General features: G+C 73.1%; 94 protein-coding genes, 2 tRNA genes and 1 pseudogene (2 of these 97 running past the window's edge). 52 read left to right on the forward strand and 45 right to left on the reverse strand.

The genetic code is table 11. The annotated features are described in order from the left end of the window. Positions 1-104, forward strand: the 3' end of a protein-coding gene (locus ABT238_RS00515) for a helix-turn-helix transcriptional regulator (protein ID WP_350755014.1). 2,704 nt of this gene lie to the left of the window's left edge; the window shows 104 of its 2,808 coding nt (coding positions 2,705-2,808); its start codon lies beyond the left edge, outside the window; it ends in the stop codon at positions 102-104. A gap of 16 nt (positions 105-120) precedes the next feature. Here ABT238_RS00515 and ABT238_RS00520 read toward each other — a convergent pair whose 3' ends face one another. Next, a complete protein-coding gene (locus ABT238_RS00520) occupies positions 121-285 on the reverse strand; it encodes a hypothetical protein (protein WP_350755017.1) in 165 nt (54 codons plus the stop codon). A gap of 130 nt (positions 286-415) precedes the next feature. Beyond that, positions 416-1,144 (reverse strand): GbsR/MarR family transcriptional regulator, encoded by a 729-nt coding sequence (locus ABT238_RS00525; RefSeq protein WP_350755019.1) that lies wholly within the window; start codon positions 1,142-1,144, stop codon positions 416-418. Positions 1,145-1,382: 238 nt separating this feature from the next. Here ABT238_RS00525 and ABT238_RS00530 point away from each other — a divergent pair, with 238 nt between their 5' ends. After that, complete coding sequence (locus ABT238_RS00530) at positions 1,383-2,591, forward strand: serine hydrolase domain-containing protein (RefSeq protein WP_350755021.1); 1,209 nt, start codon at positions 1,383-1,385, stop codon at positions 2,589-2,591. Between the two features lie 48 nt (positions 2,592-2,639). After that, entirely contained in the window at positions 2,640-3,050 is a 411-nt protein-coding gene (locus ABT238_RS00535) for a hypothetical protein (protein WP_350755023.1), read from the forward strand. Here the strand turns inward: ABT238_RS00535 and ABT238_RS00540 are convergent. The 5 genes from ABT238_RS00540 to ABT238_RS00560 form a co-directional block, all read right to left on the reverse strand. Continuing rightward, on the reverse strand, positions 3,034-3,207 hold the full coding sequence (locus ABT238_RS00540; RefSeq protein WP_350755025.1) for a hypothetical protein: 174 nt from the start codon (positions 3,205-3,207) through the stop codon (positions 3,034-3,036). The two genes, ABT238_RS00535 and ABT238_RS00540, sit on opposite strands and share 17 nt — an antisense overlap. A gap of 181 nt (positions 3,208-3,388) precedes the next feature. Then, the gene (locus ABT238_RS00545; RefSeq protein ID WP_350755027.1) at positions 3,389-4,714 is read right to left on the reverse strand and encodes an MFS transporter; all 1,326 of its coding nucleotides are present in this window, start codon (positions 4,712-4,714) and stop codon (positions 3,389-3,391) included. A 31-nt stretch (positions 4,715-4,745) separates the two neighbouring features. Next, positions 4,746-5,714 (reverse strand): transaldolase family protein, encoded by a 969-nt coding sequence (locus ABT238_RS00550; protein ID WP_350755030.1) that lies wholly within the window; start codon positions 5,712-5,714, stop codon positions 4,746-4,748. After that, positions 5,711-6,988 carry an MFS transporter gene (locus tag ABT238_RS00555; RefSeq protein WP_350755032.1) on the reverse strand — a complete coding sequence of 426 codons (1,278 nt, stop codon included), beginning with the start codon at positions 6,986-6,988 and terminating at the stop codon, positions 5,711-5,713. The genes ABT238_RS00550 and ABT238_RS00555 overlap by 4 nt, the downstream gene beginning before the upstream one ends. A gap of 5 nt (positions 6,989-6,993) precedes the next feature. Beyond that, the gene (locus tag ABT238_RS00560) at positions 6,994-7,533 is read right to left on the reverse strand and encodes a VOC family protein (RefSeq protein ID WP_350558697.1); all 540 of its coding nucleotides are present in this window, start codon (positions 7,531-7,533) and stop codon (positions 6,994-6,996) included. Positions 7,534-7,748: 215 nt separating this feature from the next. Here ABT238_RS00560 and ABT238_RS00565 point away from each other — a divergent pair, with 215 nt between their 5' ends. Next, complete coding sequence (locus tag ABT238_RS00565; protein WP_350755034.1) at positions 7,749-8,954, forward strand: serine hydrolase domain-containing protein; 1,206 nt, start codon at positions 7,749-7,751, stop codon at positions 8,952-8,954. Positions 8,955-9,065: 111 nt separating this feature from the next. On the opposite strand, the gene ABT238_RS00570 is transcribed toward ABT238_RS00565, so the two are convergent. After that, complete coding sequence (locus ABT238_RS00570; protein ID WP_350558691.1) at positions 9,066-10,016, reverse strand: aldo/keto reductase; 951 nt, start codon at positions 10,014-10,016, stop codon at positions 9,066-9,068. A gap of 59 nt (positions 10,017-10,075) precedes the next feature. Here ABT238_RS00570 and ABT238_RS00575 point away from each other — a divergent pair, with 59 nt between their 5' ends. Continuing rightward, the gene (locus ABT238_RS00575; protein ID WP_350755036.1) at positions 10,076-10,510 is read left to right on the forward strand and encodes a MerR family transcriptional regulator; all 435 of its coding nucleotides are present in this window, start codon (positions 10,076-10,078) and stop codon (positions 10,508-10,510) included. Positions 10,511-10,520: 10 nt separating this feature from the next. Here ABT238_RS00575 and ABT238_RS00580 read toward each other — a convergent pair whose 3' ends face one another. From ABT238_RS00580 to ABT238_RS00625, 10 genes are all read right to left on the reverse strand, one after another. Beyond that, positions 10,521-11,735: an acyltransferase family protein gene (locus ABT238_RS00580; protein WP_350558685.1), complete on the reverse strand. Its 1,215-nt coding sequence runs from the start codon at positions 11,733-11,735 to the stop codon at positions 10,521-10,523. Then, on the reverse strand, positions 11,732-13,381 hold the full coding sequence (locus tag ABT238_RS00585) for an FAD-binding protein (protein WP_350755038.1): 1,650 nt from the start codon (positions 13,379-13,381) through the stop codon (positions 11,732-11,734). Before ABT238_RS00585 ends, ABT238_RS00580 begins: the two co-directional genes overlap by 4 nt. A gap of 45 nt (positions 13,382-13,426) precedes the next feature. Continuing rightward, complete coding sequence (locus ABT238_RS00590) at positions 13,427-13,813, reverse strand: cupin domain-containing protein (protein ID WP_350558678.1); 387 nt, start codon at positions 13,811-13,813, stop codon at positions 13,427-13,429. Further along, the gene (locus tag ABT238_RS00595) at positions 13,810-14,610 is read right to left on the reverse strand and encodes a cupin domain-containing protein (RefSeq protein ID WP_350755040.1); all 801 of its coding nucleotides are present in this window, start codon (positions 14,608-14,610) and stop codon (positions 13,810-13,812) included. The genes ABT238_RS00590 and ABT238_RS00595 overlap by 4 nt, the downstream gene beginning before the upstream one ends. Continuing rightward, positions 14,603-15,796: a sedoheptulose 7-phosphate cyclase gene (locus tag ABT238_RS00600; protein ID WP_350558672.1), complete on the reverse strand. Its 1,194-nt coding sequence runs from the start codon at positions 15,794-15,796 to the stop codon at positions 14,603-14,605. Before ABT238_RS00600 ends, ABT238_RS00595 begins: the two co-directional genes overlap by 8 nt. Positions 15,797-15,858: 62 nt before the next feature. Further along, the gene (locus ABT238_RS00605) at positions 15,859-16,992 is read right to left on the reverse strand and encodes an IS701 family transposase (protein WP_350559210.1); all 1,134 of its coding nucleotides are present in this window, start codon (positions 16,990-16,992) and stop codon (positions 15,859-15,861) included. 136 nt (positions 16,993-17,128) lie between these two features. Continuing rightward, positions 17,129-18,343: an IS701 family transposase gene (locus tag ABT238_RS00610; protein WP_350558669.1), complete on the reverse strand. Its 1,215-nt coding sequence runs from the start codon at positions 18,341-18,343 to the stop codon at positions 17,129-17,131. Positions 18,344-18,596: 253 nt separating this feature from the next. Beyond that, a complete protein-coding gene (locus tag ABT238_RS00615; RefSeq protein ID WP_350755043.1) occupies positions 18,597-19,211 on the reverse strand; it encodes a TetR family transcriptional regulator in 615 nt (204 codons plus the stop codon). A 143-nt stretch (positions 19,212-19,354) separates the two neighbouring features. After that, positions 19,355-20,455 (reverse strand): NAD-dependent epimerase/dehydratase family protein, encoded by a 1,101-nt coding sequence (locus tag ABT238_RS00620; RefSeq protein ID WP_350755045.1) that lies wholly within the window; start codon positions 20,453-20,455, stop codon positions 19,355-19,357. Beyond that, a complete protein-coding gene (locus ABT238_RS00625) occupies positions 20,452-21,081 on the reverse strand; it encodes a ScbR family autoregulator-binding transcription factor (protein WP_350558660.1) in 630 nt (209 codons plus the stop codon). Before ABT238_RS00625 ends, ABT238_RS00620 begins: the two co-directional genes overlap by 4 nt. Before the next feature lie 125 nt (positions 21,082-21,206). Between ABT238_RS00625 and ABT238_RS00630 the strand changes: the two genes are divergently transcribed. Further along, entirely contained in the window at positions 21,207-22,232 is a 1,026-nt protein-coding gene (locus ABT238_RS00630) for an AfsA-related hotdog domain-containing protein (RefSeq protein WP_350558657.1), read from the forward strand. A 78-nt stretch (positions 22,233-22,310) separates the two neighbouring features. Here the strand turns inward: ABT238_RS00630 and ABT238_RS00635 are convergent, their stop codons facing one another. From ABT238_RS00635 to ABT238_RS00655, 5 genes are all read right to left on the reverse strand, one after another. Then, complete coding sequence (locus ABT238_RS00635; RefSeq protein WP_350755047.1) at positions 22,311-23,696, reverse strand: YDG/SRA domain-containing protein; 1,386 nt, start codon at positions 23,694-23,696, stop codon at positions 22,311-22,313. A 252-nt stretch (positions 23,697-23,948) separates the two neighbouring features. Next, a tRNA-Pro gene (locus tag ABT238_RS00640) sits at positions 23,949-24,022 on the reverse strand. Positions 24,023-24,123: 101 nt separating this feature from the next. Beyond that, on the reverse strand, positions 24,124-25,068 hold the full coding sequence (locus ABT238_RS00645) for a metallophosphoesterase (RefSeq protein WP_350755049.1): 945 nt from the start codon (positions 25,066-25,068) through the stop codon (positions 24,124-24,126). Positions 25,069-25,152: 84 nt separating this feature from the next. Then, positions 25,153-25,587 carry an SRPBCC family protein gene (locus ABT238_RS00650; RefSeq protein WP_350755051.1) on the reverse strand — a complete coding sequence of 145 codons (435 nt, stop codon included), beginning with the start codon at positions 25,585-25,587 and terminating at the stop codon, positions 25,153-25,155. Between the two features lie 4 nt (positions 25,588-25,591). Next, entirely contained in the window at positions 25,592-26,206 is a 615-nt protein-coding gene (locus tag ABT238_RS00655; RefSeq protein WP_350755053.1) for a CGNR zinc finger domain-containing protein, read from the reverse strand. A gap of 94 nt (positions 26,207-26,300) precedes the next feature. Between ABT238_RS00655 and ABT238_RS00660 the strand changes: the two genes are divergently transcribed. Continuing rightward, entirely contained in the window at positions 26,301-26,756 is a 456-nt protein-coding gene (locus ABT238_RS00660; RefSeq protein WP_350558645.1) for a GatB/YqeY domain-containing protein, read from the forward strand. A 169-nt stretch (positions 26,757-26,925) separates the two neighbouring features. Here ABT238_RS00660 and ABT238_RS00665 read toward each other — a convergent pair whose 3' ends face one another. Further along, a complete protein-coding gene (locus tag ABT238_RS00665) occupies positions 26,926-29,271 on the reverse strand; it encodes a transglycosylase domain-containing protein (protein WP_350755055.1) in 2,346 nt (781 codons plus the stop codon). Between the two features lie 423 nt (positions 29,272-29,694). Between ABT238_RS00665 and ABT238_RS00670 the strand changes: the two genes are divergently transcribed. Further along, positions 29,695-30,018 carry a WhiB family transcriptional regulator gene (locus ABT238_RS00670; RefSeq protein WP_344338874.1) on the forward strand — a complete coding sequence of 108 codons (324 nt, stop codon included), beginning with the start codon at positions 29,695-29,697 and terminating at the stop codon, positions 30,016-30,018. 122 nt (positions 30,019-30,140) lie between these two features. Here ABT238_RS00670 and bagB read toward each other — a convergent pair whose 3' ends face one another. Next, positions 30,141-31,277 carry an ATPase BagB gene (bagB, locus tag ABT238_RS00675; RefSeq protein ID WP_350559207.1) on the reverse strand — a complete coding sequence of 379 codons (1,137 nt, stop codon included), beginning with the start codon at positions 31,275-31,277 and terminating at the stop codon, positions 30,141-30,143. Between the two features lie 98 nt (positions 31,278-31,375). Beyond that, complete coding sequence (gene bagA, locus ABT238_RS00680) at positions 31,376-32,452, reverse strand: ATPase BagA (protein WP_350558639.1); 1,077 nt, start codon at positions 32,450-32,452, stop codon at positions 31,376-31,378. A gap of 200 nt (positions 32,453-32,652) precedes the next feature. Between bagA and sp36 the strand changes: the two genes are divergently transcribed. The 5 genes from sp36 (at position 32,653) to ABT238_RS00705 (ending at position 35,335) form a co-directional block, all read left to right on the forward strand. Next, positions 32,653-32,811: a Sp36 family protein gene (gene sp36 / locus ABT238_RS00685; protein WP_350541473.1), complete on the forward strand. Its 159-nt coding sequence runs from the start codon at positions 32,653-32,655 to the stop codon at positions 32,809-32,811. Continuing rightward, on the forward strand, positions 32,808-33,272 hold the full coding sequence (locus tag ABT238_RS00690) for a RidA family protein (RefSeq protein WP_350558636.1): 465 nt from the start codon (positions 32,808-32,810) through the stop codon (positions 33,270-33,272). The genes sp36 and ABT238_RS00690 overlap by 4 nt, the downstream gene beginning before the upstream one ends. Positions 33,273-33,366: 94 nt before the next feature. Then, the gene (locus ABT238_RS00695) at positions 33,367-34,254 is read left to right on the forward strand and encodes an NUDIX hydrolase (RefSeq protein ID WP_350755057.1); all 888 of its coding nucleotides are present in this window, start codon (positions 33,367-33,369) and stop codon (positions 34,252-34,254) included. An 80-nt stretch (positions 34,255-34,334) separates the two neighbouring features. Then, complete coding sequence (locus ABT238_RS00700) at positions 34,335-34,511, forward strand: hypothetical protein (RefSeq protein ID WP_350558630.1); 177 nt, start codon at positions 34,335-34,337, stop codon at positions 34,509-34,511. Continuing rightward, the gene (locus ABT238_RS00705) at positions 34,508-35,335 is read left to right on the forward strand and encodes an MBL fold metallo-hydrolase (RefSeq protein ID WP_350558627.1); all 828 of its coding nucleotides are present in this window, start codon (positions 34,508-34,510) and stop codon (positions 35,333-35,335) included. Before ABT238_RS00700 ends, ABT238_RS00705 begins: the two co-directional genes overlap by 4 nt. Positions 35,336-35,409: 74 nt before the next feature. Here ABT238_RS00705 and ABT238_RS00710 read toward each other — a convergent pair whose 3' ends face one another. Both ABT238_RS00710 and ABT238_RS00715 read right to left on the reverse strand, forming a co-directional pair. Further along, positions 35,410-36,084, reverse strand: a complete 675-nt coding sequence (locus ABT238_RS00710) for a Crp/Fnr family transcriptional regulator (protein WP_030288117.1) — start codon at positions 36,082-36,084, stop codon at positions 35,410-35,412. A gap of 318 nt (positions 36,085-36,402) precedes the next feature. Then, positions 36,403-37,407, reverse strand: coding sequence for a DUF5937 family protein (locus ABT238_RS00715; RefSeq protein WP_350755059.1), 1,005 nt, complete (start codon positions 37,405-37,407; stop codon positions 36,403-36,405). Positions 37,408-37,548: 141 nt separating this feature from the next. On the opposite strand from ABT238_RS00715, the gene ABT238_RS00720 reads away from it, so the two are divergent. Further along, positions 37,549-38,439 (forward strand): isocitrate lyase/phosphoenolpyruvate mutase family protein, encoded by an 891-nt coding sequence (locus ABT238_RS00720; RefSeq protein ID WP_350755061.1) that lies wholly within the window; start codon positions 37,549-37,551, stop codon positions 38,437-38,439. 52 nt (positions 38,440-38,491) lie between these two features. Here the strand turns inward: ABT238_RS00720 and ABT238_RS00725 are convergent, their stop codons facing one another. Next, positions 38,492-39,160 (reverse strand): TetR/AcrR family transcriptional regulator, encoded by a 669-nt coding sequence (locus ABT238_RS00725; RefSeq protein WP_350755063.1) that lies wholly within the window; start codon positions 39,158-39,160, stop codon positions 38,492-38,494. Between the two features lie 92 nt (positions 39,161-39,252). Between ABT238_RS00725 and ABT238_RS00730 the strand changes: the two genes are divergently transcribed. The 4 genes from ABT238_RS00730 (at position 39,253) to ABT238_RS00745 (ending at position 43,207) form a co-directional block, all read left to right on the forward strand. Beyond that, positions 39,253-40,203, forward strand: a complete 951-nt coding sequence (locus ABT238_RS00730) for a beta-ketoacyl-ACP synthase 3 (protein ID WP_350558618.1) — start codon at positions 39,253-39,255, stop codon at positions 40,201-40,203. 83 nt (positions 40,204-40,286) lie between these two features. After that, positions 40,287-41,162, forward strand: a complete 876-nt coding sequence (gene nth, locus ABT238_RS00735; protein WP_350558615.1) for an endonuclease III — start codon at positions 40,287-40,289, stop codon at positions 41,160-41,162. After that, positions 41,159-41,902, forward strand: a complete 744-nt coding sequence (locus ABT238_RS00740; RefSeq protein WP_350558612.1) for an NUDIX hydrolase — start codon at positions 41,159-41,161, stop codon at positions 41,900-41,902. Before nth ends, ABT238_RS00740 begins: the two co-directional genes overlap by 4 nt. Before the next feature lie 120 nt (positions 41,903-42,022). Continuing rightward, on the forward strand, positions 42,023-43,207 hold the full coding sequence (locus ABT238_RS00745; RefSeq protein ID WP_350558609.1) for a MarP family serine protease: 1,185 nt from the start codon (positions 42,023-42,025) through the stop codon (positions 43,205-43,207). A 109-nt stretch (positions 43,208-43,316) separates the two neighbouring features. Here the strand turns inward: ABT238_RS00745 and ABT238_RS00750 are convergent, their stop codons facing one another. The 7 genes from ABT238_RS00750 to ABT238_RS00780 all read right to left on the reverse strand — a co-directional run bounded on the left by ABT238_RS00750 (position 43,317) and on the right by ABT238_RS00780 (position 53,424). Continuing rightward, the gene (locus ABT238_RS00750) at positions 43,317-43,556 is read right to left on the reverse strand and encodes a hypothetical protein (RefSeq protein ID WP_350558606.1); all 240 of its coding nucleotides are present in this window, start codon (positions 43,554-43,556) and stop codon (positions 43,317-43,319) included. Positions 43,557-43,715: 159 nt separating this feature from the next. Beyond that, a complete protein-coding gene (locus ABT238_RS00755) occupies positions 43,716-44,714 on the reverse strand; it encodes an alpha/beta fold hydrolase (protein WP_350558603.1) in 999 nt (332 codons plus the stop codon). 166 nt (positions 44,715-44,880) lie between these two features. Next, a complete protein-coding gene (locus ABT238_RS00760) occupies positions 44,881-45,357 on the reverse strand; it encodes a phage holin family protein (protein WP_350558600.1) in 477 nt (158 codons plus the stop codon). A 112-nt stretch (positions 45,358-45,469) separates the two neighbouring features. Next, a complete protein-coding gene (gene nhaA, locus ABT238_RS00765) occupies positions 45,470-46,957 on the reverse strand; it encodes a Na+/H+ antiporter NhaA (protein WP_350755065.1) in 1,488 nt (495 codons plus the stop codon). A 379-nt stretch (positions 46,958-47,336) separates the two neighbouring features. Beyond that, positions 47,337-49,313: an acetate--CoA ligase gene (gene acs, locus ABT238_RS00770; protein WP_350755067.1), complete on the reverse strand. Its 1,977-nt coding sequence runs from the start codon at positions 49,311-49,313 to the stop codon at positions 47,337-47,339. Between the two features lie 212 nt (positions 49,314-49,525). Then, entirely contained in the window at positions 49,526-51,958 is a 2,433-nt protein-coding gene (locus ABT238_RS00775; RefSeq protein ID WP_350755069.1) for a SulP family inorganic anion transporter, read from the reverse strand. 440 nt (positions 51,959-52,398) lie between these two features. Beyond that, positions 52,399-53,424: an ATP-binding protein gene (locus ABT238_RS00780; RefSeq protein ID WP_350755071.1), complete on the reverse strand. Its 1,026-nt coding sequence runs from the start codon at positions 53,422-53,424 to the stop codon at positions 52,399-52,401. 218 nt (positions 53,425-53,642) lie between these two features. On the opposite strand from ABT238_RS00780, the gene ABT238_RS00785 reads away from it, so the two are divergent. Continuing rightward, entirely contained in the window at positions 53,643-54,563 is a 921-nt protein-coding gene (locus ABT238_RS00785; protein WP_350558585.1) for a Fic family protein, read from the forward strand. Positions 54,564-54,968: 405 nt separating this feature from the next. Here ABT238_RS00785 and ABT238_RS00790 read toward each other — a convergent pair whose 3' ends face one another. Further along, a complete protein-coding gene (locus tag ABT238_RS00790; protein WP_350558582.1) occupies positions 54,969-55,949 on the reverse strand; it encodes an HAD family hydrolase in 981 nt (326 codons plus the stop codon). A 681-nt stretch (positions 55,950-56,630) separates the two neighbouring features. Here ABT238_RS00790 and ssd point away from each other — a divergent pair. The 7 genes from ssd (at position 56,631) to ABT238_RS00825 (ending at position 62,331) form a co-directional block, all read left to right on the forward strand. After that, on the forward strand, positions 56,631-57,755 hold the full coding sequence (ssd, locus tag ABT238_RS00795) for a septum site-determining protein Ssd (protein ID WP_350755074.1): 1,125 nt from the start codon (positions 56,631-56,633) through the stop codon (positions 57,753-57,755). Continuing rightward, positions 57,755-59,098 carry a TadA family conjugal transfer-associated ATPase gene (locus tag ABT238_RS00800; RefSeq protein ID WP_350755076.1) on the forward strand — a complete coding sequence of 448 codons (1,344 nt, stop codon included), beginning with the start codon at positions 57,755-57,757 and terminating at the stop codon, positions 59,096-59,098. The genes ssd and ABT238_RS00800 overlap by 1 nt, the downstream gene beginning before the upstream one ends. Positions 59,099-59,557: 459 nt before the next feature. Then, positions 59,558-60,316 (forward strand): hypothetical protein, encoded by a 759-nt coding sequence (locus ABT238_RS00805; RefSeq protein ID WP_350558542.1) that lies wholly within the window; start codon positions 59,558-59,560, stop codon positions 60,314-60,316. Continuing rightward, positions 60,313-61,116, forward strand: coding sequence for a type II secretion system F family protein (locus ABT238_RS00810; protein ID WP_350558539.1), 804 nt, complete (start codon positions 60,313-60,315; stop codon positions 61,114-61,116). Before ABT238_RS00805 ends, ABT238_RS00810 begins: the two co-directional genes overlap by 4 nt. 72 nt (positions 61,117-61,188) lie before the next feature. Next, positions 61,189-61,443 carry a DUF4244 domain-containing protein gene (locus ABT238_RS00815; RefSeq protein WP_350755078.1) on the forward strand — a complete coding sequence of 85 codons (255 nt, stop codon included), beginning with the start codon at positions 61,189-61,191 and terminating at the stop codon, positions 61,441-61,443. Then, positions 61,433-61,861, forward strand: a complete 429-nt coding sequence (locus ABT238_RS00820) for a TadE family type IV pilus minor pilin (protein ID WP_350755080.1) — start codon at positions 61,433-61,435, stop codon at positions 61,859-61,861. Before ABT238_RS00815 ends, ABT238_RS00820 begins: the two co-directional genes overlap by 11 nt. Next, positions 61,858-62,331 (forward strand): Rv3654c family TadE-like protein, encoded by a 474-nt coding sequence (locus tag ABT238_RS00825; RefSeq protein ID WP_350755082.1) that lies wholly within the window; start codon positions 61,858-61,860, stop codon positions 62,329-62,331. Before ABT238_RS00820 ends, ABT238_RS00825 begins: the two co-directional genes overlap by 4 nt. Here the strand turns inward: ABT238_RS00825 and ABT238_RS00830 are convergent. Continuing rightward, positions 62,326-64,902, reverse strand: a complete 2,577-nt coding sequence (locus tag ABT238_RS00830; RefSeq protein WP_350755084.1) for a DEAD/DEAH box helicase — start codon at positions 64,900-64,902, stop codon at positions 62,326-62,328. The two genes, ABT238_RS00825 and ABT238_RS00830, sit on opposite strands and share 6 nt — an antisense overlap. A 222-nt stretch (positions 64,903-65,124) precedes the next feature. Between ABT238_RS00830 and bldG the strand changes: the two genes are divergently transcribed. From bldG to ABT238_RS00890, 12 genes are all read left to right on the forward strand, one after another. Further along, positions 65,125-65,466, forward strand: a complete 342-nt coding sequence (bldG, locus tag ABT238_RS00835; RefSeq protein WP_344342978.1) for an anti-sigma factor antagonist BldG — start codon at positions 65,125-65,127, stop codon at positions 65,464-65,466. 177 nt (positions 65,467-65,643) lie between these two features. After that, positions 65,644-66,063, forward strand: a complete 420-nt coding sequence (locus tag ABT238_RS00840) for an ATP-binding protein (RefSeq protein ID WP_350755086.1) — start codon at positions 65,644-65,646, stop codon at positions 66,061-66,063. Between the two features lie 133 nt (positions 66,064-66,196). Beyond that, complete coding sequence (locus ABT238_RS00845) at positions 66,197-66,895, forward strand: hypothetical protein (RefSeq protein WP_350755087.1); 699 nt, start codon at positions 66,197-66,199, stop codon at positions 66,893-66,895. A 160-nt stretch (positions 66,896-67,055) separates the two neighbouring features. Then, positions 67,056-68,588 (forward strand): DUF7059 domain-containing protein, encoded by a 1,533-nt coding sequence (locus ABT238_RS00850; protein WP_350755088.1) that lies wholly within the window; start codon positions 67,056-67,058, stop codon positions 68,586-68,588. A 262-nt stretch (positions 68,589-68,850) separates the two neighbouring features. Then, positions 68,851-69,291 (forward strand): DUF3592 domain-containing protein, encoded by a 441-nt coding sequence (locus ABT238_RS00855; RefSeq protein WP_350558515.1) that lies wholly within the window; start codon positions 68,851-68,853, stop codon positions 69,289-69,291. 370 nt (positions 69,292-69,661) lie between these two features. Further along, a complete protein-coding gene (gene topA / locus ABT238_RS00860; protein ID WP_350755090.1) occupies positions 69,662-72,529 on the forward strand; it encodes a type I DNA topoisomerase in 2,868 nt (955 codons plus the stop codon). 192 nt (positions 72,530-72,721) lie between these two features. After that, positions 72,722-76,126, forward strand: coding sequence for a dTMP kinase (gene tmk / locus ABT238_RS00865; protein WP_350755092.1), 3,405 nt, complete (start codon positions 72,722-72,724; stop codon positions 76,124-76,126). A gap of 194 nt (positions 76,127-76,320) precedes the next feature. After that, on the forward strand, positions 76,321-77,532 hold the full coding sequence (locus ABT238_RS00870) for a DNA polymerase III subunit delta' (protein ID WP_350755224.1): 1,212 nt from the start codon (positions 76,321-76,323) through the stop codon (positions 77,530-77,532). 223 nt (positions 77,533-77,755) lie between these two features. Then, the gene (locus ABT238_RS00875; protein ID WP_350755093.1) at positions 77,756-78,964 is read left to right on the forward strand and encodes an alpha/beta hydrolase; all 1,209 of its coding nucleotides are present in this window, start codon (positions 77,756-77,758) and stop codon (positions 78,962-78,964) included. An 88-nt stretch (positions 78,965-79,052) separates the two neighbouring features. Next, the gene (locus ABT238_RS00880) at positions 79,053-80,744 is read left to right on the forward strand and encodes an alpha/beta hydrolase (RefSeq protein ID WP_502891382.1); all 1,692 of its coding nucleotides are present in this window, start codon (positions 79,053-79,055) and stop codon (positions 80,742-80,744) included. Between the two features lie 68 nt (positions 80,745-80,812). Then, a complete protein-coding gene (leuE, locus tag ABT238_RS00885) occupies positions 80,813-81,475 on the forward strand; it encodes a leucine efflux protein LeuE (RefSeq protein WP_350558500.1) in 663 nt (220 codons plus the stop codon). Between the two features lie 81 nt (positions 81,476-81,556). Beyond that, a tRNA-Thr gene (locus tag ABT238_RS00890) sits at positions 81,557-81,630 on the forward strand. A 131-nt stretch (positions 81,631-81,761) separates the two neighbouring features. Here ABT238_RS00890 and ABT238_RS00895 read toward each other — a convergent pair. From ABT238_RS00895 to ABT238_RS00915, 5 genes and pseudogenes are all read right to left on the reverse strand, one after another. Next, positions 81,762-82,118, reverse strand: a pseudogene (locus ABT238_RS00895) (tyrosine-type recombinase/integrase); the annotation flags it as partial. 26 nt (positions 82,119-82,144) lie between these two features. Continuing rightward, positions 82,145-82,555: an NUDIX hydrolase gene (locus ABT238_RS00900; RefSeq protein ID WP_350755095.1), complete on the reverse strand. Its 411-nt coding sequence runs from the start codon at positions 82,553-82,555 to the stop codon at positions 82,145-82,147. Positions 82,556-82,558: 3 nt separating this feature from the next. After that, positions 82,559-83,110 carry a flavoprotein gene (locus ABT238_RS00905; RefSeq protein WP_350755097.1) on the reverse strand — a complete coding sequence of 184 codons (552 nt, stop codon included), beginning with the start codon at positions 83,108-83,110 and terminating at the stop codon, positions 82,559-82,561. Then, the gene (locus tag ABT238_RS00910; RefSeq protein ID WP_350755099.1) at positions 83,107-84,381 is read right to left on the reverse strand and encodes a helix-turn-helix domain-containing protein; all 1,275 of its coding nucleotides are present in this window, start codon (positions 84,379-84,381) and stop codon (positions 83,107-83,109) included. Before ABT238_RS00910 ends, ABT238_RS00905 begins: the two co-directional genes overlap by 4 nt. A gap of 368 nt (positions 84,382-84,749) precedes the next feature. Next, positions 84,750-84,896 (reverse strand): hypothetical protein, encoded by a 147-nt coding sequence (locus ABT238_RS00915; protein WP_350755101.1) that lies wholly within the window; start codon positions 84,894-84,896, stop codon positions 84,750-84,752. 17 nt (positions 84,897-84,913) lie between these two features. Here ABT238_RS00915 and ABT238_RS00920 point away from each other — a divergent pair, with 17 nt between their 5' ends. The 10 genes from ABT238_RS00920 (at position 84,914) to ABT238_RS00965 (ending at position 99,519) form a co-directional block, all read left to right on the forward strand. Next, positions 84,914-85,624, forward strand: coding sequence for an ATP-binding protein (locus ABT238_RS00920; protein ID WP_350755103.1), 711 nt, complete (start codon positions 84,914-84,916; stop codon positions 85,622-85,624). After that, a complete protein-coding gene (locus tag ABT238_RS00925; RefSeq protein ID WP_350755105.1) occupies positions 85,621-86,523 on the forward strand; it encodes a phosphotransferase in 903 nt (300 codons plus the stop codon). Before ABT238_RS00920 ends, ABT238_RS00925 begins: the two co-directional genes overlap by 4 nt. A gap of 34 nt (positions 86,524-86,557) precedes the next feature. Continuing rightward, complete coding sequence (locus ABT238_RS00930; RefSeq protein ID WP_350755107.1) at positions 86,558-87,553, forward strand: nucleotidyltransferase domain-containing protein; 996 nt, start codon at positions 86,558-86,560, stop codon at positions 87,551-87,553. 10 nt (positions 87,554-87,563) lie between these two features. Beyond that, complete coding sequence (locus ABT238_RS00935) at positions 87,564-88,241, forward strand: histidine phosphatase family protein (protein ID WP_350755109.1); 678 nt, start codon at positions 87,564-87,566, stop codon at positions 88,239-88,241. A 9-nt stretch (positions 88,242-88,250) separates the two neighbouring features. After that, positions 88,251-89,387 (forward strand): hypothetical protein, encoded by a 1,137-nt coding sequence (locus ABT238_RS00940; RefSeq protein ID WP_350755111.1) that lies wholly within the window; start codon positions 88,251-88,253, stop codon positions 89,385-89,387. 146 nt (positions 89,388-89,533) lie between these two features. Further along, positions 89,534-92,776, forward strand: a complete 3,243-nt coding sequence (locus tag ABT238_RS00945) for a helicase-related protein (RefSeq protein WP_350755113.1) — start codon at positions 89,534-89,536, stop codon at positions 92,774-92,776. Beyond that, positions 92,773-93,546 carry a DUF4391 domain-containing protein gene (locus ABT238_RS00950; protein ID WP_350755115.1) on the forward strand — a complete coding sequence of 258 codons (774 nt, stop codon included), beginning with the start codon at positions 92,773-92,775 and terminating at the stop codon, positions 93,544-93,546. Before ABT238_RS00945 ends, ABT238_RS00950 begins: the two co-directional genes overlap by 4 nt. Before the next feature lie 76 nt (positions 93,547-93,622). Then, positions 93,623-95,530 (forward strand): site-specific DNA-methyltransferase, encoded by a 1,908-nt coding sequence (locus tag ABT238_RS00955; RefSeq protein ID WP_350755227.1) that lies wholly within the window; start codon positions 93,623-93,625, stop codon positions 95,528-95,530. Between the two features lie 17 nt (positions 95,531-95,547). Then, positions 95,548-98,529, forward strand: a complete 2,982-nt coding sequence (locus tag ABT238_RS00960; protein WP_350755117.1) for a restriction endonuclease — start codon at positions 95,548-95,550, stop codon at positions 98,527-98,529. A gap of 504 nt (positions 98,530-99,033) precedes the next feature. After that, complete coding sequence (locus tag ABT238_RS00965; protein ID WP_350755120.1) at positions 99,034-99,519, forward strand: nuclear transport factor 2 family protein; 486 nt, start codon at positions 99,034-99,036, stop codon at positions 99,517-99,519. A gap of 8 nt (positions 99,520-99,527) precedes the next feature. On the opposite strand, the gene ABT238_RS00970 is transcribed toward ABT238_RS00965, so the two are convergent. Next, a complete protein-coding gene (locus ABT238_RS00970; protein WP_350755122.1) occupies positions 99,528-100,796 on the reverse strand; it encodes a hypothetical protein in 1,269 nt (422 codons plus the stop codon). A gap of 44 nt (positions 100,797-100,840) precedes the next feature. Then, positions 100,841-102,355 (reverse strand): MFS transporter, encoded by a 1,515-nt coding sequence (locus ABT238_RS00975; RefSeq protein ID WP_350558397.1) that lies wholly within the window; start codon positions 102,353-102,355, stop codon positions 100,841-100,843. Positions 102,356-102,483: 128 nt separating this feature from the next. Between ABT238_RS00975 and ABT238_RS00980 the strand changes: the two genes are divergently transcribed. The 4 genes from ABT238_RS00980 to ABT238_RS00995 form a co-directional block, all read left to right on the forward strand. Continuing rightward, on the forward strand, positions 102,484-103,509 hold the full coding sequence (locus ABT238_RS00980; protein ID WP_350558394.1) for an Lrp/AsnC family transcriptional regulator: 1,026 nt from the start codon (positions 102,484-102,486) through the stop codon (positions 103,507-103,509). A 194-nt stretch (positions 103,510-103,703) separates the two neighbouring features. Further along, on the forward strand, positions 103,704-104,582 hold the full coding sequence (locus tag ABT238_RS00985; RefSeq protein ID WP_350755124.1) for a sterol desaturase family protein: 879 nt from the start codon (positions 103,704-103,706) through the stop codon (positions 104,580-104,582). A gap of 235 nt (positions 104,583-104,817) precedes the next feature. After that, positions 104,818-114,282: a non-ribosomal peptide synthetase/type I polyketide synthase gene (locus ABT238_RS00990; protein WP_350755126.1), complete on the forward strand. Its 9,465-nt coding sequence runs from the start codon at positions 104,818-104,820 to the stop codon at positions 114,280-114,282. 58 nt (positions 114,283-114,340) lie between these two features. Next, positions 114,341-115,343, forward strand: the 5' portion of a protein-coding gene (locus ABT238_RS00995; protein ID WP_350755128.1) for a cytochrome P450. The gene runs 188 nt beyond the window's last position; 1,003 of the gene's 1,191 nt are visible here — the first part of the coding sequence; the start codon lies at positions 114,341-114,343; its stop codon lies off the right edge, out of view.

Below are 115,343 nucleotides of genomic sequence, written 5' to 3' on the forward strand. Positions count from 1 at the left end.
CGGCCCAGCTGTTCCTCAGCCCGCGCACGGTGGGCCACCACCTCTACAAGGCCTACCCGAAGCTGGGGATCACCTCGCGAACGGAACTGGTGGCGCTCTTCTGAGCCGCGAGAGCCCCGGTCATTCCGCCGACTCGGCACCTCCCCGCGCCGGTTCGGCGCGGCAATGGTCCACCTCCTCGGTCACGTACTCCATGAACCAGCGCATGATCTCGTACGGGACGACGCGTCCGTCGTGGCTTTGGAGGCGGCCGGTCGGCTCCAGGTCCGGGTCCTCGTCGGGCACCAGGGCGATGACGAACGCGGTCCCCGGCCGATGGGTCCGGGCGTGTCTCCTCCTCCGCCGTTCGGCGGGGCGCCGCGGAGGAGGAAGGGGAGGTGGATGCCGTGGCCGCGCAGCCGGACCGCCTGGCGGATCACTCCTCGCGTTCGGCGTCCCGGGCGGCCAGGTGGTGCCGGCACTGCTCCAGCAGCCCGCGCATGGACTCGCTGATCAGGACGAAGAGTTCGGCGGACGAGGCGAAGCGGGCGCCCGCCGGGGTCTGCTTCCCGAGGACGTCGGCTCCCTGGCTGGCCATGCCGGCCAGGGTCGCGTTCATCTCCGCGGCGCCGAGGATGGACCGGAGCCAGATCTCGTCGTCGGTGACGTAGCGCTCGCGGCGCTCGCCGGGGAGGCGTTCGCGCCTGATCAGGCCCTGCTGTTCGAGGAAGCCCACGGCGTGGGAGACGGACGCGGCGCTGACGCGCAGGCGCTGGACCAGGTCGGCGGCGGTGAGGGCGCCGGCGTCGGTGGTGAAGACGGCGGCCAGCACCCTCGCCTCCATCCGGGGAAGCCCCGACTGCGCGATCAGCGCGGTGAAGGCCTCCGTGAAGCCCTGTACCGCCTCCGGATCCCGCCCGTACCCGCTGTCGGACACCGCCGGTACCTCGGGCCGGTCCTTCCTCGCCCGCCGCGCCCGCGTCTGCGTGGCCTCGGCGGCCCGTTCCGCCCGGTAGTCCTCCGGCCCGCCGTTGCGGGTCACCTCGCGCATGATCGTCGAGGCGGGCCGCTCCAGGCGCCGCCCGATCTCGGCGTAGCCCAGCCCCTCGGCCAGCCCTGCGGCTATGCGCTGACGGTCCTCACTGGTGAGCCTGCCTCCGGGCATCGGTCCTCGTCCTCCGTCTGTCGACACGTGGTGCGAGTATGCATTCACTCGGAACTCATTGCAACGGCGGCCTGATCGATCATTGCGTTCAGCTTCATATTCATTGCAATGGCTTCCAAGTATCCCTTGCTATGAAGAGGCATTGCGAGCCTCTTTGCGCGTTGACGAATCTCTGAACGCAATGTAGCTTCGTCGTTGTTCAGAGGTTCTCGAACAGCAATGAGTGGGGAGACTCATGATGGACAGGAACAGCCTGCGCAAGGTCCGCATCATCCTGGAGCGCCACGTCGAGTCCGGGAAGGTCCCCGGCGTCGTCGCCCTCCTCGCCCGTGATGGCGAGACCCACGTCGAGGCGGTCGGCACCATGTCCCACGGCGGCGGCGCGCCGATGAGCCGGGACACCGTCTTCCGGATGGCCTCGACGTCCAAGCCGGTCACCGTCGCCGCCGCCATGGTCCTGCTCGACGAGTGCCGGCTGCGGCTGGACGACCCGGTCGAGACCTGGCTGCCCGAACTCGCCGACCGCCGGGTGCTGAAGCGGGTCGACGGTCCGCTCGACGACACCATCCCCGCCCGCCGGCCGATCACCGTCCGGGACGTGCTGACCTCCACCTTCGGCCTCGGCATGGACATCACGGCGGTGGGTGCCCCGATCATGACCGCGATCATCGAGAACGGTCTGACGCCCGACCTCCCCCAGCCCATGCCCGAGCCGGACGAGTGGCTGCGCCGCCTCGGCACGCTGCCGCTGATGCACCAGCCCGGCGAGCGCTGGCAGTACCACATCGCCAGCGACCTGCTCGGCGTGCTCGTCGCCCGCGTCACGGGGCAGCCGTTCGAGGACTTCCTCCGCGAGCGCGTCCTCGACCCGCTGGGCATGAAGGACACCGGCTTCCACGTGCCCGCCGAGAAGATCGACCGGCTGCCGCCCCTCTACGCCCCCGACCCGCAGACCGGGGAGTTCCACGTCTGGGACGAGCCGGCGGACGGGCGCTGGAGCAAGCCCCCGGCGTTCCCGGGCGCCGGCGGCGGACTGGTCTCCACCGTCGACGACTACCACGCCTACTTCCGGATGCTGCTGAACGGCGGCACGCACGGCGGCGAGCGCGTCCTCTCCCGCCCGGCCGTCCGGCTGATGACCACCAACCGCCTCACGGCCGAGCAGACCGCCACCCGCGAAGCCCTCGCCCGCGACCTCGTCCACCTCTCGTACGGCCAGGGGCAGCACGGGGGTTGGGGCTTCGGGATGGCCGTGCGCAGCTACCGCGGCGACTACGCGCCGATCGGCCAGTTCGGCTGGGACGGCGGCAGCGGCACCTCCACCTACGCCGACCCGGAGACCGGGATCACCGGCCTCCTGCTCACCCAGGTCGGGATGACCGTCCCGAACTCGGCCCGGCTGATCCACGACTTCTGGACCACCGCCTACCAGGCCCTCGACGCCTGACCGCGGGCCGACGACCCCACCCCACCCACAGCGAAGGAACCCACCACCATGTCCCTCACCCTGACCGACCAGGACAAGACCACCCTGCGCACCGCCGCCTACGGCGCCGTCTCGCTGCTCTCCGCCGCCGACGCCACCGGCTCGCCCCACCGGATCGCCACCCACGGCTCCGTCGCCCTGGCCTCCGGCACCGGTCCGGTCGGCCACGTGCTCGCCGCGAACACCAAGGTGACGGCCCTCGACGGCAGGACCGTCGCCGAGCTCGCGGACCACGTCCTCCCGGCCCTGACCGCCGCCGCGACCCTGCTCCACGCCCAGGACCCGGCCGAGGCCGACAACTTCCGCGGCATCGTCAACGTGGCCCTGGCCACCGCCACGCAGGCCCGCAAGGGCGAGCCCACCCCCGTCATGGCCGACATCACCCGCCGGATCAACGAGGCCCTCACGATCGCGGCCTGACCGGCAGCACGGTCCAGTCCGGCTCCAGGGGCAGCAGACGACCGGTCAGCGAGCACACGTCGTCCCCGGGCACCGCGCGCCCGCGCAGGGCCGGCAACTGCTCGGCGGCGTACCGCCGGCGGGCGGCGGAGAACCGCCCCCGGCCCCCCTCCGCCACCTCGCACCCGATCCACTTGCCCCACGTGTGCGGCCGACCTCCTGACGATCCGACACCCGGTGCCGCACCGTGATCGGCGGCGCCCGTCGCCGGACGTCAATCGGCCGCAGGGCGTGGGGGAGCGGGCCCCGAGGCGTACGACCACGGAGCAGGAAGTCGGTCCGGCCGACGTCCTGCTCCGTCATGGGGATGGGGCCTCATCGGGGGCCAGGGCGGACTGGATCTCGTCCAGGGAGCGGTTCTTGGTCTCGGGGACGCGGCGGGCGACGAACAGGACCGCGCCCAGCGAGACCGCCGCGAAGAACCAGAAGACCCAGCGCTCGCCGACGGCGTCGGCGGTCGGGAGGAAGGCCTGGCCGACGACGAAGTTGGCGGCCCAGTTGACCAGGGCGCACAGGCCGGTGCCGCGGGCGCGGGACTCGGGCGGGAAGATCTCGGCGGCGAGGATCCAGAAGACGGGGCCCAGGCCGATGGCGAAGGCGCCGACGTAGGAGGTCATCGCGACCAGGGCGACGGCGTTGCCGAGCGGGCCGGGGTGGGCGGGGCCGAGGACGAGGCCGAGGGCGGTGAGCGAGACGGCCATGCCGGCCAGGGACCAGAGCAGCAGCGGACGGCGGCCGACGCGGTCGATCAGCGGGATGGCGGCGACGGTGAGTAGCACGTTCACCGTGCCGATGGCGACCGAGTAGCCGATCGAGCTGGTGGCGGGCAGGCCGGCGCGGGCCATGATGCTCGGGGCGTAGTAGATGATCGAGTTGATGCCGCCGAACTGCTGCACCGCCGCCAGCGTCACGCCGATGAGCAGGGCGGCGCGGGTCCCCGGGGTGGTGAGCAGGGCACGCGGCCGGCCGGCGGGCGGGCGGGCGGCGGAGGGCCGGCCGTCGAGCCAGGCCGGGGTCTCCGGGATGAAGAGGGTGCCGATCAGCATCGCCACCGAGGGGATCAGCCCGACGGCGAACATGGCGCGCCAGTCGCCGCCGCCCGCGAAGGCCAGGTTGACCAGGTAGGAGACCAGGATGCCGACCGTCAGCAGGATCTGGTTCACCGTGATCATCCGTCCCCGCAGCCGCGGCGGGGCGATCTCGGCGAGGTAGAGCGGCACGATCGTGGACGCGCTGCCGACCGCCAGGCCGAGCACGGCCCGGGCGGCCAGCAGCGTCCAGAAGTCCGGTGCCACGGCGGCCAGCGCCAGTCCGACGGTGAAGGTGGCCGAGACGCCGATCAGCGCCTTGCGGCGGCCGAAGCGGTCGGCCGGGCGGGCGCCGGCCAGCGCTCCGACGGCGGCGCCGAGCAGCAGGGCCGAGATCACCGCGCCCTCCTGGAAGGAGTTCAGCGCCAGCTGGTCCTTGAGGAAGAGCAGGGCGCCGGAGATGACGCCGGTGTCGAAGCCGAACAGCAGCCCGCCGAGCGCGACCACGCCGGTGGCGAGGGCCATCCGCCGCACCGGGGGCGAGGGGAGGGCGTCCGACGGGGACGGGGCGAGGTCCAGGTGGAGCTGCGGTGCCATGAGCGGGCTCCTGAAAGGGGGGCGGCGGTGGTCACTGGTGGGCGTGGGCGGCGTCGAGGGAACGCAGGACGGACTCGTGGTTGATGTCGAACCAGCGCAGGTAGGCGATCAGCCGCTCGGTGAAGGCGTGCGCGTCCCGCTCCGCCCGGGTGCTGCGCGGGGTCCGTACCTCGGGCGTGCCGTCGAGGGTCTCCAGGGCGGGCGCGCACAGCTCCAGCGCCGCGCCCGGGGTGGCGAGCGCGTCCAGGTAGCGGGCGGTCCGGTGGCCGGGCACGCCGTGGTAGAGCTGGGTCCAGACCAGCCGCTGCGGGCGGGCACCGGCCGCGGCGAGGGCGCGCCAGCGGGTGGAGGTCTCGGTGTCGTGGGCGTCGGCGTGGACGCGGCGGGCGAGGTGCGCGGTGGCGGTGCCGGCCGCGCCCCGCAGGGCCTTGGCCTCGTGGCTGCCGGCGCGGTCGAGCAGGGCGTCGATCTCGACGTCGATCCCGCCGACGCCGAAGGCCGCGACGGAGCAGAGCCCGGTGAGGTCGAGGCCGCGCCAGCGGGCGAGTTCGAGCCCGTCGAGGTGGGCCCGGACGGTCTGCTGGTAGCGGGCGACGGAGTGCAGCGGGCCGAGCCGGACGCCGATGCCCTCGCCGAGCAGCGAGGTGAGGGCGCACAGGCCGGCGTCGGAGGCGGGCAGGGCAGGCAGCAGGTTGGGCCGGCCGACGGCGCCGACGAGCCGGCGGGCGGCGGCCACCTGGTCGCAGGCGGTACCGCTGCGAACGCCCGCGGGGGCCGACACCAGGCCGTCACCGCTCTCGCCCAGAGGGGCCAACAGGTCGCAGAGCCACCGCAGTTCGTCCTCGGGGGCGGGGCCGGTGAGGGCGACGGAGGTGATCCGCCGGTCCTTCACCAGGCCCCGGATCCGGTCGCGGCCGACCGGGCCGGAGGGGGTGTGCCGGTACCAGACGGGAAGCGCGGAGGCGGCGCGTACGGGTGGGCGCTCCAGGGTGCCGATCATGCTCGGACGGTCCTTTCACGGTCGAGGGAAGGAGCGGGCGGCGGATCGAGGTGAAGGGGGTGCACGGGGTGCCGGGCGGCGGCGGGCCGCAGACGGGCCCCGGCCGCCACCGCGAGCAGCGCGGCCAGGCAGACCGCGGCGCCGAGCGGCACCACCGCGCCGACGCCGTGCGCGCCGACCGTCCAGCCGCCCAGCGCGGCGCCGGCGGCGATCCCGGCGTTGGCCGCCGAGACGCCCAGGGTGGCGGCGAAATCCCCGCCGGGGCCAGCGAGTTCGACGATCCGGGACTGCAGCGCCGGGACCAGCCCGAAGCCGGCCAGGCCCCAGCAGGCGACCAGGACGGCCGCCGCCGCCCCGGAGCGCCCGCACAGGTGCAGCGCCAGCAGCGCGGCGGTCAGCCCGGCGCAGCCGGCGGTGAGCGTGCCGGCGGCCCGGCGGTCGGCGCACCGGCCGCCGAGGAAGGTGCCGACGGCGGCGGCGGTGCCGAAGGCGAGCAGGTAGCCGCCGACGCGCCCCCCGCCGACGCCGGTGACGTCCTCCAGGTAGCCGGCCAGGTAGGTGTACGCGGTGAACTGCCCGGTGAACAGCACCACGGCGGTGCCGAGCACGGCGAGCACCGGCCGGGAGAGCGCGCCGCGCAGCTGCCCGGCCAGGCCGGGCGCGCCCATCGCGGCGGTCGGCGGCACCGTCCGCCGGACGGCGGCCAGGGCGAGCGCCGCGAGCACGGCGACGGCGGCGAGCGCGGCCCGCCAGCCGAGCCACTGCCCGACCAGTGTGCCGAGCGGTACGCCGAGCACGGTGGCGACCGAGATGCCGCCGAAGACCAGCGAGATGGCCCGCCCCTGCCGGCCGGGACCGGCCAGGGCGACGGTCACGCTGGTGGCGGCGCCGACGGTCACCCCGTGGGCGAGCCCGGCCGCGCAGCGGGCGGCCAGCAGGACGCCGACCGTGCCGGCCGCCGCCGCCCCGGCGCTCGCCGCCACGTAGGCGGCGAGCGCGCCGAGCAGCAGGGTGCGGCGCGGCAGCCGGAGGGTGAGCGCGGTGAGGACCGGTCCGCCGAGGGAGATGCCCAGGGCGTAGCCGGTGACGAGCAGTCCGACCGTGCCGAGCCCCGTCCGCAGACCGTCCGCGATCGGGCCGAGAACGCCGACCACGACGAATTCCGAGGTGCCGACGACAAAGGCGACGAAGGCGAGCGAGAGGAATGCGAGGCGGTTCTTCGATTCGTCAGCGAATCGATTCCGAGGGCGTTTCCGCGGGCGGTTGGGCGGCATTGTCGTCAGCTCTCCGGCCAGTGCTCGGTGGGGAGGTAGAGGCGGGTTTCGGTGGCGTCCTCGTACGGCATTCCCTCGGGCATGTTGATGAGCTCCATGCTCATGCCCCAGGGGGTGGTGAAGTAGACCCAGCGGTCGCCCTTGATCGGGCCGTCCTCGATGGTCTCGGGGTCGCCGAGGACGGTCACGCCGGGGACCTCGCGCAGGTGGTCGGCGGCCTTGTCGACGTCGTCCACGTAGATCGCGAAGTGGTGTCCGCCGACGTCGCTGTTGCGCGGCTGCTCGCGGTCCTGGGCGGGGGCGGTGTACTCGAAGAGCTCCAGGTTGGCGTTGGGGCCGAGGCGGAGCATGGCGATGTTCGCCGAGGCCCGCGGGTCCACGCCGAGCTTGCGCGCCATCCAGTCGCCCTCCGGGTCCTCGACCGGGCCGAGCCGGTAGGCGAGCTCGGCGCCGATGACGTCGACGAAGAAGTCGACCGCCTGCCGGAGGTCCGGCACGGTGTAGGCGATGTGGTGCACCGCCCGGGCGCCCGGAATCTTGGCCATGGGAATCCTCTTTCGTCCGTTCCCGGGCCGGCGGGGTTCCGCCGGCCGATCCGAGAATGGGCCGCCGTGGCACCGGGTGGCAACGCACGGCGGAGGACTTTGTCAAGGTGCCGAACCGGGGCCCCGGGTATTCACGGTTTCCGGTCGGCTGTGTTCTGCTGTCGGCCCGATAACGGTTTCCCTTCACGTCGTGAATTCGAGCGGAGTTGGTACAGATGACGATCACGTCGACGGCCGCGGTGCGCGTCGCCGGCCATGCCGCCCCGGGCTTCGAGCGGGTCCGCGAGGAGTTCGAGCGCAACCTCCTCGAACGGGACGACCTGGGCGCCGCGTTCTCCGTCCACCGCGGCCGGGAGGTCCTGGTGGACCTCTGGGGCGGGACGGCCGACCACCTGACCGGTGCCCGCTGGGAGCGGGACACCCTGCAAACGATCTTCTCCGGCAGCAAGGGCATCACCGTGACCGCCCTGCTCAGGCTGGTCGACCGGGGCGGGATCGAGCTGGACCGCCCGGTCTCCCACTACTGGCCGGAGTTCGCGGCCGAGGGCAAGGGCGGGGTGACCGTCCGCGAGGTGGTCACCTTCACCGGCCGGCTGCCCGGCACCTGGACCCCGGTCACCCAGGACGACGCCAACGACCCGCTGCTGATGGCCCGGCTGATCGCCGCCCAGCCGCTGGAGAGCGACCCGCGCGCCGAGGGGATCCTCTACGGGCCGCTGTCGGCCGGCTGGATCGTCGGGGAGCTGGTCCGCCGGGTGGACGGCCGCCCGCTGGACCGGTTCTTCCGCGAGGAGATCGCCGTCCCGCTGGACCTCGACATCCACTACGGCACCGGCCCGGCCGACTGGCCCCGGCTCGCCCGCACCACCTACGGCCGCAACTTCCTGCCCCAGTTCACCGGCTTCTTCCACAGCGACGACCCGCTGACGCGGCGGATCTGGCAGAACCCCCAGCCGTTCCCGGACGACGAGGGCCTCTGGGGCCGGCCGGAGCGCCGCTCCGCGCTGATCCCGGCGATCAACGTCAGCGGCACCGCCCGGGCCTTCTCGGCCTTCTACGGGATCCTCGCCGAGGACGCCCGCCGACCGCTGGACGACGAGCCGCTGCTGCTCTCCCGCCGCCTGCTGGACGGGGCCCGCGGGGTGTACGCCCGCAAGACCGACCAGCTGATCGACGTGGTGATGGCGTACGGCGGGGGCGGCTACCGGCTGCGGACCGCCGAGCGGCCCGGCCCGGACGGCGAGACCTTCGGCCACGACGGTGGCGGCGGCTCGGCGAACCAGGCCTGGCCCCGGGCCGGCCTCGGCGTCTCGTACGTCATGAACCGGCTGATCGCGCTCGGTCCGGACGACAGGCGGGCCGGCTCGCTGCTCAAGGCACTGGCCGCCGACGTGACCGACCTGGGCCTGACGGACCGGTGAGGCCGCGGGCGCCGGGGCCCGGCAGGGGAAAGGGCCCCCACGGGGGAGGGGGCCCTTTCCGGATCGGGGACCGGCCCGCCCGGCGGAGCAGGCCGCCGGGCGGGGCGCCGGTCACTCGCCCGCCGCGGCCTCGGCCTCGGAGGCCTCGGCGGCCCTGGCGGCCTCGGCGGCGGCGATGCCGTCCAGGCGGGCGTACTGCTCGTCGTTCAGCTCGACGGCCAGCGCGCCCAGGTTCTCCACCAGGTGCTTCTCGGACGTGGTGCCCGGGATCGGCAGGATGTTGGGCGAGCGGTGCAGCAGCCAGGCGAGCGCGGTCTGCGCCGGGGTGGCGCCGATCTCGCGGGCGACCTCGGTGACCGGGCTGTCCTCGCCCGCGTGGCCGCCGATGGCGATCGGGAAGAACGGCATGAACGCGATGCCGCGCTCGGCGGTGAAGTCGACCACCGGGTCGTGCTGGCGGGTGGCCAGGTTGTACCAGTTCTGCACGGTGGCGATCGGGGCGATCTCCAGCGCCTGCCGCAGCTCCTCGACGGTGACCTCGGAGAGGCCGATGTGCCGGACCTTGCCCTCGTCCTGCAGCTGCTTGAGCGCGCCGATCTGGTCGGCCAGCGGCACCTCGGGGTCGATCCGGTGCAGCTGGAGCAGGTCGATCCGCTCGACCCGCAGCCGGCGCAGGCTCAGCTCGGCCTGCTGGCGGATGTACGCGGGGTGGCCGACCGGGACCCACTCGGAGGGGCTCGGGCGGGTCATGCCGACCTTGGTGGCGACCACGACGTCCTCGGCGTACGGGTGCAGCGCCTCGGCGATCAGCTCCTCGCTGCCGCCGAGGGCGTAGGAGTCGGCGGTGTCGATGAGCTGGACGCCGTTCTCGACGGCGGCGCGCAGCACGTCCAGGGCGGCGGAGCGCGGGGTGGGGGCGTGCCAGACGACGGCCTCGGTGGGCTTGATGTCGGGGGTGTCGGCCAGGCGCATGGTGCCGTAGCCGATCCGGCGGACCGTCAGATCGCCGCCGAGGGCGAAGGTCTGACGGTCGATCTGGGCGGTGATCTCGGTGTTCGTCATGCCGGTCACGGTACAATCTCCCATTCGTGTGAGATTCAAGGGGATGTGAGGGGTGTCACATGCGGATCGGTGAGCTGGCGGCGCTGACCGGGGTCAGCGTCCGCCTGCTGCGGTACTACGAGGAGCAGGGCCTGCTGGAGGCCCGTCGGCCGGAGGGCGGGCACCGCCGGTACGGCGAGGACGCACCGGCGGTGGTCCGCAACATCCGGGCCCTGCTGGGGGCGGGGCTCTCCACCAGCGCCATCCGGGACGTGCTGCCCTGCGTGGGCGGCGACGGCACGGTGGCCCCCTGCATGCTGGAGGTGCTGGAGCAGCGGCTCGACCTGCTCGACCGGCAGCTGCTGGCACTCGGGGCGAGCCGGGCCGCGTTGGCGGGGATCGTCGCGGTGGCCCGGCGGGAGGCCGAGGTGGCCGAGCCGGTCGAGCCGGTGGAGGTGGTCGAGCCGGTGGAGGTGGTCGAGGTGGCCGAGACGGCCGTGCTGGTGCCGGCCTGAGGCGGCCGGTCTAGCGTGCCGCTCCGCTGCCCACGACCGGGGCGGTGCCGGCGACCGGGGCCGGTTCGGCCTGAACGGCCGCTGCGGTCCCGCCCCGACGGGAGGTGGCCTTGGCGGACCGACCCCATCGACGCATCACCGGCACCTCGACCAGGCGGTACAGCGCCCAGCCGAAGCCGATGCTCAGCGCCAGGGTGATCCCCATGACCCCCAGGGCACCGGGGGTGCTCCAGGTGTTCGCGCCGGCCGATCCGGTCGCCGCGAGGCCGAGCGGTCCGTACTGGATGACCAGGAAGTGGACCATGTAGAAGGCGAAGGAGACCTCGCCGAGCCAGACCATGGTCCGGCCGGCGAACGGCGTCCCCACCCCGGCGGCGTCCCTGGCGGCCACCGCCGCGATCAGCAGCCCGACCGGCAGCGCGGTCGGCGCGGCCATGCCCCAGGCGTCCGGCAGCGTGATCATCAGCGCGTACCCGGCGGCGGTGAGCAGCGCCGCCACCGGCCAGCCGATGGCCATCCGGCGCCCGGTCCGGACGATCCGTGCCAGCAGGATGCCGAGCACGAACTCCGGCAGCCGGGCGGCCGGGAGGAAGTAGACGAACCAGTACCGCCAGAAGGAGAGCGGCTGCCAGGGCGAGTTCGGGCTGCCCGGCAGCAGCTGGGCGATCAGCGGCAGCGCGAACAGCACCGCCGTCACCACACCCACCCAGAGCCAGAGCCGCTCCGGGCGGATCCGCCGCACCAGCGGCAGGATCACCGGGAAGCTCAGGTAGAACAGCACCTCGCAGGCGAGCGACCAACTCGGGCCGTTGGTACCGCCGATGACCTCCAAGGAGGGGATCCAGCTCTGCACCAGCAGCAGCGAGGGCACCGTCCCGGCGGTGGTCGGCTCGGTGCCGGCCCGGGCCATCAGCAGCAGCCCGACCAGCCAGGTGACGGCGTGGTTGGGGTAGAGCTTGAACAGCCGGCGGCGATAGAAGGCCGACGGGCGGTCGCCCTCCCGGGCGGACCAGGTGAGCACGAAGCCGCTGAGCACGAAGAAGAACCCGACGCCCAGGAACCCCGCCCGGCTGAGGTAGTCCGACAGGAAGTCGTTCGGCGCGGGGGTGTCGAAGGGCTTGGCCACCGACACGTGGGTCAGGAAGACCAGCAGCGCGGCGATCCACCGCATGCCCGTCAGCGAGGGCAGCCGCGCGAGGTCGGCCGAGGGGCGGGGGGCGCTCACCGGACGCTCCCGGGCAGCCGGATCGACTGGCGGTGACGGAAGAAGTCCTTCGGGTCGTAGGCCTGCTTGACCCGCTGGAGCCTCGGGTAGTTGTCCTTGTAGTACAGCGCGGTCCACGGGACGTCCGAGGTGTTCTGCCGCGGGTCGCCGAGGTCGCGGTCCGCGTAGTTGACGTAGCACCCGTCGGTGACCCGGTTGGAGACCGGGACGCCGCCGGTGTCGGCGTACACCTCGCGGTAGAACTCCCGCAGCCAGGCCGTGTTGGGGGCGTCGTCGGCCGGCGACGTCCAGTAGGTCTGGTAGAGCAGCTTGAAGATCGCGTCGCGCTGGGGCAGCGCGGTGGCGTCGGAGGCGACGGTGTTGATCCGCCCGCCGAAGGAGACCACGGCCAGGCCGCCCTTCGGGTTGGTGTAGTCGGTGCGGGTCAGGTGCTTCCAGATCGCCGCGATCTGGTTCTCCGGGAAGCTCTTCTTCATGTACGCCGACTTGTGGCCGGCCCGCAGCTGCGGGTTGGTCTGCGAGGCGTCCATGGTGCCGAGGTACTTGACCGCCTTGAGCCACGGCAGCCGGACGACGTCGCCGGTGTGCGGCACGCCGAGCGCGTCGCTCAGCCCCTGGACGAAGTCCTTGGCGCACTGCTCGGCCTGCGGCACGTCGCCGTTGACCTGCAGCAGCAGCACCAGGCTGCCGGAGACCTTGTGGTTCAGGAACAGCCAGCTGGTCAGGCCGGTGTGGACCGGGTCCGGGCCGCTGTTCTGCTCGAACCAGCTGCCGTAGGCGCGGATCATGTTCGCGAAGCCGGTGCGGGTGATGTTCTCCCAGGACCAGCTCGGGATGGCGATCAGCACCTCGGCCGGCGGCTTGGGCAGCTGGTCGGAGGGGTCGCTGCCGGTGGCGTCCGGCGAGCGGAACCAGTACCGGGTGACCACGCCGAAGTTGCCGCCGCCACCGCCGGTGTGGGCCCACCAGAGGTCGCGGTGCGGGTCGTTCGGCTCGCGGGTGGCGACGATCGCCCGGGCCCGGCCGTCGGCGCCGAGGGTGACCACCTCGATCGCGTGGAGGTGGTCGACCACCAGGCCGTGCTTGCGGGACAGGTTGCCGTAGCCGCCGCCGGTGACGTGCCCGCCGACGCCGACCGCGTAGCAGACGCCGCCCGGGACGGTGACGCCCCAGCCCTCGTACAGGGTCTGGTAGACCTTGAGCAGGGTGGCGCCGGCCTCGACCTCGAACGCCCGGCGGCCCGGGTCGTAGCCGACCGCGTCCATGAGGTTCATGTCGACGACGATCTCGACCTCGGCGTTGTAGACGAAGTCCTCGTAGCAGTGGCCGCCGCCGCGGATGGTGAGGCGCTGGTTCCGGTCGGCCGCGTCCTGGACGGCCTGCACCACCTGGGCGGTGGTGCGCGGCAGCCGGATGCCCTTCGGGCGGGCCTCCCAGCGCGGGTTGAAGCCGGACGTCAGGTCGGCGTAGCGCGGCTGGTCGGGGGTGACGGTGATGAGGTCCCCGCCCCGGACCGCTCTGGACGCCGGGTCGGTGGTGTCCTCCGCGGCGGCACGGGCGGCCGGGACGAGCAGCCCGCCCGCCGTGGCGGTGCCGACGGTCGCCCCGGCACCCGCCACGAACGTGCGGCGACTGAGATTGCGCATGGAACTCTTCCCACTTCCTGGTTCAGGGGTTCGGATGCCGGGTGGTCAGTCGAGCCGGGGGACGCGGGCGGGGAGGGCGGTGCTCAGCGCGCGCGGCAGGACGCGGGTGCTGAGCAGGCGCAGGCCCTCGGGGCCGGCCGTCACGGTGACCTCGGAGTCGTGCGGGGCGAGCACCAACGAGCCCTCGGTGAGCGGCAGTTCGTCGGGTCCGCGGCCGGCGGTGCCGGTGCCGGAGAGGACGAACAGGGCCTCCTCGACGCCGTCCCGGGCCTCGTGGACCAGGCGCTCGCCGGGCGGCAGCCGCCACAGGTCGAAGGTCTCCGTCTCGCTGTGCAGCATGCCCCGGCGGGCCAGGCAGGACCAGGTCCGCCGGTCGGGGCCGGTGGCCGCCGGGTCGCAGTCCACCGGCCGGAGCGCGCGGCTGACGATCATCGCGCGACCCGCTCCGGGACGGCGAGCTCGGCGTGGAAGAACTCCAGGCCGCCCGCGCCGGCCGTGACCACCGCGTCCGCCCCGAACGGCAGGGTGACCGCCGTCCCGGCCGTGAGCTCCACCACGGTCGCGTCGGCCGCGGCGGTTCCGGAGCCGGTGAGCACGAAGACGGTGTGCTCTCGGGCGTGCGCGCCGAACGCGGCGCTGTCGCCGGCCGCCAGCTCCCGGATCTCCACCAGGCGCAGCGGGCCGGTGAACACGCCGGCCGGGTCGACCGCCCTCTCCTCCCGCAGGTCGTGCAGCCGCATCGTCTCGGTCTTCCTCTCGGTCGGTTCGACGGTCGGGGCGTCGGGGACCAGCCCGTGCAGCACCTCGGAGGTGGCCGGGGCCGGCATCTCGATGACCAGCCACTCCAGGTGCCCCTCGGGGGCGCTGCCGTAGCCGGGGCCGGTGACGCCCGCGGGGGCGCCGGTGTTGCGCAGGCCGTGCACGGTGCCGATCCCGGTGAGCAGCAGGGAACCGGGGCGGGCCGGCCGCACCTCGCCGTTCACCAGGAACTCGCCGTGGCCGCGGAGGATGAAGTAGATCTCCTCGGTGCGGGTGTGGCGGTGCTCGCCGCTCAGGCCGCCGGGCGGGATCCGGGCGACCTCGATCGCCTCGACCTCGGCCTCCAGGTGCTGCCGGCTCGCGAGCGCCTTCCAGTAGGTGAGGCCGGGGGCGCCGTGCACGCCGTGGATCTCGGAGGCGTCCCGGGTGTCCGCGACGATCAGGCCCGCGGGGGCGGAGGCGTCAGACACGGCTGAGCTCCCGGGCGTTGAGCACCCGCAGGTCCTCGACGGCGACGGCGAGCTCCTCGCGGGTCACGTCGTTGACGAAGACCGCGTCGCCGATGCCGACCGGCAGCGGCAGGCGCTGCTGTCCGTCGCGGTGGCGGACGGTGTCCTGGAGCGCGGCGTCGAGCAGCTCGGCGTCCAGCAGCTCGTTCCAGCTGGGCAGTTCGAGCGCGCGCAGGACGGCGAGGACGCGGTCGCGCTGCTCCAGGTCGACCAGGCCGCGGCGCCAGGCGAGCAGGGTGGTGAGCGCCATGTCGACGGCGACCGCCTCACCGTGCAGCAGGGCGGGCAGGGCGCGCATCTCCAGGGTGGGGGAGAAGGTGTGGCCGTAGTCGACGATCCGCTCCAGCTCGGCCTCCCACAGGTTGGGCTGGAGCTCCTCCAGCATGCCGTGGATGGCGCGGCGCAGCACCTCGCCGGCCGGGTCGCCGCCGCGGGCGTCCTGGAACTTGCGCTCGATCAGCGCCGGGCCGTGCTGCTCCAGCAGGTCGAACAGCCGGGCGTCCTTGATCAGCGCCATCTTCAGGATCTCGCCCATGCCGTTGGCGATGTGCCGGCGCTCGACGGTGGCGAGGAAGGAGCGGTCGAGCAGGGTGAGCACCGGGGCGAAGTAGGTGCCCAGGCGGTTCTTGTGGCCGTTGAAGTTGACGCCGGTCTTCACCCCGACGCCCGCGTCGACCAGGCCGATCAGCGTGGTGGGGACGCGGACCACCGGGGTGCCGCGGCGGTAGAGGTTGGCGACCAGGCAGACGATGTCCATGAGGACGCCGCCGCCGATCACGATGATCGGCTCGCGCCGGCGGTCGAGGCCGAAGGAGTCCAGTGCGACCACGATGTCGGAGGCGGTCTCGAACTCCTTGAGCGTCTCGTCGGCGCGGACCACCTGGAGGAAGTAGTCGACGCGGTGGTGCTCGAAGTAGCGGCGGATCCGCTCGCCGTGCAGGCGGTCGACCTCGGCGTCGATGACCACGAAGCGGCGGTTGCCGCTCCCGGCGGCGGCGGTCTGCTCGATCAGGGCGGTACTGGCCGGGTCGAAGACGCCGTCGCAGACGCGGACCTCGTACTCGACCGGTTTGACCGCGCGCACCCGCCAGGAGTTCGAGGACGGGCTGTAGGTGAGGCCGCTCGGGTGGTTGTCGAAGACAAGCATGTCGGTTTCCCTTGTGAAGGCATGGGTGAATTCGTGGTGCGGTGGTTTCGGTTCGGGGGGAATCAGCAGGAGAAGTGGCGGCCGAGCGCCACCGCGGCGTAGGCCGCCGAGGCGAGCGTCATGTGCCGGTGCCAGCCCTCGAAGGAGCGCCCTTCGAAATCGCGCAGGCCGACCCGTTCGCCGAGGGCGGTGCGGTCCTCCTCGACGCCGCCGGCCATACGGAAGAGCCGGGGGAATTCGGCGGCCCGGTCCGGTTCGGAATCGGTCAGCCAGAATCCGGAGAACGCGGTGGGACGCGCCCCGGACTCCGCGTAGAGGAGGAGTTCGGCCGGGGTGCCCGGCAGGGCGACCCGGACCACGTGCGCCTCGACCCCGGGCGGACCCGAGGCGGCGGCCAGCCGGCGGGCGCCGGCGGAGGCGAACAGCTGGTAGGCGGGCAGGGCGCGGCCGCGGTCACGGGTGGGGGCCGTGACCGGGGTGAGCCGGGTGGTCGGGTCCACCCGGACGGCCACCCGCAGGCCGAGCTCCCGGCCGGTGGCGAACAGTCCGCCCGGCTCGGCCGGGCAGCCGTCCCAGATCAGGGTGGCCGCGGCGGTGGCCGGCAGCCGGTCCGCGAGCGGTCCGAGCAGCGCGGCCTGCCGCTCCAGGGAGTCCCCGGCCGGGCCCGGCCCCCGGTGCTGCCCTCGGTGTCCGTGCGGTCCGGGCGGCTCCGGCCGGAGGGCCCGGTGGGGCGGGTCCGTCAGCTGGAGCTGCCAGTCGACCGGCGCGTTGAGCCGCGGGGCCAGGTACCAGAGGCCGACGGCCTGCTGGGCCCCGGCCAGCTGCCCCAGTTCGGGGACGAACCGGCGGCCGACGCCGACCGTGCGGGTGCCGGACTTCGGGATGAACATCGGCCGGACCAGCCAGGCGCGCGGGGTGCACGCCTCGACCAGCCGGGCGGCCAGGGCCTCCCGGACCGGCGCCCAGGCCCACGGCGAGTTGCGGATGAAGTGGTGCAGCCGCTGGACCGCCCCCGGGTCGCCGAGCGTCCGGGCGATGTTGCTGATGGATTTCCGGCCGGCCGTGCCGAGGAGTCCGCGCAGGTATTCCTCGGCCTTGATCCGGTAGTCGGCCCGGTCGAACGAGGCGAAGAGCTGCTCGCCGAGAATTCCCGGGAATGCTTGGACCAGCGGGTCCGTGGCGGCCGCCGCGCTCATGGTGCTCACCTCCTCTCCGGTTGCGCCGGTTTCCGCCGGTTGTTCCGGTGATTTCTCCGGCATTGGAATCATCGGTCCGGCGGGGATTTCCGGTCAATGCGATTCGGACGTCTTCGGCAAGTCGTCCGGGCGGTTATCAGGCGGAATTCCGGAGGCTTTCCCGGATGATTTCCTGGGCGCTCGCGGGCAGGTCGGGGCCCCGCAGTCCGCGGTCGGGCGAGTGGCCCGCCGCGGGGCCGAGCGAGCGGCTCAGCGAGTACGCGGCCGAGACCAGCGTCATGTGGTGGTGCCAGCCGGTGAACGAGCGGCCGGAGAAGTCGAGCAGGCCGAAGTCCGAGCCGAGCCGGTCCACCGTGGTCCGGGTGGCCCTGGCGGCGTTCAGCAGGGCGAGCACGCCCGGGGCGTCCTCGGTCAGATCGGTGAGCCAGTACCGGCGCGGTCCCGCCGGCCCGCCGCCGTGCGCCCAGAGCCGGTGCACCGGCGTGCCGTGCGGACCCGGCGGGCCGGGCAGCAGGACGGGCGCGCCGCGCAGCACCGGTTGCGGGGCCCCGGGCGTCCGCGGCCGGCGGTGCGGGAACAGGGCCTCGGCCGTCGTGGTGTCCTGCCGCACCCGCCCGTGCCGTCCGGTGGTGGCCTGCAGCACCGGCCGGACGGCCTGGCCGCCGCGGACCTCCAGCAGGTACGGGACGGAGCGCCGGGCGAGTGCGCCGGCCAGCCGCAGCGGTTCGTCCGCCACGCCGAGGTCGGCGACCAGCGGGGCGACCGGGAGCAGGGCGCGGAGCCGGTCGACCATCCCGAGCAGCAGTTCCCCGGCCGCGTAGGGCGCGAGGCCGTCGGGTATCCGGGCACGGCCGCGCCGCTGCGGGTCGTCCGTCCAGCTCGGGTCGAGCAGCAGTGACCAGTCCACCGGGACGGCGTCCCGGTCGGTGGCGACGAACAGCCCGGGCGCGGCCTGGCACTTGAGGGTGCGGCCGGCGTCCGGGACGAACCGGCGGTGGACGCCCACCGCCTGGTCGCCGCGCTTGGGGATGACCGCCAGGCTCGCCGTCCAGGCGCGGACCGGGCGGTCGCCGGCGGCGGCGCGGGCCAGCACGCGGCGGGCCGGGCGCCAGTCCCAGGGGCTTCCGTTGATGAACTGCTGGAGCGAGAGCGAGGCGGTGGCCGCCGTCGGTCCGGTCGCCAGGCTCGCGGCCATGTTCGACAGTGACTTGCGGCCGGGCGCGGCCAGCAGTCCGTGCAGGTAGGCCCGGGCCCAGCGGCGCTGGTCTATCCGGGTCAGGTGGGCGAAGACCTGCTCGGCGAAACGGGAGACCGCGGCTTCGCCGGCCGGTGACAGGGGTTGCGCGTCCATGGGAGCTCCCCGGGATCGTGTGGTGCCGTGAGGTTCCGTCAGCAAAAGAATAGCGAACGATCTCTTTGTTTTTGACTCCCATGCGGGCGCCGGTCCGGTTTTGGCAAGTCCCGGTGGCCGCTGGCCGCTGGCCGCCGGCCGGCGCCTGATGCCCGGTGCCCGGCGCCCGGAGAACGCGCCACCGCCCGCACCGGCGTCGAACGGCCGGTACGGGCGGTGGGCCGACCCTGCGGTCGGGGTGTGGAGCCGCTGGTCAGCGGGGTGCGCCGGGGGCCGGCGGGCCGGCCACCGCGCGGCGCCAGAGCCGTCCGAGCCGCTGGTGGACCTCCGCGCGTTCGGCCGGATCGTCGCCGTCGAGGGTGACGACTCCGCGCCGCAGGGCCTCGGCGCCGACCACCAGGCAGTGGGCCAGCACCTCCAGGTCGGCGCCGTCGGGGCCGGTGCCGGTACCGGCCCCGACAGCGCGCTCGCGGGCCAGCCGGTCGCGCAGGTCCGGGCTCCAGCCCGCGTGCCAGTTGCCGGCCGACTCCGGCTGCTCCCAGGTGAGCCGCGCGGCTGCCCGCACGCTCGGCTCCTCCTCCAGCAGCCGGGTGAGGGTGTCCAGCAACTCGGCGACACCCGCGCCGGGTTGCCCGTCCGCACCGGAGGTACGGGCGACCGCCGCCCGGGTGAGCGCCGTCGCCTGTGCGCGGACCGCGTCCGCCAGGGCGGCCTTGGACGGGAAGTGGAAGGTGAGCGCCCCCATGGTGACCCCGGCGCTCTGGCTGACCCGAGCCAGCGAGGTGCCCGCGTAGCCGTGCCGGTCGAACTCCGTGGCCGCGGCGCGCAGCAGTGTCCGGTGGGTCTGCTGGGCGCGTTCCTGTCTCATCGCGCACCGCCGGCCGGGCCGGGTTCGGGGAGGTCCGCCGCCGGGGCGGTCGGAGGGTGGGGGTGGACGAACCACATGGTCGGCGTGGCTCCTTCGCGCGGTCGGGGCGTGCCGGCGCGTACCGGCCCGGTGACACGGCGACGTTACGCTCCGGCGTGATGCATACGCACGGTATCCGCCGGATCCCCCGTCGGCTTTGGCACTTCCTTGGTAAATGCCCGAAAAGGCAAGGGGGTTGGCGCAAATCCGGGGCTCCCGTCCGCGGCTGCGGCGAGGTGCGCGCGGTACCAGGGCGCGGCCTCGGCGAGCCGGTGCAGCGGTCCGGGGCCGGGGTCGGTGCCGGCCAGCCGCCAGATCGGCCCGGCGGCGTACCAGTGGTGACGGGCCATCAGCTCCAGCTGTCGCTCGCCGAACACCCCCGGGACCCTGCGGAGTTCGGCGGCGCAGCGCTCCCAGGGCCAGTCCGCGTCGGGTACCGGCGGAAGCACGTCGTGCTCCGCGAGCGCCGCCAACAGCCCCGCGATGGTGACGGGGTGGGGATGGCCGGCGTGGTACACCCCGGCCGGGACCGTGGGCGGCTCCGGGGCGAGGGCGAGGTCCGCGACCAGCCGGGCCAGGTCGCTCACCGCGACCAGCGAGAGCAGCGCCCCGCCGCCGTCCCAGCGGGCCGGCACCCGGCGGAGCAGGTCCGCCAGGCAGGGCACCACCCAGCGGTCGCCGGCGCCGAGCACCAGCGGCGCCCGCAGCACCACCGCCCCGGCGTCCAGCGCCGCCCGCTCGCCGGTCAGCCGGGTGCGGCTGGCCGCCGAGACGGGCGCGGGCGCCACCTCGTCCACGCCGATGCCCCGGTGCGGGCCGGTGCCGTAGACCGCGCAGGTGGAGAGGTGGGCGATCCGGCCGACCCCGGCCCGGCCGGCCTCGGCCAGCAGTGCCCGGGTGCCGTGCACGTTGACGGAGGCGCACTCCTGCTCCGGGCCGCCGACCAGCGAGGCCAGGTGGATCAGCACGTCGGCGCCGTCGGCCGCGCCGCGCAGCGTCGCCGGATCGGCGAGGTCCGCCGCGACCGGGACGGTCCCGGCCGGCGCGAAGGAGCGGGTGAGCGCCCGGATCTCACCGACGCCGGGCCGGGCGCGCAGCTCGGCCAGGACGGCGGAGCCGATGAAGCCGCCGGCCCCGGTCAGCAGGACGGCGGGCCCGTCCGCGCCCGTTCGCCGCCCCCTGGTGTTCCCCCGTGCCCCGGTCATGCCGACTGCCCCCGGCGCTCCAGGAGGACCGCGCGCAGCTCCTCGACCACCGGCGCGGGTGCCATGCCGGGCAGCAGGAACCACCACAGCTGGACGATCCGCTCCGGCAGGTCCGCGCGCCCGGTGCGCAGGTGGGACATGATCTGCGAGCCGGTGTAGGCCGCGACCAGCACCTGGGCGAGCTCCTCGATCACGACGTCGTCGAGCAGTTCGCCGGCCCGCCGGGCGGCCTCCAGCTCGGCGCGGAACTGCTCGGCCCACATCTCGTACGGGCTGAAGTCGCGCAGTCCGAGCTGCCCCTGCTCGACGGCGAGGGTGACGCCGGCGCGCAGCAGCACGTTGCCCTGCAGCTCGTCGGCCAGGTAGAGGTTGAGCCCGATGAGCTGGCGCAGCCCCTCCGGCTGCTCCGGGAGCTCCAGGTCGGAGGCCTGCTCGTCGATGACCGCCTTGGCGAGGTCCTCCTTCGACTTGAAGTGGAAGTACATCGCCCCCTGGGTGGTCCCGGCCCGGTTGATGATCTTGCTGACGCTGGAGCCGCTGAAGCCGTACTCGTCGAAGATCTGCGCGGCGGCCCGCAGGATGGTCTCGCGGGTGCGTACGGCTCGTTCCTGCTTGGCTCTTGCCACGAGTCACTCCAAACGCCTCGACAAACAAAAAGAACGACCTCTATGTTATTCGCCATGGAGCCCCGCGTACACACCGGAGCGCCGATCTTTCACCTTGCCTGTGGCCACTCTGGGGGAGTGCATCCATGTTTCGCACAGACCACAGCACCACCATGACCAGCTCGCTCGACGCGGCCATGACCGGCGTGCCGGTGACCGTGCCCAAGGAGTACGTGCACAAGCGGGCGGCCGAGGAGGTGCTGCTGACCGCCTGGGAGCAACTCGCCGAGGACTCCTACCGGATCACCGCCCGGTGGCCGCGCGACCACCGCGCCTACGGCGTCCGCAACGGCTACCACGACCCGATGCTCCTGGTGGAGACCATCCGTCAGACCTTCCCGCTGCTCTCGCACGTGGCGTTCGGCGTTCCGCTCGGCCACCAGCTGATCTGGGACCACTTCGGCTACGCGCTCATCCCGGGCGGCCTGTGGGCTGGCGCCCGGGACGCGGTCCCGCGCCAGCGCGCCGCCGGCGACAGCGCCCCCGCCCGGCGTGCCGGCGGGGCCGACGACGAGGTGCGGATCGACGCCGTCTGCCAGGACGTGGTCCGCCGCGGCAACCGGGTGGCCGCGCTGACGCTCGCCTACGTGGTCAGCCGGGACGGCGAGCCGATCGCCACCGCGCAGACCCGCTTCACCGTCCAGACCCCGGCGATCTACCGGCGCCTGCGCGCCGACAGGGGCGACGCCGCCGAGATGATGGCCCGCGCCGTCCCGCTGCCCGCGCCGATCCCGGCCGCCCGGGCCGGCCGCGCGGTGCCCCGCGAGGTCGCGCTCTCCGCCACCGGCCGCGCCCGCCGCTGGCAGCTGCGGGTCGACACCCACCACCCGGTCCACTTCGACCACCCGGTCGACCACGCGCCCGGCTCACTCCTCCTGGACGCCGCCCGGCAGGCCGCACAGGCCCTGCACCACCAGGAGCCGGTGATGGCCGTCGCCATGGAATGCGACTTCACCCGCTACGTCGAACTCGACGAGCCCTGCCTGGTCGAGGTCACCCAGCTCCCCCGCGACCCCGCCCGCCGCGACCGCGTCGGCGTCACCCTCCAACAGGGCCCCCACACCCCCTCCTGCTCCATCATCGTCACCACCACCCCCCTCACCCCCGCCTGACCCACCCTCATCCCAGACCTGCCCCCAGGGGCCCGCTGGCCCCCACCCCGGCGGGCCCCACGCCCCCTGCGGAACCGCTTACTCGTCGACGGGACCGTGCCAGCCCGCTCCCGAGTGGTGGTCACGGTGATACGCGAGATACGCGCGATCGATCTGGTGGTCAGGAACCTCGCGCAGGCGTCCGATGACCGTCCCCGAGGAGCGGTCAGTGACCTTCAGATCGTCATCGATGAGCAGCATGCCGAAGTCGAAGAGGGTGTGGTGGTTCGGGCAGAGGCAGAGCACATTGGCGGCGAGATCCGGGCCGTTGTGCGGCTTGCCGAGCGCTTGTATGTGAGCCGCCTCTGCATAGGGGCGCGTGGGGGAGGTGAGGCGCAGTCCGCAAACCTGGCAGTGAAAGTCGTGCACCTGCTTGACGAAGTTCGCTACCTGAGTGCTCCGGACGATGCGCTTGGCGATGGACTCGACTCGTGAGGGGGCCTCGTTGCCCGCGGGGATTCGAGGGCGGGGGAGCGCTGTCTGGAAGGGCGCTTCCGCCTTCATGAGCTGGACGAGGCGGAAGCGCCACACGAGGTAGTTGGACTGCCCGGGCTCACACCAGGCGTCCTCCACGTGGAAGAGGCCGTCGTAGCGGTAGTCCATCGCGGAAGCGGAGCCAGCCTTGCGGACACCGCGGACGACGCGCACGGGCATGCCCGTGGTGCGACTGGTCATCAGGGCTGCGTTCCCGAGGGTGAGCTCTTGATCCGCGATCTGCTGACCAGAGTCGTTGCGACCTCCCTGGCCCGTATAGATGATGACGTTGCCCAGATCCTCATCGTCCTCATAGCCACCGGACGCGACGATGGATTCCGCTCCGCGATCCTTGGTGCCGCTGATCCCCGCCTGGAGCTGTCGGTGCACATTGGCGTCGTACAGCTCCCTCCGGCTGGAGAAGACCTGCCCGATCGCCACCCCAGGTACCGGCCCGAAGCCATCAAAGACCAGGTTGGCCAGCCCGGTGGTCAACGGCTCGTCAGCGTCCGCCGTATCGAAGAAACGGTTCAGCAGCTGGTCGATCACCCGCTGTCGCGCCTCGGGGTCAGTGGCCATGAGCTTGTAGACGTGCTGGCTGAGTCCACCCCGCGGGTTCTGCTCCTGTACCCAGTGCTTCAACGCTGACCCGCGAGCCGTCGGCACGTCGCCGGTGAAGCCCTTCAGCTCCCACAATCCCGAGCGGCTCAACGCCACGAACGGGTACTCCGGCGAGGGGTCGGAGCCAGGCCGCCCGTATGCTTCGAGCGCCCGCCCGAGATCCTCGTGGACCTCTTCCCATGCGGTGAGTCGTGACCTACCCGACGCCGCACGCCCGATTGCCCACAGCAGCACGATCGGCTGGTGGCGAGCAGGCTGCCCGGAGGAGCGGTCGACCCGCAGCGCATCAATGGCAGCGCAGATCTCATCAGTGCGACTTGCCTGAACCATTGGAGTCTCCTGCTCGGTAGGCGATCTTCGCGGGATGAAACGCATGTAACGAGACGTCGGTTCCGCCCTACCGCTCCCTCGCGTCGACTGAGACGCCATGTGAGCTACGCCATAGATTCGCGGTATGCCGGCATGGGGCCGGTAACCGGTGGCGCGATTGTTCAAGGCCCTGAGGCGTAGTCACTCAGATGTGCATGCATGCACAACAACAGAGGCCCTGCCGGATTTCTCCGGCAGGGCCTCTGCAGTGGGTCGGGGTGGCGGGATTTGAACCCACGGCCTCTTCGTCCCGAACGAAGCGCGCTACCAAGCTGCGCCACACCCCGGTCTTTCTGTTTGTCGCTCCGTCTCCTTCGCGACGAGTAGAACTCTACCGGACGCTCGCCGAGAGACGAAATCCGGTATCTCGGCGAGCGGGGTGGGCGGGTCAGCGGGGGGTCGGGGTGAGGGTGAGGAGGGTGGCTTCGGGCGGGCAGGCGAAGCGGACGGGGGTGTAGCGGTTGGTGCCGCAGCCGGCCGAGACGTGGAGGTAGGAGCGGCTGCCGCCGGCCTGGTGGGTGGAGAGGCCCTTGACCCGCTTGGCGTCGAGATCGCAGTTGGTGACCAGGGCGCCGTAGAAGGGGACGCACAGCTGGCCGCCGTGGGTGTGGCCGGCGAGGATCAGCGGGTAGCGGTCGGCGGTGAAGGCGTCGAGGACGCGCAGGTAGGGGGCGTGCACGACGGCGAGGGAGAGATCGGCGTCGGCGGAGGGGCCGCCGGCGACCTCGCTGTAGCGGTCGCGCCGGATGTGTGGGTCGTCCAGGCCGGTGAACTCCAGGTCGAGGCCGGCGACGGTGAGGCGGCCCCGGGTGTTGGTGAGGTCGAGCCAGCCGGCCGCGTCGAAGCTGTCGCGCAGCTTCTCCCACGGGTTGTGGACGGCGCCGCTGATGCCGCGGGCGGCGGTGCCGTCGGGGTTGTTCATGCCGTGGACGCCGCTGCGCATGGCCTGGAGGTAGCGGGCCGGGTTCCTGCGGGCGGGGCCGTAGTAGTCGTTGGACCCGAAGACGTAGACGCCGGGGAACTCCATCAGCGGCCCGAGCGCGTCCAGGACGGCCGGGACGCCGAGCGGGTCGGAGAGGTTGTCGCCGGTGTTGACCACCAGGTCGGGGCGCAGGCCCGCGAGGCTCTGCAGCCAGCGCTGCTTCTTGCCCTGGTCGCTCACCATGTGGATGTCGGAGACCTGCAGTACCCGGACGGGGCGGGCGCCCCGGGGGAGGACCGGGACCTCGATCCGGCGGAGGCGGAAGGAACGGACCTCGTACCCAACGGAGTAGGCGAGGCAGGCGGCGCCGGTGGCGGCGATTCCGAGGGGAACGGAGTACAGCGGTCGCATCGTTCCATGCTCTCAGACGGCGGATCAGCAGGTGAACTGCCGGTGGTCGCACGGGGACACGGCGCGGGGGCGCACCCGGTCGGCTCAGCCGGCGGCCGGGGCGAGTTCGGCGGCCACCGCGTCCAGGATGGCGCGCCAGTGCGCGCGCCGCCGGATGCGCTCCGCCTCGTCGTGGAGCCGCTCCTGGTGGAAGCGCAGCAGCGTGCCGCCCCGGCCCGGGGTGACCGTGACCTGCACGGTGGTCGCCGCGGACCGCCCGGCGGGCCGCCAGGTGAGCCGGATCCGCGAGCCGGGGCGCAAGCCGCGCAGTTCGCCCGCGGAGCCGTCGTCGGCGGTGACGGGCCCGCCGACCCGGTCGGCGAGGCGGGCCCCGGGGCCGAGCCACAGGGCGAGACCGTCGGGGGAGGTGAGCAGCGACCAGACGGCCTCGGGCGGGTGCGGCAGGGTGCGGGAGACGCCGATCTCCCAGCCGGCGTCCCTGGTGAGTCCGACCGGGCGGCCGGGGGTGGTGGTGTGCACGGGATCACTCCTCGTCCTGTTCGCGCCGGGCGCGCAGGGCCCGGACCTTGTGGCGGTTGCCGCACCGCTCCATCGAGCACCAGCGCCGCCAGCCGGGCCGCGAGGTGTCGACGAAGAGCAGGAAGCAGTTGTCGGCGGCGCACTCGCGGATCCGGTCCGCGGACGGGCCGGTGAACAGCGCTATGGCGTCGCGGGCGACGGTGGAGGCGAGCTGGTCGCCGTCGCCGGGCAGCGGCGGGGCCGCGGTGCCGTCGGGGGCGATCTGCGGGGCGAGCGGGGACCGGGCGGCGGCCCGGTTGAGCACGGCGCGGTCGGCGGGCTCCCCGGCGCCGGGGCCGTGCGCGGCGCGGGCCGCGGTGAGCCGCCAGAGGGCGTCCCGCAGGGTGCGGACGGCGGTGAGCTGGGCGTCGGTGATCCGGACGGCGCCGGGCGGCAGGCCCAGCCGGGACCTCCCGGCCCAGTCGGCGAGGTCGGCGGGCCGGTGCAGCACCTCGTAGCGGGCGTACGGGCCGGGACCGCCGGTGGGCAGCAGCTCCAGGCAGAGCGTGCCGGGGTCGAAGTGGAACCGCGTACCGCCGGGAGAGTGCAGGACCAGGCCGGGGGTTCGCTCGTCGGTCATGTAACCACTTTAATCGGTGTCGGCGGGCCGGCGGAAGACGGGGGCGCGGGTTAATGGTGGGCAGCGGAACGTCGCAGGTGGGAGACTCGGGGCCATGACCACGCTCAAGGAGCAGCTGCAGGAGGACCTCACGGCTGCCATCAGGGACCGGGACGAGCTGCGCTCGTCCACCATCCGGCTCACGCTGTCCGCCGTCACCAGCGAGGAGGTGGCGGGCAAGACCAAGCGCGAGCTCTCCGATTCCGACGTGCTCAAGGTCATCGGCCGGGAGGCGAAGAAGCGCCGGGAGGCCGCCGAGGCGTTCGACACCGCCGGCCGGGGCGAGCAGGCCGCCCGCGAGCGGGCCGAGGGCGAGGTGCTGGCCGGGTACCTGCCCAAGCAGCTGTCGGACGAGGAGCTGGCCGCGATCGTGGCCGCCGCCGTCGCGGAGAGCGGGGCGAGCGGGCCGCAGGGCATGGGCGCCGTGATGAAGCTGGTGCGGCCGAAGGTCGAGGGCCTGGCCGAGGGCGGCCGGGTGGCCGCCGCGGTGAAGTCCGCCCTCGCCGGCTGAGCCGCGAACGGCTGAACGGCGCACGGCTGAACCGCGCACGGCTGAGCCGCGACGCACGCGGCCCACGAACGGCCCACGAACGGCCCACCTACGGGCCGCGCACGCCGAAGGGGCGCCCCCCGAGCCGATCGCTCGGGGGGCGCCCCTCGTCGTTCACCAGGGCGTCCGCTCAGTGGCGCCCGTTGCCGTTCCCGTTCCCGTTGCCGTTCCCGTCACCGCCGCCGATGACGCCCGGCGGGAAGGTGAAGCCGCCGCCGATCACGCCGCCCGCGTTGGTACCGGGGCCGCCGGGGACGGGGTTCTGGGCGGGCGGCGGGTTGCCCGCCGCGTTCGGGTCGGCCGGCGGGGTGGCCGGGGCGGTGGCGTTCGGGTCGATCTTGGGCGCCGGGTCCGGGATGTCGATGGTCGGCAGGGTCTCCTTGGGGGAGCCCTTCAGCGCGCCGTCCATGGCCATCTTCCAGATCGGGCCGGGGCCGGTGGCACCGAAGACGCCGTCGGCGCCGTAGTAGGTGTCACCGATCTTCATGTTCTTCATCTCGACGCCGCCGGTCGGGCCGCCGATCCACACCGCGGTCGCGAGCTGCGGGGTGTAGCCGCTGAACCAGGCGGCCTTCTTCTTGTCCGTGGTACCGGTCTTGCCGGCGATCTGGCGGCCGTCCTCCAGGCCGAGGGAGGCACCGGTGCCCTTCTCGGTCACGTTGAGCAGGACGGTGTTCATCGCGTCGGCGGTCTGCTCGGAGAAGGCCTGGGTGCAGCTGGTCTGCGGGACCTTGACCTCCTTGCCGTCGACCGTGGTGATCTTGTTGATCGCGATCGGCGTGCAGTACTTGCCGCGGGCGGCGAAGGTCGCGTAGACGTTCGACATGGTCAGCGGCGACATCTCCTTGGTGCCCAGGGTGATCGAGGGCACGACCTCCAGCTTGGCGCCGGAGGCGGTGGTGGTGATGCCGAGCTTGTCGAGCATCTGCTTGACGGGGCAGAGCCCCATCTCCTGCTCCATCTGGACGAAGTAGGTGTTGACCGAGAGGGCCATCGCCTGCTTCAGCTCGTAGGGGCCGACCTCGCTCTTGCTCTCGTTCGGGACGTAGCGCTCGTTGCCCTTGTAGGTGTTCTTCCAGGTGCCTTCGCAGGTCTTCATCGTCGGCCACTCGATGCGGTTCTCCGACGGGTACGGCTTGGTGGGCGAGATGCCGTTCTCGAGGGCGGCCGCGGCGATGATCGGCTTGAACGTCGAACCGGGCTGGAAGCCGTTGCCGCCACCCATCGCCGCGTCGACGTTGAGGTTGACCACGGTCTGGTTCTTGGCCGGCTCCAGGCCGTACGGACGGGTCTGGGCCATCGCCAGGATCTTGCCGGTGCCGGGCTCCATCATGGTCGTGGCGGCCGAGACCGGGTCGGTGACCTTGACCTTGCTGGTGACCGCGGCCTGGGCGGCGGCCTGCTTGTCCGGGTCGAGGGTGGTGTAGATGTTCAGGCCGCCCTGGTCCCAGAACTTCTTGCGCTCGGCGGCGTTCTTGCCGAACACCGGGTCCTGCTTGACCACGTGCCGCACGTAGTCGCAGAAGAAGCCCATGCCCGCCTGGGCGGTGATGCAGCCGTTCTGCGGGTCCTTGTACTTCAGGCCCAGCGGGGCGGCCTTGGCCTCCTTGGCCTGGTCGGCGGTGATGTGCTTGTTCTCGACCATCTTGTCGATCACGACGTTGCGCCGCTTCACCGCGTTGTCCGGGAATCGCACCGGGTCGTACTGCGACGGGTTCTGCACCAGGCCGGCCAGGGTGGCGGCCTCGGCGACGGTGAGGTCCTTGTTGGACTTGCTGAAGTAGCGCTGGGACGCCGCCTCGATCCCGTACGCCTGGTGGCCGTAGAAGGTGATGTTGAGGTAGTTGGTGAGGATCTGGTCCTTGGTCAGATCCTCCTCCAGCTTGATCGCGACCTTCAGCTCCTGGATCTTGCGGCCCAGGGTCTTGCGCTGGGCCTCCAGGACGGCGGCCTGGTCGTCGCCGGCCTTCTCGACGTTGACGTTCTTCACGTACTGCTGGGTCAGCGTGGACGCGCCCTGGGAGGCGGTGCCGCTCTCGGCGTTCTTGCTGATCGCCCGGAGCACGCCCTTGAGGTCGACGGCGCCGTGCTCGTAGAAGCGGGCGTCCTCGATGTCGACCTGGGCCTGCCGCATGTACGGCGACATCTGGTCGGCGGTGAGGACGGTGCGGTCGCGCTCGTAGACCTTGGCGATCAGGCCGCCCTTGGCGTCGAAGATCTGGGTGGCCTGGGTGAGCGGCGGGGTCTTGAAGTCGTCCGAGATGTTGGAGAAGCCCTCGGCCGTGTTCTTCGCGGTCAGCCCGAGCGCGCCGACGGCGGGCAGGGCCATACCGGCGAGCAGGACGCCGGAGAGGACGCTGACCCCCAGGAACTTCACTCCGTGTCCCGCGAAGTCGAGCGGTGACCCGCGGCGCTTGCCGCGCGGAGCTCCGGTGTTGCCGGGGGGCGGGGATGCCTGGGGGAGCTTCGGTGCCATGGGGAGAACCCTACGTTGCCGAATGCCGCACACCGGGGCAGGTGTTCGCCTAGGCTTGTCACAAGCTTGCGACAGCTTCGCTGCGTCAGCATCGATCACTCTTGTGAGTGATGAGAATTGCCCGAATTGCCCGCTCTTGGTGGGCTTTTGAGGCAGCTGTAGCCCACTGCACCCCTGTGTCCGGTAGCACTGCGTGACGGCTTGCGTGGCGAGAGTGGCGCCCGTGACCCTGGCAAGGCTTGCGACCTGCGATCACTCCAACGAGTGAGCTGATCGCCACCCATAGTCCAATTGGGTCATTCGAGATTGAGCCCGAAGGGGCTGTTGCAAGCTGTCGTTCTTCCGTAACGTCCTCAACTGGCAACGGTGAATATGCCGTTGCCGCCGTGGGGGAGCCTCGATTCGGGAGAGGACGGCGCCGGCATGGGCTGGGTAGACGACTGGAGTGCGCAGGCCGCCTGCCGCACGAGTGATCCGGACGAACTGTTCGTCCAGGGGGCGGCGCAGAACCGCGCCAAGGCGGTGTGCAGCGGGTGCCCCGTGCGCACGGAGTGCCTGGCGGACGCACTGGACAACCGGGTGGAGTTCGGGGTCTGGGGCGGGATGACCGAGCGCGAGCGCCGGGCGCTGCTGCGCCGTCGGCCGACCGTGATCTCGTGGCGCCGGCTGCTGGAGACCGCGCGCACCGAGTACGAGGCATCGCTGGCCACCGGCGTGATACTGACGGACTACGCCCAGGCGGGCTGAGCCCCTGGCGGGTTCGAGGTGGGCTCACGACGGGCCGAAGGCGGGCTGATCCCCGGGGCGCGCGACGCGCGCGGTCGGTGAGCCCGGGCTGGGGGGCCCGGGCCGGACCGGTGTCCGGGGGTTCAGTCGGCGCAGACGGTGCCGCTGAGCCGTTCGCCGATCGCCCGCAGACCGTCCAGGTCATGGACGTCCCCGGGCAGCGCGGCGACCTCGACGATCGGCACGTCCGGGTAGACCGAGACGAAGCGGTCGCGGGTCCGGCGCTCGCGCACCATCACCTGCATCCGCTCGGCGTGCAGCCGCAGCAGCCCCGCCGCGAGCAGTTCGGCCGCCGGCGAGGCGTGCTCCGAACCGTTCTCCTCCAGCGCCTCCGCCGCGGCCAGCGCCCGTTCGGCGGTCAGCTGGGGCGCGCCCGTCCCGTGCACACGGTTGAGCACCAGGCCGGCCAGCGGCATCCGGTCGGCGGCCAGCCGGTCCACGAAGTACGCCGCCTCGCGCAGCGCGTCCCGCTCCGGCGCGGCCACCACCAGGAACGCCGTGCCCGGTGCCTGGAGCAGTTGGTACGTGCGGTCCGCGCGCTCGCGGAAGCCGCCGAACATCGAGTCCATCGCGCTGACGAAGGTCTGCACGTCGGTCAGCAGCTGGGCGCCGAAGATCTTGCCCAGGGTGCCGGTGAACAGGCCCATCCCGGCGTTCAGGAACTTCATCGCGGACCGGCCGCCGACCTTGGCCGGCGCGGTCAGGATCCGGATCACCTTGCCGTCGAGGAAGGACCCCAGCCGGTTCGGCGCGTCCAGGAAGTCCAGCGCCGAGCGCGACGGCGGGGTGTCGACGACGATGAGGTCCCACTCCTCGGCCGCCCGCAGCTGGCCGAGCTTCTCCATCGCCATGTACTCCTGGGTGCCCGCGAAGCCGGCCGACAGGGACTGGTAGAAGGGGTTCTCCATGATCGCGCGGGCCCGCTCGGGCTCGGCGTGGGCCAGCACGACCTCGTCGAAGGTCCGCTTCATGTCGAGCATCATGGCCTGCAGCTCGCCGTCGCCGCTGACGCCCTTGACGATCCGCGGGGTGTTGTCGAGCTCGGTCAGGCCCATCGACTGCGCCAGCCGGCGGGCCGGGTCGATGGTCAGCACGACGACCTTGCGGCCGCGTTCGGCGGCCCGCAGGCCGATCGCCGCCGCGGTGGTGGTCTTGCCGACGCCGCCGGAGCCGCAGCAGACGATGATCCGGGTCTTCGGGTCGTCGATCAGCCGGTCCACGGCGAGCGGCCGGCCGCCGCCGTTGCCGACGCCCGCACCGCCGCTGCCGGTACCCGCACCGCCGCTGCCGGCGCCGTCGCGCACGCTGTTCCGCCCGCTCACGCTGCCCCCTGACGCTTCAGTTCGCCCGCCAGCCGGTAGAGCCCGCCGAGGTCCACGCCCTCGCCCAGCAGTGGAAGTTCGTAGGTCGGGAGCTTCAGCTGCTGCAGGTCGGCGCGCCGCGCGCGCTCCAGCTCCACCCGCTCGGCGTGCTCCCGGGCCTGCTCCAGCAGCGGGTCGAGCAGCGGATCGACCGCCGCCCGGACGGTCTCCGGTTTGCGCGAGCGGCCGCCGAGGCCGGCCTCGCCGAGGGCCAGCGCGACCTCTTCGCGGTGGTCGCCGTCCACCGCGGCCACCGCCGCCGCGTCCAGCACCGGCGGGCGGACCATGTTGACCAGCACCCCGCCCACCGGCAGCCCGGCCTCGCGCAGCTCGGCGAAGCCGTCGACGGTCTCCTGGACCGGCATCTCCTCCAGCAGGGTGACCAGGTGCACGGCGGTCTCCGGCGACTTCAGCACCCGCATCACGGCCTGCGCCTGGCTGTGGATCGGGCCGATCCGGGCCAGGCCGGCCACCTCGGAGTTGACGTTCAGGAACCGGGTGATCCGCCCGGTCGGCGGCGCGTCCATCACCACCGCGTCGTACCGGCGCCGCCCGTCCGGGCCCTTGCGGCGGGCGGCCTCGCAGGCCTTGCCGGTCAGCAGGACGTCCCGCACGCCGGGGGCGATGGTGGTGGCGAAGTCGACGAAGCCGACCTTCTGCAGCGCCTTCCCGGCCCGGCCGAGCTTGTAGAACATGTCGAGGTACTCGAGCAGCGCCTGCTCGGTGTCGATGGCGAGCGCGTGCACCTCGCCGCCGGCGGCGCCGTCCTCGGCCGGCAGGCCCAGCTGGGCGGGGGTGACCGAGGCGATCCGGCGCTCCTCGTACGGCAGCGCCGCTATGCCGAACAGCTCGGCGATGCCCTGCCGCCCCTCCACCTCGATCAGCAGCGTCCGGTGGCCCCGCGCGGCGAGCGCCAGCGCCAGTGCCGCGGCCACCGTGGTCTTCCCGGTTCCGCCCTTGCCGCTGACCACGTGCAACCGCACGCCCTCCCAGTCGGGATCGCGCCGGGCCGCCTGGCCGGGGGTGCGTGCCACGCTCCGTCTCCGTCCGTCTCCGAGGGCCGGCACCACACGGGTGCCCTTCCGCGAGGGTAACCAGGGACCGCGCCGGATGCCGGGACTACCCCGGGGGCCGGGCCTGAATCATGCCCGGTTTGTGGGCCACTTCACACGCCGGAGCGCGCCCGGGCGCGGACCGTGCCGGTCCGCCGGGACGGAGCGTCTAGAGTCTGGCCATGACCAAGTGGGAATACATGACGGCACCCCTGCTCGTGCACGCCACGAAGCAGATCCTGGACAACTTCGGCGAGGACGGCTGGGAGCTCGTCCAGGTCGTACCGGGCCCGAACCCGGAGCAGCTGGTGGCCTACTTCAAGCGGGAGAAGCAGGCATGAGCAAGGTCGAGGAGAAGCTCGCCGAGCTGGGTCTGACCCTGCCGCCGGTGGCCGCGCCGGTCGCCGCCTACGTGCCCGCGCTGCGCACCGGTGAGTTCGTCTTCACCTCCGGCCAGCTGCCGATGGTGGGCGGCAAGCTGCCGAACACCGGCAAGGTCGGCGCCGAGGTCACCCCGGAGGAGGCCAAGGAGCTCGCGCAGATCTGCGCGCTGAACGCGCTGGCCGCCGTCAAGTCGGTGATCGGCGACCTCGACCTGGTCGAGCAGGTCGTCAAGGTGGTCGGCTTCGTCGCCTCCGCCCCCGACTTCACCGGCCAGCCCGGTGTGATCAACGGCACCAGCGAGCTGCTCGGTCAGGTGTTCGGCGAGGCGGGTGTGCACGCCCGCAGCGCGGTCGGCGTCACCGTGCTGCCGCTGGACGCCCCGGTCGAGGTCGAGCTGCAGGTCCGCGTCCGAGCCTGACCCGGACGCCCGCCGCCCGCGCACCTGCCGGGGGCGGGGTCGGACAACGGATCACCCCTGTCCAACCCCGCCCCCGGGCGCTTAGCATCCGGGCATGGACCAGCGAGCAACGACGCTCCCGATGCCGCCCGGCTGGCCCGCCCGGATCAGGGCGGCCGACGCCGGCGAGCTGACCCCGCCCGTGCCCAGGCCGTCCGCCACCGTGGTGCTGCTCCGGGACACCGCCGGGGGCGCCGGGCCCGAGGCGTACCTGCTGCGCCGCCGCACCTCGATGGCCTTCGCCGCCGGCATGTACGCCTACCCGGGCGGCGGGGTCGACCCGCGGGACGCCGAGGCGGAGCTCGGCTGGGCCGGCCCCGGTCCGCGCGCCTGGGCCGAGCGGCTCGGGGTGGACGCCGCGACCGCGCAGGCGGTGGTCTGCGCCGCGGTCCGCGAGACCTTCGAGGAGGCCGGGGTCCTGCTGGCCGGCCCGGACGCCGGCAGCGTCGCCGAGCCCCGCGACTGGAGTGCCGAACGCGCCGCGCTGGAGGCCCACGAGCTCTCCTTCGCCGACTTCCTGCGTGACCACGGCCTGCTGCTGCGCAGCGACCTGCTGGCCGGCTGGGCGCGCTGGATCACCCCGGCGTTCGAGGAGCGCCGCTACGACACCTGGTTCTTCGTCGCCGCCCTGCCGCCCGGGCAGGACGCCGCCCGCGAGGTCGGCGAGGCCGACCGGGTGGCCTGGCTCACCCCGGCCGAGGCCGTCCGCGGCTACCAGGAGGGCCGCTTCGGCATGCTGCCGCCGACCGTCACCGTGCTGCGCGAACTGCTGCCGGTGCGCAGCGCCGCCGAGGCGCTGGGCGCGGCGGCCGAGCGCTCGCTGGAGCCGGTGCTCGGCCGCGCCGAGGTGCACGGCGAGCGGCTGACCGTCCGCTGGCCGGGGTACGACGAACTGACCATCGACGGCACCTTCCCCGAGTTCCCCGAGGAACGCGTCGGCTGACGCCGCGCCCTCGCCCCCGTTCTCCCACCGGACCCATCCATCCCCCGACGCACCCCGCGAGACGAAAGGACCTTCGCCCGATGACCCACAACGACGTGGCTCGCCGGACGGCACCCCGGATGCCCGCCCGCAGCCTGACCCCGCGCACCCCGGCCTGTGACAGCGCCCAGGTCCCCTTCACCGAGGTGGCCCAGCGCGCCCTCGTCCGCGCGCTGCCCCTGCGCCTGCTGCATCGCGACGGCGAGGGCGGCCGGTGAGCGGACTGCTGCCCGGTGACCCCGCCGCCGCGATCGGCGGCGAGGCCACCGCCCGCGCGCTCTGCGTGCTGGCGCCGAACCCGTCCCCGATGACGCTGGACGGCACCAACACCTGGCTGCTCTCCGAGCCCGGCTCGGACCTCGCGGTGGTGATCGACCCGGGCCCGCTGCACGAGGGCCATCTGCGCCGGGTGATCGAGACCGCCGAGCAGCGCGGCACGCGGGTGGCGCTCACCCTGCTGACCCACGGCCACGCGGACCACTCCGAGGGCGCGGCCCGGTTCGCCGAGCTGACCGGTACCGAGGTCCGCGCGCTGGACCCGGCGCACCGGCTCGGCTCCGAGGGCCTCACGCACGGCCAGCGCCTGGACGTCGGAGGCCTCGACCTGCGGGTGATCGCCACGCCCGGTCACACCTCGGACTCGCTGACCTTCCACCTGCCCGCCGACGGCGCGGTCCTCACCGGCGACACCGTGCTGGGCCGCGGCACCACGATGGTCGCCCACCCGGACGGCCGGCTCGGCGACTACCTGGACTCGCTGCGCCACCTGCACACCATGGCGGCCGAGCACGGTGTGCGGACGGTGCTGCCCGGGCACGGCCCGGTGCTCGCGGACGCGCTCGGCGCGGTGGACTACTACCTGGCGCACCGGGCGGGCCGGCTGGCCCAGGTGGAGACGGCGGTCGAGGCGGGTTGCCGGACGGCCGCCGAGGTGGTGGCCCGGGTCTACGCGGACGTGGACCGCTCGCTGTGGCCGGCCGCCGAACTGTCGGTGCAGGCCCAGCTGCGGTACCTGCGGGAGCACGGGCTCATCCCGGACTGACGCCCGGGCCGGCACCGCTCGTGGAAAGGGCCCGCACGCCGGAGCGTGCGGGCCCTTCCGTGAGCGGTGCGCGGTCAGCGGGACCGGCGGGAGAGCCGCTCGACGTCCAGCAGGACGACCGCGCGGGCCTCCAGCTTCAGCCAGCCGCGGCCGGCGAAGTCGGCGAGCGCCTTGTTGACCGTCTCGCGGGAGGCGCCGACCAGCTGGGCCAGCTCCTCCTGGGTGAGGTCGTGGGCGACGTGGATGCCCTCCTCGGACTGCACGCCGAAGCGGCGGGAGAGGTCCAGCAGGGCCTTGGCGACGCGCCCGGGCACGTCGGAGAAGACCAGGTCGGACATCACGTCGTTGGTCCGGCGCAGCCGGCGGGCGATGGCGCGCAGCAGCGCGATCGAGACCTCGGGGCGGGCGTGCAGCCAGGGCTGGAGGTCGCCGTGGCCGAGGCCGAGCAGCTTGACCTCGGTCAGCGCGCTGGCGGTGGCGGTGCGCGGGCCCGGGTCGAACAGCGAGAGCTCGCCGATCATCTCGCTGGGGCCGAGGACGGCGAGCATGTTCTCGCGGCCGTCCGGCGAGGCGCGGTGCAGCTTGACCTTGCCCTCGGCGACGACGTACAGCCGGTCGCCCGGGTCGCCCTCGTGGAACAGCGACTCGCCGCGGGCGAGCGTCACCTCGGTCATGGAAGCGCGCAGCTCGCCGGCCTGTTCGTCGTCGAGTGCCGCGAAGAGTGCGGCGCGCCGCAGAACGTCGTCCACGTGCTTCCTCCTTCTCGGCCGGCCGGCCGTCAAGCCCTCCGGCACAAGTTCGTACAGTGCTCTGCATCACCAAGCATGGCGCATGTCGCTCCGATCATATGAGGAGGGGGTGTGCCGAGGTGTGCTGCGCGGGGCCATTCGTACCGCCGGGGCGGTCCGGGGCGCCGCCTGAACCGGCAGGTCAGCCGGTTGTCGGGGCCCGGTGCGCCGGTCGGATCCGGTCGCTCCCGGCTCACCTCCGGCTCACCTCCGGCTCGTGTCCAGTGCGGGTCCGGCGCGGGCCCGGTTCAGGATCGCTTCAGGTCCGGTCGGGATCGATCAGGACCGGTCCGGGTCGAGCAGGGCGTCGGCGAGGGCGGTCCGGGCGTACAGCACGGCGTGGCCGGCGCGGTGCGCGCTGGTCAGCCCGGCCGCGCGCAGGGCTGTGAGGTGCTGGGAGACGCCGGCCGCGGAGAGCCCGGTGCGCCGGGCCAGCTCGGTGGTGGAGGCGGGCGCGTCGAGTTCGGCGAGCAGCCGGGCGCGGGAGCGGCCGAGGACGGCGGCGAGCGCGTCCGGGGCGCCGGCGGCCGGGCGGGGCTCCCACAGGGTGGCGATCCCGCGCGCCGGGTAGGCGAGCTGCGGCGGGTCCGGCGGCAGCGTGCGGGTCAGCACCCGCGGCCAGGCGAACACCGAGGGCACCAGCACCAGGCCGGCCGCGGCGTCCAGCCGTTCGACCGCGCAGTGCCGCTGTTCCAGCCGCAGCGCCCCGTGCCCGCTGCCGTCCCAGCGGACGGTCCCGTGCAGGTCGTCGAGGACCCGGGCGGTGCCGTGCCCGACCGCCTGGCGGGCGCGGTGCAGCACGTCGGCGTCGAGCAGGGCGCGGATCCGGGCCCAGTACGGCGCCAGCGCCAGCTCCCAGTAGGTCTCGATGTCGGCCGCGAGCCGGGGCAGCCGGGCGGCCGGGTCGCGGTGCAGCGCTTCGAGGACGGCGGGCAGCCGGCCGCCGCGTTCGGCGGCCAGCACGGCGAGGTCGGCGCGGACCGGTCCGGGGGAGGTCGCGGTGATCGCGGCCAGCTCGTCGGCGAGCGCGGGGGCGGCGGTGCCGGGGACGGGGGTGAGGAAGTCCGGCAGGTGGCCGGTGGGCGGGACCATCGCGGCCAGCCGGCGGACGGCGGGCCCGGCGGCGGCCAGCCGGGGGCGGACCTGCGCGGCCCAGCGCCGGTGCGGTGCGGGGACGGCCGGCTGGGCGAGCACCCGGAGGCTGGTCACCACCTCCCACATCGGGGAGACGGCGAAGCGGGTGCGCGCCAGGTCGTCGGCCGAGAGAGCGAGTTCGGTCCGCATCGGCTCCCCCGCCCTCCCGCCCCGGCCGTGATTCGGCCTCAGCTTAATCACTGGAGCGCGGGTGCCCGCCGCCCGCAGGATGCCGTCGTCGCACCACCCGCGCTCCGCTCCGCCCCGATCCGTGAAAGCCGGTGACCCCTCATGACCACGTCCACCCCCGCCCTGCCCTCCACCCCCGCCTTGCCCTCCGACGCCGCCCCGTCCATCCCCGCCCCGTCCGCCGCCCTGCGTGCGAAGGCCGCCCGCCTGCGGGCGCTGGTCGCGGACGGCGTGCTCGTCCTGCCGAACGCCTGGGACGCCGGCAGCGCCGCCGTGATCGCCTCGGCGGGCGCCGCCGCGATCGCCACCACCAGCGGCGGAGTCTCCTGGTCGCTGGGCCGGGGCGACGGCCAGCGCCTCGACCGCGCGAGCGCCGTCGAGGCCGCCCGCCGGGTGGCGGCCGCCGTGGAGCTGCCGGTCACGGTGGACGCCGAGGGCGGCTACGGACCCGCGCCCGCCGATGTCGCGGACACCGTCCGGGCGCTGGTGGAGGCGGGCGCGGCCGGCGTCAACCTGGAGGACTCCACGGCGGTCGGCGGCCCGCTGTTCGCGGTGGAGGAGCAGACCGCCCGGCTGCGCGCGGCCCGGACGGCGGCGCGGTCGGCGGGTCTGCCGGAGCTGCTGGTCAACGCCCGCACCGACGTCTTCCTGTTCGGGCTGGGCGGCCTCGACGACGTGCTGGTCCGCGCCGAGGCGTACGCGGCGGCGGGCGCCGACGGCCTCTTCGTGCCGGGACTGCTGGACCTCGACGCACTGGCCGCGCTCTGCGCGCGCTCGCCGCTGCCGGTCAACGCGATGGCGGTGGCCGGCGGGCCGTCCGTCGCCGAACTCGCCGCCGCCGGGGTGCGCCGGATCAGCGCGGGCACCGCGGTGGCGCAGCTCGCCTACACCGCCGCGCTGCGGGCGGCCGCGGAGCTGCTCGGCCCCGGCACCCTGACGGCGCCGGCCGGCGCCCTCGGCTTCGGCGAGGTCGACGCGCTGTTCCGCGGCTGACGGGCCCGGCCGCCCCGGCCGGCCCGTCGGCAGGGCCGTGCCCCGGCGGGCGTCAGGCCTCCGGCGGCGCGGGCAGCTCGGCGAGCGCCGCCGGCTGCCCGGCGCCCGGGTCCGGCAGCCCGAGCAGCCGCCGCATCGCGCGCCGGGCGCGGTCGGCGGCGCCCCGGTCTCCGTACAGCCGCCGGGCGTGGTTGAGCGCGAGCACCTGCCCGGTCAGCTCGAAGACGGTCTGCTCGGGCTCCGTCCCGGCGGGCAGCTGCCCGGCGGCGACCGCCAGCTCGACCTGGTGGCGCACCCTCCGCTGCCAGAGCGCGTTGCGCGCGGCCACCGCCGAGCGGACCGGCCCGGGCTCCCGGTCGTCGAACTCGGCGGTCACGGCGGTGAAGAAGCAGCCGCCGGGCAGCAGGTCGCGCTCCAGGTAGGAGACCCAGGCCTCGCACTGGGCGAGCAGCAGCGGCAGGCCCGGCGCGGCCCCGGTCGCCTCCGAGCGGTGCACCACCTCGCGCACGAACAGCGCGACCGCCTCGTCGACGACGGCCAGCTGCAGGCTCTCCTTGGTGCCGAAGTGGCCCAGGACGCCGGACTTGCTCATCGACAGGTCGGTGGCGAGCCGGCCGATGGTCAGGCCCTCCAGCCCCTCGACCGAGGCGAGGTCCAGCCCCCGGGCCAGGATCGAGACGCGGGTCCGGCGGGTGTCGGCGGCGGATCTTCTCGGGCTCACCGCGTCAGTGTAGCGACCGTCGGACCATTTAGCGTCCGACCGTTCGGACGCTATAGTCCGGCGTGATGACGCCCCATCACCGAGGAGCAGCCATGCCGGGTTCCCGCATCGTCGCGCTGGGCCACCACCAGCCCGCGAAGGTCCTGACCAACCACGACCTCGCCCGGCTGGTCGACACCAGCGACGAGTGGATCCGGCAGCGCACCGGCATCGTGACCCGCCGCATCGCCGAGGAGGAGAGCGTCACCGACCTCGCCGCCTCCGCCGCCGGCAAGGCGCTGGCCGCCGCCGGACTCGCCCCCGGGGAGATCGACCTGGTGGTGGTCGCGACCTGCACCGCGCGGGACCGCTGCCCGAACATCGGCACCCGGGTCGCCGGGCGCCTCGGCATCCCGGCGGCCGCCGGCTTCGACGTCAACAACGGCTGCGCCGGCTTCTGCACCGCGCTGGCCACCGCCGACCACGCCGTCCGGGCCGGGGCCGCCCGGTACGCGCTGGTCGTCGGCGCGGAGCGGATGAGCGACGTCACCGACTGGACCGACCGCTCCACCTGCGTCCTGCTCGGCGACGGCGCGGGCGCCGCCGTGCTCGGCCCGGACACCGGGGCCGCCGGCCGTCCGGGCGTCGGACCGGTGGTCTGGGGCTCCGACCCGACCAAGGGCCACGCCGTCCGGCTGGACGACGACTGGCGGCCGCGCTTCCGCCAGGAGGGCCAGACCGTCTACCGCTGGGCGACCACCACCCTGGCGCCGATCGCCGAGGAGGCCTGCCGCCGGGCCGGCCTCACCCCCGCCGACCTCGGCGCGGTGGTCACCCACCAGGCCAACCTGCGGATCGTCGAGGCGCTGGTCGACCGCCTCGGTGCCACCGGCGCCGTGGTGGCCCGCGACGTCGTCGAGTCCGGCAACACCTCGGCCGCCTCCGTCCCGCTCGCCCTCGCCAAGCTCGTCGAACGCGGCGAGGTGCCCACCGGCGCCCCCGCCCTGCTGCTCGGCTTCGGCGGCGGCCTCTCCTGGGCCGGCCAGGTCGTCGGCTGCCCCTGACGGGCCCGGCGGACGGTCACCGCGCGGGGGCGGTCCTGCCCGATCCGCCGCAGGAGCGCGGCCGTCCGGCGTAGCCTTCACGCATGGCAGAGAGCAAGGTCCGGAAGACCGCGTCTGCGGGGAAGCCGGTGGGGAAGACGGTCAGGGTGCGCAAGCCGGAGTCCCGGCTGGCGATGGTGCGGCGGGCACGGAGGATCAACCGGGAGCTGGCGGAGCTGTACCCGTACGCGCACCCGGAGCTGGACTTCGACAACCCCTTCCAGCTGCTGGTGGCCACCGTGCTGTCGGCCCAGACCACCGACCTGCGGGTGAACCAGACGACGCCGGCGCTGTTCGCGAAGTACCCGGCCCCGGAGGACATGGCGGCGGCGAACCCGGCGGAGCTGGAGGAGATCATCCGCCCCACCGGCTTCTTCCGGAACAAGGCGAAGGCGCTGATCGGCCTGTCGATCGCGCTGCGCGACGAGTTCGACGGGGAGGTGCCCGGCCGGCTGGCCGACCTGGTCACCCTGCCCGGCGTCGGCCGCAAGACCGCCAACGTCGTCCTCGGCAACGCCTTCGGCGTTCCCGGGATCACCGTGGACACCCACTTCGGGCGACTGGCCCGCCGTTTCGGGTGGACCACCGAGGAGGACCCGGTGAAGGTCGAGGCGGCGGTCGCGGAGATCTTCCCGAAGTCCGAGTGGACGATGCTCTCGCACCGGGTGGTCTTCCACGGCCGGCGCATCTGCCACTCCCAGAAGCCGGCCTGCGGGGCCTGCCCGATCGCGCCGCTCTGCCCCGCCTACGGGGAGGGCGAGACCGATCCGGAGAAGGCGGGGAAGCTGCTGAAGTACGAGCTGGGCGGCCACCCGGGCCAGCGGCTGCGGCCGCCCGCCGACTTCCCGGGCGAGGCCGGCGCCCGCGCCGACGCCGCCGCGCACCACGGCCAGGTCGCCGACCTGGCGGTGGCCGAGTGAGCGGGCGGGGGGCGCCGCGAATCGAGCGGGACGGACTGCCGCGCTGGCTGGAGCCGGTCCGGGAGGCCGCCGAGCGGGTGCTGCCCGAGCAGCTGAGCAGCTTCCTGCCGCCGGCCGGGGGCGGCCGGGCCGCCGCCGTGCTGATGCTGTTCGGCGAGGGCCCCTCCGGGCCCGACCTGCTGCTCATCGAACGCGCCCGCTCGCTGCGCTCGCACGCCGGGCAGCCGTCCTTCCCGGGCGGCGCGCTGGACCCGGAGGACGGCGACCCGGCGGGGTCCGGGCCGGTGGCGGCGGCGCTGCGCGAGGCGTGGGAGGAGACCGGGCTGGACCCGGCCGGCGTGCAGGTCTTCGCGGCCCTGCCCGCGCTGTACATCCCGGTCAGCCGGTTCGTGGTGACCCCCGTGCTCGGCTGGTGGCGCGAGGAGTCGCCGGTCCGCCCGGTGGACCTCGGGGAGACCGGCGCGGTGTTCCGGGTGCCGGTCGCGGAGCTGACCGACCCCGCCAACCGGGCCCGGCTGCGGCACCCGTCCGGTCACCTGGGGCCGGCCTTCACGGTCGCCGGGCGGCTGGTCTGGGGCTTCACGGCCGGGGTGATCGACCGGGTGCTGCACCACAGCGGCCTGGAGCGGCCGTGGGACACCGACCGGATCGTCGACCTCTCGGACGAGGCGCTGGCGCTGGTGCAGGGCGACCTGGAACGTTCCCGCGCGGCGCTCGGCCGCGACGCCGCGGCGCCGTGAACCGCAGGGTGACGCGGTGAGCTTCGGGGCGGCGGGCGGGGCGTGTCGGCCCCGTCCGGTCCCGGCCGGATTCGGCGATCGGCCGCCCGGGCGAAGGGTCCGTCGTGGGAGGGTGTCCGGGTGAACGTCCTGGATGTGCTGTTGATCGCCGCCGCCCTCGGGTTCGCCGTGTCGGGCTACCGGCAGGGCTTCGTGGTCGGCGTGCTGTCGGTCCTCGGCTTCCTGGGCGGCGGCCTGCTCGCCGTCCAACTGCTGCCGCTGCTGCTCGACCACCTCAGCCCCGGGACGACCGCCTCGGTGATCGCCGTGGTGGTGGTGATCGTGCTCGCGGCGACCGGCCAGGCGATCACCACGCACTTCGGCTGGAAGCTGCGCGGGCACATCGACCGCCGCCCGGCCCGGGCCCTGGACGCCGCGGGCGGCTCCGTGGTCAACGTGATCTCGATGCTGCTGGTGGCCTGGCTGATCGGCTCGGCGCTCGCCGGGACGTCCCTGCCGACCGTCTCCAAGCAGGTCCGCACCTCGGCCGTGCTCGGCGGCGTCCAGGACGCGCTGCCCGCCGACGCGCCCAACTGGTTCTCGGACTTCTCCAAGGTGCTCGCCCGCAACGGCTTCCCGCAGGTGTTCAACCCCTTCGAGCACGAGCCGATCACCCAGGTCGACATCCCCGACCCGGCGCTGGCCGGCAGCCCGGCGGTGGCGAAGGCGCGGCAGAGCCTGGTCAAGGTGGTCGGCACCGCCACCTCCTGCGGCAAGACGCTGGAGGGCAGCGGCTTCGTCTACGCCCCGCACCGGGTGATGACCAACGCCCACGTGGTCGGCGGCGTCGACGAGCCGACCGTGCAGATCGGCGGCGTCGGCCCGCTGTACGACGCGACGGTGGTCCGCTACGACTGGCAGCGCGACATCGCCGTCCTGGACGTGCCCAAGCTGAACGCGCCGCCGCTCGCCTTCGCGGGCGAGGCGAAGACCAACGACAGCGCGATCGTCGCGGGCTTCCCCGAGAACGGTTCCTTCAACGTCCAGCCGGCCCGCATCCGCGGCCGGATCCAGGCCAACGGCCCGGACATCTACCACCGGGGCCAGGTCGTCCGCGACGTCTACTCGGTGCGCTCGCTGGTCCGCCAGGGCAACAGCGGCGGCCCGCTGCTCACGCCGGACGGCCAGGTGTACGGGATGGTGTTCGCCAAATCGCTGGACAGCGCGGACACGGGGTACGTGCTGACCGCCGCCGAGGTGCGCCAGGACGCCGAGCAGGGCAGCGCGGCGACGGCCCGGGTGGACACCCAGGGCTGCGCGCTCTGAGCCGTGCGGCCGGACCGGCCGACCGGTGCGGCCGAGTCGGCCGGAGCCTGACAGGGCCTGGCAGGGTCGGTCAGGAGCGCCCAGGACCGCTCGGGCCGCCCAGGACCGCTCAGGTGTCGCGGCGGAGGCGGGCGCCCACCCAGCGGGCGCGGCGGCCGAGGATGTGCGGGATGCCGAGCTGCCGCTGCGCCGTACGCGGGTGGCCGCCCGCGCCGTCGTAGCCGGTGTCGTGGCCGGCGCCGTCGTAGCCGTGGTCGTCCGCCCAGTCGGGGCGGTGGGCGGCACGCCGCGGGCTGTTGCTGTGCTGTCGGCCGCGCGGGGCGCTGCCGCGATCGGGCATCCAGGTCATACCGCAATGGATGCCCCTGGGCCGACGGGGGTAACCGCCCGGCGGGCCACCAACGTGGCCTATGCGTTTGTCATATGAGCATCAGATTAAGGGAGTTGGGACCTTCGGCCCTGTTCGCCCATCCGGGCGCCGGGACCTTCCTCCCGGCCCCTCGGACCCTCAGTCCTTGTGGAGGCCGATCCAGTCCAGCAACTCGGCGGTGAACTGCTCCGGCGCCTCCTCGTGCGGGAAGTGCCCGACTCCCGGCAGCAGCCGCCAGCGGTAGGGCGCGGCCACGTACTCGCCGCCGCCCAGCGCGGTGTGCGACAGCAGCACCGGGTCCGCCGCGCCCTGGACGTGCAGGGTGGGCGCGGTGATCGGCTTCTTCATCCGGCGGGCGAACTGGATGCCGTCCGGCCGGGCCATCGAGCGCAGCAGCCAGCGGTACGGCTCGATCGAGCAGTGCGCGGTGCTGGGGATCTGGATCGCCCGCCGGTACGCGGCCACCGCCGCGCGGTCCAGCGGGGTGCGGCCGGCCCAGGCGTCCAGGTAGCGGCCGACCAGCTCGGCGTCGTCGGCCACCAGACGGCGCTCCGGTATCCACGGCCGCTGGAAGCCCAGCACGTGCTCGAAGGCGGCGAGCTGCTTGCGGTCGGTGAGCAGGGCCCGGCGCAGGTCACGGGGGTGCGCGGCCGAGACCACGGTGAGGCTCTGGATCACCGAGGGCCGCATCACGGCCGCCACCCAGGCCAGCGTGCCGCCTGAGGCGTGGCCGACCAGGTGCGCCCGGTCCTCGCCGAGCGAGCGGATCACCCCGGTGATGTCCAGCGCGAGGTTGCCGGGGTCGTAGCCGCGCGGGGTGCGGTCGCTGCCGCCGATGCCGCGCAGGTCCACGGCGACGGCCCGGTAGCCGGCCGCGGCCAGCGCGGTCAGCTGGTGGCGCCAGGCCCACCAGTACTCGGGCCAGCCGTGCACCAGCAGGACCAGCGGGCCCTCGCCGAGCTCGGCGATGTGGAACCGCGCGCCGTTGGCGGCGAGGTCGCGGTGGGTCCACGGCCCGGCCTGCCGGACGTCCCAGGCGGCCGTGGCCGGGGAGGGCCCGTCCTGGGGGTCGCCGGGGGTGGTGAGGCCGGAGCTGGCGGACGGCTGCGCGGGCACGGGCTTCTGGTCGAGCGACATACCGAGAGCGTGTCACATCCGCGCGCCGGACACGCGCCCGGCACTCGCACTCGGCCGTTCCGGCCCCTGGCGTACCGGGAGCGCGTCCGGGGCGTTTCCCCGGCGTGATTCCTGGCGCGATTCCTGGCGCGTGTCCGGCGCGCGGGAGCCGGTCTCCGGGGCGGGCCTACGGGATGCGGCCCAGGGCGCGGTCGATCTCCTCCTTGGTGGCGGGACGCGGCCGCGCGTTCTTCAGCACGTCGGCGGTCTTCTGCGCACCCTCGATGGTCCGGACCGGCTTCTCGATCTTCTTGAACGAACGCAGTGCCAGCAGGCCCAGCAGCACGGCCAGCAGCAGGTACGCGCCGGCCACGATCAGGAACGACCAGCCGAGCGACAGACCCAGCGCGTGGATGCCGAACGCGGCGGCCGCGCTCAGCATCGGGACGGCGGCCAGCGCCACCACGCCGGCGACGCCCAGCGAGACGCCGCCGGAGACGCCGCGCTTGACGTCGGCGCGGATCTCGGCCTTGGCCAGCGCGATCTCGTCATGGACCAGGGCGGACAGGTCGGCGGTGGCCGCGGCGAACAGCTGCCCCACCGAACGCTCGCCCTCGTAGGGCGCCCGGCCGTTGCTGGACGGGTCTGCGGCTCCTGCGGGCATCAGCGGTTCTCCTCTTCGGTGGACTGTCGACAGTTCAGAATCATGCCCCCACCGGACGAGCGGACACCACTCCGGGGCCCCGCCGGGGGGACGTGTCCGGCGGGCGGGCCGCTCAGCGCGCTCCGTCGCGGCCCTCGCCGGCCGGGCGTGTCGGCCCCTGGGTCGGCGGCCCCTGGTCCGTGGACCGCGGCTCCGCCCGCCGTGCGTCCGACTGTCCTGCCGCTGTCTGCTCCGGCGCTGCCTGCCGTGCCGCTGTCTGCCGTGCCCGGTCGGCCATGCGCTGCTGCCAGGCCGGGTCGTCCTGCTGGTAGACGTCGGGGATGCCGTCGCCGTCGAGGTCGCGGTCCTCCTCCTCGCACAGCTCGCGGTAGTGCCGGTTGCGCAGCTTCAGCAGCACGGTGGCGGCCAGCGCGCAGATCAGCGAACCCACCAGGACGGCGGCCTTGGCCCGCTCGGTGAGCGCCGGGTCGTCCGGGAAGGCCAGCTCGTCGATCAGCAGCGAGACGGTGAAGCCGATACCGGCCAGGACCGAGACGGCGAACAGGTCGGCCCACTTGAGCTGCGGGTTGAGCTCGGCGCGGGTGAAGCGGGCGGCCAGCCAGGTGCCGCCGAAGACGCCCACGGACTTGCCGACCACCAGGCCGACCATGATGCCGATCGGAGCGGCCTGGGTGAACACCTCGCGCAGCGCCGGACCGGAGATCGTCACCCCGGCCGCGAACAGGGCGAAGACCGGCACGGCCAGCCCGGCCGAGAGCGGCCGGACCAGGTGCTCGATGTGCTCGCCGGGGGAGTGCTTCTCGTCGCCCTCCCGGTGGCAGCGGAGCATCAGGCCCATCGCGACGCCGGCCACCGTGGCGTGCACACCGCTCTCGTGCATCAGCGCCCAGATCACGAAGGCGAGCGGGACGAACAGGTACCAGCCGTGCACCCCGCGCCGGTGCAGGAACCAGAACAGCACGAGACCGGCGAGGGCGAGCCCGAGCGCCCAGAACTTGATGCCGGAGCTGTAGAAGACCGCGATGATCAGGATCGCGATCAGGTCGTCCACCACGGCGAGGGTGAGCAGGAAGGCGCGCAGCGCGGAGGGCAGGTGGCTGCCGACCACCGCGAGCACGCCGAGCGCGAAGGCGATGTCGGTGGCGGTCGGGACGGCCCAGCCGCTCGGGTGCCCGCCGGGGCCCGCGTTGACGACGGTGTACAGGACGGCGGGCAGCACGACACCGCAGACGGCGGCTATGACGGGCAGCATCGCCGCGCTGGGGCTGCGCAGTTCACCCGCCACGAACTCGCGCTTGAGCTCGATACCGGCCACGAAGAAGAAGATCGTCAGCAGCCCGTCCTTGGCCCAGGTGCCCAGGGTGAGGTCGAGGTGAAGGGGCGCGGAGGGGCCGACGGTGTGGTTCAGGACGGACTGGTAGGAGTCCGGCCAGACGTTGGCCCAGACCAGGGCGACGACGGCGGCGAGGAGCAGCAGGACACCGCCGACGGTCTCGGTGCGCAGGGCGTCGGCGACGTAGCTGCGTTCGGGGAGGGGCAGCCTGCCGAGGAACTGGCGGCGCTGGGGCGTCGGCTCGTGGACGGGCGGCTGGCTGGCCACGCGTGGCCTCCTGGGGGCGAGGGGACGGGGTGCGGACACACCTGTGGTGCATCGCCGACCAGACTTCCCGGCTCGCCCTGTGACGCGGATCGTGAATGGAGCTTTGGTGGATCTTGATGCGTCTTTGACATTGTAGCGTGGCGACAAAGGGACATCCGGATTGTCCTATCTAAGGACTTAAGCCCTCCGCGGCCCGTTGTGCACGGCGACCGGCTGCCCTGGGGCCCTGGGCCGGTGCCGCGGACGCGACGGTGCCCCGGACGCGACGGTGCCCCGGACACGACGGTGCCCCGGGCGGTCACGACCGCCCGGGGCACCCTCACGTACGCCTCCCCTCACCCACGGCGCACGGCGGCGGCGTGGGTGAGGGGGTTGTGGGTCAGCTCTCGCTGCCCGCCGGCGGCAGCTGGGCCTGGATGAGGTTCATCACCGTGGAGTCGGCCAGCGTGGTGGTGTCACCGACCTCGCGGCCCTCGGCGATGTCGCGCAGCAGGCGGCGCATGATCTTGCCGGAGCGGGTCTTCGGCAGTTCGCCGACCACCTTGACCTGCTTCGGCTTGGCGATCGGGCCGAGCGTACGGCCGACGTGCGCCCGCAGCTCCTCGACCAGCTCGGGGCTGTCGGTGGCGCTGCCGCGCAGGATCACGAAGGCGACGATCGCCTGGCCGGTGGTCGCGTCGGTGGCGCCGACGACGGCGGACTCGGCCACCGACGGGTGTCCGACCAGGGCCGACTCGACCTCGGTGGTCGAGATGTTGTGGCCGGAGACCAGCATGACGTCGTCGACCCGGCCGAGCAGCCAGATGTCGCCGTCCTCGTCCTTCTTGGCGCCGTCACCGGCGAAGTAGCGGCCCTCGAAGCGCGACCAGTAGGTGTCGATGTAGCGCTGGTCGTCGCCCCAGATGGTGCGCAGCATGGACGGCCACGGCTCGGTGAGCACCAGGTAGCCGCCGGAGCCGTTGGCCACCTCGGCGCCGTTGTCGTCGACCACGGTGGCCGCGATGCCCGGCAGCGCGCGCTGGGCGGAGCCCGGCTTGGTCTCGGTGACGCCCGGCAGCGGGCTGATCATGATCGCGCCGGTCTCGGTCTGCCACCAGGTGTCCACGATCGGGGTCTTGCCGGCGCCGATGTGCTCGCGGTACCAGATCCACGCCTCGGGGTTGATCGGCTCGCCGACGCTGCCCAGCACCCGCAGCGAGGACAGGTCGAACTTCGCGGGGATGTCGTCGCCCCACTTCATGAAGGTGCGGATCGCGGTCGGCGCGGTGTAGAGGATGGTCACGCCGTACTTCTGGACGACCTCCCAGAAGCGGCCCTGGTGCGGGGTGTCCGGGGTGCCCTCGTAGATGACCTGGGTGGCGCCGTTGGAGAGCGGGCCGTAGACGATGTACGAGTGACCGGTGACCCAGCCGATGTCGGCGGTGCACCAGTAGACGTCGCTCTCCGGCTTGAGGTCGAAGACGGCGTGGTGGGTGTAGCTGGCCTGGGTGAGGTAGCCGCCCGAGGTGTGCAGGATGCCCTTGGGCTTCCCGGTGGTGCCCGAGGTGTAGAGGATGAAGAGCGGGTGCTCGGCGTCGTGCGCCTCGGGGGTGTGCTCGGTGGACTGGCGCCCGGTGGCCTCGTGCCACCAGACGTCGCGGCCCTCGGTCCAGGCGATCTCCTGGCCGGTGCGGCGCACGACCAGGACGTGCTCGACGCCGTCGACCTTGGTCAGCGCCTCGTCGATGGCCGGCTTGAGGGCGGACGGCTTGCCGCGCCGGTAGCCGCCGTCGGCGGTGATGACCAGCTTGGCCTGGGCGTCCTGGATGCGGGAGGCCACGGCGTCGGCGGAGAAGCCGCCGAAGACCACCGAGTGGGTGGCGCCGATCCGGGCGCAGGCGAGGATCGCGACGACCGCCTCGGCGATCATCGGCAGGTAGATGGCGACCCGGTCGCCCTTGGCGACACCGAGCTCCAGCAGCGCGTTGGCGGTCTGCGAGACCTCGTCCTTGAGCTGGGCGTAGGTGATAGAGCGGCCGTCACCGGGCTCGCCCTCGAAGTGGATGGCGACGCGGTCGCCGTTGCCGGCCTCGACGTGCCGGTCGACGCAGTTGTAGGCCACGTTGAGCTTGCCGTCGGCGAACCACTTGGCGAACGGCGGGTTGGACCAGTCGAGGGTCTGGGTGGGCTCGACGGCCCAGCTGAGGCGGCGGGCCTGCTCGGCCCAGAAGCCGAGGCGGTCCTCGGAGGCCTGAGCGTACGCGGCCGCGGTGACGTTGGCGGCTGCGGCGAGCTCTGCCGGCGGGGCGAAGCGCCGCTCCTCCTTGAGCAGGTTGGCCAGGCTCTCGTTGCTCAACGCGCACTCCTCATGAGTCATGATCGGGGTCGTTTCCCGTGCGTGGGGATTGTCCCGTGTGTCCCAGCGCACAGCTCACCAGGCGAAGAGGTCAGTTGACAAGAGGCTCCGGATAATTGGTGTAGACCTTTGACCGGGCATCGAACGGTCGCCCGAGGTCGGCGGTGCCCCCGGGTGTCATCGGGAGGTGGGCCCGCGTCCTTGGCCCGCCCGGCGGGACGCGGGCCCGGCTCTCAGGCGGCCAGGCCGGGACCTCCTCCGTCCCCGGCCTGGTCCGCGACGGTGGTGCCGGTGGCCGGAACCTGTTCGAATTCCTTCACGTGTCCGGGCGTGTCGCCCTCCTGTGCCGGCGTCGGCGCCGGTGCCAGCGCCCGGGCGGAGGCCGGTGCCGCTGCCTCGACCGGGCCGAACCGGCCGGTCTCCCGGTCGAGTACATAGGCCTGTGCCGTGGCGAAGTCGAAGTACATGCCGACCAGCCGCAGGGTGCCCTCGGTCACCCGCCGCTCCACCGCCGGATTGGCCAGCAGTTGGTCCAGCTGCTGGACCACGTTGGTGATGCACAGCTGCTCGGTCAGGTCGACCGCCGGCCGGTCGGCGAACTCCGCCGGGACCCTGCGCAGCCGGTCCAGCGAGCCGCGGCCGTTGCGCAGCCAGCGGGCCAGCGGGGTGGGCCGGCCGGGCTGCTCGTGCACCCCGTCCAGCAGGGCCTTCATCGCCCCGCAGCCCGAGTGCCCGCAGACCGTGATCGACCGCACCTCCAGCACCTCGACCGCGTACTGCACCGCCGCCGCCACCGAGTCGTCGGCCGCGCCCGGCTCGTGCGGCGCCGGTACCAGGTTCCCGACGTTGCGCACGGTGAAGAGGTCGCCCGGCCCGCTGTTGGTGATCATGCTGGTGACCATCCGGGAGTCGGCGCAGGTCAGGAAGAGCTGTGAGGGCGTCTGCCCCTCCCGGGCGAGCCGGGCCAGCTCGGGCCGCACCAGTGGGGCGGTGTGCAGCTGGAACACCCGCACTCCGTCCAGCAGCCGGCCGTGCGGGTCCTCCTGCTGCTCGATGCAGTGGTGGCCGACCCAGGGCGTCCAGGCCCGGCAGCGGTGCGGGCCCGGGGAGCTGCCGGCGCGGACGGTGCCGTCCGGGTCGAGCACCTCGTCGTCCTGGCGGCGCGTCACCATCGACACCCGGCCGCCGCCGGCCTGGTGGCCGGTGCGCCAGCCGTGCACCGTCTCGAAGGCGGCGTGGTCCAGGAAGGAGCCGTCGTGGACGACGGTGACCTCGGCGCCGGCCGGGATGCCCGCCAGCGCCCGGCTGAGCCGGGGCACCGCGGTGAAGGTGAGCGGGCCGTGCGTCTCCACCGTGTACGAGCCGTCGGCACCGGCCAGGACGTCCACGTGGGCGCGGGTCAGCCGGTAGAGCGCGAGCAGCACGGCCGTCGCCGCGCCCAGTGCCACCCCCGGCAGCACGCCGCAGAGCACCACGGCGAGCACGGTGATCAGGTAGACCGGGAACTCGCGGTGCCGGTGCACCTTGCGGATGTGCGCGAAGCTCACCATCTGCAGGCCGACGACCAGCACCAGGGCGGCGAGCGCGGACAGCGGGATCCGGCGCAGCCCGCCGGTCAGGGCGAGCGCGGCCGCCAGCACCCACACTCCGTGCAGCACCGAGGACCAGCGGCTGCGCGCCCCGGCCCGGACGTTGGCCGTGCTGCGTACCGCGCCGCCGGCGACCGGAAGTCCGCCGACCAGGCCGCTGACCAGGTTGGCGAGGCCCTGGCCGCGCAGTTCGCGGTCGAGGTCCCCGGTGCGGCGCGACATCCGGTCGACCGCGACGGCGGAGAGCAGCGACTCGACGCTCGCCACGGCGGTGACGGTCAGCACGGCGGCCAGGACGGCGAGCGGCGGGCCGTGCGGCAGGTCGGGGACGAGGCCGTGCGGCTGCCAGGCGGGCAGTTCGATCCGGGCCAGCCGCAGGTCCAGCACGACGGCGAGCCCGGTGGCGGCGGCGACGGCGGCGAGCGGTCCGGGCACCCTGGTCAGCCGGCTGCCGAACTCCCCGTACCGGCCGGGGAGTCTCTCCAGCCGGGGCCAGCCGAGCAGGACGGCGGCGGTGAGCGCGCCGATGGCCAGGGCGGCGGGGTGCGGGGTCGACAACTGGCCGGGCAGGGCGAGCAGGTTGGCCAGGGCCGAGCTCTGCGGCGAGCCGCCGAGGACGACGTGCAGTTGCGCGATGGCGATGGCGAGGCCGACACCGGCCAGCATGCCGTGCACGATGGCGGGTGAGACGGCCAGCGCGGTGCGGGCCACCCGCCGTGCGCCGAGCAGGAGTTGGAGCAGGCCGGCGGCGAGGGTGATGGCGCAGGTGGCCTGCCAGCCGTACTGGGCGATGAGCCCGGCGGTGATCACGGTGAGCGCGGCGGAGGGGCCGCTGACCTGCAGCGGGGTGCCGCCGAACAGGCCGACCACGAGGCCGCCGACGGCCGCCGCGGCCAGGCCGGCGGTGAGCGGGGCGCCGGTGGCCAGGGCGATGCCGAGGGAGAACGGCACGGCGATCAGGAACACCACCAGGGAGGCCGAGAGGTCCCGGGCCAGGGCGGCGCGGGGACGTCGGCCCGGTGGGGCGTGGTCGGTGGTGTCGGAGGGGATGGGGGCGCTGGAGATGTCGAGGGTCATGGGTCTTCCCGTCTGTCCGGGGAAACGAACGCAGTCAGGTCCGGCGGTGAGTCCGGGCATGGGCTCGGTGGAACGGATCGGCTGTCGTGGGTCGCGACGGTGTGGCGGGATGGCGCGGCCGGGCCGGGAGTGCGGGTGTCACCGGCCGGGCCTTGGACCATCGGGCGACCCGGCGGTCGCTCGGCCGGGCGCTGGGAGGAGCCAGGCCGCGGCGAGGGGCGCCGGGACGGAAGCGGAATATCAAGACTCGGTAAACCGAGGGTAATGAGAGCTTTGCACAGCGTCATCCGGAGCGACAGTGAATAAATGCCTGATTCACTCCATTGGGTGGTGGTCGAACGGCCGGGAATCTGCTGGTGGCGGGCGTGCCGGGGATGCGCGCGGGCCGCGGTCCCCGTGCGGGGGACCGCGGCCCGTGGGTGGTGCGGCGGGGGTCCGGCTCAGACCGCCGCGCCGGCGGCGGTGGGTTCGCCGACCGGGGCGGGACCGCCGGCCGGGGCGGGCTCGCCGCCGAGCACGAAGTCCGGGTCGACCTGGGCGGCGAGGTCCGTGCCGACCTTGGCGTTGGCCCAGCTCTCGGCGTTGCGCAGGTGGAAGAGGACGGCCTGCTCGGTGTACCGGCGCGGGTCCCGCAGCCCGTACACGGCGTCGGCGGCCGCGCGCAGCTCGCCCAGCGCGGCGCGGATGGCGGGTTCGAGGGCGCGCAGCGGCGGTTGCGCGCCCTGCTCCAGGCGGCGCACCCAGTCGGACTGTCCGAAGGCGGCCAGCAGGTCCTCGCCGACCTCGCGGCGGAGGAAGTCCAGGTCGTCGAGGCCCTGCACCTTGTTGCCGACGACTCGCAGCCGCACGCCGAAGTCGCGGGCGTAGTCCCGGTACTGGCGGTACACCGAGACGCCCTTGCGGGTGGGTTCGGCGACCAGGAAGGTGAGGTCGAAGCGGGTGAACAGCCCCGAGGCGAAGGAGTCGGAGCCGGCGGTCATGTCGGTCACCACGTACTCCTCCCGGCCGTCGACCAGGTGGTTGAGCAGCAGCTCCACCGCGCCGACCTTGGAGTGGTAGCAGGCGACGCCGAGGTCCTCCTCGGCGAACGCGCCGGTCGCCAGCAGCCGCACCGAGCCCTCGTCGAGCGCGACCGCGCGGGCGCAGGCGGTGTAGACCGGGTTCTCCTCGACGATCCGCAGCAGCCGCGAGCCCCGGCCCGGCGGGGTGGTCTTGATCATCTCCTCGGCGGAGCGGATCAGCGGATTGCTGCCGCGCAGGTACTCCTTGATCTCCGGCAGGTGGGCCCCGAGCGCGGGCAGTGCGGCGGCCTGGCCGTCCGTCAGCCCGAGCGCCGGGCCGAGGTGCTGGTTGATGTCGGCGTCGACGGCGAGGACCGGCCGGCCCGCGGCGGCCAGATGGCGGATGAACAGCGCGGACAGCGTGGTCTTGCCGCTGCCGCCCTTGCCGACGAAGGCGATCTTCATCTTGGGACTCCGGCTCTCGCTCCTGGGCCCGCCGCGGTCGCGGCTGCGCGCCGCGGCGAGGCCGACGATCTCCCGAGGTGGAAATCGTTATCATCTTCGGCCATTGCCATGCTATCGGCGGTTTCGGGTCGCATGTCGGAGGGAAGTGAGGATTGCCTCTATCGGGTGATGCGAGGTTGCTGTTCCGGCCGGGGCACCTGGTCATTACTCTCGGGTAGGTGAGCACTGGAACAGATCCCCTCGCCCCGCTGGCCCAGCTCCCCGGGGTGCCGGACGCGGTGGCCGAGGTCCGCAAGGCCGTCGACCGCCTCTACGGCCACCGGGTGATGCGCCGCCGCGCGGCCGAGGTCACCTCCGAGTCCGCCCTGCGCGGCGCCCGTGCCTCGGCGGCGCTGGCCGGGGCCGACTGGCCGCTGGAGGAGGTCCGGCGGCGCAGCGACTTCGGCGCGGACCCGCAGGCCCGAACGGTGGGCGCCGCACTGCGGATCGCGGCCGAGGCGGGCCAGCTGCTGAGCGTCTGGCGGCACTCGCCGCTGCAGGTGCTGGCGCGGCTGCACCTGCTGGCGGTCGGGGACGCCGACCCGGCGGCGGGCCGGCCGCGACAGGGCGGCGAGGGCGGCGACGAGCCGTTCCCGCTGGAGCTGAAGCCGGTGGAGGGCGTCGCCGCGGACCACGCGCCGGTGGCCGGGCCGGTCGGCGCGACGGCGGACGGGCCCGTGCCGGCGCTGCCGGCGGCGCCCGGCCCCGAGGAGGTCGCCGCCCGGCTCGACCAGCTCTCCCGGCTGCTGGTGGCCCGCGCCGAGGGCCGGGGCGTCGGCACGCCGGCCCTGGTGGTCGCCTCGGTGGTGCACGGCGAGTTGCTCGCGCTGCGGCCGTTCGGTGCCCACAACGGCCTGATCGCCCGGGCCGCCCAGCGGATCGTGCTGATCGCCGAGGGTCTCGACCCGAAGTCGATCTGCCCGGTCGAGGTCGGCCTGGTGGAGCTGGGGACGGACGCCTACCGGCGGGCGCTGGCCGGCTACCTGGCGGGGACGCCGGAGGGCCTGGCGGCCTGGATCGGCCACTGCGGCCGGGCGCTGCGGCTCGGCGTGCGCGAGAGCACGGCGGTCTGCGAGGCGATGCAGCGCGGCATGGTCTGAGCGGCGGCGGTCTGAGCGGCGGCGGTCCGGGCGGCGGCGGTCCGGGCGGCGAGGGGCCGTTCGGGCCGAACCGCCCGGCCGGACAACGAGATGCGGCGGCACCTGATCCTGCCAGGTGCCGCCACTGGCACAGATGCCGGGTGACCATGCATGCACCGGAAGTGCCGATCAGACGGGGATCCTGCCCGTTCGTCTGGTCCGGCGGCCCGACAGCGGGTCGGCTGCATGTGGGTGCTCGGTCATCTGTACGGCGGTCCGTGGGGCCTGAACTGCGTTGACGGTTTGACCTCTTCGGTCCTGACCGGGTCTCGCGGGCCGTGTTTCCTTTGTATCGCGTTTCGAGCGAAAGGGGAACCCGAAAAGCGACGTCTTCGGCTTTTGACCGTTTTGTCCAACGCCTCGCGCTCAGGCCGCCGGGCGCCGCCGCCGGGCCGCGTACCAGATGACCCCGGCCGTCAGCGCGGCCGTGCCGACCGCCACCGCCGTCAGCACCGAGCGGCTCGGCGCCGAGAATTCCGGGAGCCGGCGCCGGAGTTCCACCGGCTTGTCGAAGACCAGCACCGGCCACTCGCGGGCCACCGCCTCCTTGCGCAGGGCCCGGTCCGGGTTGACCGCCGAGGGGTGGCCGACCGCCTCCAGCAGCGGCAGGTCCGTCGACGAGTCGCTGTAGGCGTAGCACTCGGTCAGGTCGTAGCCCTCGACCTCGGCCAACTCCCGGATCGCGGCGGCCTTGTTCTCGGCGTAGGCGTAGTACTCGATCTCGCCGGTGTAGCAGCCGTCCTCGATCTTCAGCCTGGTCGCGATCACGTGGTCCGCGCCGAGCAGCGCGCCGATCGGCTCGACCACCTCGGAGCCGGAGCTGCTGACGATGACCACGTCGCGTCCGGCCGCGTGGTGCTGCTCGATGAGCGAGGCGGCCTCGTCGTAGATGATCGGGTCGATCAGGTTGTGCAGGGTCTCGGCGACGATCTCGCGGACCTGCTGCACGTTCCAGCCCCGGGTGAGCGCGGAGAGGTACTCGCGCATCTTCTCCATCTGGTCGTGGTCCGCGCCGCCCACCAGGAAGACGAACTGGGCGTACGCACTTCGCAGGACGGCCCGACGGTTGATCAGACCGCCCTGGTAGAACGGACGGCTGAACGCGAGGGCGCTCGACTTGGCGATGATCGTCTTGTCGAGGTCGAAGAAGGCGGCGGTGCGGGGGCCGGCCGGGCGCGGCCGCGCGGCGGGCGGGCGGGCCGCGGGCGGGGCTGCGTCGGGCCCCGCGGGCCGCGGGCCGGTCACGGCCGTCCCGTCGGGCCCGGGCGTCCCGTCGGTTCCGGCGGCTGCGGCGGTGGAGTCCGGGGACTCGTCGGCGTGCTCGTCGGCGTTCTCGGTGGTGTCCACGGGAACCGAGGATAGAGGGCGCCGCAAAACAGCCCGCCATTCGGCGTACTCGTGGGCGTGCGGGTTTGTGTTTCTGGCCGCTCGGGTACACCATGGAAGTCACGGATCGTTCGCGACCGTGCTAACCCGGTCCGGCTCCTCCCCCCCGAGTCGGGCCGTGGATAGACGACCCCCGCTCTCCCCCCCGGCGGGGGTCGTCGCACGTCCGGGGCCATTTTCAGGGCTTGAACGGCTCGCCGCGGAGATCGGGCGGCCGGCCCCGCCGGCGTCTACAGGGGGTGTCGGCGAGCGGGGGTGATCCCTCCTTTTCGTCACTCTCCGTAGAAGGTCTGTCGAGTCTGGCCCAGGGCCGGCTCCGGCCCCGCGGCTTCGGGAATGAGGCCCGGACCTGCCCCGGGGAGCCTGCGGCGCGCACCGCGCTATCGGGATCCGCCGCTATGGCGGTTCATCTCCGTGAGCCCGTTTCGTCAATTCTTTGTTCAATAGCCCCCCGTGTGGGTGAACGTTTTCGTCCACAGCCCCGAGTTGTCCACAGGGATTCGGAACCCGGCGGCCGGAATCCGGATCGCCGTCCACCGTGATGTCCGGCAGCGGTCGCCGGCCCGTGCCGCGGGCCCGGCGACCGGCCGCGGGAGCGACCGGACACCAGGAGCCGGACACCAGGACGACAGGGGAGCCGCCATGACGAAGCCCATCACCGACCGCGCCACCACCGGCGGGCCGGAGTCCCCCGGACCGCTCGTCCTCACCGGGGACGACGGCCTGGCCGAGCAGCTGCTGCGGATCTGCGCGGCGGCCGGCACCGAGCCGCGGCTGATCCGGGGCGCTCCGCCGCCGCGCGAGCTCTGGGAGGGCGCGTCCCTGGTCCTGGTCGGCGACGACCGGTCCGGGCAGTGCGCCGGGCTGCCCCGCAGACCCGGGGTACTGCTGCTCGGGCTGGACCTCGACGACGCGGGCGTCTGGGTCAGGGCTGTCCAACTCGGCGCGGAGCACGTGCTGTTCCTGCCCGAGGCCGAGGCCTGGCTGCTCGACCGCGTCGCCGACGCCGCCGAAGGGGGCGGCGCTCCGGCGCGTACCGTGGCCGTGCTCGGCGGGCGGGGAGGTGCCGGCGCCTCCACCCTGGCCTGCGCGCTCGCGGTCACCGCCGCGCGCCGGGGCCTGCGCACGGTGCTCGTCGACGGCGACCCGCTCGGCGGCGGCCTCGACATCCTGCTCGGCGGGGAGACCGCCGCCGGCCTGCGCTGGCCGGACCTCGCCGGTTCCCGGGGCCGGGTGAGCGGCGCCGAGCTGGCCCGGGCGCTGCCCGCGCTCAAACGGCTCGGCACCCTGTCCTGCCTGTCCTGGGACCGTGGCGACACCCTCGCGGTCCCGCCCGAGGCCATGCGCAGCGTTCTCGCCGCCGCCCGCCGCCGGGGCGGCCTAGTGGTGGTCGACGTTCCCCGGCGGCTGGATCCGGCGGCCGGGCAGGCGCTGGAGCAGTCCGACACGGCCCTGCTGGTGGTGCCGGCCGAGCTGCGCGCGGTGGCGGCCGCCGACCGGGTGGCCGCGTCGGTCCGGATGCGGCTCGACGACGTCCGGGCGGTGGTGCGGCCGCCGGGGCCCCTCGGGCTGCCCGCACAGCGGGTCGCGCGGGGGCTGCGGATGCAGCTCGCCGGAGTGCTGGAGCCGGAGCCCGGTCTGGCAGTGGACCTCGAACAGGGCGTGCCGCCCGGCATCCGGGAGGGCGGGCCGCTGGCCCGCTTCTGCGGGGCGTTCCTGGACGAGGTGCTTCCGCCGGTGCCGGCGGTCGAAGGGGGTGTCGCCTGATGGTGCGGCTGCGCAGAACCGGCACGGGGCCGGCTGTCGATCGCGGTGGTGACGCGCCCCGGGCCCGGCGCGCGCTGCGGAGCGTCCCGGACCTCGGGAGCGCCCCGGCGGCCGTTCCCCGGCCCGCACCGAACCCCTACGGCCGAACGGCGCGGGAGGAGCGCGCCGCCGCTCTGGTCGACGCCGTCCGGCTGCGGCTGGCCGAGTCCGGGGCGCCGCCGACCGCCGGGTCGGTGGCGACCGCCCTGCGCGCCGCCAGGCCGCCGCTCGGCGGTGACGACGTCCTCGACACCGTGCGCTCGCTCTGCGCCGAACTGGTGGGTGCGGGCCCGCTGGACCGGCTGCTGGCGGCGCCCGACGTCACGGACGTCCTGGTCAACGGGCCCGACGAGATCTGGTTCGACCGGGGCGGCGGTCTGCACCGGGCCACCGGCGTCCGCTTCGCCGACCCGGAGGCGGTGCGCCGGCTGGCCCACCGCCTCGCCACGGCGGCCGGGCGGCGGCTCGACGACGCGCGGCCCTGGGTGGACGCCAGGCTGCCGGACGGCACCCGGCTGCACGCCGTCCTGCCGCCGATCGCGGCCGGCTGCACCCACATCTCGCTGCGGGTGTGCCGCCCCCGGCCGTTCAGCCTGGACGAGCTGGTGGCCGGCGGAGCGCTCCCGCCGCGCGGCGGCGAGTTGCTGGCCGCCGTCGTGCGGGCCCGGCTCTCGCTGCTGGTCAGCGGGGGCACCGGCACGGGGAAGACCACGCTGCTCGCGGCGCTGCTCGGCCTGGTCGGTCCGGAGGAGCGGATCGTCGTCGCCGAGGACTCCGCCGAGCTGCGGCCCGACCACCCGCACGTGGTGCGGCTCCAGGGCCGTCCGCCCAACCAGGAGGGGCTGGGCGAGCTCACCCTGCGGGACCTGGTCCGCCAGGCGCTGCGGATGCGGCCCGACCGGCTGGTGATCGGCGAGGTGCGCGGGGCGGAGGTGGCCGAGCTGCTCGCCGCCCTGAACACCGGCCACGAGGGCGGCACCGGGACGGTCCACGCCAACACGGCGGCGGACGTGCCGGTGCGGCTGGAGGCGCTCGGCTCGCTGGCCGGGCTGGACCGCCAGGCCCTGCACAGCCAGCTCCGTGCCGCCCTCGACCTGGTGGTGCACCTGGTGCGGGAGCCGGTCAGCGGGCGCCGGCGCGTCGCCGAGATCCACACGCTGGGCGGCGACCGGCGCGGGCTCGCCGTCACCACCCCGGCGGTGGCGTTCACGCCGGACGGCGGGACGGTCCCGGGCCCCGGCTGGGAGCGCCTGACCGGTTTGCTCGCCGCCCGGGGAGCCGCGGTCGAGGAGGGTCCGCCGTGACGGCCGGGGCGGCGGAGGTGGCCTTCGCGCTGTTCATGGGCGGCTGTGCGGCGGGTGCCGTGCTGCTGCTCGGGCCGGGCGGCGGGCCGAGGAGACGAGCGGAGCGGAACGGTGGCCGCCGGGGCGGTCGGGGCAGTCGGGGCGGCGTTGGTGGCGACGGAGCGGGAGGTGGTGTCCATGGCGCTGGACGAGGTGGCGCTCTGGTGGGTGTTGATGTTGTGCGGGGCCGCGGTGGCGGCGTGGTGCGGGCTGCAGCGGCAAGTGGTGGGTGTACGTCGGACCGGTGCGGTGCTGACGGGTGAGGCCGACGCCGGTGCCGGTGGTGATGACGTCGGCGGCGCGGCGGTCGCGGTCCCACGGTGGCGGGGGAGGCTCTGGCGGCCCCTGCGGGGTGCTCCCGAACTGCTTCTGCTCCCCGGCGGGTTGGCGGCCGGGTGGGCGACGGGGTCGCCGGTTCCGGTGCTGGCGGCCGTGCCGGCCGTCCTGCCGCTGCGGCGGTGGCGGCTGCGGCGCGCGACGGCGGCCGAGGCGCGGCACCGGGCGGCCGCCGTGGTGGAGCTCTGCGCCGCACTGGCGGGCGAGTTGCGCGGCGGGGCGACGCCGGAGCAGGCACTGCACCTGGTGACCACGCGGATCGCCGCCGATCTCGTGGCGTTGCACAGGCTCGGTGCCGAACCGGTCGCCCGGCTCGCGGCGGGCCGGTACGGGGCGGACGTGCCCGCCGCGTTCCGGCTGCTCGCCGAACTGCCGGGCGGCAGCGGGGCGGCGGCGGTCGGTGCCTGCTGGGAGGTCACCGCCGCCGGCGGGTCGGGCCTGGCGGCCGGGTTGGACGGGGTGGCCGAGGCCCTGCGGGTCGAGCGCGCCCTCGCGGAGGAGATCGCCGCCGAGCTGGCGGCGCCGCGCACCACGATCGCGGTGCTGGCGGCCCTGCCGCTCGCCGGGCTGCTGCTGGGCGCGGCCCTCGGGGCCAGACCGCTGGAGGTGCTGCTCCACACACCCGCCGGGCTGGCCTGCCTGGTGGCGGGCGTGACCCTGGAGGGCCTGGGGCTGGCGTGGACCGCCCGCATCGTCCGGGCGGCCGCCGAGGGCGCCCTGGGCGCCGCCCCGCCGCGGGAGGCCGAGCCGCCGCCGGAGGAGTGGCGGTGCGGGATCAGCCGGACCCGGGCCCGGCCCGGTCGGCCGAGTGGGGCGTTCCGCCGGGAGGTGGGGTGCGGATGACCTGGCTGACGGAGCGGGCCGTCGCGGAGTCGGTCGGCGCGGGGCTGCTGCTCGCGGTGGTCGGTGGTTCGTCCGGGCGGTGGCGGGCGCGGCGGCGGGCCGACGCCCTGCTGGGTGCCGGGGACCCGCCCCGGCGGTGGCGGGTCGAACGGCGGCCGGCGGCGCGGGGGAGTCCCGCCCTCCCGGGGTGGGCGCGGCGGGCGGCGACGGTGGTGGCGGCCGGGCTCGGGGCGGCGGCCTTCCTCGGCGGACCGGGCGGACTGCTGGCGGGCGGACTGCTGGCCGTCGGGCTGCACCGCTGGATGCCCCGGGCGAGGTCCCCGGCGGAGCGCCGGGCCGCGCTGGAGGCGGAGCGGCTGGTGCGGCAGCTGCCGCTCACCGCCGAACTGTTGGCGGCCTGCCTCGGCTCCGCGGCCTCGCCGGCGGCGGCCGTGGCGGCGGTCGGCGCGAGCGTGGACGCCCCCATGGGTCCGCGACTGCTGTCGACCGCGGCCGAACTCGCCCTGGGAGCGCCTCCGGAGGTCTGCTGGAGGCGGCTCGGCGAGGAGCATCCGCCCCTCGCGCCGCTGGCCCGCTGCCTGGCCCGGACGAGTCTGAGCGGTGCCCCGGCCGCGGCAGCGCTCTGCGGCCTGGCGAGCGGTCGGCGGGCGGAGGCCGTGCGGACGGCGCACGCCCGGGTGCGCCGGGCCGGAGTGCTCGCGACGGCGCCGCTCGGGCTGTGCTTCCTGCCGGCGTTCGTCCTGGTCGGGGTCGCCCCCGTGGTCGTGGGGCTCACCGGCCGCTTCTCGTACGCGATGTGACGTGGCGGCACGTGGCGGCACGTGGCGTGACGACGCGCACGAGCGAACCCATTTCGATGCAAGGAGGAAACCATGAACGTGGCGATCAAGCCAGTGGCCGTCGCCGCTCCCGGGACGACGCGCCGGATCCGGCTCGCCGTCCCGCTCGCGATCCGGCGGCGGATCCGGGCCCGGGGCGACTCGGACGCGGGGATGACCACCGCGGAGTACGCGGTCGGAACGCTCGGGGCCTGCGCCCTGGCGGCCGGGCTGTACAAGGTGGCGACGAGCACGGCCGTGCTCGAAGCGCTGGCCGGTGCCCTGGACCGGGCGCTCCATGCGACCTGACCGGCGGCTGCGGCTTCGGCAGCAGTGGCGGTTGCCGCGGCGACGGCGGCGCGGCGACAACGGCTTCGTCACCGCCGAGACCGCCGTCGCACTGCCGGCGCTGGTGCTGCTGGGCGTGCTGCTGGTCTGGGCGGTGCTCGCGGCGGCCGCCCAGCTCCGCTGCGTCGACGCGGCACGGGTGGGCGCCAGGGCGGCCGCGCGCGGGGAGGCGGACGCCGCCGGGGTGGCACGGGCGGCCGCGCCCGCCGGCGCGGCGGTCCTGGTCGACCTCGCGCCGGACACCGTCCGGGTCACCGTGGACGCGCCGTACGGGGCACCGGGGCGGTTCGCGGAGGTGCTCGCGGTACGGCTGAGCGCCACCGCCGTCGCGGCCCGGGAGGACACCCTGCGAGGAGCGGAGGGAGGTGCGGGCCCGTGAGCGGACCGAGGAACCGTGCGCGGTCGGCGCCGCGCCGGGCCGACACCGGGTCGGCGACGGTCTGGCTGCTGGCCTGCGCCCTGCTCGGCTGCCTGGCGTGCACCGCCGGGCTCTCGGTGGGCGCGGTGGTCGGCGCCCGCCACCGGGCGGAGTCCGCCGCGGACCTGGCGGCGCTCGCGGCGGCCGACCGGCTGCTGCTGGACGCGGACGGGGGCTGCGCCCGGGCCGAGGCGGTGGCCGCCGCGCAGGAGGCCGCCGTGGTCTCCTGCGCGGTGGACCGGGCGGCGGACGCCGTCGAGGTGGTGGCGCGGGTGCCCGTCGCCGGACTGCCGCTGCGCCTGGCGGGGGGGCCGGCCCGGGCGCGGGCCAGGGCCGGACCGGTCAGGGCGCCGGTGGAGCCGGCGGACGAGGACGCGCGGGCCGCACTCGGTGAGGGCGGGCCGGACGAGTGGAACGGGGGCGGCTCATGAAGCTCCCGGCCCGCTCCCGTCGGTGGGTCGGTCGGTCGTCCGTCCGGCCTCCCGCTCCACCGCCCGGGCCGCCGCCTCGGCGCCGTCGGCCGCCTCGGCTGCCGCCTGGGCCGCCTCCGTCGGGTCCGGTACGTGCGTGGGCGCCACCCGCCCGTCGCGCCCGTCCCGCTCGTCCGGTCCGGCCTGCCCGTCCCGCCCGTGCCGCCCGTCCGGTCCGTCCTGAGCGGCTTCCCGGTCCCGGCCGGTCTCTTCGGCGGCCGCGGGAGCGCCGGCGAGCAGCACGTCCAGCAGCCGGACGGCGGCCGCCTTGTCCAGCGGGTCGTTGCCGTTGCCGCACTTCGGTGACTGCACGCAGGAGGGGCAGCCGCGCTCGCACTCGCAGGCGGCGATCGCCTCCCGGGTGGCGGTCAGCCACCGTACGGCCCGCTGGAAGCCGCGTTCGGCGAAGCCCGCCCCGCCGGGGTGGCCGTCGTAGACGAACACGGTGGGCAGCCCGGTGTCGGGGTGCAGCGGCACCGAGACACCGCCGATGTCCCAGCGGTCGCAGGTGGCGAACAGCGGGAGCAGGCCGATCGAGGCGTGCTCCGCGGCGTGGGCGGCGCCGGGCAGCTGGTCGGGCGGGATGTCCGCGTCGAGAAGCTGGTCCTCGGTGACCGACCACCACACGGCCCGGGTGCGCAGGGTCCGGGGCGGCAGGTCGAGCTTGCTCTCGCCCATGATCTCGCCGGTGGAGATCCGTTTGCGGAGGTAGCCGACCACCTGGTTGACCACCTCCACCGAACCGAAACTGAGCCGGCCCTCGCCCCAGTCGACGGTGGTGTCGGTCGAGAGCACGGAGATGGAGGTGATGTCCCGGGCGGAGGTCGTGTAGGGCGGATCGGCGAGCTCGACCAGGGCGACCGAGCTGTCCAGGTCGAAGTCCCGGACGAGGTAGCTGCGGCCCTGGTGGAGGTGGACGGCCCCGGTGTGCACGGTGGTGTGGGCGGCGGAGGCGTCCACGGTGCCGAGCAGCCGGCCGGTCGGCGCCTCGACGATCTGCACCGGGCTGCCGCCGCTGCCCCGCAGGTCGACGGCGTCGGCGGCCCGCTCGCGGCGGGTCCAGTACCAGGCGTCGCCGCGCCGGCGGAGCAGTCCGCGCCGCTCCAGCACCGGCAGCAGCGGCGCGGCCGAGGGGCCGAACAGCTCCAGGTCCGGATCGGTGAGCGGCAGCTCGGCGGCCGCCGCGCACAGGTGCGGGGCGAGTACGTGCGGGTTGTCCGGGTCGAGCACGGTGGCCTCGACCGGGGTGGCGAACAGCGCCTCCGGGTGGTGCACCAGGTAGGTGTCCAGCGGGTCGTCCCGGGCGATCAGCACGGCGAGCGCGCCCTGGGCCTCGCGTCCGGCCCGGCCGGCCTGCTGCCAGAGCGAGGCCCGGGTGCCCGGGTAGCCGGCCATCAGGACGGCGTCCAGGCCGGAGATGTCCACGCCGAGTTCGAGGGCGGAGGTGGAGGCGAGGCCGAGCAGCCGGCCGGAGTGCAGCGAGCGTTCCAGGGCCCGGCGCTCGTCGGCGAGGTAGCCGCCGCGGTAGGCGGCGACCCGGTCGGCGAGCGGGCGGGGGAGCTGGTCCTGGGTCTGCAGGGCGACGAGTTCGGCGGCGCGCCGGGAGCGCACGAAGACGACGGTCCGGGTCTCCCGTTCGACCAGGTCGGTCAGCAGGTGGGCGGCCTCGGCGGTGGCGGTCCGGCGGACCGGCGCGCCGTGCTCGCCGACGTTCTCGGTGAGCGGCGGCTCCCAGAGCCCGAAGACCATCGGGCCGCGCGGGGAGCCGTCCTCGGTGACCGCCTCGGCGGGCAGTCCGGTGAGGCGCTGGGCGGTGACGGCCGGGTCGGCGGTGGTGGCGGAGGCGAGCAGGAAGACGGGAGAGGAGCCGTAGCGGGCACAGATCCGCCGCAGCCGGCGCAGCACCTGGGCCACGTGCGAGCCGAAGACGCCGCGGTAGCCGTGGCACTCGTCGACCACGACGTAGCGCAGGGTCTTGAGGAAGGAGGACCAGCGGGCGTGCGCGGGCAGGATGCCCCGGTGCAGCATGTCCGGATTGGTGAGCACGTACGAGGCGTACTGGCGGACCCACTCGCGTTCCTCGGGCGGGGTGTCGCCGTCGTAGAGCGCGGCCCGGACGCGGGGCGGGGCGAGTTCCGCGGCCCGGCGGCGCTGGTCGGCGGCGAGCGCCTTGGTCGGGGCGAGGTAGAGCGCGGTGGCGCCCCGGCCGTTGCGCGCCTCGGTGCCGACCAGCAGGTCGGAGAGCACCGGGCCCAGGTAGCCGAGCGACTTGCCCGAGGCGGTCCCTGTGGCGATCACCACAGATTGGCCGGATTTGGCCAGATTCATCGCTTCCGCCTGGTGAGCCCACGGCTGCCGGACGCCCATGGCCTGGGCGGACGCCACGACCTCCGGCCGGATCCAGTCGGGCCACGGCGCATAGCGGGCGGGCCGGGCGGGAAGGTGCTCCGTATGGGTGAGCCGGTCCGACCGCCCTCGGGTGGCGGACAGGGTCGTGAGCAGAGCCTCGGGCGGGCTGTGACGCGGCGGCATGAGGACCCAGTGTGTCACCGGCGTGACGGAGAATCGTCCTAAGCCATCGTGCGGGCATGGTCGCAGGTGGTTGAATGTGGCCGTGACGGCCGTACGGCCGGGGGTCGCAGCGCCGAGGCTTGCCACGCACTGGCTGGGTGTGCCCGGAGTTCGCGACCATGCGGTGGCGGCCGTCCGGCCGAGGATCGCAATGACGTAGCAAGGCAAGGTGCTGGAGGTTCCGTGGACCTGTCCCTGTCGACCCGTACAGTCGGCGATCGCACGGTCGTCGAGGTTGGCGGCGAGATCGATGTGTACACCGCCCCCAAGCTGCGCGAGCAGCTGGTCGAGCTCGTCAACGACGGCAGCTACCACCTCGTCGTCGACATGGAGGGCGTGGACTTCCTGGACTCCACCGGCCTCGGCGTGCTGGTGGGCGGTCTGAAGCGGGTGCGTGCCCACGAGGGCTCGCTGCGCCTGGTGTGCAACCAGGAGCGCATTCTGAAGATCTTCCGGATCACCGGTCTGACCAAGGTCTTCCCGATCCACAACTCGGTGGACGACGCGGTCCAGGCGACCGACTGATCCGCAGGACCGACTGACCCGGCCGGGTCGGCCCCAGGTGGCCGGCCCGCCCGATCCCTATGCGTCCGGGCGCCGGGGCCGCGTGCCCCGGCCCGTCCGGCCGCCCCAGGGCCGGTCGACGCCGGCCCGCAGGGGCCGCGAGCCCGGCCCCGGTCGGAGCACCCCGAGGGGGAAGACATGGCAACCGTCGAACTTCGATTCAGCGCGCTTCCCGAGCACGTGCGCACGGCCCGGCTGGTGGCCGCGGCAGTCGCCAGGAGGGCCGGGGTCGACGAGTCGGTGCTCGACGAGGTGCGGCTCGCCGTCGGCGAGGCGTGCTCCCGCGCGGTCGGTCTGCACCGGCGCGGGGACGTCAAGGGCGCGGTGCGCGTCGCACTGATCGACCAGAAGAAGCGTTTCCTCATCGAGGTCGAGGACGAGGCCGGTCTCGACACCGTCCCGACCGCCGCGTCGGCGGACGGCGGCGAGCCGGACGAGGACGCGCTCGGCCTCGCGGTGCTCACCGGCCTGGTCGAGGACCTGGAGGTCACCGCCGGTGCCGGCGGAGGGCTGATCAGGATGAGCTGGCCGGCCTCGGTGGACGCGCTCGCGCACTGAGCGCCGCCGTGCCGCCCCGAGCGGCGGCGGCTCGCGGAGGGGGAGCGGGAGCAGGCCCGGGCGGGAACCGGGAGTCGAACGGCGGCCGTGTAGGTTCGCAGTTCGACGACCGAAACCGAAAGGGCTTCTCCCGGTGAACAAGCGACTGCTGGCCGTACCCGCGCTCGGGGCGCTGCTCGCGTTCGGCGCCGTCGGCTGCGGCGACGACAACAGCAAGCAGCTGGAGTCCTGGGCGGCGAACGTGTGCGGCGCGGCCAAGGACCCGATCGCCCAGGCGCAGACCGCGCTGGCGGACACCGCGCAGGTGAAGACCGGCGAGGCGCCGGGCGACCTGCAGAAGCGCCTCTCGGCGGACATCGGCCGGCTGGCCAAGACCAACCAGGACATCGCCGCCGCCATCGACGGGGCCGGCGCCCCCAAGGTGGACGACGGCACGACCCTGCAGAAGGACACCGTCGCCGAGCTCAACAAGGCGGCCGAGGGCTACCAGGACATCCAGAAGAAGCTGGACGCGCTCACCAGCGACGACCAGTCGAAGTTCGCCGACGGGCTGCGCAGCGTGGGCGACCAGATCCGCCAGCTGTCCACGCTCTCCACGCAGGCGCAGAACAAGCTGCAGCGTGGCGAGCTGGGCGCGGCGATGGCCAAGCAGGAGGGGTGCAAGCCGGGTGCGGCCGCCGCCGCTCCGACGGCCGCGCCGACGGACCAGGCGACCGGAACACCCACGGACGCGCCCTCGGCGGGTGCCACCGACGGCGCGAGCCCGGCGACCGGCGACCCCGCCGCCACCCCGGCGCCGACCACGCCGGCCGCCGCCCCTTCGGCGAGCTGACCGACCGCAGCCGACCAGCCGGATCCGAACCCGGGCCCGAAGCCGGACCCGGACCCGCACCCCGCACCCCCTCGGCCCCCGGCCGAGGGGGTCGTCGGCGTGCCGGGGCAAGCGGCCGGGACGGGCGGGCGGGGCGGGTCTCGCGGGGGACAATGGCGGGGTGATCAGTAGCCCCGCTCTCGACCCGACCCGCCTCGCCAAGCTGCGCGAGGCGCTGCTCGCCGCCTCGTACACCGCCGACGGCTGCCTGGACCTGCTCGGGCCCACCGGGTACGCGGCGCTGGCCCGCAGCGAGGCGGTGCCCGCGCTGCGCGCTACCCGCGGCGGCAGCCCGCTGGAGACGCTGGTGCGGCTCTTCCTGCTGCAGCAGCCGGTGCCCTACAAGGCGGCGGCCGCCGCTCTGCCGGTGGAGGACTGCCTGACCGACGGCTGGCTGCGCCCGGACGGCGAGCTGGTGCGCGCCACCGTCGACATCCGCCCGTACGCCAACGAGGTCGCCGGGCTGCCGGATTCGGACGCCTGGGTGGTCTCCGACCTGGGCTGCGCGGTCGGCGGCGCCGGCGGGATCGGCTCCGGGGAGACCGCCCACGGCGTGGCCCGCAAGGACCTGGTGCTCGGAGTGGGCGGCGCGTCCAGCACGCTGGCCAGCATCACCGTGCGCCGGCCGGTCGGCTCGGTGCTGGACCTCGGCTCCGGCTCCGGTGTGCAGGCGCTGCACGCCGCCCGGCACGCCCGGCGGGTGACCGCCACCGACCTCAACGCGCGGGCGCTGCGCTTCACCGAGCTGACCCTGGCGCTGTCCGGCTTCGACAACACCGAGGCCGCCGTCGGCAGCCTCTTCGAGCCGGTGGGGGAGCGGCGGTTCGACCTGATCGTCTCCAACCCGCCGTTCGTGATCTCGCCGGCCGGCCGGTTCACCTACCGCGACGGCGGGATGGCCGGGGACGACCTCTGCCGCAGTCTGGTCCGCTCGGCCGCCGCCCACCTGGAGCCGGGCGGCTACTGCCAGCTGCTCGCGAACTGGCAGCACGTCAGGGGCGAGGACTGGCACGACCGGCTGGCCGGCTGGGTGGCCGGCACCGGCCTGGACGCCTGGATCGTCCAGCGCGAGGTCCAGGACGTGGCGCAGTACGCGGAGCTCTGGCTGCGCGACGGCGGCGACCACCGCGGCCCCGGCGGCGACTACCGGGCCCGCTACGGCGAGTGGCTGGACGCCTTCGAGGCCGGCCGGGTCGAGGGCATCGGCTTCGGCTGGATCACCCTGCGGGCCGGCGGTGCCGAGCAGCCGACCGTCCGGGTGGAGGAGTGGCCGCACCCGGTGGAGCAGCCGCTCGGCCCGCACATCGAGGAGTGGTTCGACCGGCAGGACTTCCTGCGCACGCACGACGACGCGGGCCTGCTGGCGGCGCGGTACGTGCTGGCCGACGAGGTCGTCCAGGAGCAGGTGGGCGCACCGGGGGCGGAGGACCCGGAGCACGTGATCCTGCGGCACCACCGCGGGATGCGCCGGGCGACCACGGTGGACACGGTGGGCGCCGGCTTCGTCGGGGTCTGCGACGGGACCCTGTCGGCGGGCGAGATCGTCGACGCGATCGCCCAGCTGCTGGGCGAGGACCGGGTGGTACTGCGCGACCGGATGCCGGAGTCGCTGCGGCTGCTGACCGAACAGGGGTTCATCCGGCCGGTGGCCTGATCCCCGCCGTCACGAACCCCGCCGTCACGAACCCCGCAGGCCCGAACCCCACCGGTCGAAGCGCCGGCCCGAGCCCCGCTGGCCCGAGCCCCGCCGGCGCCGGCTGCCCGGGGGCCGGTTCACTTCGAGGCTTCCCCCGGTTCGGCGGCCGTTCGCCGAACATCCGCCCCTCGTTGGCCGTGGCCTGTGAGGCTCTGTCCACAGGCTGTGGACAGAGCTGGGGGCGGCTGGGGTGGAGACGACGACGGCTACGGCGGGGGGCGTGGTCTTCGCCCTCTTCGGCGGCGCACTCATGCTCTGGTGCGCCGCCGAAGTGCGCCTGCGCCACCGAGTGCGCCGGCGAGGCCGGCCGGCCGTCGCGACCGTGGTCGCCGAGTCCGACGCGCACGGCGAACTCGACAGCGCGCCCCTGCTCTCCTTCGCCACCGAGCCCGTGGCGGTGTCCCCCGGCGTCCCGCTGCCGGCCGTCGAGGCGTGCGAGCTGGTGCTGACCCGGCCACGCGGTCACACCCCGCTGCGCCGCCCGCCCCGGCTCGTCCCCGGGACCTCCGTGCGGATCGCCTACGACCCCCGCCGCCCGGGCCTCGCCGTGCTCGCGCCGGAGGAGACCGGTCCGCGGGCCGTCGTCGCCGACCTGCTGTGGACGGTGCTCGCCCTCGGCTGCCTGGCCGCCGGCGCACTCCTGCTGCTCACCGCCTCCTGACCGGTCCCGCCGCCGCCCGCGGTGGCCGTCCGGCGGCCCCCGCCACCCCCGGCCGCGGCCGGGATCCGGGGGCGGATATTCCGTTGACAGATTTTGAAATCCGTCATTCCATCCTTCGAAACCCGCCGAAGCCCCCCTCCGCAGGGCGCGATCCGTCGCCGTCGGGTTACCGTTCGAGTGGCGTCGGTCGGCCTTGCCGGTGAAATTGCGGGATCCGTCCGTTTGACAAGGGTGGCCGGGGTACGGTCACACTCCGCTGGTGGGGTCGTCGTACAGCGGCAGCCCCGGGACGGTGGAGGGGTCGGGCGGAGCGCAGCCCGTGCTGCCAGCGCCGACCAGCTCACGTAACGACCGGGAGAGAAGAGCGAAGGTGTCCCCGAGCAGCGAGACCGCGCACGGACAGCGACTCGTCATTGTCGAGTCGCCGGCCAAGGCGAAGACGATCAAGGGCTACCTGGGCCCCGGCTACATCGTCGAGGCGAGCGTCGGGCACATTCGCGACCTCCCGAGCACGGCCGCCGAGGTCCCGGACAAGTACACCGGCGAGGTGCGCCGGCTCGGTGTGGACGTGGACCACGACTTCGCCCCGATCTACGTGGTCAACGCGGACAAGAAGTCCCAGGTCAGCAAGTTGAAGTCGCTGCTCGCGGAGTCCGACGAGCTCTTCCTCGCCACCGATGAGGACCGCGAGGGCGAGGCCATCGCGTGGCACCTCCAGCAGGTGCTCAAGCCCAAGGTGCCGGTGCACCGCATGGTGTTCCACGAGATCACCAAGTCGGCCATCCAGGAGGCGGTGGCCAACCCGCGCGAGCTGAACCAGCGTCTGGTCGACGCCCAGGAGACCCGCCGCATCCTCGACCGCCTGTACGGCTTCGAGGTCTCGCCGGTGCTCTGGAAGAAGGTCATGCCGAAGCTGTCGGCCGGCCGCGTTCAGTCGGTCGCGACCCGGCTGGTCGTCGAGCGCGAGCGCGAGCGGATGGCGTTCCGTTCGGCCTCGTACTGGGACCTGGTCGGCACCTTCGGCACCGGCCGCACCCCGGCCGACGCCGCCAACCCGGAGAGCTTCGGCGCCCGGCTGATCGCCGTCGACGGCAAGCGGATCGCCAGCGGCCGCGACTTCGGCCAGGACGGCCGGCTCAAGGCGGGCAGCGCCAACACCCTGCACCTGGACGAGCAGGCCGCCCGCGCGCTGGCCGCCGCCCTGGAGCAGACCGCGTTCTCGGTGCGCGGCGTCGAGTCCAAGCCCTACCGCCGCTCGCCGTACGCGCCGTTCCGCACCACCACGCTCCAGCAGGAGGCCAGCCGCAAGCTGGGCTTCGGCGCCAAGCGGACCATGCAGGTGGCCCAGAAGCTGTACGAGAACGGCTTCATCACCTATATGCGCACCGACTCGACCACGCTGTCGGACACCGCCGTCGCCGCCGCCCGCGCGCAGGTCACCCAGCTGTACGGCGCCGACTACCTGCCGGACGCGCCGCGCACCTACGCCTCCAAGGTGAAGAACGCGCAGGAGGCGCACGAGGCGGTCCGGCCGTCCGGCGACCGCTTCCGCACCCCCGCCGAGACCGGCCTGAGCGGTGACGACTTCAGGCTCTACGAGCTGATCTGGATGCGCACCGTCGCCTCCCAGATGAAGGACGCGGTCGGCCAGTCGGTCACCGTCAAGGTGGGCGGCCGGGCCGCCGACGGCCGGGACGTCGAGTTCTCCGCCTCCGGCAAGATCATCACCTTCCACGGCTTCCTCAAGGCCTACGTCGAGGGCGCCGACGACCCGAACGCCGAGCTGGACGACCGCGAGCGCCGGCTGCCGCAGGTCACCGAGGGCGACCCGCTGGCCGCCGAGCAGATCACCCCCGAGGGCCACGCCACCAAGCCGCCGGCCCGCTACACCGAGGCCTCGCTGGTCAAGGAGCTGGAGGACCGGGAGATCGGCCGCCCCTCCACCTACGCCTCGATCATCGACACCATCATCGGCCGCCGCTACGTCTTCAAGAAGGGGACGGCGCTGGTGCCGTCGTTCCTCTCCTTCGCCGTGGTCAACCTGCTGGAGAAGCACTTCGGCCGGCTGGTCGACTACGACTTCACCGCGAAGATGGAGGACGACCTCGACCGGATCGCGGCCGGCGAGGCGCAGTCCGTGCCGTGGCTGAAGCGCTTCTACTTCGGCGAGGGCGAGGGCACGGCCGCGGGCGGCGCCGCCGAGGCCGGCAACGGCGACGGCGACCACCTGGGCGGCCTGAAGGAACTGGTCACCGACCTCGGCGCGATCGACGCCCGGGAGATCAGCTCGTTCCGGGTCAGCGACGACATCACCCTGCGGGTCGGCCGCTACGGCCCGTACGTGGAGCGCGCCTCCGAGGTCGAGGGCGAGCCCGGCCAGCGCGCCGACATCCCGGAGGAGCTGCCGCCGGACGAGCTGACCGTCGAGCTGGCCGAGGAACTGCTGGCCCGCCCCAGCGGTGACTACGAGCTGGGCCCGGACCCGGTCAGCGGCAACATGCTCGTCGCCAAGGACGGCCGCTACGGCCCGTACGTCACCGAGATCCTGCCCGAGGGCACGCCCAAGACCGGCAAGAACGCCGTCAAGCCGCGCACCGCCTCGCTGTTCAAGACGATGGCGCTGGACACCGTCACGCTGGACGACGCGCTGAAGCTGCTCTCGCTGCCGCGCGTGGTCGGCGTGGACGCGGAAGGCGTGGAGATCACCGCGCAGAACGGCCGCTACGGCCCGTACCTGAAGCGCGGCACCGACTCCCGCTCGCTCACCAGCGAGGACCAGCTGTTCACGGTCACGCTGGAGGAGGCGCTGGCGATCTACGCCCAGCCCAAGCAGCGCGGCCGGGCCGCCGCCGCGCCGCCGCTCAAGGAACTGGGCACCGACCCGGTCAGCGAGCGCCCGGTGGTGGTCAAGGACGGCCGGTTCGGGCCGTACGTGACCGACGGTGAGACCAACGCCACGCTCCGCAAGGACGACGCGGTCGAGACCATCACCCCCGAGCGCGGTTACGAGCTGCTCGCCGAGAAGCGGGCGCGCGGGCCGGTGAAGAAGACGGCGAAGAAGGCCCCGGCGAAGAAGGCGGCGGCCAAGAAGACCGCGACCAAGACCGCCGCCAAGAAGACCACCGCGGCGGCCAAGACGGCGGCGAAGAAGACCACCACCGTGAAGAAGGCCGCCACCAAGACGGCGGCGGCCAAGAAGACCGCGGCGAGCAAGACCACCGCCACCGACGAGGGCTGACCCCCGGTCGGTCGCATCCGGGCCCGTGTCCGCCCCGGCGGCGCGGGCCCGAACCGTTCACCGGTCCGCCCCGGCGGACCCGGGGCCCGGGCGTGACAGGGGCGTACGCGGACCGTCACAACCCGGTGGCGGAGCCCTCCCGGAGCCGCGCTCCCCTCTTTTGCGCCATGCCCCGACCGCTACGCTGACCGTATGACGAGCGAGGAGCAGCCCACCCCCAGCGCCGCGGCGGCCGCCGGCACCGGCACGCCCGACCGGCCGGAGACCGCGCCCGCGGGAACCGCCGGCGAGCGGATCCGGGCGCTGCTGCGGCTGCGCCCCTACCGGCGGCTGTGGACCACCCAGCTGATCGGCGGCACCGCCGACCGGCTCGGTCTGCTGGTGCTGCTCGTGCTCACCGTGATCGCCGCCGTGCTCGGCGGGTCCTTCGGTGACCCGCCGCGCAGCCTGCCGCTCGCCGTCGCCGCCGTCCTCGCCACCCGGTTGGCCGCCACCGGGCTGGTCGGCGCCGCGCTGCTCGGCCCGGTGCACGGACTGCTCAGCGGGAAGCTCGACCGGCGCTGGACGCTGTTCGGCGCCGACGCGGCCCGCGCCGTGCTGATCGGCGTCGCCCCCTGGTGGATCGTCTGGCTGGGCTCCGGCCCGAAGCCCTCCGGGGCCGCGACCTGGGTGCTGCTCGCCACCGTCTTCCTGACCGGCGCCGCCGAACGGGTCTGGGCGATCGCCAAGGCCGCCGCCGTCCCCGCGCTGCTGCCGCCCGCCGACCCGTACGCCGCGGCCGCCGAGCAGCGCCCGTCCGCCGCCAACCTGGCCACCGTGCGGACGCTGGACCACCGCACCGGCTGGGCCACCGTGCCGCTCGGCGCCGCCGCGCTGATCGCGCTCACCCTGCTCAACAACGTCTGCGCGGCGCTCGGCTCGGACTGGCTGCGCGCCCACCAGACCACCTTCGCCGCCCTCGGCGCGGCCGCCCTGTTCGCCGTCTCGGCGGCCCGGGTCCACCTCCAGGAGCTGCCCGGCGGCCCCGTCCGGGTGCCGCCGGTCTCGCCGCTGCGGGGCCTGCGCGCTCCCACCGACGCCGCTCCCGGCCCGGCCCTGGCCAAGGGCCGCACCGGCTGCGCCCCCTACTTCACCTTCGCGGTCTGCGCCGGGTACGCCACGATGGCCGGCGTCGCCGCGCTGGCCCTGCTGACCGCCGCCGAGCACCGCGCCGGGCCGATCGGCTACGGCCTGCTGGTGCTGGCCGCCACCGGCGTGCCCGCGCTCGGCGTCCGGATCACCCGGGCCGTGCTGCCCTCGCTCTCCCGCCGCCGGCTGCTCGCGCTCGCCCTGCTCACCGAGGGCGTCGCGCTGATCCTGGCCGGCCTGGTGCTGGACTTCGTGCTCGTCCTGCTGCTCACCGTGCTGGCCGCGCTGGCCGCCGGCGTGGTGATCTCCACCGGCCGAGCCCTGCTCGCCCAGGAGGTCGAGGAGGTCCGGCTGCCGCAGGTCACCGAGCACCTGCACGCGGTGCTGCGGGCCGTGGTCGGCGCCGCGCTGGTCGGCGTCCCGCTGATCGCCGCCGCCTACGGGGACGTCGAGTACGGCACGGTCGAGCCCGGCTCGTTCACCTTCATCCACGGCGGCGCGGCCCTCGCGATCGCCACCGCCGGACTGCTCACCCTGGTGCTGGCCGCCGTCGTGCTGCTGCGCACCGACGACCGGCGCGGCACCGTGCCGTTCGGCCGGGACCTGGTCGACGCCGTGCGCGGCGCCACCGGCCCCGCCCCGCACCGGGCGGGCACCGGCTTCTTCATCGCCCTGGAGGGCGGCGACGGCGCCGGCAAGTCCACCCAGGCCCAGGCGCTCGCCGAGTGGATCCGCGGCAAGGGCCACGAGGTCGTGCTCACCCGCGAGCCCGGCGGCAGCCCGGTCGGCCAGCGGCTGCGCGGCCTCGTCCTGGACGTCGGCAACACCGGCCTCTCGCACCGCGCCGAGGCCCTGATCTACGCGGCCGACCGGGCCGAGCACGTCGAGAACGTGATCCGTCCGGCGCTGGCCCGCGGCGCGGTGGTCATCACTGACCGGTACATGGACTCGTCGATCGCCTACCAGGGCGCCGGCCGCGACCTGGCCGCCACCGAGGTCGCCCGGATCTCGCGCTGGGCGACCGGCGGGCTGCTGCCCGACCTGACCGTCGTCCTGGACGTCGACCCGACCCGGGCCCGCGAGCGGTTCACCGAGGCGCTGGACCGGCTGGAGTCCGAGCCGACCGAGTTCCACCAGCGGGTGCGCTCCGGCTTCCTGGCGCTCGCCGCCGCCGATCCGGCGCGCTACCTGGTCGTCGACGGCAGCCAGGCCCCCGGTGTCGTCACCACCGCGATCCGCCACCGGCTCGACCGCGAGCTGCCGCTCTCCGAGCAGGAGAAGGCCGCCCGCGCCGAGCAGGAGCGGAAGGCGGCCGAGGAGGCGCGGCGCCGGGCCGAGGAGGAGGCCCGCAAGCGCGCCGAGGAGGAGGCCGCCGAGCGCAAGCGCCAGGAGGTGCTGGCGCAGCTGCGGGCCGAGCAGGCGGAGAAGGAGCGGCTGGCCAAGGAGGAGGCCGAGCGGGTCGCCGCCGAGGCCGCGCGCAAGGCCGCCGAGGAGGCGCGGAAGAAGGCCGAGGAGGAGGCCCGCAAGCGCGCCGAGGAGGAGGCGAAGCGGCGCGCCGAGGAGGAGGTCCGCCGGGCCGCCGAGGAGGCCGAGCGCAAGCGGCTGGCGGAGGAGGAGGCCGCCCGGGCGGAGCTCCAGCGGCAGCGTGAGCTGGCCCGCGAGGAGCAGCGCCGCCGGGCGGAGGAGGCGCTGCAGCGGGCCGAGGAGGCCCGGCTGGCGCAGGCGGCCGCGCTCGCGGCGGCTGCTGCCGAGGCGGCCGAGGCGGCGGAGCGCGCGGGTGCGTCCGGTGCCACCGGTGCCGGTGCCGGCGCGGGCTCGCCGGACGACGCGGCGACCACCGAGCTGCGGGCGGTGCGGGACACCGGCCCGGCGGGCGGCGGTGACGAGGCGACCCAGGAGCTCGCGCTGCGCGGCCCGGGCGCCGGCCCCGGTTCCGCCGGTGCGGCGGACCTCACGGCGACGGCGAAGCTGCCGGTCGTGCCCGGCACGCCGGCGGAGCGGACCGGCGCGGCGGCGGACGAGACGGCCGTGCTGCCCAGGATCCCGGCGGAGGACGCCGACCGGACGGCGGTGCTGCCCCGGATCGAGCCGGACGCGCCCGTGGACCGGACGCCCCCGCACCTGTGGCGCGACGAGCGGCCGGGCACCGGGGCCCGCCCGGCGGCCCGCCCTGCGGAGCGTCCGGCCGAGCGTCCGGTGGACAGCACCCGCGAGATGCCGGTGATCGACCCGCAGCAGCCGCCCGCCGCCGAGCCCCGGCCGAGGCCGGACTGGGCGGAGGAGACCCCGATGGACGACCTGCCGAGCCTCACCGACACCCTGCTCGGCTCCCGTGAGGAGTGGGACCGCTGGGGACCGGAGGACCGGCCCGCCGGTGGCAACGGCGGCAACGGCGGTCGCGGCGGCGCTCCGGACCAGAGCGAGGACGGCGGCAAGGGCAAGGGCCGCCGCTGGGGCCGCCGGAGCTGATCGGCCGCAGGGCGACGAGGGGCCCGTCCGGCCGGGCGCAGCTGTCGCGACGGGCCCGGTGGTGTCGTGGCGGCCACGTATGCTCGACGGCGGGAACGGGAGAGCCGGCCGGGCCGGTACGCCCGACGGGTCCCGCATCCCGCCTCCGCCCGTACGGGCGGGGCGGCAGGTCCGTAGCGAGCTTGGGAGCAGCAGTGGCCGTCTGGGACGACCTGGTGGGCCAGGATCGGGTGGTCGAGCAGCTGACCGCCGCCGCCCGGGCGGCCGGGGCGATCATCGGCGCCGGGCGCGGCGCCGAGCCGGCGGCGGGCGCCAACGCCTCGCTGATGACCCACGCCTGGCTGTTCACCGGTCCGCCCGGAGCCGGCCAGACCACCGCCGCCCGGGCCTTCGCCGCCGCGCTCCAGTGCACCAGCCCCGACCTCGCGCTCGGCGGCACGCCCGGCTGCGGCTTCTGCGACGGCTGCCACACCGTCCTCGCGGGCAGCCACGCCGACGTGAAGTACGTGCGCACCGACGGCCTGTCCATCGGCGTCGGCGACATGCGCGACCTCGTCCTGCGCGCCTCCAGCTACCCCACCGGCGGCCGCTGGTCGGTGATCCTGGTCGACGCCGCCCACCGGCTCACCGAGGCCGCCGCCAACGCGCTGCTCAAGGGCGTGGAGGAACCGTCCCCGCGCACCGTCTGGCTGCTGTGCGCCCCCTCGGTGCAGGACGTGCTGCCGACCATCCGCTCCCGCTGCCGCCTGCTGGTGCTGCGCACCCCGGCCGCCGACGCGGTCGCCGACATGCTGGTGCGCCGCGACGGCGTCGAGCCGCACACCGCCCGGCTCGCCGCGCTGGCCGGCCAGGGCGACGTCGAGCGCGCGCGCCGACTGGCGGTCGACGAGCAGGCCCGGACCCGCCGCACCGACGTGCTGCGCATCCCGCTGGAGGTCGGCGACATCGGCGGCTGCCTGGCCGCCGCCCAGCGTCTGGTCGACACCGCCAAGGCCGACGCCGAGGCGCTCGCCGAGACCCAGGACACCAAGGAGACCGACGACCTCAGGGCCGCGTACGGCGCGGCCGAGGGCACCAAGGCGCCGCGCGGCATGGCCGGAGCGGTCAAGGAACTGGAGAAGCGGCAGAAGAGCCGGGCCACCCGGACCCGCCGGGAGACCCTCGGCGTCGCCCTGCTCGACCTGCTCGGCTTCTACCGGGACGTGCTCGCGCTCCAGCTCGGCTCGACCGGCGCGCTGGCCAACGAGGACCAGCGGCAGGCGCTGGACCGGGTCGCCCAGGCCGGTCCGCCGGAGTCCACGCTGCGCCGGATCGAGGCGGTGCTCGCCTGCCGGCAGGCGCTGGACCGCAACGTCGACCCGCTGCTCGCCGTCGAGGCGATGACGGTGGCGCTGCGCGCGGGCTGAGCCGCGCGGGCGGTGCGCCGAGGGGCGCTGGCCCGGCCCCCGCCCGCATGTGGCCGTCCCACCTTCGAGTGAACGTGCGTTACGCGCCGGGCACACGCGTGTGCGAGCCCCGGATCGTCTTGCACGCTGGGGCCGACAGCGCCCCACCGCTTCGGGGCCGTCGCGTCCCGTACGGTGCCGGGCCCGCACGGTCGGCCGGCCCTCCTGCGAGGTGGTGCGTCCCATGGTCCGTTCGCTCCTGATCATCCCGCTGCTGGCCGCCGCCGGGGGCGGCGTCTGGTTGGCACGCGGCGCGTTGCTGCGCTGGCGCGACCTGAGGGCCGCTGAGACGTACGAGCTGGCCGGGGAGCAGCGGCCGATGCTGCTGCGGGCGGCCGGGGCGATGGTCTGCGGGGTCTGCGTCACCGTGCTGACCCTGCTCACGGCGCTGGGCACGTTCGGCGCGCTGAGCGGCGGCGGGGCGGACGCGTCGATCGGGTCGGCCGGGTCGCTCCCGGACGGGTTCGACGACCGGTTCGGCGACCGGTTCGACGACCGGTTCGACGACGGGCAGGCCGGTGCGGGCGGGGGCCGGCAGGCCGCTCCGCCGGTCGACCCCGCCGCGGCCCCCGCGGCGGGGGCCGCCCCGGCCGCCGTGCCGGCCGTGCCGACGCCGTCACCGGTGCCGGTGGTCAGCCGGTTCGACAGCGTCGGCCACCCGGGCGGCGGCGAGCTGCTGCAGTCCGCCGTGCCCGGTCCGGACGGCCATCCGCGCAACGTCCGGGTCTGGCTGCCGGCCCAGTACGCCAAGGACCCGAACGCCCGCTTCCCGGTCGTCGTGATGCAGGCCGCCACCCCCCGGAAGACCGCCGACGCCGAGGTGCCGGACGTCTTCGAGGGCTTGGCCTCCGCCGTGCAGAGCGCCAAGGGCAAGCCGTTCATCCTGGTCGCCCCCGAGGCCCCGAACGGCACCGCCCACCCCTGCGAGCTGGTCGCCGCCGCCCCGATGGCTGTCGCCGACGACGCCGCGCTGCGCACCACCATCGCGGCCACCTTCCGCACCCTGCCGCCCGGTCCGGCGGGCTGGGGCACGCTCGGCGTCGAGGACGGCGCGCCCTGCGCCGCGGCCGCTGGCCTCGCCCGCCCCGATCTGTACGGCGCGGCGGCGGCCGTCTCCGGCCGGTACGACGCGGCCGCGCTCGCCCGCACCGGTGCCGAGGCGCCCGCGACCGGGACCCCGAGGCTGCTGCTCGCCGCCGGCAAGGCCGACACCGCCGGGCTGGACGCCGCCCGCAAGCTGCAGGCGGCGCTGCGCGGCGGCACCGGCGCGGCCGCCCGCGCGGAGGTGCGGATCTCCGACAACGCGACGGACTACTCGGCGGAGCGGATCCGGCTGCGGCTGGTCCGGCAGGCGGCGCAGTTCCTCGGCGAGGCGCTCGGCAAGGCGTCCTGAGGCCGTCGGCGCGCGGCACTACGCTTCCGGTACCGGTACCCCGGGTGGCAGTGGGGCCACCGGGAGTGAACGGCTGAGGGGATGCCAGATGCGGGCCGACAGGCGGCAGGACGCACCGGCGCGGTTGGGCGCGGGGCGCGGGCGGCGTGGCGGGCGGGTGGCGGCGGCCGCGTGGGCGGCGGCCGCCGGGCTGCTCGTGGGCGGCTGCTCGGCCGCCACGCCGTCGGGCCCCCCGTCCCTGTCCGCGTCCCCGTCCGCGGCTGCATCCGGGGCCGGGGCGGCGCCTGGGGCGGCGTCCGGTCCGGCGGTCACCCCGTTGGAGTCGCTGCCCGCCGCCGTGCCGCCCGGGCTCGCGCCCTACTACGGGCAGCGGCTCGCCTGGCAGCCCTGCGACGACGGCTACGAGTGCACCACCTTCCGGGTGCCGCTGGACTACGAGCACCCGGCGGACGGCGACCTCACCCTGGCCGCCGTCCGCGCCCCGGCCGTCCCCACCGGGGCCGCGGGCTCCGAGGGATCCGGTGGATCCGACGGCCGCCTCGGCTCCCTGCTGCTCAACCCCGGCGGCCCCGGCGGCTCGGCCGTCGAGTACGTCGAGGGCGCGGCCCGCGCGTACGACCCCGCGGTGCGCGCCCGGTACGACCTGGTCGGCCTGGACCCGCGCGGAGTCGGCCGCAGTTCCCCGGTCACCTGCCTGAGCGGCGAGCGGATGGACGCGTACACCGCCGTCGACATCACCCCCGACGACCGGGCCGAGGTCGACGCCCTGGTGGCCGCCGCCAAGGAGTTCGCCGAGGGCTGCCGCGAGCGTTCCGGCGCCCGGCTCGGCCACCTGAGCACCGTCGAGGCGGCACGCGACCTGGACGTGCTGCGCGCCCTGCTCGGCGACGAGCGGCTCAACTACGTCGGCAAGTCCTACGGCACCTTCCTCGGCGCGACCTACGCGGGCCTGTTCCCCGGCCGCGCCGGCCGGATGGTGCTCGACGGCGCGATGGACCCGTCGCTCGACTCGCTGGCCGGCAACCGCACCCAGGCGGGCGGCTTCGAGACCGCCTGGACCGCCTTCGCCCGGGACTGCGCCACCCACGAGGACTGCCCGCTCGGCCGCACCGAGCAGCAGGTGGGCGAGCAGCTCACCGCCCTGTTCGCGGCGGTCGACGCGAAGCCCCTGCCCACCACCGACGGCGCCCGCCGGCTGACCGAGGCGCAGGCGACCACCGGCGTCATCCAGGCCATGTACGCGGACTTCCTCTGGCCCCGGCTGCGCACCGCGCTCGCCGACGCCCGGGCCGGCGACGGCACCGGCCTGCTCGGGCTCTCCGACGACTACTACGGCCGTGGGCCGGACGGCTCCTACCCCAACCTGATGTCCGCCAACATGGCGGTGAACTGCCTCGACCTGCCCGCGCCGTTCACGGGCCCCGACGACGCCGCGCGGGCGGTGCCGGAGTTCGAGCGGACCTCGCCCCGGTTCGGCCGGGACATGGCCTGGATGGCGCTGACCTGCACCTACTGGCCGGTGCGGGCCACCGGCACGCCGCACACCGTCCGGGCCGCCGGAGCCACCCCGATCGTGGTCGTCGGCACCACCCGGGACCCGGCCACCCCGTACGCGTGGGCGCAGGCACTGGCCGGGCAGCTGGAGTCCGGCCGGCTGCTGACGTACGACGGGGACGGCCACACCGCGTACGGCCGCCACGACGCCTGCGTGGACGGCGCGGTCAACCGCTACCTGCTGGCCGGCGAGGCACCGGAGAACGGGAAGCGCTGCGGGCACTGAGCAGGCACCCGGTACGACGTTAGGATGAGCGCCCCCTCATCGCTCTCCAGCCCCCACCGGAGCCCACCGTGCTCGGAGTCAACGACCTGGCGACCTACGTCCTCGGCGCCCTCGTCATCGTCCTCCTCCCCGGCCCCAACTCCCTCTACGTGCTGTCCGTCGCCGCCCGCAAGGGCGTCCGCACCGGCTACCGCGCCGCCGCCGGCGTCTTTGTCGGCGACTTCACGCTCATCAGCCTGACCGCCCTGGGCGCCGCCTCCCTCCTGGAGGCCAACCCGGCGGTCTTCGCGGTGGTGAAGTTCGGCGGCGCCGCCTACCTGCTCTGGATCGGCATCGGCATGCTGCGGGCCGCCCGCCAGCTCTGGCGCGAACACCGCGCCGGCGCCGAGGCCCTCGCCGCGGCGGCCGCCGCCGACCCCGCCGAGTCCACCGAACGCCCGTTCCGCCGCGCCCTGGTGATCAGCCTGCTGAACCCCAAGGCCATACTTTTCCTCTTGTCCTTCTTCACCCAGTTCGTGGACCCCTCCTACGGCAGCCCGGTACTCTCCTTCGCCCTCCTCGGCGGCATCCTGCAGACCTTCAGCTTCCTCTACCTCTCCCTGCTGATCTTCGCGGGCACCTCCCTCGCCTCCGCCTTCCGCCGCCGCAAGCGCCTCTCCGCCGGCCTCACCAGCGGCGTCGCCGCCCTCTTCGCCGGCTTCGCCGCCAAGCTCGCCGTCTCCTCCGCCTGACCCCCCACCCGGGTATCCCGTTACGGATCACCCGCGAACCTGTGTAGACTGGCCCGCGTTGCCAGGACTTCCGGCAACGGCGCCGCCTTAGCTCAGTTGGCCAGAGCAACGCACTCGTAATGCGTAGGTCGCGGGTTCGAATCCCGCAGGCGGCTCAGTAGAAGCCCCAGGACTCACTCGCCGTGACCTGGGGCTTTTGCCTTTTCTTGGCGTGCGGGCAGGTGTCGGCGACGCGCTACAAGATGGCTTGCGTGAGCGATGCGTGAGCGCGGGTGTTGATCTTGGTCTAGTCCTTGGTCTTCTTGGTCTTGGACTTCGCCTTCTCCGCGGCCTTCCGCTGGAGTGGGACGAGCTTCGCGGCAGCCTCGGCGGCGTCCCTGGCGATCTCGGGCGGGACGCTGGTGTAGATGTTCGAAGTGATCTTGATGGAGGAGTGGCCGAGCATCTCGGACACCATCTTCATATCGACCCCGCCGGCGAGAGCGAGGGTGGCCGCGCCGTGGCGGAGGTCGTGCAGGCGGATCGGCGGCTGGCCGGACGCGGCCACGAGGCGCTCGAACATCCCGGTGACCTTGCCAGGGTGGAGCCAGGAACCGTCCTCGTTGGCGAAGACCCGGCCGGTGTCGTTCCAGGCCGGCCCCCAGTTGCTGCTCGCTCACAGCTGTTCACTCAGCCTTTGAGGGCGATATCCAGGTATGCCTGCACTGGCTCGAAGATCCCGTACGGGACGTATTCGGGGATCTCTGCAAGCGCCACCCACGCCAATGCGTCCAGTTCTCGTGGGTCACCGACGGCAGCGGTGCCGCTGACGATCTCGCAGACCGTGTACGACATCCATCGGCCGGTCTCTGGGTGGACGCGCTCGCCGAGGACCTTGATGGCGGCCACGTTCAGCCCCGTCTCCTCCGCGGTCTCGCGGACAGCCGCTTGCTCGGGAGACTCGCCGGGCTCGATCTTGCCTGCCGGGAACTGCCACGAGAGCTGGCCCTCGCTGACCCGGCGCCGGACCATCAGCACCCGACCCTCTCGGATCACGATCGCGGCAGCGATACCTGGCCGTCCGTCTGAAGCCGGGTGCATCGGCTAATCCCTCTCCGTCGCTGAGGCCGCCACGGGGCGGAGCAGGTCGAGGACGTGGGTCCAGTTGTACTTGTCGCGGCCTCCGCCGGCCTTGGGCTTGTGGGGGACGTAGTCGCCGAGCAGGACGCCCATCGACCGGAGCCGGGCCAGGCTCTCCGCGTACGCGGGGTGCGCGGCCTGGGCGGAGTTGACGTAGGGCTGGACGGCCACGGGGATGCCGAGGCCGTACGCCTCGCAGAGGATGCCGAGCGCGAGGGTGTCGGAGATGCCGGCGGCCCACTTGTTGATGGTGTTGAACGTGGCCGGGGCGACGGCGATCGCGTCGGCCGGGGGCAGCGGCTGGGGGATGCTCGGCGTGCGCCAGGCGGAGCGGATCGGGTAGCCGGTCTGGGCTTCGACGGCCTCCTGGTCTATGAACCCGAGTCCGCTCGGGGTCGCGATCACGCCGACTCCCCAGCCCTCGGCATGGGCAGCGGTGATCAGTTCGCCCACTCCGTCGGCGATGCCCGACGCGCAGACGACGACGTAGAGGAACGGCTCGCGGTGCTCAATCAAACCTGGACTCCCAACTCCTGGCAGAAACGGCGAAGCTCCGGGACGGCGCCGCGCCGGTCGCGAGCGGCCATGTCACCGGCCAGCTCGAGCACGCTGGGCCGTCGGCGGATGTCCTCCGAGGCACAGCTCTCCGCGATCCTGAGCGCTTTGTATCCCTCGGCCAGTCTGCCCTGCTGGCTGTAGGCCCGTGCAGCCTCCACCCACAGTGCCGCCCGGCGTTCGGGGACCGGGATGCGCCTGCGCATCAGCGGCTGGGCGGCTTCCAGCGCCGCTCCGGCGTCGCCCAGGACGACCGAGGCGCTCACCGAGTGGAGCGCGACGTTGGTCGGACTGAAGTTTGCCCAGGCTTCGGGGCTGTCGAGGTCGACGTAGCGCGCGACCTCCTGGGCCTCGGCGAGGAACTCGGCGGTCGTGGCACGGTCGCCGCCGGCGCTTGCGGCCGTCACCCCGCGAAGGAGCATGAGCCCCAGCGCGGCGAGGTACTCGGGTGGGCGCCGGTCGTAGCTGCCGGAGAGCTGGTCGGCGGTGTGCCGGATGAGGGTGACGGCGGGCGCGGTGTGCCGGTCGCGCGCGAGGACGTGCGCCTGGACGCGGACGCTGGAGGCCATCACGACGGGGTCGGCGCTCCGTTCGGCCGCGGCCATGGCACGGCCGACCGCCAGCCAGGCGTTGCCGTGGTCGCCGAGCTTGAGCAGCAGGCTGACCGCGGTCTGGTACGCCGTCGCGAGAAGGCCGGACAGGACCTGATCGCCGCCGTGGGAGGCATCCTGGGCCTGGCGAAGGTCGGCGATCAGCGACGGCAGCGCGCCTTCGAGTTCGGCGTACCGGCAGGTGTAGAAGAGCCTCCGGGCCTGGGAGAGCCGGGCCGCGAGTGCGGCCTGGGGTTGTGGCGCGTGCTCGGCTGGAACAGGTCCAGGCAGCAGCGCCTGGACCAGCTCTATCCCCACGCGGGGACGGGGCGTCGGGGTCGCGAGCGCGGCGACGCTCGCGGTCAGGAAATTGCGACGGTGCATGTCGTCCGTCCTGCTGTCCGCACTGGTATGGGAGGACAGGCCGAGGCTTCCCAGTGGGATGTCGAGCACGGCTGCGACAGCGCGCAGGACGTCGATGTCCTGCGTCCCCTTGCCGCTCTCCAGCCGACTGATCTTCGACTGGTGGTAGCCCAGTTCGGTGGCCACGTCCGCCTGCGACCGGCCGCTCAACACTCGCGCGCGGCGGATCACCTCTCCGATCCCACCCGCAGCGGAGTGTCCTTTGGCCGTCCGCGACATGGCTTCTCCTGCCAATGCTGATCCTGCCTGGCGAGCCGAGCGTAGTCGCACCAGGACAACCCGTCATGCACGATCTGCACGGATCACGCACGCGGCGCTCATTCCCTAACCGTGGTGCATCGAGATGGAGTTGTCTGGTCGTCAGCAGCTCGACCACCCTTGCAGCTTGCCGTTCCCCGCTTTCGCATGGCCGAGGCCCACTGCGGTCTCTCGCATGCGCAGCTCTACCCAGGGGCCAAGGAGAAGCGCCGATGACCCTCCGCTCGGACGCACAGAGAGGCGGCACTACGCACCAACGGGACGCGGACGCGGTGGCCGTTCCTGTCGCTTTGGAGGACAGCCGGGGGTCGAACACAACCGCGAGCGCCTCAGATCGCGCCGCTGAGCGTCGCGAGCGCCTCGCCACCGCCAGCACTCACGCCCGAGAGGTCCTCGACCGCCACCAGTTCGAGGACGGCCGGTGCAACGACGGCTGCGGCCCCTGGCCGTGCAACAGCGTTGTCGAGGCGGTCCAAGCCTGCGATGGTGACCAGTGATCGCCTCCACTCACGCCCGACGTATCTCGTTCATCGGCACCAGGCGCGACCACGTCCCGCCGGCCCGGGACGCCGTCGTCCGAGTCGCCCGCTCGTGGGGGATCGACCCGACCTCGCTGGGCGATATCGCGCTGGTCGCCGACGAGCTGCTCGCCAACGCGGTCATCCACGCGCCAGGAAGACTGCTGGTCGGCATCTACCTCTCTCCGGACGGCGACCGGGTGGTGATCGAGGTCTACGATCCGTCGCGCCAGATGCCCACCGGGGCCGCGAACTTCGGCAACGACGAACTGACCACCGGTCGAGGCATGCTGCTGATCGAGGGTCTGTCGGAGATCTGGGGCGCGGAGCCGACGACCCATGGCAAGAAGGTCTGGGCCGAACTGGCGGTGCCCGCTGTCGCGGTACCCGAGCAGCCCCGCTCGGCCCGAAGGGCGGCACTCATGGCCGCCCTGGTCCGCACCGACCGTCCCAGGCCCCGTCCCCACGCGCCCACCTGGCTCAGCACTCGCGCGTACAGGTGGTTCTCGCAGCACCACCCGCCGCGCGCCTATCGACTCCGCCCGTGCTGGTCCAGGCGCACCGGCCGGGCGGTGACGGGGGCCAGTCGCTCTTTCCCCCGGGAGCGGCTGGCCCCACCCCGTCCGACTCGCGCGGAGCAGCCGTGCTCCACCCGAACTCTGCCCTACGGAAGGATGGATGGATGAGTGACTGGGAGTTCGTGAAGGACAGAACGGCCACGCAGGGCGCGGTGTGGAGGTCCACCGACGGCCTGCTCTACAAGCGGACCGGCGGTGAGGATCTGCGGATTGAGACCGAGTTCCAGCAGCTGGCCGCCGGCCTTGGTTACCCGGTGCCGGAGATCGTCGACAGCGGCTCAGAGAACGAGACCTACTTCGTCATCGAGCGCGCCATCGGCGACAGCTCGCTTCACGAGGAGGCGCTGGCCGACGCCAGGCAGGACGGTCAGGTCAGCTACCAGGTGATCAGCACGGCGGCGGCCGTCGCATCGAAGCTCCTGCAGGCCCAGGCGAGGCACCCCCTCCCCGCCACGCCGTGGTTCGAGAAGGCGGCCTTCGCGGCAGAGGTCTTCGAGGAGAACCCGGACTTCGACACCCCGCGCGTCCACGAAGCGGTCAAGCACGCCCTCGACCGGCTGGCCCAGCTCCCGATGGTGCACGGGCATCTCGACTACGGCCTGCCCAACGTCCTTCAAGCCGGCGTCATCGACTGGCAGCACCACGGACCGGTCCCGCTCGGCTACGACGTCTACCCCGCGCTCGACATCGTGGCCTTCAAGGGCGGCGGCAAGGGCTACAGCATCACCCCGGAACAGCGCACCGCCTACACCGCAGCGCTCGACGAGACCACCGCATCCCTGATCGGGCAGCGGGTGAGCGAGCACTTGGGCGACTTCCTGCTCGTCAAGTGCTTCTTCTTCCTCGCCCTCATGCGGCCCACCGACCCCACACGGCACGACAAGCACATCAAGTGGCAGTACCGCCGCACCCTCTTCACGATGGGACTTGATCAGTATGAGTCGTCCAACACGATCGACACTGGCACCTTCCCCACTCTGGAACGGTTCACCGCTGAACACCGGTAGGCCGGTTCCCACCGTTCGTGACCGCGACTACCTGATGGACCACCACGGAGTCGTCTTCAAGGTCATCGGCGACAGCCACCCCGGCAGCCACTACCTCGGCTACGTCAAGTACCACCCGGACGAGAAGGGCGACCGGCGGCTCTTCGACCGGACCTACCGGCAGAACAGCGTCGTGTCGAAGTCCTTCGGCATCCTCGCCGGCAGGCCGGAGTGCTACGTCTACTCCGACACCCTCGGCTGCGTCATCACCGGCATCCCGCGCGAGGACGTGGCCGTCCACTACTCCTGCCGCCAGGCCCTCGCCGCCATCCACGATGCCCCCGGCGCGGTCGCCGACAACCCGGCCGGCAAGGACCTCCTGGCGATCACCGAGTGGATCACCGCGAACGACGCCCAGAGCCTGATCGGCGTCACCGGCTCCTTCCTCGTCGGCTGCTTCAACGAGCGCTCCGACATCGACCTCGTCTGCTACGGGCCCGAGGGCTACCAGGCCGCACAGGAGCTCTTCCAGCAGACCGAGCTGATCCGGCCGTACGACGGAGACGATCTCACCCGGCTGTACATCCGCCGGGCCAAGTACATGGAGGGCAGCTCCTTCGACGCCCTCATCAAGCAGGAACGCCGCAAGCTCCAAGGACTCACCGCCAACGCCGGCGCGCACATCAACTGCGAACCCATCCGCTCCGACCGCGACAAGACCTTCGCCCGGATCTCCTCCAAGGAGATCGGCGAGATCTCCCTCCTCGCCAAGATCACTGACCACGCCGAGGGCGTCACCACTCCGGCCGTCTACGGGATCAAGGTCAAGACCATCCTCAGCTCGACCATCGACGAGGCCGACTCCTTCGCCCGCCGGATCACCCACATGCGCTCCTACCTCGGCGCCTACACCGGAGCGTTCCGATCCGGCGACACCGTGCACCTGGCCGGCAAGCTCGTCCACACCCAGGACGGCGAACACAGCGGCTTCGGCATCGAACTCACCCCCTGGACCGTCAGCGGCTCCTACGTCGCCAACCTCGCCGGATAGGACCCGCACCGTGACCCTGCTCGTCATCCGGCATGCCGAGTCCGTCGAGAACGCCGACAAGTACAACGGCTTCTACCAGGACCCCCGCCCCTACAGCGGAGCCGCCGCCCATGCCATCTCCCGCACCATCGTCGGCCTGACCCCGCGCGGCTTCCGGCAGGCCCAGTGGCTCGCCGAGGTCCTCCCGCAGCTCGCGGGCTCCGAGCTGCTGCACGTCTACACCTCGACCTACCGCAGGGCGATCGACACCGCCGCGATCGCCCTGCCGGCCCTCCCCGATGGCTGGCCCCAGCAGACCGCGCTCCTGGACGAGCAGCACTACGGCGACGCCACCTACATGACCAAGCGCGAGCTGTACGAGAGCTACCCCGCACTCGCCGAGGACCGCCGCCTGCGCAAGCACGTCTGGACCGCGCCAGGTGGCGGCGAGTCGCTCGCCGAGGGCGTGCTCAAGCGGGCCGCCGAGTTCGCCGCCCTCGCCCAGGCCGAACTCCAGGAATCGCGCACCGTTGTCGCCTTCACTCACCAGACCGCTGCGGTGGCCCTTCGATCCCTGCTCGAATCCTGCACCTTGACCGAGATCCTCGCCGAGGAGCGGAAGGGCAAGATGCCCAACGCCGCGACCCTCCACTACGAGCTGCACGACGGCCGGTTCACCCGGACAGGAACCACCACCCCGCCGATCTAGGAGGATCCCGTGCGGCACCTGTTCCTCAACGGGCCCGTCCAGAACGGCCCCTTCACCTTCGACACCCGCCCCGGCAAGGCCGTCGGCATCCGCCTCGCCGCAGCCCTCAACGCCATCCTCGGCTTACCGCCCGCACCCCACCTGTGGAACACCGTCACCCTCGCCGGAGACCTCCGTCACCGCGAGGCCGACGGCCCGAAGATCCCCCGCCAGCGCTTCGAGGCCGACCTGATAGCCGGTAAGTACCCGCCCGGGCAGTCCCCGGTGGGTGGCATCATGACCGACACCGACGTCGAAGTCGCCAGCGTCGCGCTGGAGATGATCGAGAACAACCTCCGCGCCGGCACCCTCACCATCAGCCGCGAGACCGTCCCCGCCTGCCGGGCCTGCGGCCACATGACCGGTACCGGCGGCCACCCCTGCAACGCCTGCGGCAGCACCGACACCCGGGAACGCACCGGCCTCCACCTCGTCGCCGAACTCGCGAAGGACCGCCCAGTCCTCGACCGCTCGGACATCCACGCCAGCCACCGCCAGCAGCCCAAGCACCTCCAGCACACTGCTAGCAATGTCGCCGAGCGGCTGATCCTCTCCCGAACCCGCGACCACGGCATCGACCTCTCGCCCCTCAGCCTCAACGGCCTCGTCCTCGACCCGCGCGTCGGCATCCACGCCACCGTCCTCGCCGCTGCCCGTCGGCACGGAGCGGACACGGCTGTCATGACCATCACCGAGAACGCGGCCAACCACATTGCCGCCCATGGCCAGCACTTCCGCCAACACGGCGGCACTCGGCTTCAGTACGCCCTGCACGGTCACCTCCCCTACGACCACACGGCAAGCCTGCAACCGCTGCATGAGGCGTACCGCACCACCCAGGTGATCAAGGACGGCTTCGAAGAGTGGTTCCTTCCGGTCTTCTCCCTGCGGGCCAAGACCGGAACCCGGCCGGACCAGCTGCCCGCGCTCTTCGAGCAGTACATGCGAGCACACCTGGTCAAGCCTGTTGCCCCCGGCGGAGCGGTCTTTGAAGCCGTACAGCACTCGGTCTCGACCGGCGACACGGAGTGGATCACGAGCAAGCAGGCGCTGGCCAGCGTGATGGCTGCCGGCATGACAGCCTCGGTCGCCCCTGCGGAAAACTGACACGCAGCTCCGACGTGCCCGCCACCCTCGAGCGTCCAACTCATGTGCACACGCGGCGTCAGGAGCCTGCACTAGGCTCGGCGTCATAGGGCGCGCTTGTCGGACTGATACACGCAGAGGCTTAGTGGGGGAGCGCATTGAAGGCCGTGAGTAACAGGGGTGGCGACCGGCTGATTGATGCGGTGCGGCCTAGTCTGCAGCCGGGCGGTGCAATGGATCTTGCCTCGCCGACCTTCTCCGTGTACGCGTTCGAAGAGCTCCGCGACGAGCTGGCAAAGCTGCAGCAGGCTCGACTCCTCCTGCCGAGCGTGGGCGCTGATCTGCAGCTGCTCGGTGGCGAGCACGACCGGGCCGCTCGTAACCGTCTGTCGACCCGATACCTTGCCGCATCGTGCGCGGAGTGGCTGGCTCGGCGGGCCGAGGTACGTCATGCGGCGTTTCATGCCATTCCCCAAGGGGTGCTGGTCACCCGAGAAGCCTCCGGTGAAGTTACCTCGCTCGCCCAGGGCTCCTTTGGCTTGGATCGTGCCGGTCTCGGCTTGGCCCCTGGCAACCCGTACACGTCGATCGTGCGCTCCGAGAACGAGACCGAGGCGACAGCTCTCGCTTCCGCTCTGTTCGAGGCGATGTGGGAGAGCACACCCGCCTCGCTGGGGGCCGGCACGCTACTGGAGCAGATGCGCGCTCTCGGGCGCTACCGCGACCCCGAGCGCATCTACCACCTCATGCTCCACCACCTGTTCAGCGCTACCGGTGGGGAGTTGGACGAGGACGAAGTCATCGATGCGAAGACCGGCATTCGTGACACCGTGGTGTGGGGGAAGCTCTACAAGTTTCAGCGCGACGGTGTCATCGGTGCGATCGACAAGCTGAACCGCTACGGCGGCTGCATCATCGCGGATAGTGTCGGCCTCGGGAAGACCTTCGAGGCGCTCGCCGTGATCAAGTACCACGAGCTGCGCAACGATCGAGTGCTGGTGCTCTGTCCGAAGCGGCTGCGCGACAACTGGACGATGTACACGGCGAACGACCGCCGTAACCTCCTCGCCGCAGACCGCTTCAATTATGACGTGCTCAACCACACCGACCTGTCCCGCGAGTCCGGTAAGTCCGCTGACATCGACCTCGCGCACGTCAACTGGGGCAACTACGACCTGGTCGTCATCGACGAGTCACATAACTTCCGCAACGCCAACTCCCCAAAGCAGGACGGCGAAACGCGCTACGACCGCCTGATGCGACGGATCATTCAGGAAGGTGTGAAGACCCGCGTCCTGATGCTCTCGGCGACCCCGGTCAACAACCGGCTCGCGGACCTCCGTAACCAGATCGCCTTCGCCACCGAGAACAACGATGCAGCCTTGGCGCCGTACGGCATCGCCAGCATTGCCGAGACAGCCCGAGTTGCACAGCGCCAGTTCAACCGTTGGCAGGAACTCGCCCCAGAGGAGCGCACGCCAGCCGAGCTCGTCGACATGCTGGGTTTCGACTACTTTGCACTGCTCGATCTGCTGACCATCGCCCGCTCGCGCAAGCACATCGAGAAGTACTACGGCACGGCGGAGACAGGATCCTTCCCCGAGCGCCTCGCACCGCTCAACGTGAAGTCGGAGATCGACGTGCGGGGTGACTTCGGTGCCATCGGAGAGCTCAACGACCAAATCCGCAAGCTCAATCTGGCCGCCTACTCGCCCATGCACTACCTGCGGCCGGACAAGCGGGCCGAGTACGCGGACAAGTACGCTACTCGCCTCAAGAGCGGCAAGGGCAGCTTCCAACAGGCCGACCGGGAGCAGAGCCTGGTCAACCTCATGCGGGTGAACATCCTCAAGCGACTGGAGAGCTCCATCCACTCGTTCCGGCTCACGGTCAGCCGGCAGTTGGCGCGCATCGACGCGCAGTTGGGTGCGATCGACCGCCACGAGATCTACTACCGGCCCGACCTGCTCGATGAGGAGGAACACGAGGATCTGCGCTCGGACGAGTTGGAGATTGGTGGCGGAAAGGTCAAGGTCCTCATCGCGGACATGGACCTGATCCGCTGGCGTCAGGACCTCCTGGAGGACCGCGAGCGTCTCAGCGCGATGCTGCGCCGTGCCGAATACGTGACCCCAGAGCGTGATGCGAAGCTCGCCCATCTCAAGCGGTTGATCGCGGATAAGGTCCGCAACCCGGTCAATCTCGGCAACCACAAGGCCATGGTCTTCACCGCCTTTGCGGACACCGCCGCCTATCTCTACGAAGAGCTTGCCGAATGGGCCCGGGACGAACTCAGGGTCGAGGCCGGACTGGTAACGGGAAGCGGGAGTAACCGCACCACCCTCAAGCTGCACCGCGACCTTCCCAGCATCCTCTCTGCGTTCTCGCCGAGCTCGAAGCAGCGCCCGGAGGATCTAGCCGGAGAAGGCGAGCTCGACCTGCTCATTGCCACGGACTGCATCTCCGAGGGTCAGAATCTGCAGGACTGCGACTGGCTTGCTAACTACGACATCCACTGGAACCCGGTTCGAATCATCCAGCGCTTCGGCCGGATCGACCGTCTCGGCTCGCGCAACAACCGCATCCAGCTGGTCAACTTCTGGCCGCAGATGGACCTGGAGGAATACATCGGCCTCGAGCAGCGAGTCACGGGCCGCATGGTGCTCCTCGACATCTCCGCCACCGGCGAAGAGAACGTCATCGAGACCAGTGCTGGAGACCCGATGAACGATCTCGCATATCGACGCGCACAACTCCTCAAGCTCCAGGACTCCGTTCTCGACCTTGAGGACCTGTCGACCGGCGTGTCCATCACCGACCTCACGCTCACCGATCTGCGTATCGACCTCGCGGACTACGCCAAGCGGCACCCGGGAGAGCTGGATGCCGAGCCGCTCGGGGTCCACGCGGTCGCGGTCACGGACACCGATGGTGACGTCACGCCCGGCCTGATCTTCTGCCTGCGTGCCGAAGGCCGGGCGGCCGATCGGGCGGTGCAGGCCGGCGACCCACTCGCCCCGCACTACCTTGTCCACGTTGGGGAGGAGGGCGTGGTGCGGCTCAGCCATACCCAGGCCAAACGCATTCTTGACCGGGTACGCCGGGTGAGTGCCGGGCAGAGCTCAGTTGATCCGCGGCTCACCGCGGTGTTCGACGCCCGTACCCGACACGGTGCCGACATGGGGGCAGCCCGTAAGGCCCTTGCCAGCGCAGTGCGCTCCATTACGGGTAAGGAGGAGGAGCGCGCGATCGCCAGCCTGTTCAGCCTGGACGGTACCGAGGCTGCCACGGCAGGCGGCTTCGCCGGGACCAATGATTTCGAAGTGCTCACCTTTCTCGCCGTCTTGCCCCGTGCCGACGCCGGGCCCGTCGCATCCGCGGCGCACGACGACCGGGAAGCCCTGCGGTGACCCCAGACGACGTGATTGACGCACTTCGGCTTCCTGCGGACTGTTCGGTGGATGTTCGGGTACCAAAGACCCAGTTGCAGGCGCACTCCGACTTCAGCGCTGCTGACCGGCGGTTGCTGCAGGACGGCGTCGACACCCTGCGCTGGGCCGCTGCGGTCCGCCCCGACGCAGTTGGCATTCCTGCCCACACGGCCCAGGATGGCAGTCTGCGTGTTCCCGAGCTCCAGGTCATGACCCTACGGGCTCGAACCGGAACCAAGCTCACGCGGCTGGAAGAACTCCTCCATCGAGTCGTGCCGTACCCGATCCTCCTCGTCAGCGAACAGGAGTCCGAGCCTCAGGTATCGGTCGCCCTCAAGCGCATGTCATACGCACGGGACGGTGATGTGGTACTCGACGGCCCACTTGTGACCGCATCGCTTGGGGACGTCCCCGCACCGGTCGGCGATGCTTTCCTGAGGGCGCTGCAGCTCGACCGGCAGCCGCGGAGCGACCTCCAAGCAGTCTACGAGGGTTGGCTGGCCTGTACGGTTGCCCTGCGTGTCGCTGTGGCGACCGGAGAGTTTGCACTTGTCGGTAGCTCGGAGGCGGCTCAGGCCCAGCTGACTGCCCTGGCGGAAGGCAGCCGACTCGAAGGAGAGATCAACAAGCTGCTCGTACAGATCAAGAAGGAGAAGCAGATCTCTCGCAGGATCGAGCTACAGGACCGGATCAAGGCGAAGAGAACCGAGCTGTCCGCAGCGCACGGTATCTTGCGCAATGCGCAGTGACAGTAGAGTCAGGCCAGAGGGCACACCGGGCGAGCCGGTCGGTGCCGCAGTGAAGCAGGGGACGATCAGGGTGGCGATGCACAAGGTCCAGACAGGGGATCCGGAGACTCACTCCAAGGACCTCGTGGCGGACAACATCGAACAACTCCGCAAGCTCTTTCCGTCTATCTTCACGGAGGGCAAGGTCGACTTCGGTGCGCTGCGAGAGCTGCTCGGCGACGCTATCGAGGAAGGCGACGAGAAGTTCGGGCTGACTTGGTTCGGCAAGCGTAACGCCCGCCGCATCGCCCTCAAGCCAAGCACGGCGACCCTCCTGCCGCGCCTGGAAGATTCGGTGGGCTGGGACACTACCCAGAACATCATGATCGAGGGCGACAACCTCGAGGTCCTCAAGCTCCTGCAGAAGAGCTACGCCAACAAGGTCAAGCTGATCTACATTGACCCGCCGTACAACACTGGCAAGGACTTCATCTACCCCGACAGCTTCCAAGAGAGCATCCAGAACTACCTCGAGCTCACTGGTCAGACCGGCCGGGACGGTGGCCGTCTCAGCAGCAACTCTGAGACCTCCGGGCGCTACCACAGCGCTTGGTTGGACATGATGTACCCCCGGCTCTTCCTCGCCCGGCAGCTAATGAGCGAAGACGGCGCGATTTTCATCTCCATCGATTCTACTGAAGTAGCCAATCTTCGACTCATCTGCGATGAGATTTTCGGCTCCGACTGCTTCATTATCGATCTGATCTGGCGGAAGCGTGACGGCGCTCCGAACGACCGGACCGTTGGCTCCGTGCATGACCATATCTTGGTGTACGGAAAGGCACTGGCGTCGAATTCGACTCGAACTCTGGCTGAAGAGCGCTTCAATCTCATGCCGCGTACGGCCAAGGCGGATGGTGAGTACAAGGTTTTCCGTGAGCCGAACGGCCCGGACCCGCGCGGGGCCTTCCGGAAGATTGACACAACGGCCAATGCCAAGGGCGGGCGCGACGTTGCCTCGCTTCACTACGGCATCACTAATCCGTATACCGGAGACGTGGTGTACCCGCGCGAAGGGACCTGTTGGCGCCACTCGCAGGAGGAAATGGAGAGGCTGCAGGCTGATGGGCGCCTCTATTGGGGAGTCAATGGTACAGGTACCACCCCTATGCGGAAGCTGTACCGCTCCGAGGCCAAGGATGGAATGACGACCCCGTCAATTCTTCCCGACATGCCTTTCAATCAGCATGCCGCGCGAGAATTGGAGGTCCTTTTCGGGCGGAAGTCCATCTTCGACACTCCCAAGCCGGTGGATCTTCTGCGTCTGCTGGTCCGTATCGGCAGCAACCCGGGGGATATCGTCATGGACTTCTTTGCGGGCTCCGGATCAACAGGTAGCGCCGTTCTGAGGTCCAACTCCGAAGGCATGGGCGATCGCCGCTTTATTCTCGTTCAGCTTCCGGAGCCGACCGGTCTCAGGGACTTCCCCACGATCGCCGACATCACCCGAGCCCGTTTGCGTTCATCCGTTGAGGCGGCGGCCGGCGCTCAGAGTGAGGCGGATACCGGTTTCCGGTCGTTCTCACTAGGTGAAGGTAACGTCGTCCGCTGGGACACCTCCCGACAGGACTTCGAGCAGCAGGCGTTTGAGCACATTGACAACATCCGTGAGGCCCGCACGGAGCAGGATGTGCTCTTCGAACTGCTGTTGAGCCAGGGGCTCGACCTCGCTTCGGTCGTGGACTCGCGCATGTTCGGCGGTGTCCACGTGTTCGCCACTGGTGGTGGCCTGCTCTTCGCCTGCCTGCCTCCCACCGGTTCGATCAATAAGGACAACTCTGAAGAGATCGCCCAGGGCGTCATCGACTGGCGTGACGAGCTGCTGCCCGAGGCCGACGTGACTGTTTTCTTCAAGGACGTGGCCTTCGCGGACGATGTAGCCAAGGCGAATCTGGTGGCGATCCTCGAACAGCACGATGCTCCCTTTATCGTGAAGAGCCTGTGAGACTGGGAGCCGCTGAGATGAAGAAGCCCAAGCTGCATTTCGACTCGGAGCTACCGCACCAGAAGATGGCCGTGGACGCGGTGTGTGATCTGTTCCATGGGCAGGAGAGCGGCCACAGCCTGTTCACCGTGAGTGGGAACAATGCCGACCTGTTCACGCCGGTGGCTGGCGTGGGAAACAGGTTGCGGATTCTGCCCGAGCAGCTTCACGCGAATCTGACTGACGTTCAGGAGCGAAACGGCCTGCCGCTTTCGTCGCTGTCCGGCCTAATGGACGAGGGCGACCTCAACTTCACGATTGAGATGGAGACGGGTACCGGGAAGACCTACGTCTATCTTCGTACCGTCTACGAGCTGAACAGGCGCTACGGTTTCACGAAGTTCATTGTTGTGGTGCCGTCCGTGGCGATCAGGGAAGGCGTCCACAAGTCCCTGCAGATCATGGAGGAGCACTTCAAGGCCCTCTATGACGGCACCCCGCTGCATTACTTCACTTACGATTCGGCTCAGCTGGGACAGGTCCGGAACTTCGCTTATAGCTCGGGCATTGAGCTTATGATTGTGACAGCCGCCGCGATCAACAAGCAGGCGACTGCAAAGATCTACCAACCGAATGAGCAGACCGGTGGCGAGGCGCCGATCGAGCTGATCAAGCAGGTGCGGCCGATTCTCATTGTGGACGAGCCGCAGAGTGTGGATGGTGGCCCTCAGGGTCGGGGTCGGCAGGCGCTTCGGGCAATGGACCCGCTGTTCAGCCTGCGCTACTCGGCGACGCACGCTGACGTGTTCAACATGGTCTACAAGCTGGACGCCGTCGATGCCTACCAGGCGGGACTGGTCAAACAGATCGAGGTAGCCGGCGGTACCGTGGAACACGCACACGGCCGCCCATATGTTCGCCTAGAAAAGATCAGCACGCGGAAAAACGATCATACGGCGACCGTGGAAGTCGACGTGATGAGGTCTGGTCGCGTCGTGCGGCAGACCGCGACGGTTAACTCTGGAACGAGCCTTGAGTCCGTTACCAGCAACCGCGTTTACGAGGGCCTGCTGGTCGGCGACGTCACCAAGGGCCGCAGCAAGGGTGAGCCGGGATTTATCCAGCTCCTCGGCGGTGGCGTCGATGAGTACCTCAAGGAGGGCACGGCCTACGGCGACATCCCGGTGCTCGAGCGTGCCCGGCATCTGATCAACAAAACCGTTCGTGTGCACCTGGATCGGGAGCTGGAGCTCCGGCCAAGGGGCATCAAGGTGCTGAGCCTGTTCTTCATCGACCAGGTCGACCGCTACCGCGCCGAAGATTCGGATGGCACTCCGATCCCGGGTGAGTACGCGAAGATCTTCGAAGAGGAGTACGCGAAGCTTCAGCGCAACCCCCACTACTCGATCCTCCTCGATGGGGCGGATCTCAACTCCGATCCGAGCGCGGTTCACAAGGGCTACTTCGCTCGCGATGCAAAGGGAAAGCCCAAAGACATCAAGGAAGGGGCGGCCCAGGATGGTGCGGACGCCGAGCGCGCCTACGATCTGATCATGCGGGAGAAGGAGCGTCTGCTCAGCCTCGAGGAGCCGGTGAAGTTCATCTTCTCCCACTCGGCGCTTCGTGAGGGCTGGGACAATCCGAACGTTTTTCAGATCTGCAGCTTGCGCGAGATGGGCACCGAAAGGCAGCGCCGGCAGACGATTGGTCGCGGTTTGCGCCTCGCGGTGAACCAGGAAGGCCAACGGCTCCACGGCTTCGACGTAAATACCCTTACGGTGGTAGCGACGGAGAGCCTGGAGCAGTTCGCCGCTTCCCTGCAGACCGAGTACGAACAGGAGGCCAAGGTCAGCTTCGGTCGGATCGAGCCGCATCAGTTCTCCAGCCTTCTCCTTCCCGGCGGCGACGGGAAGCGGATCGGCAGTGAGGCCTCGCGGCGGCTTTTTTCTGCCCTGCAGGGGTCTGGCTACATCCAGAGCAATGGAAAGATCGACGCGCAGCGGCTCCAGCAGGCCCTCGCGGAGAACACGTTCACGTTGCCCGAGGAGTTTGCCGGTTTGGAGACGGCAGTTGCGGAACGGCTCCAGCAGCGTGCTAAGGGCGTCACCATCAATGATCGGGATGAGCGACGCACGGTCAAGGTCCGTAAGCAGGTCTTCGAGAACCCGCAGTTCCGCGAACTGTGGGATCGCATCAAGCAGAAGACGACATACCGGGTGGACTTTGATCCGGCAAAGCTGATCGCGGATGCGGCGCAGGCTTTGAAGGAGGCCCGCCAGATTCAGCCGGCCCGCATGGTGTGGACCTCTACGACACTGGACATAAGTGAGCGTGGCGTCGAAACTGGCGCGGTGTCGACATCGGCCCCACAGCTTGTCGACCAGGGAGACATCCCGCTGCCGGACATCCTCAGCGAACTGGCTGAGCAGACCAAGCTGACCCGACGCACCATCCATCGGATCCTCTCCGAAAGCGGTCGTTTCGGCGATTTCCAGCGCAACCCGCAGGAGTTCATGGCCCTCGCCGCCGAGAAGATTACGGAGGGTCGGCGTGCGGCGCTCGTCGACGGAATCAAGTACGTCAAGCTCGGCGAGAGCAACGTATACGCGCAGGAGCTATTTCTCACGGAAGAGTTGCACGGCTATCTCCACAAGAACCTGACCCCTGCGGCGAAGAGTGTCTACGAGGAAGTCCGTTACGACTCCGAGACCGAGCGGAAGTTCGTCCAGGAGATGGAGTCCGCCGACGACGTCGAGGTATACGCGAAGCTCCCTTCCTGGTTCAAGGTCCCAACCCCGCTCGGTACCTACAACCCGGACTGGGCTATCGTCCGTCGCCTCCCTGACGGTGAGCAGCGTCTGTACCTGGTGATAGAGACGAAGGGCACCCAGCAGGAGAGCCTCCTCCGCCCTGAGGAGCTGGACAAGATCAAGTGCGGGCGCAGGCATTTCGCGGCTTTGGGTACCGACGTCACCTTCGAGCAGACGGACGCCTGGCGAAACGTGACGTCCATTGCCTGAAATGCCCTGTACCGGGACGGCTGTCCCTCCCGGTACAGGCCCGGGGCCGCTACAGCTCGCCAGACGATCTGCGTGAGCGATGCGTGAGCGGACGGGGCAGCACCTGCCGGTTCGGGTGGGATCCTGGATCACTTGGCAACGTCCCGACCTGCGGGTTCATCACCCAGTGGTAGATGCTGGCAGCAGGCATCATGATCACTCCCGGGCTCGTAATGCGTAGGTCGCGGGTTCGAATCCCGCAGGCGGCTCGGTGAGAAGCCCAGGTCAGACAGTGTCTGACCTGGGTTTCTTTGTGTTTGCGGCGTGGGGCGGGGTGGTGCGACGCCGGGTGTCGTCGGCTTCGGCGGTGTCGGCGTCGGGGTGTGCGGGCCGGTGATCGGCGGTGTCCGGGGGAGGGGGTGGGCGGACGGGAGCTATGGGCGGTCGCCGTTCGTCGGAAGGTCATAGGGTGTTGACGAACCGTCATCCCGTACGAACGGCACCACGACGACCAGAGGTGGAAACGTGTACCACGCCATCGTCCGGCGCAACCTCCGCAACTCCTTCGCCGAGGTCGACCGCGGCAACTACGCGGCGATCGTGCGGCAGTTCGCGCCTGAGGCGGAGCACTGGTTCTCCGGGCGGCACGCGCTGTCGGGCGGGCGGCGCAGTGGTGAGGAGATCCAGCGGTGGTACGACCGGCTGGCCGAGGTCATGCCCGACCTGCGGTTCGAGCTGAAGAAGGTCGTCGCCAAGGGCTGGCCCTGGGACACGGTGGCCTTCGCCGAGTGGGTCGACCACCTCACCGACCGGGAGGGCAACTACTACTCCAACCAGGGCGTGCACGTGGTGCGGATCAAGTGGGGGAGGATCACCGAGCTGCACATCTACTGCGACACCGAACTGCTGGAGACGGTGCTGGAGAGGCTCGGGGAGCAGGGGGTCGGGGCTGCCGTCGCCGAGCCGGTCGGGGAGCCCGGGCCGTTCCGCGAGGCGCGCGCCGGGAGGTGAGGTGCCGCTCAGGAGGGCCCGAGGAGGCGCTTCCACCAGGGGGCGGGGGCGGGGACGGGGGGTGCGGTGACGATCGGGACCAAGCGGCTCTCGATCGGGGTGTCCCACTCGACGAGGGCGGCCGGGAACCAGGTGACCGGCTTGGTGTCGTCGCGGGCGTTGGCCCAGGCGGCGAGGCGGTCGGCCGGCTCGCGGGAGGGGAGGAGGCCGCGTTCGTCGGTGGTCACTCCGAGGTCGCGCACGGCGTCCCGGTAGAGGTCGTTGCAGAGCCAGCTGTGGAGCATGCCGTCGTCGTAGCCGAGCACCTCCCAGCCGATCTCGCGCCCGCCCCCGGCCGGCCCGGGGGCGGGGTCGGCGCCGGCCGGGCGGTCCAGGTGGGCGAGCAGCACCGGCTCGAACACCACGGACGCGCGGATGTCGGAGACCGGACCGGCGGCGTGCTCGGCGGGTACCAGCAGCGCGTACAGCCGTGCTTCGGCGGGCACCCGGATCGTCGCGCAGGCGTCCAGGGCCTCCCGCGGGGTGTCGAACCAGCAGCCGTCCTCCGGCAGCCGGTCGATCAGGCAGCCGCAGGCCGTGGTCAGCCGCTCGTGCGGGACGTCGAGGCCGGTCAGCCGTTCGGGGACCGCCACGAAGTAGCCCGCGAGCAGCGGACCGCCGGTGGCGCGAGCGGGGGGTGGCACCGGAGTGCTGCGGCGGGGCGGTCCCGGCTCGGGCCGGGCCTCGCCCGCACGGGGCGGGCGGCGCTCGGCGAGCCAGAAGAGGTAGCCGCGCAGGTACTCGTCCAGGCCGTGGTCGAGGTAGGCGATGTAGTCGCGCAGGCCCTGAGCGGCGTCCCGGTAGTGCTCCCGGTACTCGCCGCGGAGCCGCGCCTGGACGTCGGAGGCCGCGACGGCCCACTCCCGCACCCGGCCGCGCTCCTGCCACCAGTCGCGGACGGCCGGGACGGTCCAGTGGTCGTCCCCGTCCATCGCGAAGCCGCCGTGGCCGAAGAAGCAGCCGTGCACGAGGTCGAAGGTCTGGTCCGGGTCGGTCGGCTGGCGGTAGACGAACTCCCGGCCGTCGTCGTCGTAGGCGATGTGGAACGGCGCGTCGAGCCGGCCCATCTCCATGGTGTCCGTGTCGGCGCCGTAGAACGGCCCGGGGACGTTGCGCCAGTTGCGCTCCCGCCAGAGTCCGCCGAACTGGTCCAGGTGCCGGTTCTCGGCGAGCAGGCGGCGGGCGGTCGGCAGGGGGTCCCAATAGCCGTGGGAAGCGGCGTGGTTCCCGTCGTCCATCGGGAGGGGTCCGTTCTGCAGCCGGTCGCGGACTGCCAGTGCTATCAGATGCGGGACGCGGTGGTGCGACCGCGGCCGGAATCGGAGGCCGGACCAGGGTCGGAAGCGGTCTCCGGGCGGCGGCGCAGCAGGACCGCGACGAGCGCGGCGCCCGCGAGGGCGGTGAGGCCGGCGGCCAGCAGGGTGTGGTTCAGGGCGTCGGCAAAGGCCGTCCGGAGCAGCTCGCCGGGCAGGCCGGCCGGGGAGTGGCCGGCGCTCAGGGCGGAGGCGGTGGCCTCCGGATCGGTGACGGCCTCCGGGTGTCCGGCGAGGGCGTCGCGCAGCCCGCGGTGCAGGACCAGGCCGAACACCGCGATGCCGAACGCCTGGCCGAGCTGGCGGAAGGTGTTGAGGGCGCCGCCGGCCATGCCGCCGCGCTCCGGCGGTACGGACGCCATCGCGCCGGACGCCAGGATCGGACTGACCGCACCGACCCCGAGGCCGGTGAGCGCGAGGCCGGGCAGCAGCGCGGCCCAGCCCGACGAGCCGTCCAGCACGGCCTGGAGCAGCCCGCCCAGGCCGATCACGGCCAGGCCCCCGGCCAGCGGCACCGCCGTCGGCAGGGCGGCGAGCCGGCGGCCCGCCAGCGCGGAGACGACGAACGCCGTGGCGCTCATCGGCAGCAGGGTGAGCCCGGTGGCCATCGGCCCGAGGCCGAGCACCGACTGCAGCCACAGCGAGGTGTAGGGCAGCGCGGAGAACGCGGCCGCGGAGTACACGGCGCCGCACAGCAGCACCCCGGTGAACGCCGGGCGGCGCAGCAGCGCGAGGTCCAGCAGCGGTTCCGGGCTGCGGCGCTCGACCAGCACGAACACCGTGAGCGCCGCGGCGGCGGCCGCGCCCGCGCCGAGTACGGCGGGCGAGGTCCAGCCGTCCGACCCGCCGCGGATCAGCACCAGGACGGCCGCGCCGGCCGCGACGGTGAAGGCCGCGGCGCCGGGCAGGTCGAGCCGGCGGGCGGCGGGGTCGCGGGATTCCTTCAGCGTGCGCCGGGCCATGACCGTGCCGGCCAGCGCTAGCGGGAGGTTCACCAGGAAGACCGAGCGCCAGCCCAGGTACTCGGTGAGCACGCCGCCGGCCACCGGCCCGACGGCGGAGGCCGCGCCGCTGACGGCGCCCCAGACCCCGAACGCCACCGCCCGGTCGCGGCCGCGGTAGGCGAGGTTGAGCAGGGCCATCGCGGTGGCGAACATCGCCGCGCCGCCGCCCGCCTGGACGATCCGGGCCACCACCAGGGTGCCGCCGTCCGGGGCGAGCCCGCAGGCCAGCGAGGCCAGGGCGAACACCGCCAGGCCCGCCGTGTACACCCGCCGCCGGCCCGCCCGGTCGCCGAGGGCGCCGAGGCCGAGCAGCAGCGCGGCCAGCGCCAGCGCGTAGCCGTCCAGCACCCACTGCAGGCCGTCGAAGTCCATGTGCAGTCCGGCGCCGATGTCCGGCAGCGCCACGATCACGATGCTGACGTCGGTCAGCAGCATGAACACCCCGAGGCTCACCGCGACCAGCGGTCCCCACTTGCGCATCCCCGTGCCCCCTCGCTCCGTGCCGGCCGCCCCGGCCGGACGCCCCGTCACTCTCGGTCCGGGGGCGCCGTCCGCGCCGCCCGGCGGCGGTTGTGCGGCGGATCTCGACACGATCTACCATCCCGGTGGTGGAAACCCTGACGCTGGACGAGCTGGACCGGGCGCTGCTGCACGCCCTGCAGGTGGACGGCCGGGCGCCGTTCCGGCGGATCGCCGAGGTGCTGGGGGTGTCCGACCAGACGGTGGCCCGCCGCTACCAGCGGCTGCGCGCCGCCGGGGCGGTGCGGGTGGTGGGCCGGACCAACGCGGGGCTGCTCGGGCAGGTCGACTGGCTGACCCGGATCCGGTGCGTGCCGGACGCCGCGGCGTCGATCGCCGAGGCGCTGGCCAGGCGGCCGGACACCTCCTGGGTGAGCCTGCTGTCCGGCGGCGAGATCGTCTGCAACGCCCGCGCGGAGGTCCGGCCGGAGCGGGCGGAACTGCTGCTCGGCAAGCTGCCGCGGACCCCGCGGGTGCTGTCGGTGGCGGCGCACTACCTGCTGCGCACCTACGTCGGCGGGCGGGTGGCGTGGAGCGGGCGGACCTCGGCGCTGAGCGCCGGGCAGATCGACCGGCTCCGCGCCGCGGCGCCGTCTCCCGCGCCCGCGTCCGCGCCAGCGTCCGTACCCGGGGCCGCGCCCGCGTCCGGGCCGGCGGGCGGTGCGGTGCCGGCGCCGGACGCGCTGGACCGCGCGCTGCTGGCGGAGCTCGCGGTGGACGGGCGGGCGCCGCTGGCCGCGCTGGCGGCCCGGACCGGGAGCCCGGAGGCGACGGTGCGCCGGCGGCTGGCCGGGCTGATCGCCTGCGGGCTGCTCTTCTTCGACGTGGACGTGGATCCCCGCCCGCTCGGTTACGGGATCGAGGCGTTCTGCTGGCTGACGGTGGCACCGGGGCGGCTGGCGGCGGTCGGCCGGGCGATGGCGGACCACCCCGAGGTGGGCTTCGTGGCGGCGACCACCGGGCCGACCAACCTGGTGGCGGGGCTGGTCTGCCGGGACACCGAGGCGTTCTACGAGTACCTGACGGAGCGGCTGGGCGCGCTGGAGGGGGTCGGCACGCTGGAGACGGCGCCGGTGGTCCGGAGCGTCAAGCGGGCCGGAATGATGATTCCTTAATCGAATCCAATTTCATGTCTTACCGATGATCGAAAACCGTACATTCTGCCGAATTGTTTGTCTGCAGATCATAAGACAAATCGAGGATTTCATGATTCTCCTCGAAAATGCCTCGCCATGCACTCCAGCCGCCCTTAGTATCTGAACGAACACTTTCGGTGATCGTTCGAGTGGGGATCGTGAAGGGGGTCGTCATGGGCGAGCAGCTTCGAACCGCGTTGCGCCATGTCGCGTACCCGCTCCTGCTGGTCGGCCTGGTCGTGATATCGACCGCGACCCTGCGTCTGCGCTGGGATCTCGGCCGGGCGAACCAGCTCTTCCTGCTCGGGACGATCGGGTACATGGCGCTGCTCGAACGGCTGATTCCGTACGAACCGGAATGGGCGCCGAACGTGCGTGAGTGGGGCTGGTACGGCGTCTACTTCGTGCTGACGATGATCGGCGGGGCCCTGTCCCAGGTGCCCGTGTCCGCCCTGGTCTTCTGGGCGGCGCCGTCCCACGGGGCACTGCCGTTCTGGGCGGAGGTCCCACTCGCGCTGCTGCTCGGCTCGCTGGCCAACTACCTGGTCCACCGCTGGTGCCACACCAGCCCGAGGCTCTGGCGGCTGCACGGGGTGCACCACGTGCCCGACAAGGTGAACGTCGGCAACAACGGGGTCAACCACCTGCTGGACGTCCTGCTCACCCAGGGCTGCGTCCAGTTCTCCTTGGCGCTGGCGGGCTTCTCGGAACCGGCGGTGTTCGTGGTGGGCCTGTTCGTCGTGGCCCAGGGCTACTTCGTGCACGCCAACGTCGACGTCCGCCTCGGCCGGCTCAACCACGTGCTCGCCGGGCCCGAGCTGCACCGGCTGCACCACAGCACCGACCTGGCGGAGGCCGGCCACTACGGCTCCGACCTCTCGGTGTGGGACCACGCCTTCGGCAGCTTCACCTGGCGGCCGGGGCGCCGTCCGGCCGCGGTGGGGCTGGCCGATCCGGGCGGATTCCCCGCCACCGGCCGGGTGGTCGCCAGCCATATCCAGGCCTGGCGCCGCTCCGCCCGGGCCGCGGGCTCGGCGACCGGCTCGACCTGATCCGCCCGCACCCGCCCCGCTCTCACCCGCCCCGCCCGCACCCGACGACTCCGTACCCGGCACTCCCACGCCGACCGCCCAGCTCCCGACCGACCCCTTCGGCCGGCTCGTCCCTTCGGCCGACCCGGTGTCCGGCCTGCCCGGAACCGGCGCACGGCCGCCGTTCCCCGGCGCGCGCGGCGCTCCCGCACCCCGCCCGCACGCGCGATCGCAGCGACTCAAGGACTCGACTCGCATGACGGATTCCCGCTTCGTCACCTCACCGGAACTCTCCGAACACCCCGCACCCGCCGGTCCGTCCGCCGCCGGGCGGGAGAAGATCGCGATCATCGGGATCGGCCTCCGCCTGCCCGGCGGGGCCTGCGACCACCGGTCGTTCTGGCAGAACCTGGTCGACGGCAAGGACTGCATCACCCCCACCCCGCGCAGCCGCTACGACGTCGCCACCCTCGGCAGCCGCGACAAGGCCAAGCCCGGTCGGCTGGTCGGCGGCCGCGGCGGCTACATCGACGGCTTCGACGAGTTCGACCCGGCGTTCTTCGGCATCAGCGGCCGCGAGGCCGACCACATGGACCCGCAGCAGCGGAAGCTGCTGGAGGTGGCCTGGGAGGCACTGGAGGACGGCGGGCAGAAACCGGCCGAGCTGGCCGGCCGTGAGGTCGGCGTCTACGTCGGCGCGTTCACCCTGGACTACAAGATCGTCCAGTTCTCCGACCTGTCGTTCGAGACGCTCGCCGCGCACACCGCCACCGGCACCATGATGACGATGGTGTCGAACCGCATCTCGCACTGCTTCGACTTCCGCGGCCCGAGCGTCTCGATCGACACCGCCTGCTCCTCCTCGCTGGTCGCCGTCCACCTCGCCGCCCAGAGCCTGCAGCGCGGCGAGACCGACCTGGCACTGGCCGGCGGCACCCTGCTGCACATCGCCCCGCAGTACACCATCGCCGAGACCAAGGGCGGCTTCCTCTCCCCGCAGGGCCGCTCGCGCACCTTCGACGCCGCCGCCGACGGCTACGTCCGGGCCGAGGGCGTCGCCGTGGTCGCCCTCAAGCGGCTCTCCGACGCCCTGCGCGACGGCGACCCGGTGCACGCCGTCGTCATCGGCAGCGGCGTCAACCAGGACGGCCGCACCAACGGCATCACCGTGCCCAACCCGGACGCCCAGGTCGCCCTGATCGAGCGGGTCTGCGCCGAGGCCGGGATCACCCCGGGCAACCTCCAGTACGTCGAGGCGCACGGCACCTCCACCCCGGTCGGCGACCCGATCGAGGCCAACGCGCTCGCCCGGGCGCTCGCCGTCGGCCGGCGCCCCGGCGACGCCTGCTACGTCGGCTCGGTCAAGACCAACATCGGGCACACCGAGTCCGCCTCCGGCCTGGCCGGACTGATCAAGTCCGCACTCGCCCTCAAGCACCGGACCATCCCGCCGCACATCAACCTGGAGCGGCTCAACCCGGCGATCGACCCGGCCACCCTGCCCTACGAGATCCCCACCGAGCCCACCCCCTGGCCGGCCCACGAGGGCCCGGCCCGGGCCGGGGTCAACTCCTTCGGCTTCGGCGGCACCAACGCCCACGTCCTGCTGGAGGCCGCCCCGGAGCCCGCGCCGGAGCCCGCGCGGGACTCCTCCGGAGAAGCCCCCGCGGAGGCCGCCGACCTCCCCGCCTGGACGGTGCTGCCGCTCACCGCCCGGGAGGCCGGCGCGCTGCCCGAACTGGCCGCCGGTGTCCAGGCCGAGCTGACCGGCGTCCGCGGCGGCAGCCCCGCCCGCCCGGCCGACCTCGGCCACACCCTCGCCCACCGCCGCCAGCACCACGACGCCCGGCTCTCGATCGTCTACGACGCCCGGGAGCACGCCGCCCGCGCCTCCCTGGACGAGGCACTCGGCGCGCACCTGCGCGGCGAGCCGCACCCCCGGGTCCTCGCCGACCACCGCCGCGAGGCCCGGCACCGCCGGCTCGCCTGGGTCTTCACCGGCATGGGCCCGCAGTGGTGGGCGATGGGCCGTCAGCTGTTCGCCACCGAACCCGTCTACCGGGAGGCCGTCGAGCAGTGCGGCGAGCACCTGGCCGAGCTCACCGGCTGGTCGCTGACCGAGGAACTCGCCGCCGACGAGGCGGCCTCCCGGATGGCCGAGACCTGGCTCGCCCAGCCGGCCAACTTCGCCGTCCAGATCGGCCTGGCCGCGCTCTGGCGCAGCCGGGGCGTGCGGCCGGACGCGATCGTCGGCCACTCCACCGGCGAGGTCGCCGCCTTCCACGAGGCCGGCGTCTACGACCTGGCCGACGCGGTCAAGGTGGTGGTCCACCGCAGCCGCCTCCAGCAGCGACTCGCCGGCACCGGCGGCATGCTGGCCGTCGCGCTCACCGAGGCCGAGGCGCTGCGCCGGATCCGCCCGTACGGGGACGCGGTGTCGGTCGCCGCCGTCAACAGCCCCGGCTCGCTCACCCTCGCGGGCGAGGAGCCGGCGCTGGCCGAGCTCGCCGCCGCGCTCACCGCCGAGCAGGTCTTCGCCCGGCCGCTGACCGTCGAAGTCCCCTACCACAGCGCCCGGATGGAGCTGATCAAGGACGAGCTGCTGGAGTCGCTGGCCGACCTCAAGGCCCGACCGGCGCAGGTCCCGCTCTACCTCACCGGCCGCGAGGGCACCGCGCACGGCACCGAACTCGACGCCGGGTACTGGTGGCACAACGTCCGTGACAGCGTCCGCTTCCGGCAGGCCGTGGAGCGGCTGGCCGACGACGGCTACGGCCTGTTCCTGGAGATCGGCCCGCACCCGGTGCTCGGCCGCTCGATCCAGGAGACCCTGGAGGCCCACCCGGGCACGGCGGACCGGCCCGAGGTGCGGACCCTGCCCTCGATCCGCCGCCAGGAGGACGAGCGGGCCGTCCTCACCGCCTCGCTGGCCGCGCTGCACAACCTCGGTGTGGCGGTCGACTGGTCGGTGCTCCAGCCCGCCGGGCGGATCGTCCCGCTGCCGCGCTACCCGTTCCGGCGCGACCGGCACTGGGTGGAGCCGCCGCCGGTCGAGCAGGTCAGGCGCGGGCAGGTCGACCACCCGCTGCTCGGCCGCCGGCTGCCCGGGGCCGAACCGGCCTGGGAGGCCCGGCTGGACGCCGAGGCGCTGCCCTACCTGGAGGACCACCGGATCCAGGGCGACGTGCTCTTCCCGGCCGCCGGCTATCTGGAGATGGCCGTCCAGGCGGTCAGCGCGCTCACCGGCGGGACGGACGCCGCGCTGGCCGACATCGAACTGCGCAAGGCGCTGTTCCTGCCGGACGAGGAGAGCCGCGCCGTCCGGCTCACCCTCGCCGCCGAGCACGGCTCGTTCACCGTCGCCACCGGCGAGGGCGCCGAGCGCACCGTGCACGCGGTCGGCACCGTCCGCCCCGCCCAGCGCCGCCGGCCCGGCCGGCCGCTGGACGCCGAGGCGGTGCGCGGGCGGGCGGTGCGCCGGCTCGCCGGGCCCGACTGCTACGCCGAACTGGCCGCGCTGGGCTACCACTACGGCCCCGCCTTCCAGAGCATCGAGGAGGTCTGGATCGGCCCCGGCGAGGCGCTGGCCCGGATCCGCCCGACGGCGGCGGTCGCCGGGCAGGGGGAGCGCCACCAGGTGCACCCGGTGGTGATGGACGCCTTCTTCCAGACCCTGCTGACGCCCCAGTTGGTGGACGGCCGCCCCGAGGGCGCGGGCATCCGGCTGCCGGTGGCGATCGCCGAGGTCCGGCTGGACGCGGTCGGCGAGCGCCCGCTCTGGGTGCACGCCACCGTGACCCGGGACACCGGCAGCGAACTCGTCGGCGACCTCGCGGTGCACGACGAGCACGGTGCGCCGCTCGGCGGGATCACCGGCTTCCGGGCCGCCGACGTCGAACAGGCCGCCACCGCCGTCGGCCTCGGCACCATCGACGGCTGGCTCGCCGAACCGGCCTGGGCGGAACTGCCGGCCGCCGCCGACACCCCCGACCTGCTGGCCGAACACCCCGACCACTGGCTGCTGTTCGCCGACACGGGCGGGGTCGCCGACGCGCTGGCCGAGCGGATCGCCGCCCGCGGCGGCAGCTGCCTGCTGGTCCGCCCCGGCGACGGCTACCGGCCCGCCGAGGGCGGGCGCCCGGCCACCGTCGACCCCGGCTCGCCCGACGACCTCGCCCGGCTGCTGGCCGGGCGCCGGGCCGCGGGCGCCCCCGATCCGGCCGCCGTGGTCCACCTGTGGAACCTCGACCGGCCCGGGCTGGCCGGGGCCGACCACGCCACCGTCGCCGGCCACACCGCCGAGGGCGCCTACAGCCTGGTCGCCCTCGCGGCCCTGCTGGCCGCCGAACTCCCCGACTGCCGGCTCCACGTGGTCACCCGCTCCGCCCAGTCCACCGCTCCGGGCGAGCCGGTCGAGCCGCTCGCTGCGCCCGCCTGGGGCATCACCCGCGTGCTGCGGCACCAGGAACTCCCCTCCCACCCGGGCAAGCTGGTCGACCTCGGGCCGGGCGCCGGTCCCGGAACCGGGGCCGCCGAAGCCGGGGCCGGGGTCGAGGCCGAGGCCCTGCTGCGGGAGTTCGCCCTCGCGGACGAGGACGAGATCGCGCTGCGCGGCGGCCGCCGGCTGACCAGCCGGCTGCGGACGGCCGAGGGGCTGAGCCGGCCGCTCGCGCCCCGGCTGCGGGCGGACGCGGCGTACCTGGTGACCGGGGCGTTCGGAGCGCTCGGGCGGCTGCTCTGCCGCACCCTGGTCAGGCGCGGCGCCCGCCGGCTGATCCTGGTCGGCCGCAGCCCGCTGCCGCCGCGCGAGCAGTGGCGCGACCTCGACCCGGCGAGCCCGGCCGGGCAGCGGGCGGCGTTCCTGCGCGAGCTGGAGGCGCTCGGCGCCGAGCCGGTCCCCGCGCCGCTGGACGTCACCGACGAGGCCGGGCTGGCCGCCTGGCTGGCCGAGTACCGGCGGCTGGACCGGCCGCCGATCCGGGGCGTCTTCCACCTCGCCGGGCAGGTCAGGGACACCCTGGTCGGCGAGCTGGACCGGGCGACCTTCGAGGCCGTCTACGGCCCCAAGGTGCTCGGCGCCTTCGCCCTGCACCGCCAGCTGGCCGGTGAACCGCTCGACCACTTCGTGCTGTTCGCCTCGATCGCCTCGCTGCTGACCACCGCCGGACAGACCAACTACGCGGCCGGCAACGCCTTCCTGGACGCCCTGGCCCACCACCGGCGCGCCCTGGGGCTGCCCGCGCTCAGCCTCGACTGGGGCCCGTGGGCCACCGGCATGATCGAGGAGCTCGGCCTCATCGACCACTACCGGCACAGCCGGGGCATGAGCTCGCTCGCCCCGGAGACCGGGATGGCCGTGCTGGAGCGGGTGCTCGGCCAGGACCGCGCCCAGCTGCTGGTCGCCACCGTCGTCGACTGGCCGGTGTTCCTCTCCTGGTACCCGGCGCCGCCCCCGCTGGTCGCCGAACTCGCCGCGGCCGCCCGGGAGTCCGCCCCGGCGGCCGGGCAGACCGGGCTGCTGGACGCCCTGCGGGCGGCCGGCGAGGAGGAGCGGAGGGCCCTGCTCACCGAGCGCTTCACCGCGCTGGCCGCCACCGTGCTGCGGGTGCCGGCCGAACAGATCGACCCCGCCGCCGGCCTCGGCGGCCTCGGCCTGGACTCGCTGCTCGCGATGGAGCTGAGGGCCCGGCTGAGCAGCGAACTCGGTGTCACCCTCCCGGTGGTGGCGCTGCTCGGCAACACCCCGGTGGCCGAGCTGGTCGCCCGGCTGCACGAGTCGCTGGCCGAGCTGCTGGACGAGGACCCGGACGGACCGGGCGCGGCCGAGGCCGAGCGCCACGAGGACGCGTCGGCCTACCCGCTGACCCAGAACCAGAAGGCGCTCTGGTTCCTCAAGCAGCTCAACCCGGACGGCTTCGCCTACAACATCGGCGGCGCCGTCGAGGTCCGGGTCGAGCTGGAGCCCGAGCTGATGGCCGTGGCCTTCCGGACCATGGTCGAGCGCCACCCCAGCCTGCGGGCCAACTTCGTGCTGGACGCCGGCCGGGCCGTGCAGCGGATCTCCGCCGCGGTGGAGCCGGACTTCGGGGTCTTCGACGTCGAGGGCCTGGCCTGGGACGACATCCACGCGATGATCGTCCGCGAGTACCGCAAGCCGTACGACCTGGAGCGGGACCCGCTGGTGCGGTTCCGGCTGTTCCGGCGCGGACCGGCCCGCTGGGTGATCATGAAGGCCGTCCACCACATCATCTCGGACGCGATCTCCACCTTCACCTTCATCGAGGAACTGCTCGCCGTCTACGAGGGGCTGCGCCGCGGCCGGGTGCCCGAGCTGCCCCCGGTGGCCGCCCGCTACCTGGACTTCCTCAACCGGCAGAACGCCTTCCTGGCCGGCCGCGAGGCGCCGAGGATGCTGGAGTACTGGCGCTCGCACCTGCCCGCCGAGGTGCCGATCCTCAGCCTGCCCACCGACAGGCCGCGCCCGGCGGTGCAGACCCACAACGGCGCCTCCGAGTTCTTCGTGCTGGACGAGGAGCTCAGCGCCCGGGTGCACGCGCTGGCCCGCGAGCACAACGTCACCGTCTTCATGGTGCTGCTCAGCGCCTACTACCTGCTGCTGCACGCCTACGCCGGCCAGGACGACATCATCGTCGGCAGCCCGGTGACCGGCCGCACCGACGAGGAGTTCGCCGGCGTCTACGGCTACTTCGTCAACCCGCTGCCGCTGCACGTCTCGCTGGCCGGAGCCCCGACCGTGACCGAGCTGCTGGACCGGGTGCGGACCACCGTGCTCGGCGGGCTCGACCACCAGGAGTACCCGTTCGTGCTGCTGGTGGAGAAGCTCGGGCTGCAGCACGACCCGAGCCGCTCGGCGGTGTTCCAGGCGATGTTCATCCTGCTCCACCACAAGGTGGCCACCGAGAAGTACGGCTACCACCTGGAGTACATCGAACTCCCGGAGGAGGAGGGGCAGTTCGACCTCACCCTGTCCGCCTACGAGGACGAGGCCGAGCACCGCTTCCACTGCGTCTTCAAGTACAACACCGACCTCTTCCTGCCCGCCACGATGGCCCGGATGGCCGGCCACTACGTCAACCTGCTCGACGCGCTGACCACGGTCGGCCCGGAGCGGGCCGCCACCGGGCTGGAGCTGCTCGGCCGCGAGGAGCGCGCCGTGGTGCTCCGGCAGTGGAGCGGCGCCGACCGGCGGGTGCCGTTCGCGGAGCCGGTCCACGAGCTGGTGCTGCGCGCGGCGGCGGCCGACCCGGCGGCGCCCGCGGTGGCGGCCCCGGCCGAGTCCGGGCCGACCGCCCGGCTGTCCTACGGCGAGCTGGCCGAGCGCTCCCGGCGGGCCGCCGCCCGGCTGCGCGCGCTGGGCGCCGGACCGGGCGGCGTGGTGGCGCTCTGCCTGCCCAAGTCGCCGGAGCTGATCGTCGCCCTGCTCGCGGTGCTCCGCACCGGCGCGGCCTACCTGCCGCTGGACCCGGGCCACCCGGTGGACCGGCTGGCGTACATGGTCGGGCACGCGGGCGCCGCCCTGCTGGTCGGCGACGACGCCGAGCGGCTCGGCGCGCTGCCCGCCCGGCTGGTCACCGCCGCCGAACTCGACGCCCGCGACGAGGGGTTCACCGACGACGGGTTCACCGACGCGGCGGTGAGCCCCGACGACCCCGCGTACGTCATCTACACCTCCGGCTCCACCGGCCGCCCCAAGGCGGTGCGGGTCTCCCACGGCAACCTCGCCTCGGCCTACCGGGCCTGGCACGCCGAGTACCGGCTGGACACCGACGTCCGGGTCCACCTCCAGATGGCCAGCCCGTCCTTCGACGTCTTCACCGGCGACGTGGTCCGCGCGCTCTGCTCGGGCGGCGCCCTGGTGCTGATCGGCCGGGAGCTGCTGTTCAACACCGCCCGGCTCCACGAGGTGATGCGCACCGAGCGGGTGGACGCCGCCGAGTTCGTCCCGGCGGTGGTGCGCACCGTGATGGACCACTGCGAACGCACCGGCCGGGACCTCGCCTTCATGCGGCTGCTGGTGGTCGGCTCGGACGTCTGGAAGGTCGAGGAGTACCAGCGGCTGGGCGCCCTGTGCGGGCCCCGCACCCGGCTGGTCAACTCCTACGGCCTGACCGAGACCACCATCGACAGCGCCTACTTCGAGGGCCCGGCCGACGCCCTGGAGCCCAGCCGGATGGTCCCGATCGGGCGGCCGTTCCCCAACAGCGCCTTCTACCTGCTCGACGCGCAGGGCCGCCCGGTGCCGCCGGGGGTCACCGGGGAGCTGTGGATCGGCGGCTCCGGCGTCTCGCTCGGCTACCTCGGCGACGAGGAGCAGACCGCCGGCCGGTTCGCCACCCTGCCGCTCGGCGGCGCCGACGGCACCGGGCCCGTCCGGCTCTACCGCACCGGGGACCTCTCCCGCTGGGACACCGAGGGCGGGGTGCACCTGCTCGGCCGGGCCGACTCGCAGATCAAGGTCCGCGGCCACCGGATCGAGCTGGGCGAGATCGAGACCCAGCTCGCCGACTGGCCGGAGCTGGAGCGCGCGGTGGTCACCGTCCGGCAGGACCGCGACGGCGAGCACGTGCTCTGCGCCTACTGCGTGCCGGCCGCCGGGCACACCTTCGACCACCGCGAGCTGCGCCGCCACCTGGCCGGCTACCTGCCGACCTTCATGATCCCGACGCACTTCGTCGAGCTGCCCGCGCTGCCGCTCACCGCCAACGGCAAGGTGGACACGGCCGCGCTGCCCGAGCCCCGCACGGACGCCGCGGAGGCCGCCGAGCCGCCGGTCACCCTCTACGAGGTCCGGATGGCCGAGCACTGGCGCGCGCTGCTCGGCGTCGAGGAGCCCGGCCTGCAGCACGACTTCTTCGAGTCGGGCGGCTCCTCGATCAAGCTGATCGAGCTGATCCACGGGCTGCAGGCCGAGTTCAACATCAGCATCCCGGTCAGCCAGCTCTTCAAGGTCACCACCCTGCACGGGATGGCGAAGACCGTCGAGCACATCATCACCGGCCGGATCGAGGGCGCCCAGCCCTACCTCTGGTTCAACCAGGAGCAGCAGCAGACGCTGTTCTGCTTCCCGCCGGCCGGCGGCCACGGACTGGTCTACCGGCAGTTCGCGGCGCACCTGCCGGAGTACCGGATGGTCGCCTTCAACTACGTGACCGGGGACGACAAGGTCGAGCGTTACGCGGACCTCGTCGAGGCGCTCCAGCCGGAGGGGCCGTGCGCGCTGCTCGGCTACTCGCTCGGCGGCAACCTCGCCTTCGAGGTGGCCAAGGAGCTGGAGCGGCGCGGCCGGGCGGTGCCCAACGTGGTGATCGTGGACTCGCACCGCATCCCCGAGTCCTTCGACCTCGCCGACGAGCACCTGGCGGCCTTCGAGCGCGAGCTGGCCGAGCACCTCCAGCGGCACACCGGCTCGGCCGCGGTGGCCCAGGAGACCCGCGAACAGGCCCGGGACTACCTGAGCTTCTGCAGCCGCACGCCCAATCTGGGGGTGGTCACCGCCGCGCTCAGCGTGATCTCCGACGACGAGAAGGTGGACCTGTACGAGCCCGGGCGGCAGGGCGCCTGGCACGGCAGCTCGGCCACCCGGACGGCGGTCTTCAAGGGCTTCGGCACCCACGCCGAGATGCTCGACCGCGAGTTCATCGCCCACAACGCCGGGCTCGCCCGGTCGATCCTCACCGGAGCCGCCCCCCATGCGTCCTGAGACGGTCCGGGGCCGCGCCCCGAGCCTGCCCGCCCCCGCACGAGAGACGGATCCGCCGATGCTCCGCCAGCACCCCCCGCTGACCTACCCCTTCGAGCCGAACGGGCTCGAACTCGACCCCCGGTACGCCGAGTTGCGCGAGCAGCCGCTGGTCAGGATCCGGATGCCGTACGGCGACGGCGCCTGGCTGGTCACCCGGTACGAGGACGTCCGGACGGTGCTCGGCGACCCGCGGTTCAGCCTGGCCGCCGCGATGGGCGAGGACCAGCCGCGGATGCGTCCGGTGGCCCGCACCGGCGCCGGCCTCTTCTCCACCGAGCCGCCCGAGCACACCCGGCTGCGCTCGCTGGTGGCCAAGGAGTTCAGCGCCCGCCGGGTCGAGCGGCTGCGGGTGCGGGCCCGGGAGCTGGCCGACGAGCTGCTCGACGGCATCCTCGCCAAGGGGCAGCCGGCCGAGCTGGTGGAGGACTTCGCGATCCCGATGCCGACCACCATCATCTGCGAGGTGCTCGGCATCCCGGCCGAGGACCACCGGATGCTGTGGCGGTGGGCGGAGACGGTGCTCTCCGCCGTCACCCCCGGCGAGGTGCTGGCCGTCGACGGCCAGGCCTTCATCGACTACATGGCCGGGGTGCTGGAGCTGCGCGGCCGCGAGCCCGGCCCGGACCTGCTCACCACGCTGGTCCGGGCCTGCCGGGAGCAGCGGCTGATCAGCGAGGAGGAGCTGCTCTCCATCGCCTGCGACCTCCTGATCGCCGGGTTCGTCTCGACCACCAACCAGATCGGCAACTTCTTCCACCAACTGCTGGTGAACCCGCAGGAGTTGGCGCGGCTTCGGGAGCGGCCCGAGCTGATCCCCAAGGCGGTCGAGGAACTGATGCGCTACGTGCCGCTGCTCACCGGCTTCAGCCTGCCCCGGTACGCCACCGAGGACGTCGAGCTGGGCGGGGTGGTGATCCGGGCCGGCGAGGCGGTGATGATCGCCACCGCCGCCGCCAACCGGGACCCGGAGGTGTTCGACGAGCCCGAGCGGCTGGTGCTGGACCGGCCGGCCAATCCGC

The sequence above is a fragment of the Kitasatospora sp. NPDC001527 genome (genome assembly GCF_040298605.1).
GTDB lineage: Bacteria > Actinomycetota > Actinomycetes > Streptomycetales > Streptomycetaceae > Kitasatospora.

What these genes read in the sequence shown, in the direction of transcription:
- ABT238_RS00610 (WP_350558669.1), bottom strand. Translation starts at nt 18,343, where the DNA reads ATGGACGCGCAACCCCTGTCACCGGCCGGCGAAGCCGCGGTCTCCCGT.
- ABT238_RS00565 (WP_350755034.1), top strand. Translation starts at nt 7,749, where the DNA reads ATGACGATCACGTCGACGGCCGCGGTGCGCGTCGCCGGCCATGCCGCC.
- ABT238_RS00815 (WP_350755078.1), top strand. Translation starts at nt 61,189, where the DNA reads ATGAACGTGGCGATCAAGCCAGTGGCCGTCGCCGCTCCCGGGACGACG.
- ABT238_RS00670 (WP_344338874.1), top strand. Translation starts at nt 29,695, where the DNA reads ATGGGCTGGGTAGACGACTGGAGTGCGCAGGCCGCCTGCCGCACGAGT.
- ABT238_RS00530 (WP_350755021.1), top strand. Translation starts at nt 1,383, where the DNA reads ATGGACAGGAACAGCCTGCGCAAGGTCCGCATCATCCTGGAGCGCCAC.
- ABT238_RS00555 (WP_350755032.1), bottom strand. Translation starts at nt 6,988, where the DNA reads ATGCCGCCCAACCGCCCGCGGAAACGCCCTCGGAATCGATTCGCTGAC.
- ABT238_RS00875 (WP_350755093.1), top strand. Translation starts at nt 77,756, where the DNA reads ATGGTCCGTTCGCTCCTGATCATCCCGCTGCTGGCCGCCGCCGGGGGC.
- ABT238_RS00655 (WP_350755053.1), bottom strand. Translation starts at nt 26,206, where the DNA reads ATGACCGACGAGCGAACCCCCGGCCTGGTCCTGCACTCTCCCGGCGGT.
- ABT238_RS00775 (WP_350755069.1), bottom strand. Translation starts at nt 51,958, where the DNA reads ATGACCCTCGACATCTCCAGCGCCCCCATCCCCTCCGACACCACCGAC.
- sp36 (WP_350541473.1), top strand. Translation starts at nt 32,653, where the DNA reads ATGACCAAGTGGGAATACATGACGGCACCCCTGCTCGTGCACGCCACG.
- ABT238_RS00695 (WP_350755057.1), top strand. Translation starts at nt 33,367, where the DNA reads ATGGACCAGCGAGCAACGACGCTCCCGATGCCGCCCGGCTGGCCCGCC.
- ABT238_RS00660 (WP_350558645.1), top strand. Translation starts at nt 26,301, where the DNA reads ATGACCACGCTCAAGGAGCAGCTGCAGGAGGACCTCACGGCTGCCATC.
- ABT238_RS00590 (WP_350558678.1), bottom strand. Translation starts at nt 13,813, where the DNA reads ATGATCGTCAGCCGCGCGCTCCGGCCGGTGGACTGCGACCCGGCGGCC.
- ABT238_RS00635 (WP_350755047.1), bottom strand. Translation starts at nt 23,696, where the DNA reads ATGGTTCAGGCAAGTCGCACTGATGAGATCTGCGCTGCCATTGATGCG.
- ABT238_RS00720 (WP_350755061.1), top strand. Translation starts at nt 37,549, where the DNA reads ATGACCACGTCCACCCCCGCCCTGCCCTCCACCCCCGCCTTGCCCTCC.
- ABT238_RS00600 (WP_350558672.1), bottom strand. Translation starts at nt 15,796, where the DNA reads ATGCTTGTCTTCGACAACCACCCGAGCGGCCTCACCTACAGCCCGTCC.
- ABT238_RS00975 (WP_350558397.1), bottom strand. Translation starts at nt 102,355, where the DNA reads ATGCGCAAGTGGGGACCGCTGGTCGCGGTGAGCCTCGGGGTGTTCATG.
- ABT238_RS00840 (WP_350755086.1), top strand. Translation starts at nt 65,644, where the DNA reads ATGGCAACCGTCGAACTTCGATTCAGCGCGCTTCCCGAGCACGTGCGC.
- ABT238_RS00690 (WP_350558636.1), top strand. Translation starts at nt 32,808, where the DNA reads ATGAGCAAGGTCGAGGAGAAGCTCGCCGAGCTGGGTCTGACCCTGCCG.
- ABT238_RS00970 (WP_350755122.1), bottom strand. Translation starts at nt 100,796, where the DNA reads ATGGACGACGGGAACCACGCCGCTTCCCACGGCTATTGGGACCCCCTG.
- ABT238_RS00550 (WP_350755030.1), bottom strand. Translation starts at nt 5,714, where the DNA reads ATGATCGGCACCCTGGAGCGCCCACCCGTACGCGCCGCCTCCGCGCTT.
- ABT238_RS00545 (WP_350755027.1), bottom strand. Translation starts at nt 4,714, where the DNA reads ATGGCACCGCAGCTCCACCTGGACCTCGCCCCGTCCCCGTCGGACGCC.
- ABT238_RS00925 (WP_350755105.1), top strand. Translation starts at nt 85,621, where the DNA reads ATGAGTGACTGGGAGTTCGTGAAGGACAGAACGGCCACGCAGGGCGCG.
- ABT238_RS00755 (WP_350558603.1), bottom strand. Translation starts at nt 44,714, where the DNA reads ATGTCGCTCGACCAGAAGCCCGTGCCCGCGCAGCCGTCCGCCAGCTCC.
- ABT238_RS00880 (WP_502891382.1), top strand. Translation starts at nt 79,053, where the DNA reads ATGCGGGCCGACAGGCGGCAGGACGCACCGGCGCGGTTGGGCGCGGGG.
- ABT238_RS00810 (WP_350558539.1), top strand. Translation starts at nt 60,313, where the DNA reads ATGACCTGGCTGACGGAGCGGGCCGTCGCGGAGTCGGTCGGCGCGGGG.
- ABT238_RS00630 (WP_350558657.1), top strand. Translation starts at nt 21,207, where the DNA reads ATGTTTCGCACAGACCACAGCACCACCATGACCAGCTCGCTCGACGCG.
- ABT238_RS00900 (WP_350755095.1), bottom strand. Translation starts at nt 82,555, where the DNA reads ATGCACCCGGCTTCAGACGGACGGCCAGGTATCGCTGCCGCGATCGTG.
- ABT238_RS00645 (WP_350755049.1), bottom strand. Translation starts at nt 25,068, where the DNA reads ATGCGACCGCTGTACTCCGTTCCCCTCGGAATCGCCGCCACCGGCGCC.
- tmk (WP_350755092.1), top strand. Translation starts at nt 72,722, where the DNA reads ATGACGAGCGAGGAGCAGCCCACCCCCAGCGCCGCGGCGGCCGCCGGC.
- ABT238_RS00665 (WP_350755055.1), bottom strand. Translation starts at nt 29,271, where the DNA reads ATGGCACCGAAGCTCCCCCAGGCATCCCCGCCCCCCGGCAACACCGGA.
- ABT238_RS00730 (WP_350558618.1), top strand. Translation starts at nt 39,253, where the DNA reads ATGCCGGGTTCCCGCATCGTCGCGCTGGGCCACCACCAGCCCGCGAAG.
- nth (WP_350558615.1), top strand. Translation starts at nt 40,287, where the DNA reads ATGGCAGAGAGCAAGGTCCGGAAGACCGCGTCTGCGGGGAAGCCGGTG.
- ABT238_RS00985 (WP_350755124.1), top strand. Translation starts at nt 103,704, where the DNA reads ATGGGCGAGCAGCTTCGAACCGCGTTGCGCCATGTCGCGTACCCGCTC.
- ABT238_RS00700 (WP_350558630.1), top strand. Translation starts at nt 34,335, where the DNA reads ATGACCCACAACGACGTGGCTCGCCGGACGGCACCCCGGATGCCCGCC.
- ABT238_RS00780 (WP_350755071.1), bottom strand. Translation starts at nt 53,424, where the DNA reads ATGAAGATCGCCTTCGTCGGCAAGGGCGGCAGCGGCAAGACCACGCTG.
- ABT238_RS00830 (WP_350755084.1), bottom strand. Translation starts at nt 64,902, where the DNA reads ATGCCGCCGCGTCACAGCCCGCCCGAGGCTCTGCTCACGACCCTGTCC.
- ABT238_RS00930 (WP_350755107.1), top strand. Translation starts at nt 86,558, where the DNA reads ATGGACCACCACGGAGTCGTCTTCAAGGTCATCGGCGACAGCCACCCC.
- ABT238_RS00605 (WP_350559210.1), bottom strand. Translation starts at nt 16,992, where the DNA reads ATGAGCGCGGCGGCCGCCACGGACCCGCTGGTCCAAGCATTCCCGGGA.
- ABT238_RS00570 (WP_350558691.1), bottom strand. Translation starts at nt 10,016, where the DNA reads ATGACGAACACCGAGATCACCGCCCAGATCGACCGTCAGACCTTCGCC.
- ABT238_RS00560 (WP_350558697.1), bottom strand. Translation starts at nt 7,533, where the DNA reads ATGGCCAAGATTCCGGGCGCCCGGGCGGTGCACCACATCGCCTACACC.
- ABT238_RS00615 (WP_350755043.1), bottom strand. Translation starts at nt 19,211, where the DNA reads ATGAGACAGGAACGCGCCCAGCAGACCCACCGGACACTGCTGCGCGCC.
- ABT238_RS00800 (WP_350755076.1), top strand. Translation starts at nt 57,755, where the DNA reads ATGGTGCGGCTGCGCAGAACCGGCACGGGGCCGGCTGTCGATCGCGGT.
- ABT238_RS00960 (WP_350755117.1), top strand. Translation starts at nt 95,548, where the DNA reads ATGAAGAAGCCCAAGCTGCATTTCGACTCGGAGCTACCGCACCAGAAG.
- ABT238_RS00525 (WP_350755019.1), bottom strand. Translation starts at nt 1,144, where the DNA reads ATGCCCGGAGGCAGGCTCACCAGTGAGGACCGTCAGCGCATAGCCGCA.
- ABT238_RS00760 (WP_350558600.1), bottom strand. Translation starts at nt 45,357, where the DNA reads ATGCCCGCAGGAGCCGCAGACCCGTCCAGCAACGGCCGGGCGCCCTAC.
- ABT238_RS00910 (WP_350755099.1), bottom strand. Translation starts at nt 84,381, where the DNA reads ATGTCGCGGACGGCCAAAGGACACTCCGCTGCGGGTGGGATCGGAGAG.
- ABT238_RS00990 (WP_350755126.1), top strand. Translation starts at nt 104,818, where the DNA reads ATGACGGATTCCCGCTTCGTCACCTCACCGGAACTCTCCGAACACCCC.
- ABT238_RS00575 (WP_350755036.1), top strand. Translation starts at nt 10,076, where the DNA reads ATGCGGATCGGTGAGCTGGCGGCGCTGACCGGGGTCAGCGTCCGCCTG.
- ABT238_RS00955 (WP_350755227.1), top strand. Translation starts at nt 93,623, where the DNA reads ATGCACAAGGTCCAGACAGGGGATCCGGAGACTCACTCCAAGGACCTC.
- ABT238_RS00715 (WP_350755059.1), bottom strand. Translation starts at nt 37,407, where the DNA reads ATGCGGACCGAACTCGCTCTCTCGGCCGACGACCTGGCGCGCACCCGC.
- acs (WP_350755067.1), bottom strand. Translation starts at nt 49,313, where the DNA reads ATGACTCATGAGGAGTGCGCGTTGAGCAACGAGAGCCTGGCCAACCTG.
- ABT238_RS00535 (WP_350755023.1), top strand. Translation starts at nt 2,640, where the DNA reads ATGTCCCTCACCCTGACCGACCAGGACAAGACCACCCTGCGCACCGCC.
- ABT238_RS00750 (WP_350558606.1), bottom strand. Translation starts at nt 43,556, where the DNA reads ATGACCTGGATGCCCGATCGCGGCAGCGCCCCGCGCGGCCGACAGCAC.
- ABT238_RS00585 (WP_350755038.1), bottom strand. Translation starts at nt 13,381, where the DNA reads ATGCGCAATCTCAGTCGCCGCACGTTCGTGGCGGGTGCCGGGGCGACC.
- ABT238_RS00620 (WP_350755045.1), bottom strand. Translation starts at nt 20,455, where the DNA reads ATGACCGGGGCACGGGGGAACACCAGGGGGCGGCGAACGGGCGCGGAC.
- ssd (WP_350755074.1), top strand. Translation starts at nt 56,631, where the DNA reads ATGACGAAGCCCATCACCGACCGCGCCACCACCGGCGGGCCGGAGTCC.
- ABT238_RS00820 (WP_350755080.1), top strand. Translation starts at nt 61,433, where the DNA reads ATGCGACCTGACCGGCGGCTGCGGCTTCGGCAGCAGTGGCGGTTGCCG.